This window comes from Streptomyces sp. NPDC093510 (assembly GCF_040683555.1).
Lineage (GTDB): Bacteria > Actinomycetota > Actinomycetes > Streptomycetales > Streptomycetaceae > Streptomyces.
Genome location: NZ_JBFBEE010000028.1, coordinates 1 through 97,196, shown reverse-complemented (window position 1 = coordinate 97,196; position 97,196 = coordinate 1). Strand labels below are relative to the sequence as shown.

90 protein-coding genes, 2 tRNA genes, 1 pseudogene and 1 riboswitch are annotated in these 97,196 nt (G+C 70.5%); of the genes and pseudogenes, 45 read left to right on the top strand and 48 right to left on the bottom strand.

All coding sequences use genetic code 11. The features are described from left to right. Positions 1-31: 31 nt before the first annotated feature. From AB0N81_RS34270 to AB0N81_RS34260, 3 genes are read right to left on the bottom strand one after another with little or no spacing between them, the layout of a single operon-like run. Positions 32-250: a DUF397 domain-containing protein gene (locus AB0N81_RS34270; RefSeq protein WP_365365363.1), complete on the bottom strand. Its 219-nt coding sequence runs from the start codon at positions 248-250 to the stop codon at positions 32-34. Next, on the bottom strand, positions 247-465 hold the full coding sequence (locus AB0N81_RS34265) for a DUF397 domain-containing protein (RefSeq protein ID WP_365365361.1): 219 nt from the start codon (positions 463-465) through the stop codon (positions 247-249). The genes AB0N81_RS34270 and AB0N81_RS34265 overlap by 4 nt, the downstream gene beginning before the upstream one ends. Beyond that, entirely contained in the window at positions 462-1,334 is an 873-nt protein-coding gene (locus tag AB0N81_RS34260) for a helix-turn-helix transcriptional regulator (protein WP_365365359.1), read from the bottom strand. Before AB0N81_RS34260 ends, AB0N81_RS34265 begins: the two co-directional genes overlap by 4 nt. Positions 1,335-1,532: 198 nt before the next feature. Here AB0N81_RS34260 and AB0N81_RS34255 point away from each other — a divergent pair, with 198 nt between their 5' ends. The 3 genes from AB0N81_RS34255 to AB0N81_RS34245 are packed head-to-tail and all read left to right on the top strand — an operon-like array spanning position 1,533 to position 2,945. Further along, positions 1,533-1,871, top strand: a complete 339-nt coding sequence (locus tag AB0N81_RS34255; RefSeq protein WP_365365357.1) for a hypothetical protein — start codon at positions 1,533-1,535, stop codon at positions 1,869-1,871. Continuing rightward, entirely contained in the window at positions 1,871-2,635 is a 765-nt protein-coding gene (locus AB0N81_RS34250; RefSeq protein WP_365365355.1) for an ATP-binding protein, read from the top strand. The genes AB0N81_RS34255 and AB0N81_RS34250 overlap by 1 nt, the downstream gene beginning before the upstream one ends. A gap of 19 nt (positions 2,636-2,654) precedes the next feature. Then, positions 2,655-2,945: a hypothetical protein gene (locus AB0N81_RS34245; RefSeq protein WP_365365353.1), complete on the top strand. Its 291-nt coding sequence runs from the start codon at positions 2,655-2,657 to the stop codon at positions 2,943-2,945. Between the two features lie 255 nt (positions 2,946-3,200). Here AB0N81_RS34245 and AB0N81_RS34240 read toward each other — a convergent pair whose 3' ends face one another. Further along, positions 3,201-3,665 (bottom strand): GNAT family N-acetyltransferase, encoded by a 465-nt coding sequence (locus AB0N81_RS34240; RefSeq protein WP_365365351.1) that lies wholly within the window; start codon positions 3,663-3,665, stop codon positions 3,201-3,203. Between the two features lie 262 nt (positions 3,666-3,927). On the opposite strand from AB0N81_RS34240, the gene AB0N81_RS34235 reads away from it, so the two are divergent. Then, positions 3,928-4,704 (top strand): response regulator transcription factor, encoded by a 777-nt coding sequence (locus AB0N81_RS34235; RefSeq protein ID WP_365365349.1) that lies wholly within the window; start codon positions 3,928-3,930, stop codon positions 4,702-4,704. Here AB0N81_RS34235 and tamR read toward each other — a convergent pair. Continuing rightward, positions 4,663-5,160: a MarR family transcriptional regulator TamR gene (gene tamR, locus AB0N81_RS34230; protein WP_362376856.1), complete on the bottom strand. Its 498-nt coding sequence runs from the start codon at positions 5,158-5,160 to the stop codon at positions 4,663-4,665. The two genes, AB0N81_RS34235 and tamR, sit on opposite strands and share 42 nt — an antisense overlap. A gap of 112 nt (positions 5,161-5,272) precedes the next feature. Between tamR and AB0N81_RS34225 the strand changes: the two genes are divergently transcribed. From AB0N81_RS34225 to AB0N81_RS34215, 3 genes are all read left to right on the top strand, one after another. Continuing rightward, positions 5,273-6,097: a trans-aconitate 2-methyltransferase gene (locus AB0N81_RS34225; RefSeq protein ID WP_365365347.1), complete on the top strand. Its 825-nt coding sequence runs from the start codon at positions 5,273-5,275 to the stop codon at positions 6,095-6,097. Next, on the top strand, positions 6,097-6,459 hold the full coding sequence (locus AB0N81_RS34220) for a VOC family protein (RefSeq protein WP_365365345.1): 363 nt from the start codon (positions 6,097-6,099) through the stop codon (positions 6,457-6,459). The genes AB0N81_RS34225 and AB0N81_RS34220 overlap by 1 nt, the downstream gene beginning before the upstream one ends. Before the next feature lie 124 nt (positions 6,460-6,583). Next, positions 6,584-7,207: a Uma2 family endonuclease gene (locus AB0N81_RS34215; protein ID WP_365365343.1), complete on the top strand. Its 624-nt coding sequence runs from the start codon at positions 6,584-6,586 to the stop codon at positions 7,205-7,207. A 28-nt stretch (positions 7,208-7,235) separates the two neighbouring features. Here AB0N81_RS34215 and AB0N81_RS34210 read toward each other — a convergent pair whose 3' ends face one another. Together AB0N81_RS34210 and AB0N81_RS34205 are read right to left on the bottom strand one after the other, a co-directional pair. Further along, positions 7,236-7,922: a TetR/AcrR family transcriptional regulator gene (locus AB0N81_RS34210; protein ID WP_365365341.1), complete on the bottom strand. Its 687-nt coding sequence runs from the start codon at positions 7,920-7,922 to the stop codon at positions 7,236-7,238. Then, entirely contained in the window at positions 7,919-8,923 is a 1,005-nt protein-coding gene (locus tag AB0N81_RS34205) for a fatty acid desaturase (RefSeq protein WP_365365339.1), read from the bottom strand. Before AB0N81_RS34205 ends, AB0N81_RS34210 begins: the two co-directional genes overlap by 4 nt. A 277-nt stretch (positions 8,924-9,200) precedes the next feature. On the opposite strand from AB0N81_RS34205, the gene ppc reads away from it, so the two are divergent. Beyond that, a complete protein-coding gene (ppc, locus tag AB0N81_RS34200) occupies positions 9,201-11,945 on the top strand; it encodes a phosphoenolpyruvate carboxylase (RefSeq protein WP_365365337.1) in 2,745 nt (914 codons plus the stop codon). A gap of 229 nt (positions 11,946-12,174) precedes the next feature. On the opposite strand, the gene pth is transcribed toward ppc, so the two are convergent. From pth to AB0N81_RS34170, 6 genes are all read right to left on the bottom strand, one after another. Continuing rightward, positions 12,175-12,777, bottom strand: coding sequence for an aminoacyl-tRNA hydrolase (gene pth, locus AB0N81_RS34195; RefSeq protein WP_365365335.1), 603 nt, complete (start codon positions 12,775-12,777; stop codon positions 12,175-12,177). A gap of 91 nt (positions 12,778-12,868) precedes the next feature. Further along, the gene (locus AB0N81_RS34190) at positions 12,869-13,462 is read right to left on the bottom strand and encodes a 50S ribosomal protein L25/general stress protein Ctc (RefSeq protein ID WP_365365333.1); all 594 of its coding nucleotides are present in this window, start codon (positions 13,460-13,462) and stop codon (positions 12,869-12,871) included. Positions 13,463-13,656: 194 nt separating this feature from the next. Next, positions 13,657-14,631 carry a ribose-phosphate diphosphokinase gene (locus tag AB0N81_RS34185; protein WP_365365331.1) on the bottom strand — a complete coding sequence of 325 codons (975 nt, stop codon included), beginning with the start codon at positions 14,629-14,631 and terminating at the stop codon, positions 13,657-13,659. Between the two features lie 113 nt (positions 14,632-14,744). Further along, entirely contained in the window at positions 14,745-16,193 is a 1,449-nt protein-coding gene (glmU, locus tag AB0N81_RS34180; RefSeq protein WP_365365329.1) for a bifunctional UDP-N-acetylglucosamine diphosphorylase/glucosamine-1-phosphate N-acetyltransferase GlmU, read from the bottom strand. Positions 16,194-16,317: 124 nt separating this feature from the next. Further along, positions 16,318-16,391 (bottom strand) — tRNA-Gln (locus AB0N81_RS34175). Positions 16,392-16,415: 24 nt separating this feature from the next. Then, on the bottom strand, positions 16,416-17,294 hold the full coding sequence (locus AB0N81_RS34170) for a hypothetical protein (protein WP_365365327.1): 879 nt from the start codon (positions 17,292-17,294) through the stop codon (positions 16,416-16,418). 168 nt (positions 17,295-17,462) lie between these two features. On the opposite strand from AB0N81_RS34170, the gene AB0N81_RS34165 reads away from it, so the two are divergent. Then, positions 17,463-18,785, top strand: a complete 1,323-nt coding sequence (locus AB0N81_RS34165; RefSeq protein ID WP_365365325.1) for a histidine kinase — start codon at positions 17,463-17,465, stop codon at positions 18,783-18,785. Between the two features lie 16 nt (positions 18,786-18,801). On the opposite strand, the gene AB0N81_RS34160 is transcribed toward AB0N81_RS34165, so the two are convergent. Together AB0N81_RS34160 and AB0N81_RS34155 are read right to left on the bottom strand one after the other, a co-directional pair. Beyond that, positions 18,802-19,293, bottom strand: coding sequence for an SUKH-3 domain-containing protein (locus AB0N81_RS34160; protein ID WP_365365323.1), 492 nt, complete (start codon positions 19,291-19,293; stop codon positions 18,802-18,804). A 73-nt stretch (positions 19,294-19,366) separates the two neighbouring features. Next, positions 19,367-19,954, bottom strand: a complete 588-nt coding sequence (locus AB0N81_RS34155; protein WP_365365321.1) for a YwqJ-related putative deaminase — start codon at positions 19,952-19,954, stop codon at positions 19,367-19,369. Positions 19,955-20,227: 273 nt separating this feature from the next. On the opposite strand from AB0N81_RS34155, the gene AB0N81_RS34150 reads away from it, so the two are divergent. The 3 genes from AB0N81_RS34150 to AB0N81_RS34140 all read left to right on the top strand — a co-directional run bounded on the left by AB0N81_RS34150 (position 20,228) and on the right by AB0N81_RS34140 (position 25,408). Further along, positions 20,228-21,220, top strand: a complete 993-nt coding sequence (locus AB0N81_RS34150; RefSeq protein WP_365365319.1) for an SMI1/KNR4 family protein — start codon at positions 20,228-20,230, stop codon at positions 21,218-21,220. A 7-nt stretch (positions 21,221-21,227) separates the two neighbouring features. Then, entirely contained in the window at positions 21,228-24,236 is a 3,009-nt protein-coding gene (locus AB0N81_RS34145; protein WP_365365317.1) for an SUKH-4 family immunity protein, read from the top strand. Positions 24,237-24,505: 269 nt separating this feature from the next. Beyond that, a complete protein-coding gene (locus AB0N81_RS34140; RefSeq protein WP_365365315.1) occupies positions 24,506-25,408 on the top strand; it encodes a cellulose-binding protein in 903 nt (300 codons plus the stop codon). A gap of 121 nt (positions 25,409-25,529) precedes the next feature. On the opposite strand, the gene AB0N81_RS34135 is transcribed toward AB0N81_RS34140, so the two are convergent. The 3 genes from AB0N81_RS34135 to AB0N81_RS34125 form a co-directional block, all read right to left on the bottom strand. After that, positions 25,530-27,137, bottom strand: coding sequence for a cation acetate symporter (locus tag AB0N81_RS34135; protein WP_365365313.1), 1,608 nt, complete (start codon positions 27,135-27,137; stop codon positions 25,530-25,532). Continuing rightward, positions 27,134-27,532 carry a DUF485 domain-containing protein gene (locus AB0N81_RS34130; protein ID WP_365365311.1) on the bottom strand — a complete coding sequence of 133 codons (399 nt, stop codon included), beginning with the start codon at positions 27,530-27,532 and terminating at the stop codon, positions 27,134-27,136. The genes AB0N81_RS34135 and AB0N81_RS34130 overlap by 4 nt, the downstream gene beginning before the upstream one ends. Positions 27,533-27,643: 111 nt before the next feature. Beyond that, positions 27,644-29,224, bottom strand: coding sequence for an MFS transporter (locus AB0N81_RS34125; RefSeq protein ID WP_365365397.1), 1,581 nt, complete (start codon positions 29,222-29,224; stop codon positions 27,644-27,646). A gap of 344 nt (positions 29,225-29,568) precedes the next feature. On the opposite strand from AB0N81_RS34125, the gene AB0N81_RS34120 reads away from it, so the two are divergent. Together AB0N81_RS34120 and AB0N81_RS34115 are read left to right on the top strand one after the other, a co-directional pair. Next, positions 29,569-30,387: an ABC transporter ATP-binding protein gene (locus tag AB0N81_RS34120; RefSeq protein ID WP_365365309.1), complete on the top strand. Its 819-nt coding sequence runs from the start codon at positions 29,569-29,571 to the stop codon at positions 30,385-30,387. Beyond that, a complete protein-coding gene (locus AB0N81_RS34115; RefSeq protein WP_365365307.1) occupies positions 30,384-32,972 on the top strand; it encodes an FtsX-like permease family protein in 2,589 nt (862 codons plus the stop codon). Before AB0N81_RS34120 ends, AB0N81_RS34115 begins: the two co-directional genes overlap by 4 nt. Positions 32,973-33,088: 116 nt before the next feature. Here the strand turns inward: AB0N81_RS34115 and AB0N81_RS34110 are convergent, their stop codons facing one another. From AB0N81_RS34110 to AB0N81_RS34100, 3 genes are all read right to left on the bottom strand, one after another. After that, complete coding sequence (locus AB0N81_RS34110) at positions 33,089-34,549, bottom strand: DUF2079 domain-containing protein (RefSeq protein WP_365365305.1); 1,461 nt, start codon at positions 34,547-34,549, stop codon at positions 33,089-33,091. Positions 34,550-34,656: 107 nt separating this feature from the next. Continuing rightward, positions 34,657-35,136 (bottom strand): hypothetical protein, encoded by a 480-nt coding sequence (locus AB0N81_RS34105; RefSeq protein ID WP_365365303.1) that lies wholly within the window; start codon positions 35,134-35,136, stop codon positions 34,657-34,659. Continuing rightward, positions 35,129-35,647: a SigE family RNA polymerase sigma factor gene (locus AB0N81_RS34100; protein ID WP_365365301.1), complete on the bottom strand. Its 519-nt coding sequence runs from the start codon at positions 35,645-35,647 to the stop codon at positions 35,129-35,131. Before AB0N81_RS34100 ends, AB0N81_RS34105 begins: the two co-directional genes overlap by 8 nt. Positions 35,648-35,931: 284 nt before the next feature. On the opposite strand from AB0N81_RS34100, the gene mfd reads away from it, so the two are divergent. The 4 genes from mfd to AB0N81_RS34080 all read left to right on the top strand — a co-directional run bounded on the left by mfd (position 35,932) and on the right by AB0N81_RS34080 (position 43,344). Then, the gene (mfd, locus tag AB0N81_RS34095; RefSeq protein WP_365365299.1) at positions 35,932-39,483 is read left to right on the top strand and encodes a transcription-repair coupling factor; all 3,552 of its coding nucleotides are present in this window, start codon (positions 35,932-35,934) and stop codon (positions 39,481-39,483) included. A 37-nt stretch (positions 39,484-39,520) separates the two neighbouring features. Further along, on the top strand, positions 39,521-41,539 hold the full coding sequence (locus AB0N81_RS34090) for an NACHT domain-containing protein (protein WP_365365297.1): 2,019 nt from the start codon (positions 39,521-39,523) through the stop codon (positions 41,537-41,539). Positions 41,540-41,834: 295 nt separating this feature from the next. After that, positions 41,835-42,740: a helix-turn-helix domain-containing protein gene (locus AB0N81_RS34085; RefSeq protein WP_365365295.1), complete on the top strand. Its 906-nt coding sequence runs from the start codon at positions 41,835-41,837 to the stop codon at positions 42,738-42,740. 1 nt (position 42,741) lies between these two features. Beyond that, entirely contained in the window at positions 42,742-43,344 is a 603-nt protein-coding gene (locus tag AB0N81_RS34080; RefSeq protein WP_365365293.1) for a Uma2 family endonuclease, read from the top strand. A gap of 18 nt (positions 43,345-43,362) precedes the next feature. Here the strand turns inward: AB0N81_RS34080 and AB0N81_RS34075 are convergent, their stop codons facing one another. Then, positions 43,363-43,797 (bottom strand): nuclear transport factor 2 family protein, encoded by a 435-nt coding sequence (locus AB0N81_RS34075; protein ID WP_365365291.1) that lies wholly within the window; start codon positions 43,795-43,797, stop codon positions 43,363-43,365. Positions 43,798-43,894: 97 nt separating this feature from the next. Continuing rightward, positions 43,895-44,302, bottom strand: coding sequence for a hypothetical protein (locus tag AB0N81_RS34070; RefSeq protein ID WP_365365289.1), 408 nt, complete (start codon positions 44,300-44,302; stop codon positions 43,895-43,897). Between the two features lie 135 nt (positions 44,303-44,437). Between AB0N81_RS34070 and AB0N81_RS34065 the strand changes: the two genes are divergently transcribed. From AB0N81_RS34065 to AB0N81_RS34045, 5 genes are all read left to right on the top strand, one after another. After that, a complete protein-coding gene (locus AB0N81_RS34065; RefSeq protein ID WP_365365287.1) occupies positions 44,438-45,154 on the top strand; it encodes an MOSC N-terminal beta barrel domain-containing protein in 717 nt (238 codons plus the stop codon). Beyond that, positions 45,151-45,873, top strand: coding sequence for an HNH endonuclease family protein (locus AB0N81_RS34060; RefSeq protein ID WP_365365285.1), 723 nt, complete (start codon positions 45,151-45,153; stop codon positions 45,871-45,873). Before AB0N81_RS34065 ends, AB0N81_RS34060 begins: the two co-directional genes overlap by 4 nt. A gap of 6 nt (positions 45,874-45,879) precedes the next feature. Next, positions 45,880-46,194 (top strand): DUF6192 family protein, encoded by a 315-nt coding sequence (locus AB0N81_RS34055; RefSeq protein ID WP_365365283.1) that lies wholly within the window; start codon positions 45,880-45,882, stop codon positions 46,192-46,194. A 148-nt stretch (positions 46,195-46,342) separates the two neighbouring features. Continuing rightward, positions 46,343-46,984, top strand: coding sequence for a tectonin domain-containing protein (locus tag AB0N81_RS34050; protein ID WP_365365281.1), 642 nt, complete (start codon positions 46,343-46,345; stop codon positions 46,982-46,984). Positions 46,985-47,337: 353 nt separating this feature from the next. Beyond that, complete coding sequence (locus AB0N81_RS34045) at positions 47,338-48,087, top strand: GNAT family N-acetyltransferase (RefSeq protein ID WP_365365279.1); 750 nt, start codon at positions 47,338-47,340, stop codon at positions 48,085-48,087. A 6-nt stretch (positions 48,088-48,093) separates the two neighbouring features. Here the strand turns inward: AB0N81_RS34045 and AB0N81_RS34040 are convergent, their stop codons facing one another. Then, positions 48,094-48,873 (bottom strand): hypothetical protein, encoded by a 780-nt coding sequence (locus tag AB0N81_RS34040; protein ID WP_365365277.1) that lies wholly within the window; start codon positions 48,871-48,873, stop codon positions 48,094-48,096. A gap of 187 nt (positions 48,874-49,060) precedes the next feature. Here AB0N81_RS34040 and AB0N81_RS34035 point away from each other — a divergent pair, with 187 nt between their 5' ends. From AB0N81_RS34035 to AB0N81_RS33975, 13 genes are all read left to right on the top strand, one after another. After that, complete coding sequence (locus AB0N81_RS34035) at positions 49,061-51,226, top strand: N-6 DNA methylase (protein ID WP_365365275.1); 2,166 nt, start codon at positions 49,061-49,063, stop codon at positions 51,224-51,226. Positions 51,227-51,325: 99 nt separating this feature from the next. Beyond that, positions 51,326-51,907 (top strand): hypothetical protein, encoded by a 582-nt coding sequence (locus AB0N81_RS34030; protein WP_365365273.1) that lies wholly within the window; start codon positions 51,326-51,328, stop codon positions 51,905-51,907. Further along, positions 51,904-53,430 carry a protein kinase gene (locus AB0N81_RS34025; protein WP_365365395.1) on the top strand — a complete coding sequence of 509 codons (1,527 nt, stop codon included), beginning with the start codon at positions 51,904-51,906 and terminating at the stop codon, positions 53,428-53,430. Before AB0N81_RS34030 ends, AB0N81_RS34025 begins: the two co-directional genes overlap by 4 nt. 131 nt (positions 53,431-53,561) lie before the next feature. Next, on the top strand, positions 53,562-54,251 hold the full coding sequence (locus AB0N81_RS34020) for a SurA N-terminal domain-containing protein (protein WP_365365271.1): 690 nt from the start codon (positions 53,562-53,564) through the stop codon (positions 54,249-54,251). A 56-nt stretch (positions 54,252-54,307) separates the two neighbouring features. Next, positions 54,308-55,339 carry a nucleoside triphosphate pyrophosphohydrolase gene (locus AB0N81_RS34015; protein ID WP_365365269.1) on the top strand — a complete coding sequence of 344 codons (1,032 nt, stop codon included), beginning with the start codon at positions 54,308-54,310 and terminating at the stop codon, positions 55,337-55,339. Positions 55,340-55,382: 43 nt separating this feature from the next. Then, complete coding sequence (locus AB0N81_RS34010) at positions 55,383-57,467, top strand: hypothetical protein (protein WP_365365267.1); 2,085 nt, start codon at positions 55,383-55,385, stop codon at positions 57,465-57,467. After that, positions 57,464-58,762: a cytochrome P450 gene (locus AB0N81_RS34005; RefSeq protein ID WP_365365265.1), complete on the top strand. Its 1,299-nt coding sequence runs from the start codon at positions 57,464-57,466 to the stop codon at positions 58,760-58,762. The genes AB0N81_RS34010 and AB0N81_RS34005 overlap by 4 nt, the downstream gene beginning before the upstream one ends. Before the next feature lie 152 nt (positions 58,763-58,914). Beyond that, positions 58,915-59,982, top strand: a complete 1,068-nt coding sequence (locus AB0N81_RS34000) for a transglycosylase family protein (RefSeq protein WP_365365263.1) — start codon at positions 58,915-58,917, stop codon at positions 59,980-59,982. A gap of 195 nt (positions 59,983-60,177) precedes the next feature. Then, a riboswitch (cyclic di-AMP (ydaO/yuaA leader) is annotated at positions 60,178-60,326 on the top strand. Between the two features lie 4 nt (positions 60,327-60,330). Next, the gene (locus AB0N81_RS33995) at positions 60,331-61,056 is read left to right on the top strand and encodes a transglycosylase family protein (protein ID WP_365365261.1); all 726 of its coding nucleotides are present in this window, start codon (positions 60,331-60,333) and stop codon (positions 61,054-61,056) included. Between the two features lie 324 nt (positions 61,057-61,380). Then, positions 61,381-62,667: a phosphopyruvate hydratase gene (gene eno / locus AB0N81_RS33990; protein ID WP_365365259.1), complete on the top strand. Its 1,287-nt coding sequence runs from the start codon at positions 61,381-61,383 to the stop codon at positions 62,665-62,667. 115 nt (positions 62,668-62,782) lie between these two features. Beyond that, positions 62,783-63,262 (top strand): septum formation initiator family protein, encoded by a 480-nt coding sequence (locus tag AB0N81_RS33985; RefSeq protein WP_365365258.1) that lies wholly within the window; start codon positions 62,783-62,785, stop codon positions 63,260-63,262. Between the two features lie 56 nt (positions 63,263-63,318). Next, a complete protein-coding gene (locus AB0N81_RS33980) occupies positions 63,319-63,858 on the top strand; it encodes a DUF501 domain-containing protein (protein ID WP_365365256.1) in 540 nt (179 codons plus the stop codon). Beyond that, on the top strand, positions 63,855-64,796 hold the full coding sequence (locus AB0N81_RS33975) for a Ppx/GppA phosphatase family protein (RefSeq protein ID WP_365365254.1): 942 nt from the start codon (positions 63,855-63,857) through the stop codon (positions 64,794-64,796). Before AB0N81_RS33980 ends, AB0N81_RS33975 begins: the two co-directional genes overlap by 4 nt. Before the next feature lie 92 nt (positions 64,797-64,888). Here the strand turns inward: AB0N81_RS33975 and AB0N81_RS33970 are convergent, their stop codons facing one another. The 3 genes from AB0N81_RS33970 to AB0N81_RS33960 all read right to left on the bottom strand — a co-directional run bounded on the left by AB0N81_RS33970 (position 64,889) and on the right by AB0N81_RS33960 (position 67,097). Beyond that, the gene (locus AB0N81_RS33970; RefSeq protein ID WP_365365252.1) at positions 64,889-65,434 is read right to left on the bottom strand and encodes an NUDIX domain-containing protein; all 546 of its coding nucleotides are present in this window, start codon (positions 65,432-65,434) and stop codon (positions 64,889-64,891) included. Between the two features lie 18 nt (positions 65,435-65,452). Continuing rightward, on the bottom strand, positions 65,453-66,574 hold the full coding sequence (locus AB0N81_RS33965) for an adenosylhomocysteinase (RefSeq protein WP_365365250.1): 1,122 nt from the start codon (positions 66,572-66,574) through the stop codon (positions 65,453-65,455). Between the two features lie 76 nt (positions 66,575-66,650). Continuing rightward, positions 66,651-67,097 carry an ATP-binding protein gene (locus AB0N81_RS33960; RefSeq protein WP_365365248.1) on the bottom strand — a complete coding sequence of 149 codons (447 nt, stop codon included), beginning with the start codon at positions 67,095-67,097 and terminating at the stop codon, positions 66,651-66,653. 171 nt (positions 67,098-67,268) lie between these two features. On the opposite strand from AB0N81_RS33960, the gene AB0N81_RS33955 reads away from it, so the two are divergent. From AB0N81_RS33955 to AB0N81_RS33940, 4 genes are all read left to right on the top strand, one after another. After that, positions 67,269-68,513 (top strand): helix-turn-helix transcriptional regulator, encoded by a 1,245-nt coding sequence (locus AB0N81_RS33955; protein ID WP_365365246.1) that lies wholly within the window; start codon positions 67,269-67,271, stop codon positions 68,511-68,513. A 14-nt stretch (positions 68,514-68,527) separates the two neighbouring features. After that, the gene (locus AB0N81_RS33950) at positions 68,528-68,893 is read left to right on the top strand and encodes a hypothetical protein (protein ID WP_365365244.1); all 366 of its coding nucleotides are present in this window, start codon (positions 68,528-68,530) and stop codon (positions 68,891-68,893) included. A 544-nt stretch (positions 68,894-69,437) separates the two neighbouring features. Continuing rightward, positions 69,438-70,841 (top strand): NAD(P)/FAD-dependent oxidoreductase, encoded by a 1,404-nt coding sequence (locus tag AB0N81_RS33945; protein ID WP_365365242.1) that lies wholly within the window; start codon positions 69,438-69,440, stop codon positions 70,839-70,841. 241 nt (positions 70,842-71,082) lie between these two features. After that, entirely contained in the window at positions 71,083-72,381 is a 1,299-nt protein-coding gene (locus tag AB0N81_RS33940) for a cyclopropane-fatty-acyl-phospholipid synthase family protein (RefSeq protein WP_365365240.1), read from the top strand. A gap of 120 nt (positions 72,382-72,501) precedes the next feature. On the opposite strand, the gene AB0N81_RS33935 is transcribed toward AB0N81_RS33940, so the two are convergent. Next, positions 72,502-75,027 carry an FtsX-like permease family protein gene (locus tag AB0N81_RS33935; RefSeq protein WP_365365238.1) on the bottom strand — a complete coding sequence of 842 codons (2,526 nt, stop codon included), beginning with the start codon at positions 75,025-75,027 and terminating at the stop codon, positions 72,502-72,504. A 134-nt stretch (positions 75,028-75,161) separates the two neighbouring features. Continuing rightward, positions 75,162-75,932, bottom strand: a complete 771-nt coding sequence (locus tag AB0N81_RS33930) for an ABC transporter ATP-binding protein (RefSeq protein ID WP_365365236.1) — start codon at positions 75,930-75,932, stop codon at positions 75,162-75,164. Positions 75,933-76,327: 395 nt separating this feature from the next. Here AB0N81_RS33930 and AB0N81_RS33925 point away from each other — a divergent pair. Next, a tRNA-Leu gene (locus AB0N81_RS33925) sits at positions 76,328-76,410 on the top strand. Positions 76,411-76,623: 213 nt separating this feature from the next. After that, the gene (locus AB0N81_RS33920) at positions 76,624-77,556 is read left to right on the top strand and encodes a Bax inhibitor-1/YccA family protein (protein WP_365365234.1); all 933 of its coding nucleotides are present in this window, start codon (positions 76,624-76,626) and stop codon (positions 77,554-77,556) included. 84 nt (positions 77,557-77,640) lie between these two features. Here the strand turns inward: AB0N81_RS33920 and AB0N81_RS33915 are convergent, their stop codons facing one another. Next, positions 77,641-77,871, bottom strand: a complete 231-nt coding sequence (locus AB0N81_RS33915; RefSeq protein WP_125513198.1) for a DUF4287 domain-containing protein — start codon at positions 77,869-77,871, stop codon at positions 77,641-77,643. A 102-nt stretch (positions 77,872-77,973) separates the two neighbouring features. On the opposite strand from AB0N81_RS33915, the gene AB0N81_RS33910 reads away from it, so the two are divergent. After that, on the top strand, positions 77,974-78,285 hold the full coding sequence (locus tag AB0N81_RS33910) for a hypothetical protein (protein WP_365365232.1): 312 nt from the start codon (positions 77,974-77,976) through the stop codon (positions 78,283-78,285). 36 nt (positions 78,286-78,321) lie between these two features. Here the strand turns inward: AB0N81_RS33910 and AB0N81_RS33905 are convergent, their stop codons facing one another. The 12 genes from AB0N81_RS33905 to AB0N81_RS33850 form a co-directional block, all read right to left on the bottom strand. After that, entirely contained in the window at positions 78,322-79,197 is an 876-nt protein-coding gene (locus tag AB0N81_RS33905) for a hypothetical protein (RefSeq protein WP_365365230.1), read from the bottom strand. A 269-nt stretch (positions 79,198-79,466) separates the two neighbouring features. Next, positions 79,467-80,687, bottom strand: coding sequence for an acetyl-CoA C-acetyltransferase (locus AB0N81_RS33900; protein WP_365365228.1), 1,221 nt, complete (start codon positions 80,685-80,687; stop codon positions 79,467-79,469). A gap of 293 nt (positions 80,688-80,980) precedes the next feature. Then, positions 80,981-81,184 carry a DUF397 domain-containing protein gene (locus tag AB0N81_RS33895; RefSeq protein ID WP_365365226.1) on the bottom strand — a complete coding sequence of 68 codons (204 nt, stop codon included), beginning with the start codon at positions 81,182-81,184 and terminating at the stop codon, positions 80,981-80,983. Between the two features lie 10 nt (positions 81,185-81,194). Further along, a complete protein-coding gene (locus AB0N81_RS33890; RefSeq protein ID WP_365365393.1) occupies positions 81,195-81,404 on the bottom strand; it encodes a Scr1 family TA system antitoxin-like transcriptional regulator in 210 nt (69 codons plus the stop codon). A 53-nt stretch (positions 81,405-81,457) separates the two neighbouring features. After that, a complete protein-coding gene (locus AB0N81_RS33885; RefSeq protein WP_365365224.1) occupies positions 81,458-82,054 on the bottom strand; it encodes a hypothetical protein in 597 nt (198 codons plus the stop codon). A gap of 122 nt (positions 82,055-82,176) precedes the next feature. Continuing rightward, complete coding sequence (locus tag AB0N81_RS33880) at positions 82,177-83,094, bottom strand: hypothetical protein (protein WP_365365222.1); 918 nt, start codon at positions 83,092-83,094, stop codon at positions 82,177-82,179. A gap of 118 nt (positions 83,095-83,212) precedes the next feature. Continuing rightward, positions 83,213-84,130, bottom strand: a complete 918-nt coding sequence (locus tag AB0N81_RS33875; protein WP_365365220.1) for a hypothetical protein — start codon at positions 84,128-84,130, stop codon at positions 83,213-83,215. Between the two features lie 80 nt (positions 84,131-84,210). Next, positions 84,211-85,470 carry an enoyl-CoA hydratase/isomerase family protein gene (locus AB0N81_RS33870; protein WP_365365218.1) on the bottom strand — a complete coding sequence of 420 codons (1,260 nt, stop codon included), beginning with the start codon at positions 85,468-85,470 and terminating at the stop codon, positions 84,211-84,213. Position 85,471: 1 nt separating this feature from the next. Continuing rightward, a complete protein-coding gene (locus AB0N81_RS33865) occupies positions 85,472-85,774 on the bottom strand; it encodes a hypothetical protein (protein WP_365365216.1) in 303 nt (100 codons plus the stop codon). Positions 85,775-85,820: 46 nt separating this feature from the next. Beyond that, positions 85,821-86,858, bottom strand: a complete 1,038-nt coding sequence (locus AB0N81_RS33860; protein ID WP_365365214.1) for a hypothetical protein — start codon at positions 86,856-86,858, stop codon at positions 85,821-85,823. Then, positions 86,855-87,523: a hypothetical protein gene (locus AB0N81_RS33855; protein WP_365365212.1), complete on the bottom strand. Its 669-nt coding sequence runs from the start codon at positions 87,521-87,523 to the stop codon at positions 86,855-86,857. Before AB0N81_RS33855 ends, AB0N81_RS33860 begins: the two co-directional genes overlap by 4 nt. A gap of 323 nt (positions 87,524-87,846) precedes the next feature. Beyond that, positions 87,847-88,866 carry an SGNH/GDSL hydrolase family protein gene (locus AB0N81_RS33850; RefSeq protein WP_365365210.1) on the bottom strand — a complete coding sequence of 340 codons (1,020 nt, stop codon included), beginning with the start codon at positions 88,864-88,866 and terminating at the stop codon, positions 87,847-87,849. Between the two features lie 164 nt (positions 88,867-89,030). Here AB0N81_RS33850 and AB0N81_RS33845 point away from each other — a divergent pair, with 164 nt between their 5' ends. Beyond that, complete coding sequence (locus tag AB0N81_RS33845) at positions 89,031-90,422, top strand: cystathionine beta-synthase (protein WP_365365208.1); 1,392 nt, start codon at positions 89,031-89,033, stop codon at positions 90,420-90,422. A gap of 593 nt (positions 90,423-91,015) precedes the next feature. Here AB0N81_RS33845 and AB0N81_RS33840 read toward each other — a convergent pair. Continuing rightward, positions 91,016-91,860 (bottom strand): annotated as a pseudogene (locus AB0N81_RS33840) (helix-turn-helix transcriptional regulator). A gap of 205 nt (positions 91,861-92,065) precedes the next feature. Here AB0N81_RS33840 and AB0N81_RS33835 point away from each other — a divergent pair. After that, positions 92,066-92,827 (top strand): SDR family oxidoreductase, encoded by a 762-nt coding sequence (locus tag AB0N81_RS33835; protein ID WP_365365206.1) that lies wholly within the window; start codon positions 92,066-92,068, stop codon positions 92,825-92,827. A 43-nt stretch (positions 92,828-92,870) separates the two neighbouring features. Here the strand turns inward: AB0N81_RS33835 and AB0N81_RS33830 are convergent, their stop codons facing one another. From AB0N81_RS33830 to AB0N81_RS33810, 5 genes are read right to left on the bottom strand one after another with little or no spacing between them, the layout of a single operon-like run. Continuing rightward, positions 92,871-93,290: a hypothetical protein gene (locus AB0N81_RS33830; RefSeq protein ID WP_365365204.1), complete on the bottom strand. Its 420-nt coding sequence runs from the start codon at positions 93,288-93,290 to the stop codon at positions 92,871-92,873. A 6-nt stretch (positions 93,291-93,296) separates the two neighbouring features. Beyond that, a complete protein-coding gene (locus AB0N81_RS33825) occupies positions 93,297-94,730 on the bottom strand; it encodes a cytosine permease (protein ID WP_365365202.1) in 1,434 nt (477 codons plus the stop codon). Positions 94,731-94,751: 21 nt separating this feature from the next. Beyond that, positions 94,752-95,693 (bottom strand): ABC transporter substrate-binding protein, encoded by a 942-nt coding sequence (locus AB0N81_RS33820; protein WP_365365200.1) that lies wholly within the window; start codon positions 95,691-95,693, stop codon positions 94,752-94,754. A gap of 21 nt (positions 95,694-95,714) precedes the next feature. Further along, positions 95,715-96,386, bottom strand: coding sequence for an ABC transporter permease (locus AB0N81_RS33815; RefSeq protein WP_365365198.1), 672 nt, complete (start codon positions 96,384-96,386; stop codon positions 95,715-95,717). 1 nt (position 96,387) lies between these two features. Beyond that, a complete protein-coding gene (locus AB0N81_RS33810; protein WP_365365196.1) occupies positions 96,388-97,038 on the bottom strand; it encodes an ABC transporter permease in 651 nt (216 codons plus the stop codon). Between the last annotated feature and the right edge of the window lie 158 nt (positions 97,039-97,196).

The following is a 97,196-nucleotide window of genomic DNA, read 5'->3' as shown; positions in this document are numbered from 1 at the left end:
GCAGCCGTTGGCGCCTCGTTCGTCAGGCGAGTCACTCCGCGGCTTTCACACCGCCGACGAACGCGGTGAAGGCCGCGGCCGATATGGTCAGGCCGTTGCGGTGGGGTTCCTTGGAGTCGCGTATTCCCACCTGCGTGTGGACGTGGGCGACCTCGACGCATTCGTTGTCTGCCGCGCTGTAACTGCTCTTGAACCAGCTCGCTGCTGCGAGCCATGCAGCCGTTGGCGCCTCGTTCGTCAGGCGAGTCACTCCGCGGCTTTCACACCGCCGACGAACGCGGTGAAGGCCGCGGCCGATATGGTCAGGCCGTTCCGGTGGGGTTCCTTGGAGTCGCGTATTCCCACCCGCGTCCGGACGTGGGCGACCTCGACGCATTCGTTGCCTTCTCCACCGCTGTAGCTGCTCTTGAACCACACGGAAGCGGAAGCCTCCGTACCAGTGGTGGAAGTTGATGCTTCAGTCATGGGGACTGCTCCTGTCGGGCCTCTGCGATGAGCCGAGACGACGTTGCTGTGTCCGCGGCCTGTGAACGAAGGTAGTCGAAGGTCAACTTATAGGCACCGACGTCTCCGGCGTCATCGAGATACAGTCCGCGGCGGCGCATCTCGATGTACACCACGGCCATGGAGTTGAGCGGTTCCCGGTCGTCGTCACGGCCGAGGATCACGAAGTGTCCGGCCCCCGCCGCGTGGGCGCCCGCGCTGAACGGCAGCACCTGGATGTCGATGTTGGGGCTCTCGGTCGCCTCCTGGAGGTGCTTGAGCTGTCGGGCCATGACCTCCGCGTTGCCTACCGTCCTGCGAAGGACTGCCTCATCCAAGATCGCCCACAGGTGTAGCTCGGGGTCTCGCCCGAGGATTCCCTGGCGAGCGATACGGGCGTCCACCATCCGCTCGATCTCATCGTTCCCACTGCGGACTTCGCGCGCTTGGTGGATGGCGAGCGCGTACTCCCGTGTCTGCAACAGGCCTGGGACCACGGTGTTGGCGTACACGTGCTCGTATGCCGCCTCGTGTTCGAAGGAGACGAGCGGATCCATCCACGTCGGCACCGCGCTATTGCCGACCCACCAGCCGTCCGACTGGGATTTGGCGATGCGAACGAGGGCCTCCCGTTCCGTGACGGTGGCCTCACACGCATCGGCCAGTGCTTTGACGGTGGCCCATCGGATGCGGGCTCGGTCCTGCCACATTTCGTAGCGGCTCACCGTTGTAGTGCTGACACCGGCGCGAGCTGCGATCTGTGCCTGCGTAGCCCCACAGCGCTCACGCAGTGAGATCAATCCGCGCGCGATCTGCATCCGGCCGGCCGGGCCTGTCTGTGTAGCGGTCACGTCCGAACCTTTCCGTCACGGCAGGCCAGCTGGCCAGGTGTGTCAACGAGGTGAATTTAAGGGTTACTTCGCGGCATCGGGCACGGATGTCCTGCCCGTCACCCACACCAGTGAACTCCAGACGTGGGCGCACCTTCTATGGGAATCCCATGGAAGGCTTCCCATGTCACTCCCGGTAGTTCTGGAGGAGGAGCCGTCATGCGAAGAGCGCTGTTCAGTCGACTCGCCGACTACGTGCGGGCCGTCCGTGCGCCGAGTGGGCGTCACCGCGCCGGGCATCAGGCCCGGCCCGCGCCTGAGGGGACACCTCAGGTGATGCGGACAGCCCGGCCCCGTCCGCCCCTGGCCGCGACCGTCCGGCGCTGGTACGAGCCCCTCGACGGCGCGGCCTCGCGATTGGTCCGCCCCTATCTGGCGGCGTGCGAGGACGAGGAGAGGACCCGGCTGCAGCGGTTGCGCCGCGACACCCTGTGGTGTGCCACGTATGGCATCGACCTTGATACGCGCGACATCCATCGCGCGCTGGAGGTGGCGTGATGGCCGACGGCTTCGAGGCGCTCGGCGGGAGCCTGGGCCGTGGCATGGCGGCCAGGTACGCGGACCATGTCGCGGTGGTGCAACTCGGGTTGGCGCGGCGGTTGTTGGAGCGTGCCCGGCTTGTTCTTGACGGGTCCGGCGCGACGGAGCCCGAACTCGCGCCGTTGGCGGCTCAACTGGCGTGCGCGCTGGGTGACACCCTGCTCATCGCGGAGAGCCGGGGCCCCGACTTCGCCGGACCGTCCCCGGCTCCGCACAGGGCCGTGTCCCGTACCGCCCCGCAGAGTCTGTCCATGCGCAGACTGCCCGGCGCGGACCTGCTCTCCGCTCCGACCGCTCGCCGTCACGTCCGGGACACCGCCCGCTCCTGGAGGCTGCCACAGGGCCAGGTGGAGACCCTGGAGGTGATCACCAGCGAACTCGTCACCAACGCTCTTACGCATGGCGGCGGCGAGACGGTCACTGTCGTTCTGGCTCTCGTCGACCGAGCTGTGACGGTCAGCGTCACGGATGAGGGCCGCGGTGTCGTGCGCGCGATGGAAGAAGACCTGCTGGAAGCGGATGTGCCGGAAGACGGTGAGCCCGAGTCCGGTCGTGGCCTGCTGATCGTCTCCGGGCTCGCCGACCGGTGGGGCCAGTATCGCGGGCCCGACGGCCTGACGGTGTGGGCCGAAGCCGAGGGTCGAGGGGGTGACGCATGCCCCTGGTCTCTGGTGACCCTCCCCAGCGCACACCGCCCCGGTACGGTGAAATCGACATCGTGAAAGGGAGCCCACAACAGTCATGACCAGACACGCGGCAGACCCCACTCCTTCCGGCCTCCCACCCCTGCGCACCATCGGGGAACTCCGGGCCGCCCTCACGATGGGCTACGGCTTCCCCGGTGACGCCGACGACTTCGAGGCCGAGCTGGCTCGGGAGATCAACCACGCAGATCCCACCGACCTCACGGGCATTGTGCGGCTGGTCGAAGAGTTCCGTGGCCGGGTCGCCACCCGCCAGGACCCCGATTTCGACACCGCCGTCGCAGCGGCAGTCGCCGAGATCGACGCGGCTCGCGGGACCGCCCGGTGACGGACGAGTACCCGCAGGTCATTGCCGAAATCACCCGTGAGGCCCGTGCTCGCTGCCAGGGCATCGGTCACGGAGCGCGGCCAGCGACATGGAGATCTACACGACGCGTCTTGAGCGCGTAGGGTCGCGCCCGGCTCTCTCGGTCACCTACGTCTACGATGCCCCGCCGCCCGCACCTGGTCTGATCCGCATCGCACTGGTGTCACCCGTCCGGTTCGCGAGCGGCGACTCCGGGTTCTGAACTCGGATGCCGGGTCAGACCGAAGGTCCCAGCCGCTTCGTGAGCGTGAACTCCTTGACGCCCTCCGGGTAGTCGGGGATCACGCTCACCAGTTCGTACCCATGGTTCCGGTAGAAGCCCGGCGCCTGGAAGTCCCATGTCTCCACACGGGAGTTGAGGCAGCCGCGGTCCTCGCGGGCCAGCCGCTCCGCCTCCGCGAGGAGACGTGAACCGAGGCCCGCGCCGCGGTGTCCGTCGTCGACCCACAGGTGATTCACGTGCAGCCAGCGTGCCCAGGTGTGCGCGGCGAGGCCCGCCGCGAGGCCGCCGTGCTCGTCCAACGCCCAGAGAGCGAGGGGGACTTCCTGGTCCTCACGGGTTCCGCGCAGCGCGCGGAGCTCGGGTGATGCCGCCGTGTTCGTCTCGGCCAGGCGTGAGCGAAGCAGACCAAGCCGCTCTTTGTCGACTCCCGTCTCAATACGAAACATACGGCTCACCATAAACGCGCCGGGCAATCAGTTCTGCAAATCGCCTTCCGCTCCTGGCGTCCGGCCCTACTCTGAAGGGCAGTGCCGGTGGGGGCCGGCACTGATCAGGGGGCGAGACAGTCGGGTACGACGCCTGGCGTGGGGTGGCGGTCACAGCACGGCGGCGGCCGTGCGACCGCGTCGATCCCCGCACCGGGCGCCGTACCCGCACCAGCCGTTCTCCGATGATGGGGTATCCCCAGCTCCTTGCAGGAGCTCGGGGAAGGGGGTTTCCGTGGTTCGCATTCGAGTCCTGGTCGTCGACGATCACCGCATCTTCGCCGAGTCGCTGGCCGCCGCGCTCGCGGCCGAGCCGGACGTCGACGTGTCCGCGGCCGGCAGCGGTCCCGCCGCGCTGCGCTGCCTGGAGCGCGCGGTCACCGAAGGCCGCAGATACGACGTGCTGCTCGTCGACGCCGACCTCGGGAGCACCGCGAGCGCCCTCCAGAGCACCCGGCCCGCCGTCCCCGTCCAGGAGGGCAACGCCGACGGGCTCGTCGACGGCATCTCGCTGGTCGCGGGCGTCCGTTCGGGCCAGCCCGCCGTCCGTACCGTGGTGCTCGCCGAGAAGGACGACCCGCGCCGCGCGGCCCTCGCCCTCCAGGCCGGCGCCTCCGGCTGGGTCGCCAAGGACTGTTCCCTGTCCCGGCTGCTCACCGTCATACGCGGCGTCCTGCGCGACGAGACCCATCTGCCGCCCGCGCTGCTCACCGGCGTCCTGCGCGAGCTGACCGCCGCCCGCAAACACCGCACCGAGTCCGAGCGCCTCGTGGAGTCCCTGACCCCGCGCGAGCGCGAGGTGCTGCGCTGCATGGTGGCGGGCCTGGGCCGCAAAGCCGTCGCCGAGCGCCTCTTCCTCTCCCCGCACACCGTGCGGACCCATATGCAGAACGTGCTGGGGAAGCTGGGTGTGCACTCCACCCTCGCCGCCGTGGCGCTCGCCCGGCGCGCGGGGGTCGGCCCGGCCGACCTAGCCGGGGATGTTGTCGAACGGGGCGGTCAACTGGCGTAGCAGCCCGGCCAGTTCGCCGCGCTGGGCGCGGGACAGCTCGGCGAGGATCGCCCGCTCCTGCTCCAGGAGTCCGGCCAGGGCCTGGTCCGCGCGGTCCCGGCCCTCGGCGGTGAGGCGTACGAGGACGCCGCGCCGGTCGCTCGGGTCGGGCAGGCGCTCGACGAGGCCCTTCTTCGCGAGGCGGTCGATGCGGTTCGTCATCGTGCCGGACGTGACGAGTGTCTGGGTCAGGAGTTGGCCGGGGGAGAGCTGGTAGGGCGCGCCCGCGCGGCGCAGCGACGTCAGGACGTCGAACTCCCACGGCTCCAGGTTGTGCTCGGAGAAAGCGAGTCTGCGGGCGCGGTCCAGGTGCCGCGCGAGCCTGCTGACGCGGCTGAGCACCTCGAGTGGTTCCACGTCGAGGTCAGGGCGCTCCCGGCGCCACGCTGCGACCAGCCGATCGACCTCGTCCTCCATGACGATCAGTGTAGGGGGTCTGTCGACATGAAGTCTCTTGACGTCAAGATATCTGCCGTTCAGGATGGGTTCAGGATGGCGACAGACCCCGTCACCCGAGGAGGCCCGCCCCATGCCCGCAGCCGCCCCGACCTGGGACCCCCAGCAGTACCTGCGCCACGCCGACCACCGGTCCCGCCCCTTCGCCGACCTGCTCTCCCGGGTCCCCGAGCTCCCCGCCGCCGGCCGGCCGCCCCACGTCGCCGACCTCGGCTGCGGGCCCGGCAACGTCACCCGGCTCCTCGCCGAACGGTGGCCCACCGCGCACATCACCGGCTTCGACAACTCCCCGGAGATGCTGGCCCGCGCGGACCGGCTGGCCGGACCCACCGCCGGGGGCGGCCGCCTCGACTTCGCCCCGGCCGACGCCACGGACTGGACACCTGCCCCCGGCACGTACGACCTGATCCTCTCCAACGCGACCCTCCAATGGGTGCCGGGCCACCCCGACTCCTTCCCGGCGTGGATCGAGGCGCTGACCCGCGGCGGTACGTTCGCCTTTCAGGTACCCGGCAACTTCGACGCCCCGAGCCATGTCCTGATGCGGGAACTCAGCGAATCCGCCCGCTGGCGCGACCGCCTCGGCGACGTCCTGCGCCACGCGGACGCGGTGCTGTCACCGGGGGAGTACCTGGAGCGGCTCGTCGGCCTCGGCTGCGAGGTCGACTCCTGGGAGACGACGTACCAGCACCTGCTGACCGGCGAGGACCCGGTCCTCGACTGGCTCAAGGGCACGGGCCTGCGCCCGGTCCTGACGGCCCTGGAAGACGACCCGGAGGCGACGGAGGCGTTCCTCGCGGAGTACGGCGAGCTGCTGCGCAGGGCGTACCCGCCGACAGCTCACGGCACGGTTTTCCCTTTCCGGAGGGTGTTCGCGGTGGCCCACAAGGAGGCCTGATGCTCACAGCGATCGATCACGTCCAGATGGCGGCCCCGTCGGGCAGCGAGCCGCAGCTGCGGGAGTTCTACTGCGGGGTGCTCGGTATGAGGGAGGCGCCGAAGCCGCCGGTGCTCGCGGTGCGCGGCGGCTGCTGGTTCGAGGCGGGCGGCGTCCGCCTGCACCTGGGCATCGAGGAGGACTTCCGACCCGCGCGCAAGGCGCACCCGGGGCTGAGGGTGCGGGGCATCTCGGCGTTCGCCGAGCGGCTGGCCGCGCGGGGTGTGACGGTCACCTGGGACGAGGGGCTGCCGGGGCACCGGCGGTTCTACTCGCGGGACCCCGTCGGAAACCGGCTCGAATTCCTAGAACCTCTGGCCTGACCTCGCACTTTTGAGTGACCGCAAGGGGCTTTCCGGGTGAGAGTGCGCCATGGGCCATAGCGTCGCGGTGTCGCTTGTGCCGCAGTGGCGCCCGCGCCCACACTGATGGAGGAGGTGCTGCACGATGACCGCTCTCGCACATGAGGTGACTACTCCCGTGGTGGACAACCCGGTACCCGACTTGGACGAGGTCCTGTGGCAGGCGTGGAAGGCCATGGATCTCCCCGAGGGCTACCGGGCCGAGATCATCGAGGGAGCCATCGAGGTGTCGCCTACCGGCCGCCGTCGTCATACGGTGCTCATCAACCGCCTTCGCCGGGCCTTGGAGGCCCACTTGAAGGACAGCGGTTATGCGCCCTATCAGGACGGCAATGTCATTCACCGCAGCAAGGCTTGGATCCCCGACCTCTTCATCGCCCCCGAAGACCTCGACGAGATCCCCGACGAGGAAGACCTCGGCGTCGACGCCGACGGCGTGGCAATGGTCGTCGAGGTCGTCTCGCCCGGGCGCCGCAACATCGAGCGCGACCGCGTCCGCAAGCGCCGCGAGTACGCCCGCGCGGGCATCCCCGTATACGTGATCGTCGACGACTTCGACGAGGACGGTGCCGTCCTCGTGCTCTCCCTGCCCGACGCGAAGAAGGCGGCCTACGAGGACGAGCACCGCGTGCCCTACGGCGCCGAGGCCGTCGTGCCGAGCGGCCCCGCCAAGGGACTCGTCATCGGTGAGGAGATCACCCGCAGCTGACGGCGTCCCGCGCGCCGCCCCGCCGCGGTCAGCTTTTCCGGTGGCCTATCAGCCGCGGCTTCGGCTCAAGCCCGTCCAACCCGTGCCACGCCAGGTTGACCAGGTGCGCCGCCACCTCCGCCTTCTTCGGCTTGCGGGCGTCCAGCCACCACTGGCCCGTCAGCGCGACCATGCCGACCAGCGCCTGCGCGTACAGCGGCGCCAGCTTCTGGTCGAAGCCGCGGCCCTTGAACTCCTGGCCCAGGATGTCCTCCACCTGCGTCGCGATGTCGGAGATCAGGGACGCGAAGGTGCCCGTGGACTGGGCCACCGGCGAATCGCGGACCAGGATGCGGAAGCCGTCCGTGTACGTCTCGATGTAGTCGAGAAGGGCGAACGCCGCCTGTTCGAGGAGCTCCCGCGGGTGCCCGGCGGTGAGCGCGCTCGTCACCATGTCCAGGAGCTGACGCATCTCGCGGTCCACCACGACCGCGTACAGCCCCTCCTTGCCGCCGAAGTGCTCGTACACGACGGGCTTGGAGACGCCGGCCTTCGCGGCGATCTCCTCCACCGACGTGCCCTCGAACCCCTTGGCGGCGAACAGCGTGCGACCGATGTCGAGGAGCTGCTCCCGGCGCTCGGCACCCGTCATGCGGGTCCGGCGGGTACGCCGGGGCTGCTTCTCTTTGCCGGCAGGGCCTGAATTGCTGGAGTCGGTCGCCACGTCGTCCATCATGCCGCGTCAGCGGCCTGCGGCTGGCGGCGGGAGTCGATGCGCGACTTCGACGGCCACCGCACGTCGTACGCCCAGCCGAGCCGCTCGCACCAGCGGATGATCCGCGCCGACGAGTCGATCTGGCCCTTCATCACGCCGTGCCGCGCCGACGTCGGGTCGGCGTGGTGGAGGTTGTGCCAGGACTCGCCGCAGGACAGCACCGCGAGCCACCACACGTTGCCCGAGCGGTCACGGGACTTGAAGGGGCGCTTGCCCACCGCGTGACAGATCGAGTTGATCGACCACGTGACGTGGTGCAGCAGCGAGACGCGGACCAGCGAGCCCCAGAAGAAGGCCGTGAACGCGCCCCACCACGACATCGTCACCAGACCGCCCACCACCGGCGGAATGGCCAGCGACACGATCGTCCACATCAGGAACTGCCGCGAGATGCGGCGGATCGCCGGGTCCTTCACCAGGTCCGGCGCGTACTTCTCCTGCGACGTCCGCTCCTCGTCGAACATCCAGCCGATGTGCGCCCACCACAGCCCCTTCATCAGGGCCGGGAGCGTCTCGCCGAAGCGCCAGGGGGAGTGCGGGTCACCCTCGGCGTCGGAGAACTTGTGGTGCTTGCGGTGGTCGGCCACCCAGCGCACCACCGGACCCTCCACCGCCATCGACCCCGCCACCGCGAGCGCGATCCGCAGCGGACGCTTCGCCTTGAAGGAGCCGTGCGTGAAGTACCGGTGGAAGCCGATCGTGATGCCGTGGCATCCCAGGAAGTACATGAAGACGAGCAGGCCGAGGTCCAGCCAGCTCACCCCCCAGCCCCAGGCCAGCGGCACCGCCGCGACCAGGGCGAGGAAGGGGACGGTGATGAAGAGGAGCAGGGCGATCTGTTCGACCGAGCGCTTCCGCTCGCCGCCCAGCGTCGCCGGGACTTCCGGGTCGGCCGGGCCGGTGGCCCGCGGAGCGTCGTCGATCACATCGGCGTCGGAGTACGCATCGGAGGTTGTCGTCATGGGCACGTCCCCTAGGGGGTCGAGGGCTGGGGTGGGAGTAGTGCACGGGCACGGTTCCTGCAACGGCTGCGACACCACGTTACCTACGGACCCGTAACCTACGGCGACGTAAGTATGGCAGTGCGGAGCCCCGCGGCAAGAGCCCGCGAGCTCCGTGCCCGAAGTGACACCTATCCTTGGACACGGTCGGACAGCGCGGTCCGCTCTGTATCTCCCCGGTTTCCCACGGAAACCCCTCCCAGTCATGACGTGCTTCACACTGCAAGGAGCCGCACCTGTGAGCAGTGCCGACGACCAGGGCCAGCAGGCCACAAGCACCGCCAGCGCCGAGCTGCGCGCCGACATCCGCCGCCTCGGTGACCTGCTCGGCGAGACCCTCGTACGCCAGGAGGGTCCCGAACTCCTCGAACTGGTCGAGAAGGTCCGCCGTCTGACGCGCGAGGACGGCGAGGCCGCCGCCAAACTCCTCGGCGGCACGGAACTGGAGACCGCGGCCAAGCTGGTCCGCGCCTTCTCCACGTACTTCCATCTGGCGAACGTCACCGAGCAGGTCCACCGCGGCCGCGAGCTCCGCGCCCGGCGCGCCGCCGAGGGCGGACTCCTCACCCGCACCGCGGACCGCCTCAAGGACGCCGACCCCGAGCACCTGCGCCAGACCGTGCAGCACCTCAACGTGCGCCCCGTCTTCACCGCGCACCCCACCGAGGCGGCCCGCCGCTCCGTGCTCAACAAGCTCCGCCGCGTCGCGGAGCTCCTGGAGACCCCGGTCATCGAGTCCGACCGGCGCCGCCACGACACCCGTCTGGCCGAGAACATCGACCTCGTCTGGCAGACCGACGAGCTCCGCGTCGTACGCCCCGAGCCCGCCGACGAGGCCCGCAACGCCATCTACTACCTCGACGAGCTGCACGCCGGCGCCGTCGGGGACGTACTGGAAGACCTCACCGCCGAACTGGAGCGCGTCGGCGTCCAGCTTCCCGAAGGCACCCGCCCCCTCAGCTTCGGCACCTGGATCGGCGGCGACCGCGACGGCAACCCCAACGTGACCCCGCAGGTCACCTGGGACGTCCTGATCCTCCAGCACGAGCACGGCATCAACGACGCGCTCGACATGATCGACGAGCTCCGCGGCTTCCTCTCCAACTCCATCCGCTACACCGGAGCCACCGACGAGCTGAAGGCCTCCCTCCAGGACGACCTGGAGCGGCTGCCCGAGATCAGCCCCCGCTACAAGCGCCTCAACGCCGAGGAGCCCTACCGCCTCAAGGCCACCTGCATCCGGCAGAAGCTGGAGAACACCAAGCAGCGCCTGGCCAAGGGCATCCCGCACGAGCCGGGCCGCGACTACCTCGGCACGAGCGAACTCCTTGAAGACCTCACCCTCATCCAGACCTCGCTGCGCGAACACAAGGGCGCCCTCTTCGCCGACGGCCGGATGAACCGCACCATCCGCACGCTCGCCGCCTTCGGCCTCCAGCTGGCCACGATGGACGTACGCGAGCACGCGGACGCCCACCACCACGCCCTCGGCCAGCTCTTCGACCGCCTCGGCGAGGAGTCCTGGCGGTACGCCGACATGCCGCGCGAGTACCGGCAGAAGCTCCTCGCCAAGGAGCTGCGGTCCCGGCGCCCGCTCGGCCCCTCCCCGGCACCGGTGGACGCCGCGGGCGAGAAGACCCTCGGTGTCTTCCTCACCGTCAAGAAGGCCCTCGAAGTCTTCGGACCCGAGGTCATCGAGTCGTACATCATCTCCATGTGCCAGGGCGCCGACGACGTGTTCGCGGCCGCCGTCCTCGCACGCGAGGCCGGCCTGATCGACCTGCACGCCGGCTGGGCCAAGATCGGCATCGTGCCGCTCCTGGAGACCACCGACGAGCTGCGCGCCGCCGACGTCATCCTCGACGAGATGCTCGCCGACCCCTCGTACCGCAAGCTCGTCTCGCTCCGCGGCGACGTCCAGGAGGTCATGCTCGGCTACTCCGACTCCTCCAAGTTCGGCGGCATCACCACCTCCCAGTGGGAGATCCACCGCGCCCAGCGCAGGCTCCGTGACGTCGCGCACCGCTACGGCGTGCGCCTGCGCCTCTTCCACGGCCGCGGCGGCACCGTCGGCCGCGGCGGCGGCCCCTCGCACGACGCGATCCTCGCGCAGCCCTGGGGCACGCTGGAGGGCGAGATCAAGGTGACCGAGCAGGGCGAGGTCATCTCCGACAAGTACCTGGTGCCTTCGCTGGCGAGGGAGAACCTGGAGCTGACGGTCGCGGCAACGCTGCAGGCCTCCGCCCTGCACACCGCCCCGCGCCAGTCCGACGAGGCTCTCGCCCGCTGGGACGCCGCCATGGACGTCGTCTCGGACGCCGCGCACTCCGCGTACAGGCGCCTCGTCGAGGACCCCGACCTGCCGACGTACTTCCTCGCGTCGACGCCGGTCGACCAGCTCGCCGACCTGCACCTCGGCTCCCGGCCCTCCCGCCGCCCCGGCTCCGGCGTCTCGCTCGACGGCCTGCGCGCCATCCCGTGGGTCTTCGGCTGGACCCAGTCCCGGCAGATCGTGCCCGGCTGGTTCGGCGTCGGCTCGGGCCTGAAGGCCCTGCGCGAGGCCGGTCTGGACACCGTGCTCGACGAGATGCACGAGCACTGGCACTTCTTCCGCAACTTCATCTCCAACGTCGAGATGACGCTCGCGAAGACGGACCTGCGGATCGCCAGGCACTACGTCGACACGCTCGTGCCGGACGAGCTCAAGCACGTCTTCGACATGATCGAGGAAGAGCACGAGCTGACGGTGCGGGAGGTCCTGCGGATCACGGGTGGGGGCGAACTCCTCGGGTCGCACCCGGCGTTGCAGCAGACCTTCGCGATCCGTGACGCGTATCTGGACCCGATCTCGTATCTTCAGGTCGCGCTCCTGAAGCGGCAGCGCGATGCCGCGGCCGCGGGGGAGGAGCCTGATCCGTTGCTCGGGCGGGCGCTGCTTCTTACCGTCAACGGGGTGGCGGCGGGGTTGCGCAACACCGGCTGACGCCCCGGCCCACGTGACAGGCCCCGCATCGCTTCGGCGGTGCGGGGCCCTGTCTGTTCGTATGTTGGCTGCGGGTTCGTCGTGGCTGGTCGCGCAGTTCCCCGCGCCCCTGAAAAGGCGCCCCGCGCCCCGCGGCCCTGAAAAGGCGCCACGAGCCCCGCGCCCCTGAAAAGGCGCCACGAGCCCCGCGCGCCTGAGCGGTGCGCCCGGCGGCGCAGCCTGACCGTCCTCAGGAGTTGTACGTGGTCTGGGTTCGTTCCAGGCCCTCCGTGATCAGGGACTCGACCGCGTCCGCCGCCCTGTCCACGAGATAGTCCAGCTCCTTGCGCTCCGTCGAGGAGAAGTCCTTGAGGACGAAGTCCGCGACCTGCATCCGGCCCGGCGGGCGCCCGATGCCGAACCGCACCCGGTGGTAGTCGGCACCCATCGCCTTCGTCATCGACTTCAGACCGTTGTGGCCGTTGTCGCCGCCGCCCAGCTTCAGCCGCAGCGTGCCGTAGTCGATGTCCAGCTCGTCGTGGACCGCGACGATGTTCGCCGTCGGGACCTTGTAGAAGTCCCGGAGTGCCGTCACCGGACCGCCCGAGACGTTCATGTACGACATGGGCTTGACCAGGACCACCCGGCGGCTCGCCGGGCCCGGCGAGCCGATCCGGCCCTCGACCACCTGAGCCTGCGCCTTCCCGGCCCGCTTGAACTTGCCGCCGATGCGCTGTGCGAGCAGATCGGCCACCATGAAGCCCACGTTGTGCCGGTTCATGGCGTAGTCGGGGCCCGGGTTGCCGAGGCCCGCGATCAGCCAGGGGGCGCTGGCGTCGGTCGTCACGTGCATGTCTCCTTCATACGCGCATCTCTGCCTCATACGCGGCAGCCGCCGCCCCCCGAGGGAGCGGCGGCTGCCGTGCGAATGTGCGTCGCGAGGCTCAGGCCTCGGCGGCCGCGTCGCCCTCGGCACCCTCGGCCGGGGCCTCCTCGGCCTGCGCGGAGAGGATCTGGAGGACGACGGTGTCGTCCTCGACGGCCAGCGTGGAGCCGGCGGGCAGCGGGATGTCCTTGGCGAGAACCGCGTCGCCGGCGTCCAGACCCGCGACGGAGACGGTGACCGACTCCGGGATGTGGGTGGCCTCGGCCTCGACCGGCAGGGTGTTCAGGACGTGCTCGAGCAGGTTGTTGCCCGGCGCCAGGTCACCCTCGGTGTGGACGGGGATCTCGACGATGACCTTCTCGCCGCGCTTCACGATGAGCAGGTCGACGTGCTCGAGGATGCCGATGCGCAGGGCGTCACGCTGGACGGCCTTCGGGATCACGAGCTCGCTGCGGCCGTCGATGTCCAGGTTGATCAGGACGTTCGAGGTCTTCAGCGCCATCAGGGTGTCGTGGTGCGGAAGGGCGATGTGGACCGGGTCCATGCCGTGACCGTAGACAACGGCGGGCAGCTTGTCGGCGCGACGCAGACGACGGGCCGCACCCTTGCCGAACTCGGTACGGGTCTCGGCGGTGATCTTCACCTCGGACATGTGCACTCCTCGTATATGCAGTGACGGAAAAGAGTCGGTCACCCGGCCACGAACGGCCTGCTACGAAGAGCGCGTCGATAACGGACAGCCACACAGAAAAGTGCGGCCTCCCTCGCCGAGCAACTTCAGCAGTCTACTCGGCGACGGAGGCCGCACCAAAAGGATCTTCGGAGACCCCGCGGACGGGGCGGTTCCTACTGCTCGTCGAAGAGGCTCGTCACCGAACCGTCCTCGAAGACCTCACGCACCGCGTTCGCGATCGTCGGCGCGATCGAGAGCACCGTGATCTTGTCGAGCTCCAGCTCGCCCGGCGTCGGCAGCGTGTCCGTGAACACGAACTCGCTGACCTTCGAGTTCTTCAGACGGTCCGCGGCGGGGCCCGAGAGCACACCGTGCGTGGCCGTCACGATGACGTCCTCGGCGCCGTGCGCGAACAGCGCGTCGGCGGCGGCGCAGATCGTGCCACCCGTGTCGATCATGTCGTCGACCAGGACGCAGACGCGGCCCTTCACCTCACCGACGACCTCGTGCACGGTCACCTGGTTGGCGACGTCCTTGTCACGACGCTTGTGGACGATGGCGAGGGGGGCACCCAGGCGGTCGCACCAGCGGTCGGCGACACGCACGCGGCCGGCGTCCGGCGACACGACGGTCAGCTTCGAACGGTCGACCTTCGCGCCCACGTAGTCCGCGAGGATCGGCAGCGCGAAGAGATGGTCGACCGGGCCGTCGAAGAAGCCCTGGATCTGGTCCGTGTGCAGGTCGACCGTGAGAATGCGGTCCGCACCCGCCGTCTTCATCAGGTCCGCGACCAGACGCGCCGAGATCGGTTCACGCCCGCGGTGCTTCTTGTCCTGCCGCGCGTAACCGTAGAACGGCACGATGACCGTGATGGAGCGGGCCGACGCGCGCTTCAACGCGTCGATCATGATGAGCTGCTCCATGATCCACTTGTTGATCGGAGCGGTGTGGCTCTGGATCAGAAAGCAGTCGGCGCCACGCGCCGACTCCTGGTAGCGGACGTAGATCTCACCGTTGGCGAAATCGAAGGCCTTCGTCGGCACGATGCCGACACCCAGCTTGTGTGCGACCTCCTCGGCCAACTCGGGGTGGGCGCGGCCGGAGAAGAGCATCAACTTCTTCTCGCCGGTCGTCTTGATCCCGGTCACAGCACTGTCTCCTCAGAGAGTTCTTCCCGCTGCCGTACTCACGCGTCCCGGTGCGTCGAGTCGGCCGAATGTGCACTATCACGGTACGCCGTGTCAGACGCACCTGTTTCCGGTCAGCTTTCGCCGGCCGGCTCCCGGGACGCCGCCTCCGCCGCCTTCGCGGCCGCGCTCCCCGGACGCTTACGGGCCACCCAGCCCTCGATATTCCGCTGCTGGCCCCGGGCGACGGCCAGCGAACCCGCCGGCACATCCTTCGTGATCACGGACCCGGCGGCGGTGTACGCACCGTCCCCGACCGTGACAGGAGCCACAAACATGTTGTCCGAACCCGTACGACAGTGGGACCCCACCGTCGTGTGGTGCTTCGCCTCGCCGTCGTAGTTCACGAAGACACTCGCGGCACCGATGTTGGAGTACTCACCGATCGTCGCGTCGCCCACGTACGACAGGTGGGGCACCTTCGAGCCCTCGCCGATCGTCGCGTTCTTCATCTCCACATACGTACCCGCCTTGGACTTGGTCCCAAGCCGGGTGCCCGGCCGCAGATACGCGAACGGGCCGACGCTCGCCCGCTCCCCGATCTCGGCGCGGTCCGCCACGCTGTTGTCGACCCGGGCGCCCGCGCCCACCGTGGTGTCCTTCAGCCGCGTGTTGGGCCCGACCTCGGCGCCCTTGCCCACGTGCGTGGCGCCGTGCAGCTGCGTCCCCGGGTGCACGACCGCGTCCCGCTCGAACGTGACCGTGGCGTCCACCCACGTCGAGGCCGGGTCGACGACGGTGACGCCGGCCAGCATCGCCTCCGTCAGCAGCCGGTCGTTCAGCGTCCGCCGGGCCTGGGCCAGTTGCACGCGGTTGTTGATGCCCGCGATCTCCTCGTGGTCGTCCGCCACGGCCGCGCCCACGCGGTGCCCCGCCTCGCGCAGGATTCCCAGCACGTCGGTGAGGTACTCCTCGCCCTGGCTGTTGTCCGTGCGGACCTTGCCGAGGGCCTCCGCGAGGAGCCGGCCGTCGAAGGCGAAGACGCCCGAGTTGATCTCGCGGATCGCGTGCTGCGACTCGGTGGCGTCCTTGTGCTCGACGATCGCGGTGACGGCGCCGTTCGCGCCGTCACGCACGATGCGGCCGTAGCCGGTCGCGTCCGGCACCTCGGCGGTCAGCACGGTCACGGCGTTGCCGTCGTCGCTGTGGACGGCGGCGAGCTTCTGCAGCGTCGCGCCCGTGAGGAGCGGGGTGTCGCCGCAGACCACCACGACGGTGCCGTCGACCGGGCCGCCGAGCTCGTCGAGGCCGATGCGGACGGCGTGCCCCGTGCCGTTCTGCTCGGCCTGGTAGGCGGTGCGGACCTGCGGCGCGACGGCCCCCAGGTGCTCGCGGACCTGTTCGCTCTGGAAGCCGACGACGGTGACGAGCTGCTCGGGCGAGAGCGCGGAGGCGGCGTGGAGTACGTGCCCGATGAGGGAACGGCCACAGATCTCGTGCAGGACCTTCGGCAGGTCCGACTTCATACGGGTGCCCTCACCCGCTGCGAGGACGACGACGGCTGCCGGGCAGGTTGCGCTCACGGGGATGCCCTTCGGCTTCGGATGGCTTGGGGTTCCTCTGGAGGAGGACATCCGCAGGATACCGGGGCGTTGGGGGGTGGAAATGAGGGCGGGTCCTGACCTCGGCGGTCAGGACCCAACTCTGTGGCTCCCGGGGAAGGAATCGAACCCTCATTCAAGAGACCAAAACTCTTTGTCCTACCATTAGACGACCCGGGATGGTTTGCCCGCTACGTCCGAATCTCATTGATCGGATCGGCGTGCGGACAACACTATGCCGTACCAGGCACCCTCGATGCGACGGTACAACTCGGCGCCCTGTAGAACGCGTACGAGCAGGCAACCGTGATACGTCTCGGTCACGTTCTTCCGGTTGGTCTTGGGGTTGTGCTTCTTGAGCGTGGTTTTGCCGAAGGCGTCGGCGTCGGCGCCGGTGAGGTCTGCCCAGAAGCGTTCGGCGGCTGCGATGTCTGCTGTTTCGTGAATGGCCACGTGGAAGCGGAGGCGTTCCGGTGCTACGCCCAAGAGTCGGAGCCAGGCCAAGTAGACCGTGATCATGTTGGGGTCGCTGTTCATGAAGTCGACCCGTTCCTGGGGGCGGTGAGGTTTGGCTTTGGCGCCTTCCGCCCAGTAGAGGCCGACGCCCAGCAGGAAGAGCTCGCGGTCGGACATCGTGCCGACCTCGACCGCGGCCGCCCGCTTCGTTTCCTGCCGTTCCGCTTCGCGCCGCCGGAGGGTGGCTTCCCAGCCGCGCCGAGCGATCGCTGAAGCCTGCTCGCGGGTACGCTGCCGCTCCGGCTTCGGCAGATCCCGTACCCACAGCGAGATCGAACTCTTCGAGCACCCGAGTTCCACTTGGATCTGGTCGTACGTCCAGCCCTGAATCCGGAGCTCCCGCGCTCGCTCCCGAAGGTCGTCCTTCGCGTTGGGCCGCTTCGTCCAGGAGGGCGGCGGCTCGCCCTGCACCAGCCTGTTCAGAATGTCGTTGTTGAAGACCTTCAACTCGTCGCGGATCTGCCGCAGGCTCAGCCCGGCCCGCCGCAGGGCGACCGCCTTCTCCCGCAGCCCCTCGAAGTCCCCGTACTTGCCCATGCCGCCCTCGACGGGCGTGATCTCTGTCATGGGACGACCGTCGTGGCGGAATGTGGTCTTCCGGGGCGGAACCGTAAAGGGTTCAGCAGTTCGAGGGATATCGGCAGGTTTCGCTTCTCGTCGAACGGGGCGTGTGCTGGATCACCGAGGGGGAAACTCGCCGGAAAACCGGGGCGGAACGCCCGTACGCTGGAAGGCATGACCACGACGGGGGACGACCGCACCACGGCCATGACCGGGCCGTGGTGGTGGGAGCGGTGGCGCGGGGCCGCGCTGGACGCGGGGCTCGCGGTGCTGTCCGCGGCGGAGTGCGGGGCGGAGGGGATCGCCTTCGCGCGGGACGCGGGGCTGCCCGTGCCGGTGGGGGTCGGCTTCGGGGCGCTCGCGGGTGCCGCGCTGCTGATCCGGCGCCGCTGGCCCGTCGCCGTCGTACTGATATCGATCGCGATCACGCCCGCGCAGATGGGCGTCCTGCTGACGGTCGTCGGCCTCTACACCCTGGCCGCCTCCGAACTGCCGCGCCGGATCACGGGCGCCCTCGCCGGCATGTCGATGGCGGGCACCCTGATCGTCGCGCTGGTGCGGGCCAACCAGGACATGGCGGAGGGCAGCCCGTCCATCGGCAGCGAGTTCATTCCGTTCTTCGCGGTGACCGCCGCGATCGGCGTGACGGCGCCCCCGGTGCTCCTCGGGTTGTACGTGGGAGCGCGGCGCCGCCTGGTCGAGGGCATGCGGGAGCGGGCGGACAGCCTGGAGCGGGAGCTTCAGCTGCTGGCCGAGCGAGCCGAGGAGCGGGCCGAGTGGGCGCGGAACGAGGAACGGACGCGGATCGCCCGTGAGATGCACGACGTGGTGGCGCACCGGGTGAGCCTGATGGTGGTGCACGCGGCGGCGTTGCAGGCGGTCGCGCGGAAGGATCCGGAGAAGGCCGTGCGGAACGCGGCGCTCGTCGGCGACATGGGGCGGCAGGCGCTGACCGAGCTGCGGGAGATGCTCGGGGTGCTGCGGGCCGGTGATGGGACGAAGGGGCAGAAGCCCGCGGAGCCGCTGCCGCTGGCGGCGGTGGGGTTCGCGGCCGCCGCGGCGGCGTCGCGCGCGGTGGACGAGGACGGTCCGTGCCTGGCGGAGCTGGACGAGTTGGTGGGGCAGTCGCGTGCCGCGGGCATGGCGGTCGACCTGTCGGTACAGGGTGAGCCGCGTGACTGTTCCGCCGAGGTCGAGCAGACGGGCTACCGGGTGGTGCAGGAGGCGTTGACCAACGTCCACAAGCACGCGGCGGGCGCGAAGACGTATGTGCGTCTCGCGTACCGGGGCGCGGAGATCGCGATGCAGGTGGAGAACGAGCCGCCGCCGGAGGCGGACGGCACCGCGGACGCCCGGCTGCCGAGCGGCGGCAACGGTCTGGTGGGGATGAAGGAACGGGTCACGGCGCTGGGCGGCGTGTTCGTGTCGGGCCCGACGGACGGCGGCGGCTTCCGGGTCTCCGCGGTGCTTCCGGCCGCGTCCCCCGCCATGGGCTAGGGCCGGTCGCGGCTTCCTAGGTGTTCGCGCTCACCGAGAGGCGGGTGGGCTGGGCGCCGGTGAGGAGCGTGGCGAGGGCCTGTTCCATGTGGGCGCCGAGGAACCAGTCGCCGCTGTGGTCGAGGCTGTAGACGCGGCCTTCGGCGTCGATGGCCAGGAGCGCCTGATTGTCGGGCTCCTCGCCGATGGGGCACACCTCTGTACTGAGGGCGCGGCCGAGGTCGCCCAGGGTGCGGGCGAGGTGGAGGCCGTACATGGGGTCGAGGTGGATGGTGGCGGGAGCTATCTGACGGCCGGGCCCCTGCGGGGCGATGTGCAGGCCGCCGTACTCCGCCCAGGCCTCGACGGCTGCGGGGAAGACGGTGTGCCGGTGCCCGGCGGGCGAGGTGTGGCGGCGCAGGGCGTCGGCCCAGATCTCGGCCTGCTTTATGTCCCATCGTCCGGGGCGCCAGCCGGCCGCGCGCAGGGCGGCGTCGACGGGGACGGGGAGGGGGTGCTCGGGGTGCATCGGGTGGTGGCCCTCGTTCGGTCGTGGGGGCGGTCGGCAGGGCGGTTCGTGGGGGTGGTCGGCCGGGCGGCGGTCAGGCTTCGGTGGTCGTGGGGTCGACGACCCGGACGCCGAAGTGTGCGGTGAGGGCCGTACAGGAGCGGCAGGGCTGGGCGAAGCCGCCGTGCAGGGGGTCGCCGTCCTCACGGATGCGGCGGGTGGTGAGTTTGGCGTGTTTCAGCGCCTTGCGGGCCTCGCCGTTGGTCATGGGCTTGCGGGAGGCGCGTTTGGAGCGGCTCGCGTCGGCCGCCGTGAGGTGGCGGGAGATGAGGATGGCTTCCGCGCAGCGGCCGGTGAAGCGCTCGCGCTGCCCGCTGGTGAGGGCGTCGAGGAAGTCCTGCACGAGCGGGTGGAGCGTGGGGGGTTCCTCGCCGCGGCCCGCGGTGCAGGTGAGGGTGGTCTGGCCGCGTACGGAGAGGGCGGCGGCGACGGTGGGCAGGATGCCGTCGCGGCGCTGGCGCAGTATGGGCGCGTGGGCGGCGGTCGCGCTCCAGCCGACCCGGGGGTCTCCCGGGGCCGGAACGGTCGCGGGGCCGTGCCCCTGGCCGGTGGTCTCGTCGGTCGTGGTGGCCGCCGTCGTGGACAGCGTGTGGCCGGACATGCCGCTCTGTGCCGTCTGCATCGTGCTCTTCCCTCCCCCTGCTCGCGGCCGTCACCGCGTGTGCCACGCCCCCGCGTTGCGGGGGACAGCCTGCCAAATGGGGCGGGTGGTGCGGAAGCTGGGGCACTGCGACACGCCTGGCTTCCCGTCGGGATTCGTCACACGGTGACCGTCCGGTGGCTGGTGGTCATGGAATCGGAGGCCCGGTGACCGGTGCCGTTCTTGCGCATAGGCTGTGTCGACATCGCAGGACCAGAACCAGAACCTTCCACAGTGCCGCAGGGGGCAACCGCCATGACGACAGGTCGGCTGGGGCAGCAGTCCGCGCCGCCGAACGCGGCCTACGCCGGGCAGGTGGTGCATTTCCCGGACCCGGTCCGTGCCGCGCGCCATCCCAGAGGAGTGCGGGTCGACGAGCACGGTTTCCCGGACTTCTCGTCGTACGCGCGTGCTGCCGCGGAGATCGCCGAGCCGCCGGAAGGTTTCGGCGTCGACGAGCTGCGGCTGACGGATTACGTGTCGGCGAACGCGGCGATGGCGGCGGCGGGCCACGAACTGTGGGACACGATCCCCGCGGTGGCGACCCCGCACGGCTGGACCTGGCACCACGCGCCGAACAGCCGCCGTCTGGAGCTGGTTCCCGTCGAGGTGAAGGCGCTGTTGCGGCATCACGGCGGCATCGCGACGACGGCCGTGGACCAGGACAAGAGGGGCACGCGCCCGCTCCAGGAGACGCGTCCCGCGCACTTCGGGCTGCCGAAGGCGTCGGTCGCCGTGACCGAGGCGCAGGTGCAGGGCGTCGAGGAGGACCTGGGCTACCGGCTGCCGGGCGCCTACCGCTCCTTCCTGAAGGCGGCGGGCGGCTGCGCGCCGGTCGGCGCGGCGCTCGACGCCGAGCTCGGACTCCTCGTGGACCAGCCGTTCTTCACGGTGCGGGACGAGGCAGCGGTCAACGACCTGGTGTACGTGAACAAGTGCCTGCGCGATCACCTGACGAAGGACTATCTCGGGGTCGGTTTCGTGCAGGGCGGTCTGCTCGCCGTGAAGGTCAAGGGCGATCGGGTCGGTTCGGTGTGGTTCTGCGCGTACGACGACGCGCGTGACGTCTCGGAGGCGGCCGGGTGGCCGCCGGCGGAGCGGGTGCGGCGGCTTCTGCTGCCGTGCGGCGACGACTTCGACGTGTTCCTGTCCCGGCTCGCGGGCAATCCGCCGGAGCTGGAGACCGTGGCGAACCTGATGGTGGACGGCGGCTTCGCGCACGCCGTCCCCGTGTCGGGTGGGGAGTGACGTAACAGTGGTGACTTTCGCGCAGGCGCAGGAGCGCGCCGAGGAGTGGATCAACGGGGACGTGCCCGGCTACCAGCACCGTGAGGTGCGGGTCCGGGAGTTCGACCTCGGGTTCGTGGTGTGGGCCGAGGACCGGGAGAACGGTCCGGTGTCGGACGGCGGCGGGCAGCGGCTCGTCATCGCGCGGGACAGCGGCGACGCGACGCTCTGGCCCGGGCTGCCCGTGGGCGAGGTGATCCGCCGGTACGAGGAGGAGTACGGCCTGTCGGACGCGGTGCCGCAGGACGCGGTGCCGGCGCCCCCGGAGCGGGTCGACCTGAACCAGACGTCGTTCCTGCTGACTCCTCCGGAGTGGCTCCAGGAGGCGGCGGACAAGCTGGGGATTCCGGACCGGCGTGCGGAGACGGCGAGTTCGGAGCCCGAGGTGCCGGCTGCCTCTTCCGCTCCCGCTACCCCCTCTGCTCCGGCTGCTCCTTCCGCTCCAGCTGTTCCTTCCGCTCCCTCTGCTACGTCCACTCCTGACGCTCCCGCCGTCCCTGCCACTCCCGGTGGCGGTACGCCGTGGCCCAGGGCCGCCGCTTCCGACGAGGACGACGTGCCCGAGCGTGACGACAGCCTGCCCGCCACGTCGGCGGGCGTGCCCGCGGGTGCGACCCCGTGGGCGGGCACGGACACCAACGCCGACGGGGGCGAGGACCATTCGGTGCCGCTGCCCGCCACGGTGTTCGCGCCGCCGCTGGCCGGTCTGGACGCGGACGACGACACCCCGGCGCCCGGTTTCGCGCCGGACGCGAAGACGGCCCTGATGCACGGTGGCAGCCACCTTCCGGCAACGGCGATCGCACCGGCACTGGACGCGCAGGCGCCGGGTGGCCCTGCGGGTCCGGGTGCTTCGGCGCCGGGTGGTCCTGCGGCTTCGGGCGCCCCGGCTCCGGGTGGTCCCGTGGGTCCGGGTGGTCCGGGTGGTCCTGCGGCTTCGGGCGCCGCGGCTCCGGGTACTTCCGCCGCTTCGGTTTCGGGGTCTCCGGTGTCGGCCGGTCCTGCAGCTCCGGCCGGTCCGGCCGGTCCGCCGGCCAATCCGACGCGCCCGCCCGCCGGTTCGCCGACGCCTCCGCCGCCGAGTGCGCCCAACGCCCCCGGTGCTTCCGGTGCTTCCGCGTACGGGTACCCGCAGGGGCCCGGCGCCCCGGATGCCGGGAACATCGCGGACGCCGCCACCCACAAGGCGGAGAGGCCGCCGCACGGCACCCCGCCGCCTCCCGCCCCGCCGGGTGCGCCCGCCCCGCCCCCCGGAAGCACACCGCCGCCTTCGGGGCCCGGCGCCCCCGGCACTCCTGCCGGTGGTTACGTTCCGACGCAGCTCGTGTCCTCGCTCGGCCCGGACGGCTCCCAGCCGCCCGCGGCTCCGGGCGCTCCGCAGCCACCGGCCGCTCCCGCTGCTCCCGGTACGCCTCCCGGTGGGGTGCATCACGCGGCGACGATGCTGGCCGGTCCCGCGGTCGGCGGCCCGGGTGCGCCCGGCGCCCCGCAGCCGCCGGCTCCCCCCGGCGCACCTCAGCCTCCCGGTCCGCCCGGTCCTCCCGGTGCTCCCGGTACGCCTCCGGGCGGGGTGCATCACGCGGCGACGATGCTGGCCGATCCGAGCATGGGCGGTCCGGGTGGGCTGAAGCCGCCCGCTCCTCCAGGCGCTCCCGGTGCTCCGCAGCCTCCGGGTCCCCCCGGTCAGCCCGGCGCCCGCCCCGGTGCTCCGGGCGTGTCCGCCGGTCCCGGCGCCCCGCCGCCCCCGCCCCCGCCCCCCGGCGGCGGCGTCCACCAGGCCGCGACGATGCTGGCCGGTCCCGCGGTCGGCGGCCCGGGTGCGCCCGGCATGCCTCCGCCGCCCGCGCCGGGCCACCCCGGCCCCGGTGCTCCCGGTATGCACGGCGCTCCCGGTATGCCGGGTGTTCCCGGTGCCCCGGGGGCCGCGGGTGCCCCCGGCGTACCCGGCGTACCCGGAGCCCCCGGTGGTCAGCCGTACGGCTATCCGCAGCAGCCCACCGGTCAGCCGACCGTGGGGCCCGGTTACCAGGCCGTGCTGCGCTACCGCGCGGCCGACGGGTCCGAGCAGCAGCTCATCCGGCGCTCGGCGCCCGGCACCCCGCACCCTGAGTGGCAGATGCTGCACGAGCTGCGCGGCATGAACGTGCCGCCGCAGCAGGTGCTCGAACTCCACACCGAGCTGGAGTCCTGCGAGCTGCCGGGCGCGTACTGCGCCCGCATGATCCGCGAGACGTGGCCGCAGGCGCGGATCACGTCGATCGCCCCGTACGGCAGGGACCACGCGTCCCGCAGGCAGGGCATGCAGCAACTCCTCGCGCACCAGGGCGAGCTGCACCAGGTCGCGGACGGCCCCGCGAGGCCGGCCCCGGTGCGCGCCCCGCTGCAACAGCTGCCGCCCGCCCCGCCGATCCCCCCGGAGGGCGTCGCGCAGGAGCTGGCCGCGGCGTTCGGTCCCGGCATCTTCCGGTTCGACCAGCGGGCCGTGTCCCGGCAGGGCGTGCCGGACCTCGTGGCGCACACCCTCGTGGTGGCGGGTCTGCCCGTCGACTTCGGGCCGTTCTTCTGGGCGCAGGCCCAGCCGGGGCGCCCGGTGCCGACGCTGGCGGAGCTGGCGCAGGAGCGGGGTGTGCAGCCGGCGTCCGACGCGGGGTCGTACCTGGTGATGGGCAGCGACTTCGGGCGTGCGCTGTGCGTCCAGTACGGCACGGCGAACATAGTGGCGGTGCCGGTGGAGGCGGGTCCGGGCGGCGCGCCCGTGCCGCCGCAGTTCGTGAACACGGGGCTGCCCGAGTTCGCGCGCTGCATGGCGCTGCTCGGCCGCATGTGGCGGCTGCGCTTCGGCCTCAACCAGGAGCAGGCGGGCCGCTGGACCGTCGACTTCCAGAACCAGCTGGCCGCCCTCGACCCGGCGGCGCTCGCCTCGCCGGAGAGCTGGTGGTCGGTGCTGCTCGAGCAGATGTGGGACGGGCTGCTGTAGTCGCCCGCCGCGGTTTTCCGCGGGTTTCCGCGGTTTTCCGCGGTGTTCCGCCGTACGAGGCGCCCGGCCCGGGAACGGGGCGGGCGCCTCGGCCATTCGGGGCGTGGGCGGCGGGAATGACGCCCCGATTCCGGGTTCCGGCACCAATTGGCGCATCCTTGACCAGGTGGAGTGGGCGGAGTGTCGCGTTATGAGCGCTTCCGCTTGATCCATCAGGATGTGCGCCAATCGCGCTGTGCGCGCGTGGTACGTCGGAGAGGGGTCCAAGGATGAGCAGCAGCGGTGCACCGTCGTCGCCGCACGGCTTCGTCACCGTGCGGGGGCGCGGCTACCGTCCCGAACAGGTGGAGGCGTACGCCGCCGGTCTTTCCCGGGCGCGGGACGAGGCGTGGGAGCGGGCCGCCCGGCTGACTGTCCTCGCCAAGGACATGGAGGTGGAGGCCGAGCACCTGCGGGACGTGGTGTCGCGCCTTGCCCCTCAGACGTACGAGACGCTGGGCGAGCGCGCCCGGCAGATCCTGACTCTCGCCGAGGCCGAGGCCGCCGCCCTGCGTGAGGCCGCGGAAGCCGAGGCGCGGCGGCTGACGGAGACGGCCGAGGCCGACGCGCGGGAGGCGCGGGAGGCCGCGCGCGCCCACGCCGAGAAGGTGGGCGCCGAGGCGGACGAGCGGGTGCGGCAGCGGCTCCTGGCGGACCGGGCGACGGCCGACGAGACCCGGATCTCCGCGCGGCAGGACGTGAAGGCGTGGCGCGGTGAGGCGCTGGCCGCGCTGCGGGAGATGCGGCAGCGGTGCGAGGGGCTGTTCGCCGAGCAGGAGAAGGAGCAGGGCGAGCGGTGGGAGGCCGCCGAGCGGGAGATCGCCGAGCGCGAGGCGCTGTCCGACGCGCGGGACGCGGAGCGGGTGGCCGCGGCGGAGGCCCGGCTCTCCGAGGCGAAGCGAGCGTTCGCGGCGGCGGAGGAGGCCGCGCGGCACCGGCAGGAGGACGCGGAGGCGCGGGGCGCGGAGCTGGTCGCGGAGGCGGTCCTGGTCGAGGAGCGGCTGGCCCGTGACACGGAGCGGGTGCTGCGCGAGCACAGCGAGGAGTGGGACGAGGTGCGGGCGCACATGGACCACGTGCGCAGCAGCCTGGCGGCGCTGACGGGCCGGGCCCCGGCGGAGGAGACACCCTAGGCCGCCGCTGGCCGCTCGCCGCTCGCCGCTCGTCGCTCGCCGGTGGCCAGTCGCCGGCCGCCGCTCGTCGCTCGCCGGTCGCCGGTGGCCAGTCGCCAGTCGCCGGTCCCGTACGCGGGTGTCATGAACGTGGCGCTTCGCCTCGTCCCGCCCCCGCCAGGATCCAGCCCTCCACCGCCTCGTACCGCTTGCGGTGGTCCTCCGCCTCGTTGCGGTCGGAGAGCCGGGTGCCGAGCCAGCCGAGGAGGAAGCCCAGCGGGATGGAGGCGATGCCTGTCGTGGTGAAGGGGAACCAGGTGAAGTCGTGGTTCGGGAACGCGGCGCCGGGGCTGCCGGACACCAGGTTCGTGCCGGTCATCAGGACCGTCGCGCCGAGCGTGCCGCCGAGCAGCGTCCACAGCAGCCCCGTCCGTGTGTAGCGGCGCCAGAAGAGGCTGTAGACCAGGGCGGGTGCGAGGGCCGACGCGCCGAGGCAGAACGAGAGCGTGGCCAGCGGCTGGAGGCTGTGGTCCTTGACCAGGACCGCGAGGAGGATCGCCAGCGCTCCCGTGGCCAGAGCGGAGGCGCGGGCCAGCATCATCTCGCGGCGGGGCGGGCACGCGCGGCCGTGCGCGAAGACGTCGTGGGCAAGGGAGTTGGCGCAGGCGAGGATCATGCCGGCCACCGAGGCGAGCAGCGTCAGGAACAGTGCCGTGGTGACCGTCGTGAAGAGCAGCGTCTCGGCGGTCGAGGTGTGGGCGCCGAACGCCGCGCGGGAGCCGAGGAGGTACGCGGTGTTGCCCTGCGGGTCGTCCTTCGCGATCGCGGCCCGGCCGATGAGCGCGGTAGCGCCGAATCCCACGACGGTGATGACCAGGACGAAGAGGGAGACCGACGCGACGGCCCAGGACATGGAGCGGCGTATGTCGCGGGCGGTGCGCGCCGTGTACATGCGCATGGTCACGTGGGGGAGCGCCGCGCCGCCGAGTACGACCGTCAACTCCGAACTGATCATGTCGAGGCGGGGGTTGGGGCTGTCCGCGAACTGCAGTCCTGACCGGAGGAAGGCGGGTCCCGCTCCGCTGCCGCGCTGCGCGGCGGCCAGCAGGGCGCCCGGGTCCCAGTCGAAGCGGCGCAGGATCAGCGCGGCGACCACCGCGCCGGAGCCGAGCAGCATCACGATCTTGAGGATCTGGATGAGGGCGGTGCCCTTCATGCCGCCGATCGCCGCGTAGCTGATCATCAGGGCGCCGAGGGCGACGATGCAGCCGGTCTTCAGGCCGTCGTCGGAGAAGCCGAGGAGGAAGGCGAGGAGGTCGCCCGCGCCCGCCAGCTGGACCATCATGAGCGGGAGCAGCGCGGCCAGGGTGGCGGCGCACACGGCGATCCGGACGGCGCGGCCCGGCATGCGGCGCGCCACCACGTCGCCCATGGTGAACCGGCCCGCGTTGCGCAGGGGTTCGGCCAGCAGGAACATCAGCAGGGTGAGGGAGAGCGCCGTGCTCAGGGCGAGGACCACGCCGTCGTATCCGAGGAGGGCGACCACGCCCGTGGTGCCGAGGACGGTGGCGGCCGAGATGTAGTCGCCCGCGATGGCGAGGCCGTTGCGTATGGGGGAGAGCGCGCCGAAGCCGGTGTAGAACTCGTCGAGGTCGTCCCGGTCGGGTCCGGTCAGGACGCACAGGAGCAGGGTGAGGGTGACCACGACGGTGAAGGCCACCAGGGACATGGTCTGCGCTTCCTCGCTCATGCCGGGTTCCCGCCCGCCTGTGCGCGCAGTCGCCGGGACAGCGGGTCGAGGCGGCGGCGTGCCGTGTACTCGTACACGAGACAGGCGACGCAGGCGACGGGGAGCTGGCCGAGGCCGAGCAGGAGTCCGGTGGTCAGGCCGCCGGTGACGGTGCCGGTCATCAGGGCCGGCGCGAAGGCGGACAGGGCGAGGAAGAGCGTGAAGTAGCCGAGTGCGGTGAGGGTGGCGATGCGGCGTTGCCGGCGGTAGGCGCCGCGCAGTCTGCGCAGGTCGCTGTGGCGGCCGGGCGCGGGGTGGCGGGGGAGGCGGGGTGCGGGTGGCGGGGGTGGTGGGGGTGGCGGTTGCCAGGGGTAGGTGAGGTGCGGGTGCTGCGGATCGTATGGGGGGTGGGACATCCCGGTTCTCCTTGCGCGGCTTCCGGCCCGGTGGTGCGGACCGCAGGGAGCGAGAGGAGCCGAGACGTTACTTGTAAGTAGGGCCGGTGTGCGGGGTTTTCGGGGAACCGGTCAGTCGGACTGTTGTGTGGGGGACAACTGCTCCTGCTGTGGGGCGAGTTGTCGGTCCTGGAGCACCGGGAAGCGTCGCGGCGCCAGGAACAGCAGGACCAGCAGGGCGAGTACGGCGGCGCAGCCCGCCCCGAGATACACCGCGTCGACGGCGGAGTCGACGGCCCGCCGCAGCGGCTCGGGGTCGGCCACCGATCCGGGGTCGTCCAGGATGCCCGCCACCGAGTCGAGGGACCCGGCCCCGTCGAGGCGCGCGCTCAGCACTGCGTTGGCGACCGCGCCGAACAGGGCCGCGCCCAGCGTCTGGCCGATCTGGCGGCAGAACAGGACGGACGCGGTGGCCGTGCCGCGCTCGGCCCAGCCGACGGTGGACTGGACGCCGACGATCAGCGGCAGCTGGAAGAGGCCGAGGGCCGCGCCGAGCAGCAGCATGAGCAGGGCGGGCTGCCAGGCGGCGCCGGGGTAGGGCAGCAGCGGGAACAGGAAGAGGATCAGCGCGGCCGCGGACATGCCGGTGACCGCGGTGTTGCGGAAGCCGATCCTGCGGTACACGTGCTGGCTGAGGGCGGCGGAGACCGGCCAGCTCAGCGTCATCACGGAGAGCACGAACCCGGCGGCGACGGGGGCGAGTCCGAGCACGGACTGGGCGTACGTGGGCAGGAAGACGGTGGGCGCGACCATGAGGAGGCCGAGCGCGCCCAGGGCGAGGTTGACGGCGGCGATGGTGCGTCGGCGCCAGACCCAGCCGGGGATGATCGGCTCCTCGGCGCGGCGTTCGACGAGGACGACGACGGCGATCAGGACGAGCCCGGCGCCGAACAGCGCGAACGACGGCGCCGACACCCAGTCCCAGGCCACCCCGCCCTGCACGAGCGCGGTCAGGAGGGTGCCGCCGCAGGCGAAGACGGCGAGCGCGCCGGGCCAGTCGACGCGGCCGCGCGCGACGCTCTCCCGCCGGGGTTCGTGGAGGTGGCGCACGATCAGCCAGAGCGCGACCGCCCCGATGGGCAGGTTGATCAGGAAGATCCAGCGCCAGTCCGTGTACGCGGTGATGAGACCGCCGAGTGCGGGGCCCGCGACGGCCGAGGTGGCCCACACCGTCGACAGCTTGGCCTGGATCTTGGGGCGTTCCTTGAGGGGGTAGAGGTCGGCGGCGAGCGTCTGCACGGTGCCCTGGACGGCGCCGCCACCGAGGCCCTGGACGACGCGGAAGGCGATGAGCGACTCCATGTTCCAGGCGAGCGCGCAGAGCCCGGAGCCGAGCAGGAACAGCACGCAGCCCACGACGAGGACGGGCTTGCGGCCGAAGGTGTCGGAGAGCTTGCCGTAGACGGGCAGGGTGACGGTGGCCGCGAGGAGGTAGCCGGAGAAGAGCCACGAGAAGATCGGGAAGCCGCCGAGCGATCCCACGATCTGCGGGACGGCGGTCGACACGATGGTGGAGTCGACGGCGGCCAGCGCCATGGAGAGCATCAGCGCGGCGACGACCGCGCCCCTGCCGCGCGTCGCGCCCGGCAGCGCGCCCGGTATCGCGTCCGGTACCGCATCCTTGGTGCCCACCGAAGTTCCTTCCCCCTGCATGCAGTTGCTGCGGGCCACTTTCTCACCCGTCGGGGGTGGAGGGCAGGGTGTAGACAACCCCGAGTCGATCTCCACCGGCGGGTGGAGAACCCCTAGGGGAACCTCCGTACTCCGGACCGGGGAGGGTTCGTACCACTGGAGGATGAGCCGGGCCGGGGCGGTCCTTAGATTTGCTTTACGAGCCGGGCACGGGGCCGGCTCGGACAACCACACCGGCGGGGGTGGGGTTTACCCCCGGAAAAGACTGCGCTGAGCACCAGCGCGCCGGGACCCTCCGTCACACCAGACTTGTTCGCACGGCGAACAGGCTCGACTCACCGCATGACCGACATAGGAGATTTACCGTGACAACGGCTGTGACCACACCCAGGCACGGGGGCACTGGAGGGCGTACGGCCGTGGCGGCACGGGCGCGCCAGGTAGTGAAGGCGTACGGCACCGGGGAGACCCGCGTCGTCGCGCTCGACCACATCGACGTGGACATCGCCCGCGGGCAGTTCACCGCGATCATGGGCCCTTCCGGCTCCGGCAAGTCCACCCTGATGCACTGCCTCGCGGGCCTCGACACGGTCACCGGCGGGCAGATCTACCTCGACGACACCGAGATCACCGGCCTCAAGGACAAGAAGCTCACGAAGCTGCGCCGGGACCGGATCGGCTTCATCTTCCAGGCGTTCAACCTGCTCCCGACCCTGAACGCCATCGAGAACATCACGCTCCCGATGGACATAGCGGGCCGCAAGCCCGACCGGGCCTGGCTCGACCAGGTCGTGGAGACCGTCGGCCTCGCCGGGCGCCTCAAGCACCGGCCGACCGAGCTCTCCGGCGGCCAGCAGCAGCGCGTCGCCGTGGCCCGCGCGCTCGCCTCACGGCCGGAGATCATCTTCGGCGACGAGCCCACCGGAAACCTCGACTCCCGCGCCGGCGCCGAGGTGCTGGGCTTCCTGCGCCGCTCGGTGACCGAGCTCGGCCAGACCATCGTGATGGTCACGCACGACCCGGTCGCCGCCTCGTACGCGGACCGCGTCCTGTACCTCGCCGACGGCCGGATCGTCGACGAGATGCACCACCCGACCGCCGACCAGGTCCTCGACCGAATGCTGCGCTTTTCCGGGGGGCGCCCCCAGACCCCCTCCTTCGACGCGCGGGGGCGCACGTCATGACCGTCCTGAAGACCTCCATGCGCAACTTCTTCGCGCACAAGGGACGCATGGCGCTCTCCGCGGTGGCCGTGGTCCTCTCGGTGGCGTTCGTGTGCGGCACGCTCGTCTTCTCCGACACGATGAGCACCACCTTCGACAAGCTCTTCGCGGCGACCTCCGCCGACGTCACCGTCACCCCCAAGTCCGCGCAGGACGTGGACGAGGCGCCGCGCAGCGGCAAGCCCGAGTCGATGCCCGCCTCCGTCGTCCAGCAGGCGAAGCAGGCCAAGGGCGTCAAGGCCGCCGAGGGCGCGGTCATGAGCCAGAGCGTGACCGTCGTCGACGCGAAGAACAAGAACATGGGCCCCACCAACGGCGGCCCGACCATCGCCGGCAACTGGACGCACAACGACCTGCGTTCGATGGACATCAGCTCCGGCCACGCCCCGCGCGGCCCCACCGAGGTGATGATCGACGCCGACACCGCCGACAAGCACGGCCTCGGACTCGGTGACGAGCTGCGCACCATCGCCGCCACCGGCGACCACACCGCGAAGATCTCCGGCATCGCCACCTTCAAGGTGACCAACCCCGGCGCCGCCATCGTCTACTTCGACACCGCGACCTCGCAGCGCGAACTCCTCGGCGCCACCGGCCGGTTCACGCACGTCAACCTCACCGCGGACCAGGGCGTCAGCGACACCCAGCTGAAGAAGAACGTCGCCGGGGTGTTCGACGCCAAGGCCTCCTCGTACGACATCAAGACGCAGAAGGAGACCGCGGACGACAACCGCGAGTCCGTCGGCAGCTTCCTGGACGTCATGAAGTACGCGATGCTCGGCTTCGCCGGAATCGCCTTCCTCGTCGGCATCTTCCTCATCATCAACACGTTCTCGATGCTGGTCGCCCAGCGCACCCGCGAGATCGGCCTGATGCGCGCCATCGGCTCCAGCCGCAAGCAGGTCAACCGCTCGGTGCTCGTCGAGGCGCTGCTGCTCGGCGTGTTCGGCTCGGTCCTCGGCGTCGGCGCGGGCATCGGCCTCGCCGTCGGCCTGATGAAGCTCATGTCCGGCATCGGCATGGAACTCTCCACCGGCGACCTCACCGTCGGCTGGACGACCCCCGTCGTCGGCATGGTCCTCGGCATCGTCGTCACCGTCCTCGCCGCCTACCTCCCCGCACGCCGGGCCGGCAAGGTCTCACCGATGGCCGCGCTCCGCGACGCGGGCACCCCGGCCGACGGCAGGGCGAGCGCGCTGCGCGCCGTCATCGGCCTCGTCCTCACCGGCGGCGGAGTCTTCGCCCTCTACGCCGCGTCGCAGGCCGACAAGGCCAAGGACGGCTCCCTCTTCCTGGGCGGCGGCGTCGTCCTCACCCTCATCGGCTTCGTCGTCATCGGCCCGGTGCTCGCCTCCGGCGTCGTCCGCGTCATCAGCGCGGTGCTGCTGCGGGCGTTCGGCCCGGTCGGCCGGATGGCGGAGCGCAACGCCCTGCGCAACCCGCGCCGCACCGGCGCCACCGGCGCGGCCCTGATGATCGGCCTCGCGCTGGTCGCCTGCCTCTCCGTCGTCGGCTCCTCGATGGTCGCCTCGGCCACGGACGAGCTCGACAAGTCGGTCGGCGCGGACTTCATCGTCCAACCCACCCAGCCCGGCGTCTCCATCACGGCGAAGGCCGCCGAGGCGCTCGGCAAGGCCGACCACGTCGCGCACATCACGCGCTACAAGCAGATCGACGCGGACATGACCACGCCCGCCGGAAAGACCGTGGACGGCGTCGGCCTGAGCGCCGCCGACCCCTCCTACGCCACGGACCTGCGCCGCGAGACCGTCGCGGGCAAGCTGTCCGCCGCCTACGGCAAGAACGCCATGTCGGTCGGCGACGACTTCGCCAAGAAGCACGGCCTGAAGGTCGGCGACGAACTGAAGATCGCCTTCGAGCACGGCAGGACGGCGAAGCTGCGGCTCGCGGCCATCACCTCCGACGACACCTCCGTCGACAAGGGGGCGATGTACCTCAACATCACGACCTTGGAGCAGTACGTCCCCGCGGACCGGATTCCGCAGAACGACATGATGTTCGCCTCGGCCACCAAGGGCCAGGAGGACGCCGCGTACGCCTCCCTGAAGAAGTCCCTCGACGCCTACCCGCAGTACAAGGTGATGGACCAGACCGACTTCAAGCAGACGCTGAAGGACCAGGTCGGCCAGCTCCTCAACATGGTCTACGGCCTGCTGGGCCTGGCGATCATCGTCGCGATCCTCGGCGTCGTGAACACGCTGGCCCTCTCGGTGGTGGAACGCACCCGCGAGATCGGCCTGATGCGGGCCATCGGCCTCTCGCGCCGCCAGCTGCGCCGCATGATCCGCCTGGAGTCGGTGGTCATCGCCCTCTTCGGCGCCCTCCTCGGCCTCGGCCTCGGCATGGGCTGGGGCGCGACCGCCCAGAAGCTCCTGGCGCTCGAGGGCCTGAAGGTCCTGGAGATCCCCTGGCCGACGATCATCGCGGTCTTCATCGGATCGGCTTTCGTGGGCCTCTTCGCGGCACTTGTCCCGGCCTTCCGGGCCGGCCGGATGAACGTCCTCAACGCCATCGCCACCGAGTAGCCACCGCCACGGGGGTGCGGGGGAGACCGGCCCCGGCGGGCGCGCACCGCGCACCCGCCGGGGCCGGTGGCGTTCTGGAGGACGGGCTCTCACTCCCTGCGACTCACTCTTGCGACTCACTCCCTGCGCAGCAGCACGTACCCGTAGGCGGCGTCCTCGGCGACGTACCGCACGCCCGGGTGCAGCCCGTCGGCGTACGCGACCGGGTCCCGCGTCCACCCGGACCGCACGTCCAGGGCCACGTACTCGGGCACGACCGGCTCGGCCGAGCCCACCCAGAAGACGCGGGCCCGCGAGGTCAGCCTGCTGATCGGCCCGATGTTCGCCTCGACGGTGGCGCCGTCGGGGACCCGGTCGAGGACCCGCTCCACGGCGGCGACCTCTTTGCTCTTCCCGTACGTCGCCGGCTCGGTGAGGCCCGCCAGCGGAAGGGACGTCGTGAGGGCCAGCGCGGCGGCGGCGGCACAGGCCGGCAACCGGTCGGCGTACCCGCGCAGCCACGGCTTCGCGCTGCGGCGCGCGGTGTCGACGGAGTCGGCGAGGGCGAGCAGCACGACGGGCATCAGGACGGCGCTGTAGTGCCAGTCGGTGCCCCAGTAGTGGTCGTCGGCGGAGAGGAAGCGCCAGCCGAGCGTGGGGAGCGCGATCAGGAGCAGCGGCGAGCGCAGGGCGAGCAGTCCGGTGGTGGGGACGAGCAGCCAGGCGAGGGTCCGCAGCTTGGTGCCGGACCCGTCGAGGACCCCGGCGGCGCCGCCCGCATCCCCGACCTTGGCCCAGTAGTCGTACCCGCCGACCGAGTTGAAGGCGGGGATGACCAGGGTGAGCGTGACGAGGGTGGCGACCGCGCCGAACGCGGCGGCACCGAGGGCGTAGGGCAGGGTCTTCGGGTCCGTGCGGCGGCACCGGAGCGCCACCACGAGGGCGATCGCCGCGAGGGTCACGCCCAGGTCCTCCTTGACGAGGACGAGCGGCAGCGCCCAGATCAGGGCGGCCCGCCACCGCCGCCGCAGCAGGGCTTCGAGGGAGAAGGCGATCAGCGGCAGGGCGAAGCAGATCTCGTGGAAGTCGAAGTCGACGGCGCGCTGCACCCCCCACGACAGCCCGTACGCGACGCCGACCGCGAGCCCGGAGCCGCGCCCCAGGAGCCGGGTCGCCGCCCGGGTCACGGGGACGACGGAGACGGCGATGAGCAGCGCCTGCGCGACGAGCAGCGTGACCGGCGAGGGGAAGATCCGGTAGGCGGGCGCGAGGAGGACGGTGACGGGGCTGAAGTGATCGCCGAGGATGTTCGCGCCGGGCCCCTTGAGGTCGGCCACCGGCACCTGGAAGTGCGCGTACGCGCGCACGGCCTGCTCGAAGATCCCGAGATCCCAGGACCGTGTCTCAAGCCGCCGGAACCGGCTCACGGACACGACGGCGTACCCGACGAACAGCCCGGCGGCGAGCAGATACGGGGCGCGGTCCCAGAGCCGTCCCGCCCTGCCGGAGGTGGCGGGCGCGGAGGCGGGCCTGTCCCGCTCCGGTATGTGCTCGTGGGTCAGCGCCTGAACGGGGAGATCGGTCGTGGCTCCGGGCATGGGGTGGCTTTCTGGTGGACGACGATTCGGCTCCTCCGGCGATCGAGGAGCGGGGGCCGGGGCGGGGCCCCGTGCAGCGGCAGCGGCGGCGGCGCGCACGAAAGGAGTCAGCTCCCCGAGGGGGTCGGCGGTGTGGTCGGCGTCGCGGAGTCCGGCGGCAGCGACGCCGACGGCATCCGGGACGGCATCCCCGTCCCCGTCCCCGTCGGCGTCCCCGGCGGGGTCCGCGACGGCGTCCCCGTCTGCGTCCGCGTCGGCGGCAGGGAGTCCTCGACGCCGGGGGAGGGGGAGCGGTCGGCGAAGGAGGACGACTCCGGGAGGGAGGCGGACCTCGTCGGGCTCGGCGGCACCGCGGGCCCCACCGGCTCGTCCCCGCGGCCCAGCTGCAGCGCGGCGACCGCCGCACCACCGGACACCAGGCACACGGCGAGCGCCGCGCCCGCCGCGTAGGTCCTGCGTCTGCGGCGGGCGCCGCGCGCGGACAGCTGCCCGGCCGGTACCGGCGAGGCGAGCAGGCCGCCCGTTTCGGCGGCCCGCTTCAGCGCGACGGCGAGACGGTCGTCCGCCGGGGACTGGAACTCAGTCACGGTGCTCCTCCGGGGTGGGCGCGTAGTCGGCGGGCGCGTCGTCGAGATGCGGCGCGAGGGCCGCCCTGGCACGGGACAGGTGGGACTTCACGGTCCCGGCCGCGATCCCGGTCTCCGCGGCGACCTGCTGCACGGACAGGTCGCACACGTAGTGCAGGACCGCCACCCGCCGCTGCCGCTCGGACAGCCGCCGCAGCGCGGCGACCAGTGCGACCGTGTCCGGTTCGGGCTCGGGCGCGGTGTCCGCCCGCTCCCCGTGGTGCCGCCGCCAGGCGTCCGCGGCCCGCCCGTGCCGCCGCCACCGGCTGACGGCGAGCCGCCAGGCGACGGTCCTGACCCACGCCTCGGGCCCGGCGTCCCGCTCCAGGCGTGTCCGGCGCGCCCAGGCGCGGACGAAGGCCTCCTGGACCACGTCCTGCGCCTCGTGGAGGTCGCCCGTCATCAGATACACCTGCCCGACCAGCGGTCGCACGGAGTGCGCGTAGAACGCCTCGAACTCCTCGTCGGTCAAGTGGTCTCCTGGTGCGTGTGCGGCGGTTCTCGAAGGGAGTACGCCTGGGACGCACGCCCGGTTTACACGGCGGGCCGGAAAATTCGGGACAGGCGGTTTCCGGTCATTGTGCGGGAGGGCGCGGCCGGCCCCGCCCGCCGGGGCGCACCGGACCCACCCGCACCGGGCCGCGCGGATCACCCCGTGGTCGTACGCTGGATACCCCCGGCCCGTGCGACGTGCCGGGCGGTTCGCGTTGCCCACCCACCTCCGGCTCACCCCGGTACCTGGACGGAAAGCCTTCAATGAGCCTGCACGGTCTGCTCGACGCCGTCGTCAAGGACGCCGCACTCACCGAAGCGGTCAAGGCCGCGGCCGACGGCCACCGCACGCACATCGACCTGGTCGGTCCCCCCGCGGCCCGGCCCTTCGCGGTGGCGGCGCTGGCCCGCGAGTCGGGCCGTACCGTTCTCGCCGTGACGGCCACCGGCCGCGAGGCCGAGGATCTGGCCGCGGCGCTGCGCACGATCCTGCCGCCGGACGGCGTCGCGGAGTACCCGTCGTGGGAGACGCTGCCGCACGAGCGCCTCTCGCCCCGCTCCGACACCGTCGGCCGCCGTCTCGCGGTGCTGCGCAGGCTCGCCCACCCCAGCACGGACGACCCGGAGACCGGCCCGGTCTCGGTGGTCGTCGCGCCGGTCCGTTCCGTCCTCCAGCCGCAGGTCAAGGGCCTCGGCGATCTGGAGCCCGTGGCGCTGCGCTCGGGCCAGAGCACCGATCTGAACCAGATCGTCGAGGCGTTGGCGGCGGCGGCGTACGCCCGGGTCGAGCTGGTCGAGAAGCGCGGTGAGTTCGCCGTGCGCGGCGGCATCCTCGACGTGTTCCCGCCCACCGAGGAGCACCCGCTGCGCGTGGAGTTCTGGGGCGACGACGTCGAGGAGATCCGCTACTTCAAGGTCGCCGACCAGCGCTCCCTCGAAGTCGCCCCGCACGGACTGTGGGCGCCGCCCTGCCGGGAGCTGCTGCTCACCGACGAGGTGCGGGAGAAGGCCGCGGTCCTCGCGGAGCAGCACCCGGAGCTCGGCGAGCTGCTCGGGAAGATCGCCGAGGGCATCGCGGTCGAGGGGATGGAGTCGCTGGCCCCGGTCCTCGTGGACGACATGGAGCTGCTGCTCGACGTGCTGCCCGAGGACTCCATGGCGGTGGTCTGCGACCCGGAGCGGGTGCGGACGCGCGCGGCCGACCTGGTGGCGACCTCGCAGGAGTTCCTCCAGGCCAGCTGGGCGGCGACGGCGGGTGGCGGCGAGGCGCCGATCGACGTGGGCGCCGCTTCGCTCTGGGGCATCGCGGACGTCCGCGAGCACGCGCGCGACCTCGGCATGATGTGGTGGTCGGTGAGCCCCTTCGCCGCCGACGAGACGCTGGCACATGGCGCTGACGCGCCGGGCGCGGACACCCTCAAGCTGGGCATGCACGCCCCCGAGACGTACCGCGGCGACACCGCGAAGGCCCTCGCGGACACGAAGGGCTGGCTGTCCGACGGCTGGCGCACCGTGTACGTCACCGAGGGCCACGGACCCGCCGCCCGTACCGTCGAGGTCCTCGGCGGCGAGGGCATCGCGGCCCGCCTCGACGGGGACCTCGGCGAGCTGACGCCCTCGCTCGTGCACGTCTCCTGCGGCTCGATCGACTACGGCTTCATCGACCCGGCGCTGAAGCTCGCCGTGCTCACCGAGACCGACCTGACCGGTCAGAAGGCGGCCGGCAAGGACGGCCAGCGCATGCCGGCGCGCCGCCGCAAGACGATCGACCCGCTGACCCTGGAGGCCGGCGACTACATCGTCCACGAGCAGCACGGCGTCGGCCGCTACATCGAGATGGTGCAGCGCACCGTCCAGGGCGCCACCCGCGAGTACCTCGTCGTGGAGTACGCCCCCGCCAAGCGCGGCCAGCCCGGCGACCGGCTCTACATCCCCACGGACCAGCTGGAGCAGATCACCAAGTACGTCGGCGGTGAGGCCCCGACGCTGCACCGGCTCGGCGGCGCCGACTGGACGAAGACGAAGGCGCGCGCGAAGAAGGCGGTCAAGGAGATCGCCGCCGACCTCATCAAGCTGTACTCGGCCCGCATGGCGGCGCCCGGCCACTCCTTCGCGCCCGACACCCCCTGGCAGCGCGAGCTGGAGGACGCCTTCCCCTACGTGGAGACGCCCGACCAGCTCACCACGATCGCCGAGGTCAAGGAGGACATGGAGAAGACGGTTCCGATGGACCGTCTGATCTGCGGCGACGTCGGCTACGGAAAGACGGAGATCGCGGTCCGCGCCGCCTTCAAGGCGGTCCAGGACGGCAAGCAGGTCGCGGTCCTGGTCCCCACCACGCTCCTCGTCCAGCAGCACTTCGGCACGTTCTCCGAGCGGTACTCGCAGTTCCCGGTCAGCGTGAAGGCGCTCAGCCGCTTCCAGACGGACACCGAGTCCAAGGCGACCCTGGAGGGCCTGCGCGACGGCTCGGTGGACATCGTCATCGGCACGCACCGCCTCTTCTCCTCCGAGACCAGGTTCAAGGACCTGGGCCTGGTCATCGTCGACGAGGAGCAGCGCTTCGGCGTCGAGCACAAGGAGCAGCTGAAGAAGCTCCGAGCCAACGTCGACGTGCTCACCATGTCGGCGACCCCCATTCCCCGTACGCTCGAAATGGCCGTCACCGGCATCCGCGAGATGTCGACGATCACCACCCCGCCCGAGGAGCGGCACCCGGTCCTGACCTTCGTCGGGCCCTACGAGGAGAAGCAGATCGGCGCGGCGGTCCGCCGCGAGCTCCTGCGCGAGGGACAGGTCTTCTACATCCACAACCGCGTCGAGTCGATCGACCGGGCGGCGGCCCGCCTCCGGGACATCGTCCCCGAGGCGCGCATCGCCACCGCCCACGGCCAGATGTCCGAACAGGCCCTGGAACAGGTCGTCGTGGACTTCTGGGAGAAGAAGTTCGACGTCCTGGTCTCGACGACGATCGTCGAATCGGGCATCGACATCTCCAACGCCAACACGCTGATCGTGGAGCGGGGCGACAACTTCGGCCTGTCCCAGCTCCACCAGCTGCGCGGCCGCGTGGGCCGAGGCCGCGAGCGCGGTTACGCCTACTTCCTCTACCCCCCGGAGAAGCCGCTCACGGAAACGGCCCACGAGCGCCTGGCGACCATCGCCCAGCACACGGAGATGGGCGCGGGCATGTACGTGGCGATGAAGGACCTGGAGATCCGCGGCGCGGGCAACCTCCTCGGCGGCGAGCAGTCCGGCCACATCGCGGGCGTCGGCTTCGACCTCTACGTCCGCATGGTCGGCGAGGCCGTGGCCGACTACCGCGCGTCCCTGGAGGGCGGCGTGGAGGAGGAGCCGCCGCTGGAGGTCAAGATCGAGCTGCCGGTCGACGCGCACGTCCCCCACGACTACGCCCCCGGCGAGCGCCTGCGCCTCCAGGCCTACCGCGCCATCGCCTCCGCCAACACGGAGGAGGACATCAAGGCGGTACGCGAGGAACTCGTCGACCGCTACGGCAAGCTGCCGGAGCCGGTCGAGAACCTCCTCCTGGTAGCGGGCCTGCGCATGCTGTCCCGGGCCTGCGAGGTGGGCGAGATCGTCCTCCAGGGCAACAACATCCGCTTCGCGCCGGTCGATCTGCGGGAGTCGCAGGAGCTCAGGCTGAAACGCCTCTATCCCGGCACGGTCATCAAGCCGACCGCGAACCAGATCCTGGTCCCCCGCCCGAAGACGGCAAAGGTCGGCGGCAAGCCGCTCGTCGGCCGCGAACTCCTGGCCTGGGTCGGGGAGTTCCTGACGTCGATCCTGGGTTCGTAAGGGTCCGCCTCCCGCGTCCTGCGGCACTATGTCCACCATGGCAGCCGGGGGGCGCGGGGCGGGGATGGCCTGGGTGGGGGCGACGGCCCTCCTGGTCACCGGGGCGCTGTTCTACGTACTGGTTCCGGAACACGATCCCCTGGGCGTGTCCGACCGCAGCGGCCTGGTCTCCATGGTCGTCGGTCTGCCGGGCCTGGTGGTCGCGCTCGTCGCGCTCCTGTGGGCGAGGCCGGGGGCGCACGAGGACCAGGCGGCCGCGGTCGCCAGGCTCGCCCGGGAGGTGAACTCGGTCGGCGAACCGCAGTGGACGCACAGCCTCGGCGGCGACCTCGCCGCCATCGACGTGACGTTCACCTTCCGCCCCTACGCCCACGCCCGCGCGGCGGAGCTGCCGGGTACCCCGGCCGGGCAGTTGGAGCGGGTGGTCGAGGACTACCGCGCGCTGCGGCCGCGCCGCATGGTCATCACAGGGGCGGCGGGAGCGGGCAAGACCGTCCTGGCCAGGAAGCTGGTCATGGAGCTCAACCGGGCGAGGACGCAGGACGAGCCGGTCGCCGTGCTCGTCGCACTGGCCGACTGGGACGAGGACGAGCCGCTGTCCGACTGGATCGTCCGCCACCTGGAGCGGGACTTCGGGATGCCGCCGAGGTCCGCCCGGGCGGTCATGGCCGGGCAGATGGTCCTCCCCGTGCTCGACGGCCTGGACGAGATGGACGCGGACGACGTGAGTGCGACGGAGTCCAGGGCGCGCTGGGCCCTGGAGGCACTCGCCACCTACCAGTACGGCACGGACCCCGCCCCGCTCGTCCTGACCTGCCGCACGCACCGGTACGACGACTTGGAGGCCGACGGCAGCCATATCCTCGACGCCGCCCGCATCGAGATCGCCCCGGTGACGCCGGGGCAGGCGATCCGTTTCCTCGGGCAGCGCGGCGCGGCCCGGCGGCCCGGCCCGTGGCAGCCGGTCCTGGACGAGCTCGGAGCGTCGCCGCAGGGCGTGCTGGCGATGGCGCTGTCGACGCCGTGGCGGCTGACCCTGGCCAGCGTGGTGTACGAACGCGACGGCGACCCGGCGGAGTTGGTGCCCGCCGCGACCGTGGGTGCGATCGCGGATCTGCTCCTGGGCCGGTTCATCGAGGCGTCGGTGAGAAGCGCGCCCCGAGCATGCGACCGCTACCGGCCGTACGACATCCACCTCCGCCTGCACCGGCTGGCCGTTCTGCTGGGTTCGGACAGCGCGGCGGAGACCGACCTGGTGCTGCACCGGCTGGGGGAACGGCTGCCGCCGCGCCGGGTGCGCGCGGTGATCTGCGCGGGCCTGGTGCTGGCCGCCGTACTGCCGGCCCTGGTGCTCGCACGGTCGTTGCCGTGGTCCGACGGCGACATGACGGTGATGTCCGCGATCACGATCGTGATGGTGGTCGGCTCGCTGATCGAGGAGATACGCGGCAAGAACACGCCGATGATCGCAGAGATCGCGATGCCGTCCCTGGGCAGCCCGCTCTGGCGGGTGGGGCTGCGCCGGTTCTTCCGGGTGAGCGCGCGCAGTGTTCCGCCCTACATCGCGGCGGCGATCCTGGCGACCGGCGTCTGGCAGGTGCTTCCCGAGGCGGTGGGCGGTGGTGGCGGCAACCCACTGGTCCTGCTGCTGCTCGGGTGGCTCTGCCTGGCGATGCTGGCATGGGCGTCCGCGAGCCGGCTGGACAGCACGGCGGTCGGACCGGCCGGCCCCGTCAGAGCGGGCTGGTGGACCTTCGTCCTGTGCATGGGCGTTCCGTGCATCGGAGCGGTGACCACGGGCGGCGCCCAGGCCGCGGACGCGGTGATGGGCAGCCTGCTCATGGTGGGGATCCTGGTGCTGCAGCGGGACTGGGTGGGCTACCTCGTCTTCCTCGCCTCCCAGTACCAACTCCGCTTCCGCCTGGCACGGTTCCTCGACTGGACGGTGACAGCAGGCCTGATGCGCACCTCCGGCATCGCCTACCAGTTCCGTCACCGCGAGTTCCAGGAGTGGCTCGTACGACACCCCGAACCGGTGGGCCGGACTGGGGGATGAGGGACTGTGCGGGACTGTGTCGACCGGGTCGCGGACGTGCGCGACCCGGTCGGCCGTGAACCGGTGCGCCACGACATAAAAGCTTGAAAGCCTTTGGGGAAATACCTCCCCACCAACCCAACCGTCGACGCCCGGGCGCCCGTCACTCACGCGGGTGACATTCACCAACTGGGCTGGCTTTCCTGCCTGTTCGCGGGCATATGCTCGCCGCGACAACCACAGACATGCGACGGCCCCCGGCGGGACTGGCATCCCGGCCGAGGGCCTGACCAACTAGGAAGTAAGCCCCTTCCTGATGGCTTTCCAGCACCCTAGCGCGCCCTCGCGCGCCAAGTCCTCCGTACCCGCCGACACCCCCCGATCCGGTGTCGTTCACGTCAACGCCCGGCACACGGCCCGCTACACGGTCGTCGGCAACCACCTCGCCCAGCACCGCGAGCTCTCCCTGCTCGCGATCGGGCTCGCCGTGCACATCCAGTCGCTGCCCGCCGGGGCCCGCATCGGCATCAAGTTCCTCGCCGCCCGCTTCCCGGAGAGCGAGCACCGTGTCGCCGGGGCCCTGCGTGAGCTGGAGCGGCACGGATATCTCTCCCGGACGCGGGAGCGGCTGCCCGGAGGTGAGGTCGTCACCCGGACGGTGTCGTACAACCAGCCCGGTACGCGGCCCGACGCCGAGCCGGCACTCGCTCCCGCTCCCGCTCCGGCTCCCGCTCCCGCTCCGGCTCCCGCTCCCACTCCGGCACTCGCTCCCGCTCCCACTCCGGCACCCGCTCCGGAGAAGCCCGAACGGGCCGAACGCGAGCCCCTCCCCGAGCCGGACACCCCCGACCTGGACCGGCACCGGGCCGCCACCGAACTCATCTCCGATCTGCGGCGCCACGACTCCCGCCTGCTCCTCGCCGAGCGGGACGTCCGCCGTCTCGCCCCCGCGGCCGCCGCCTGGCTGGAGCGCGGGGCCGCACCCGATGCCGTACGCCGTACTCTCGCGGCTGCGCTCCCCGACGATCTGCGGCACCCGGCCGCCCTGCTGGCCCACCGGCTCACCGCTCTGCTTCCGCCGCCCCTGCCGGCGGGGCCGGGTGGCGCGGCCCCGGCCCGTCCCGATCCGCTCCAGAACTGCGAGGGGTGCGACCGGGCCTTCCGGGCCCCGACGCCCGGCCACTGCCGCGACTGCCGCCCCGACCTGCGGCGGGCCGCCTAGCATGAACGTGACGACCCTCGCCTCAGGTGACGCCCGGTGGGCCGCGTCCCATCACGCCTATCGAGCCATGCGGGACTTCGTTCGGTCGATGGACGACACCCTTCCCGGCAAATTCGAGATCACCAAGCAAGGGATCGTCCACGACATGGTGGTGCCGAACCGGCCCCACGAGTGCACTTCGGCTCGGATCAGCCGCCGTTTGGAGCGGGTCATGCCGGACGGGCTCCTGGCACATACGGGGGCGCCCGAGGTCGAGGACGAGCCGGAGAACATCATGCGGCTCCCGGACATCATCCTGATCGCCCAGGTGGACATGGAAGGCCAGGGCTCCTTCAACCCCCGCACCCTCATCGCCGCCATCGAGATCGTCTCCCGTTCGAACCCCGACAACGACTGGGTCGGCAAGACCCGCGACTATCCGCTCCTCGGCATTCCCGTGTACGCGATCTTCGACCCGCGCACCGGCTCCGGAGCCGTCCTCTCCGACATTCACTCCACGCCCGACGGGCCGCGCTACGCCGCCCGCAAGGACTTCGTCTACGGCGAGGACGTCACCATCGCCGAGTGGACCATCTCCACGGAGGGCCTGCCCCGGTACGAGTGAGGGGGAGGGGCGTGCCGGTCAGGACGCCGTGCACGCCGCTGCGATCGACACGCTGTTCTCGTAGAGGTGGTGCCGGGTGATCCGGCCGTTCTCGACCGTGAGGCGCAGGGCGAAGGGGCCCTCGAAGGACTTGCCGGTGGCGCGCACGGTGCCCGAGAGGTGGCCGAACAGGACGGCGTCGGTGCCGTCGACGAGGAAAGTGTCCAGGGAGGCGCGGGCATCCTCGGCGACGGTGTGCTCCGCCAGCTCCGCGGACTGGGCCGCGCACTCCGCGCCGGTGGAGCGCGGCCGTATCCACGGAACGGCGGGGTTCTCGGCGAGCAGCCAGTCCACGTCGTCGGCGAAGAGCTCCACCATCCGCGCGGTGTCCCCGGCCAGGCGGGCCTGGAGGAACTCCTGGACGACGGCGCGGGTGTGGGCTGCGGTGTCGACGGCTGTCTCGACGGCGTTCATGGGAGTCTCCTCGGGATCGGCACTCGCGGCTGATGTGTCCGATCCTGCCGAGGAGAGGAAGAACGGTCGATTACCGCGGAGGTAATCGTGCGCCGCGTCAGTCCTTGAACAGCTGGTCCTCCTCGTCCCGGCACAGGCCGTGGGCGGTGCCCAGGATGCGGGACGTCTGCTTCTTGGTGGTGCCGAGCCGCCGCATGGACTTCGTGAACTGCTCGCCGAGCGCGGCACCCCGGATGGTGCACAGCGCGTCGCCCTCGGCCACGAGCGCGTCGTCACTGATCCGGTCGAGGTCCGGGTAGTTCTTCCGCAGGCTCTTCAGGAAGAAGGCGGCTGCCGGCCCCTGCAGCCCGCGCCCCTCCGGGACGGCGGACACGCTCGCCGACGGCGACGTACGCGCGGAAGAAGCGGAGGAGGTGTCGCTGGACTGGCTGCACGCCGTGGCGCCGAGGGCGACGGTGGCGACCGCGGCGAACAGGAGGACGAGCCGGGGCGAGCGCTGGTACATGGGTCTCCGGTACATGGGTCTCCGGTGCATGGATCTTCGGTGCATGAATCTCCCGATACGGGCGTGAACAGGAGATATTCTCACGGCCGTTACCGTGGTGGACGTGAGAGTCCGCCCAGGGGAGGGGAGAGCGCAGTGACGCTCAAGGTCGTGGGTCTGCGCAGTTTTCCGGTGAAGTCGATGCTCGGGGAGGAGCACGACCGGCTGGAGTTCCACGAGCGCGGTCCCGTGGGTGACCGGCTGTGGGCCCTGCGGTTCCCCGACGGCAAGCTGGCCAGCGGGAAGAATCACGCCCGCTTCCGCCGCATCCCGGGACTGCTCGAACATCACGCGGCGTACGACGAGGACGGTCTGCCCGTCGTCACCGCGCCGGACGGCGCCACGCTGCGACCCGGCGACCCCCGCGTCCCCGAACGCTTCGGTGAGGGCGTCGAGCTGGTCCGGGAGGGGCCGGAAAGCCGGCCGGAAGGCCACAAGGACGTCTCCGCCGTCTCCCTCGTCGGCACCGCCTCGCTGCGCGCGCTCGGCGAGCTGCTCGGCGACGCCGACCCCGTCGACGTACGGCGGCTGCGCAAGAACATCGTCGTGGAGACCGACGAGCCCTGGATCGAGGAGAGCTGGATCGGCCGCGAGATCGTCATCGGCGGCAGGCAGGGTGCGGAGCCGCTGCGGCTGCGCGGGGTCAAGCGCGTCAAGCGGTGCGTCATGGTCACTCAGGCCCAGCCCGGCCTCCCCGTGGACAACCGCGTCCTCAAGACCCTCACCGCCGTCCGCGGCATGTGCATCGGCATCCACACGGACGTCGTGACGCCCGCCGAAGTCGCCCTCGGCGACACGGTGGTGGTCCTGTGAACCGTCGTACCACCTCGGCCCTGCTCGCCCTGGTCGCCGTCCCCGCGCTCCTGACCGGCTGCGAGACCAGCTTCGAGGACAAGGGGGAAGGCGGCGCGGGGCCCGACGCCAAGGCCGGCTCCGCGCTGGCCGCCGTCGACACACTCACCGTCAAGGGCCGCGCGCCCAAGACCGGCTACGACCGCGCCAGGTTCGGCAGCGCGTGGGCCGACACCGACTCCAACCACTGCCCGACCCGGGACGACATCCTCGAGCGGGACCTGAAGGACGTCACGTATCAGAGCGGTGACTGCCGGGTGGCTTCCGGGAAGCTCGCGCCCGATCCGTACACGGGCAAGGACGTGACGTTCCGGCGCGGCCGCAGTCAGGTCGACATCGACCACCTCGTGGCGCTCTCCGACGCCTGGCAGAAGGGCGCGTTCCAGTGGGAGCCGAGCAAGCGCATAGCGTTCGCCAACGACCCGCTGAACCTCCTCGCCGTCGACGCGGGCCCCAACCGCAGCAAGGGCGACGGCGACACGGCGACCTGGCTTCCGCCGAACAAGTCGTACCGCTGTGCGTACGTCGCCGGACAGGTCGCCGTGAAGAAGAAGTACGGAGTGTGGGTGACCGGCGCCGAACGGGACGCGATGCGGAACGTACTCACCAAGTGCCCCGCCGAGAAGCTCCCGTCGGGTGGCTCCCCGACCAAGGCACCGCCCCGCTTCAGCGCCCCGTAAGAGCCAGTGGCGTTCAGTACCCACCAGACCCCGGCCGCGACCTCTGACGACGACGAACGGTGGGCGGCGATCAAGAACCCGCCGCTGGACGAGCGGACCGGCAAACGGCGGTGGACACCGGTTCGGGTTGACCCATCCCACTTTGACCGGCGCGGGATCGTCCACGGCCAGAGGAAGCACGCAACGGCGCTCGCGTCGATCCCTCCGGGGGAGGACGGCACTTCGAGCCGAAATACTCGGAGTTGGGCAGCCCCGACTCTGCGCAACGTGGGCGCACAGGTGCGCAAACGTCGATTTACAGGCTTGTTTGGTAATAGATGAAACATTAACGGACCCATACGCTCATCTCGTCACCCAGGATGGGGCCAACATCGGTTCTACGAGAGGCGATTTCGGCATGGCGGATTGGGTGAAAGTCGCGGGCGGTCTCACGGCCATCTCAGCGGGGTCCAGGACAACGGTGTGGGGCGTGAACGCGGCGAGCGCCATCTACAGCCATACCAACTACGACGCCAACCCCTGGCTCAACATCCCGGGGGGCTTAAGTGACATCGGTGCCGCGGCGGACGGCACCGTGTGGGGTGTCAACGGCGGCAACCAGATCTTCCGGTACGCCGGGGACCAGGGGGCCTCGAACCCGTGGACGCACATCAACGGCAGCCTGGTCCGCATCGATGCGGGCTCCCGGACGAACGTGTGGGGGGTGGACTCCGCCAGCGCCATCTACCGGTACACCAACTTCGACACCAACCCGTGGATCAAGGTCCAGGGGGCGCTGAGTGACATCGGTGCCGCGGCGGACGGCACCGTGTGGGGTGTCAACAGCGGCAACCAGATCTTCCGGTACACCGGGGACCAGGACAGTACGAACCCGTGGAAGAGCGTTCCCGGCAGCCTCAAGCGCATCGCGGTGGGCTCCCGGACCAACGTATGGGGCGTCGATCCCGCCGGCGCCATCTACCGGTACACCAACAACGACGCCAGCGGCACCAACCCGTGGATCAAGATCCCCGGCACCGCCTCCGACATCGCCGCCGGCGCCGACGGCAACGCGTGGCACGTCAACACCGGCGGCGAAATCTACCGGTACACCGGCGACCAGCCGAGCTGACCTCTTACCTCTGTGATGCGTGAGGGCCCCCGGCCTGTCGGCCGGGGGCCCTCACGCACGTCGGCCTTCCTGGCCCTTGAGGCCGGCCCGTGTGCAGTCGCACAGTGCCCCGCCCGGTCGGCTACACAGTGATCCCTCCGCGTGTAGGCGTCACCATCGCGCCCACCGCCCACCGCCCATGCCACCGCTGATGACACGCCCCTCAGCGCCCCCAGCGGCTGTCTTCGAAGACAACGCACGCCGGTTTGGAGAGGGTTCTAAGGGGCGCCGTCACTCGTAACGCACCGCAGGGTCAAACGCGCCGCAGGGAAAACCAATACCGCCCACCCCGCAGGATGCGTACCGTGCGGCGCATGGACCTCAAGATCACGACCCTCGCCGAGCGCCCCGCCCTGGAGGCCCCCCTCTGGCGCATGGCCGAGGACTGGCCGGAGTTCATCCTGCACGACCCGGTCGGCTGGTCGCTGATCGGACGGATCGTCAAGGACCTCCCGGAGTACGTCCTCGTCGCCACCGACGGCGACGCGGACGACAAGGTCGTGGCCCGCGCGTTCAGCGTGCCGCTCGCCCTGCGCGCCCGCGGCGAGGGTGAACTGCCCGACGGGGGATGGGATCAGGTGCTGCTCTGGGCCTTCTCCGACCTGCGGCACGGCAAGACGCCCGACACCGTGAGCGCCATCGAGATAACCGTCGACGAGGCGGCGCGCGGCAAGGGGCTGTCCGGGCGGATGCTCGCGGCGATGCGGGACAACGCCCGGGCCCGCGGCTTCACCGAGGTCGTCGCGCCCGTGCGCCCCAACGCCAAACACCTCGAACCGGCCGCGCGGATCGACGAGTACGCGTACCGGACGCGCGAGGACGGCCTGCCGCACGACCCGTGGCTGCGGGTGCACGTGCGGGCGGGCGGCGTCATCGAGAAGGTCGCGCACGCCTCCATGACGGTGTCCGGGTCGACCGGGCAGTGGCGGGAGTGGACCGGACTGCCGTTCGACGAGGAGGGTCCTGTGGAGGTGCCGGGCGCGCTGGTGCCGGTCCACTGCGAACCGGCGCGCGGCTACGGCGTGTACGTCGAGCCGAACGTGTGGGTGCGGCACACGCTCTGAGCGGCGTCAGCCGCCCAGCTTGTCGATGTCGATGACCTTGCCGGTGGGCGGCGTGGTCTTCACGGGCTTGTCGTAGTCGCCGAACGTCAGGTACTCCGGCTTCGCGACACCCCTGTCGACGATCTTCAGCAGGTACGGCTTGCCCTCGGTGGCGACGTAGATCGTGTACTTGTCCTTGGCGTCGTGGGCGTCGATCTTGATGGCGGGGGTGCCGTCGAGGGTGGTCGTCGCACCCCTGCGGGCATTGGCGTTGATGCCCTCGAAGTCCTTGAGCAGATCGTCGAGTTCGCACATCCCGGCGATGTCCTTCGCGTCGGCGCCCGTCGCCTTCGTCTTCGCCCAGCGGTCCGCGAGCATGTCGACCACGGCGTCCGTCTCGTCCTTCGGCTGCCCCTTGCTCTGGGCGCGCAGGAACTTCTCGTCGTACTTCACGTAGACCGTCTTGTCGCCGGGGACGATCAGGTCGAACGAGCCCTCGTCGCCCACCGCCAGCTTGCCCGCGCACTTGCCCGAGGTGTCGAGGGCCAGGTTCATCTTCATCAGGCCGGGCTCGTCATCCGAGACCTCGCCCGCGAGCTTCAGCGAATCGGCGCCCTTCGTCGCCTTGACGGCCTTGTCGACGATCTCGGTGCCCGACATGCCCGCGAAGGGTTCCTTCGGCTTGTCGTCCTTCTCGGAGCCGCAGGCCGTGAGGCCGACGGCCGCGGTGGCCAGGCAGGCCACGGCGACGGCGGTACGGCGCAGACGGAGGCGGCCGTGCGGGTGCTGACGCAGGTGGTGACGCATGAAATCCCCCCAGGGAGCTCGTTCGGTGGGACCATCAGAGCAGGAGTGTGTGAACCGAGTCAACACGAGCATGGGGAGATCGGGGGTTAACGGCCGTGAAGCCGTCCGTGAAGCCGTCCGTGGTGCTGATCCCTGGGTATGCTCGACGCCGCGCGGCTGACCCCGCGCGTTCGAGGGGAGCCACCAGATGACGCCGCGGGACGACGCGACCGAAGTCACCGCCGCCGGGATCGCCCGCCTCGCCGGAGTCGGCAGGGCCGCCGTCAGCAACTGGCGCCGCAGGCACGGTGACTTCCCGAAGCCCGTGGGCGGCACCGACACCAGCCCCTCCTTCGCGCTCACCGAGGTCGAACAGTGGCTGCGCGGTCAGGGCAAACTGGTCGAGGTCCCCCTCCGTGAACGCGTCTGGCAGCAGCTCGCCGGACACCCCGCGGGCCCCGTCGCCGCCCTGCTGCACGCCGGGTGCGCCCTGCTCCTCGTCCGGGACAGGCCGACCGACTGGCTCGCGGTGAGCGCCGTCTCCGACGAGCGGATGGCGCAGCTCCTGCCGGACGCGCTCGACGAAGTCGTCGCGATGCGGTTCGGCGTGCGGCGCAGGCGCGCCGTCCGCGTCCCCGGGCCCGCCGAACTTCTGCCCTCCGCCCCGCTGTTGCGCGGAGTCGCCGAGCTCGCCGCCGAGCTGGGCGCCAAGCAGACGTACGAGTTCCTCCTCGGCCGCCAGACCGACGCCAACCCGCGCCAGTACACGCTCACTCCGGCGGGCCCCGCCGAGCTGATGGCGCGGCTCGCCGCGAGCACCGCTCCCGCGCGCACCGTCCTCGACCCCGCCTGCGGCACCGGCGCCCTGCTGCGCGCCGTCCCGCCCCGCCCCGACCAGTACCTGTACGGCCAGGACAGCACCCCGGAGCTCGCCGCCCTCACCGCGCTGCGCCTCGCCCTGCACTCCGACGCGACCGTGCGCACCATGGCCGCCGACACCCTGCGCGCCGACGCGTACGAAGGCCGCAAGGCGGAGGCCGTGCTCTGCCACCCGCCGTTCAACGAACGCAACTGGGGCCACGAGGAACTGGCCTACGACCCCCGCTGGGAGTACGGCTTCCCGGCCCGCTCCGAATCCGAACTCGCCTGGGTTCAGCACGCGTTGGCCCGGCTCACCGACGACGGCACCGCCGTCCTGCTGATGCCGCCCGCCGCCGCGTCCCGCCGCTCCGGGCGCCGCATCCGCGCCGACCTGCTGCGGCGCGGCGCGCTCCGCGCCGTCATCGCCCTGCCGGCCGGCACCGCACCTCCGTACAACCTGCCCCTGCACATCTGGGTGCTGCGCAGGCCCGACCGGGCGGCGCGGCCAGCGCCCGAGCTGCTGCTCGTGGAGACGGCCGGTGTGCTGGCCGCCGACGGACGCGACAAGCAGCTGTGGCCCGCCGTGCAGGACGCCGTGCTCGACGCCTGGCAGCACGTCGAACGGCACGGCACGCTCGACGAGCGGCCCGGTCTCGCCCGCTGTGTGCCGGTGCTCGAACTCCTCGACGACGAGGTCGACCTGGCGCCCGCGCGCCATCTGCCGCCGCCCGCCGCGGCCACGGGCGGCACGGAGCTCCTGGCCGTCCGGCAGGGCCTGGGCGAGGCCCTGCGCCGGGCCGCCGACCTCGCGCCCCCGGCTGACGACCTCACCCCGTCCGCCCCCGGCGCGGCCCTGCCACCGCTCACCACCGTCGGCGAACTGGCCCGCGCCGGCGCTCTGACGCTGCACACCGGCACCGGCGAAGGCCCCGGCGGCATGCCCGTGCTCACCGACCACGACGTGCTGACGGGCGCCGCGCCCTCCGGCACCGCCCGCGAAGGCGCCCCCCGCGAAGGCGTCCCCCGCGAAGGCGCCCCTCGTGAAGGCACCGGCCGCGCAGGCACCGCCCCCGAAGGCGCCGCGCGCGTGGGCACGGCGGACGACGCGTCCGTGCGCACCGAGCCCGGCGACGTCGTCGTCCCGGTGTTCGGCGGCGGCGCAGCGGCCCGCGTGATCGACGAGACCACCGCGGGCGCCGCCCTCGGCCGCGGCCTCACCCTGCTGCGCCCCGACCCCGCCGCGCTCGACCCTTGGTTCCTCGCCGGGTTCCTGCGCGGCACCGCCAACCACCGCCAGGCGAGCAGCTACGCGTCGACGTCCGCCCGGCTCGACGTGCGCCGCCTCCAGCTGCCCCGGCTGCCGCTCACCGGACAGTACGGGTACAGCGAACGCTTCCGCTGCCTCGCCGAGTTCGAGGACGCCGTACGCCACGCGGCCCTGCTCGGCGACCGGCTGGTGCGCGGCATGCACGACGGTCTGACGGAGGGAACCCTTCCGCCCGGGACCGCGTGACCAGTACGACAACGGTTCGGTACACCCGGGACCCGTCGTCGCGGTCGGCCTATACGCTCGAACCCTCGCCCCTTCGTTCATCAGGCACCAGGAGCAGCCATGCACGGCCACGGCTACGCGCCGCAGCACCCGCATCCCCCTTCCAGGGGGACGCATGTGACGCTGCGCGTGCTGTTCGTGGTGCTCGCGGTGATGTCGTGCGGTCTCCTCTCGTGGGCCGCGATGCTGCGGCTCGCCCTCGTGACCCGCAAGACGCACGACTGGGCCGTCCTCGCTCTCGTGACGGCGCTCGACATCCTGGCCGTCGTGCTCATCGGCGTCGACCCGGGCGAGGACGAGTTCCAGGGCCCCGGCAGCGCCGGCATGGTGGTCATGCTCTGCACGATGCTCGGCGCCGTCGCCTACTACCTGTACGCGGACATACGCCACTTCAGCCCGTACCGGCAGCCGCAGTTCACCGGCTACGCCCCGCCGCAGCCCCAGGTCTCGTACGGCTACCCGCAGCAGCCCGCCCCCGCGCCCGCGCCCGGCCCGGTCCACGCGCAGCCCACCCAGCTAGGCCACCCGCCGTTCCAGCAGACCCCGCCGCCCGCGCCCCCCGGCCCCGCCCGCATCCACCAGGTCAGGGCCGAGCTCGACGAGCTGAGTGACTACCTGCGCAAGCAGGAAGGCGGCAGCTGACCGTGCGCGTCGTCGCGGGCCGCTACGAACTCTCCACGCTCATCGGCCAGGGCGGCATGGGACAGGTCTGGACGGCGTACGACCAGCGCCTGGACCGCCGCGTCGCCGTGAAGCTGCTCCGGCCCGACCGGGTGGCGGGCGCCGAGGCCGAGGAACTGCGCCGCCGCTTCGTGCGCGAGTGCCGCGTCACCGCACAGGTCGACCACCCCGGCCTGGTCACCGTGCACGACGCGGGCAGCGAGGGCGACGACCTCTACCTCGTCATGCAGTACGTGGACGGCGCGGACCTCGGCGACCACCTCGCCGAGCACGACCCCTACCCCTGGCAGTGGGCCGTCGCGATCGCCGCCCAGCTGTGCGCGGTGCTCTCCGCGGTGCACGCCGTGCCGATCGTGCACCGCGACCTCAAGCCGCGCAACGTCATGGTCAAACAGGACGGCACGGTCTCCATCCTCGACCTCGGCATCGCCTCGGTGATGGACACCGACACCACCCGCCTCACCCACACCGGTTCACCGATCGGCAGCCCCGCCTACATGGCCCCCGAACAGGCCATGGGCGGCGCGGTCGGCCCGTACACCGATCTGTACGCACTCGGCGTGCTGCTGCACGAACTCCTCAGCGGCGACGTGCCGTTCTCCGGCTCCACCGCGCTCGGCGTCCTCCACCGCCACCTCTACGAACCCCCGCTGCCGGTCCGCCGACTGCGCCCCGAAGTACCGGAAGCCCTGGAGTCCCTCGTCCTGCGCCTCCTCGCCAAGGACCCCCAGCACCGCCACGGCAGCGCCCAGGAGGTCTACGAGGACCTGGCACCGCTGCTGCCCGCCCGCGGCATCCCCTCCGGCCGCCCCCTGGACCCCACCCGCCCCTTCCTGCGCCCGCACGCGCCCTGGCCGGACCGCGCGGCGACCCCCGCGGCCGCCCCCGACATGCCGTCGCAGCCGCCGGGCGCGCCGCCCCGGCAGGACCTCGCCCAGGCCGTCGAGGACGTCAAACGGCTCCTCGGCGAGGGCCGCATCACCCAGGCCGTGGACATCCTCGGCGCGATCCTCCCGGACGCCGCCGCCAAACACGGCGAGCACTCACCCGTCGTCCGCACCCTGCGCAAGCAGTACGCCGCCACGCTCATGGACGACGGGCAGTACCGCCGCGCCCTGCCCGAACTGCGGCGCCTCGCCGACGAGCGGGCCGCCGAGTCCGGCCACGCCGACCCGCACTCGCTCCAGTTCCGCTACGAGGCCGCCCAGTGCCTGGAGCAGCTCGGCGAACCGGCCGCGGCCCTCGCCGAGTACCGCGCGCTGCTCCCCTATTACGAGAACCAGTACGCGACGGAGGACCGGCACCAGTCCCTGGAGATCCGCCGCCGCATCGGCCAGCTGCTCCTCGCCCTCGGCGACCGGCACGCCGCCCACGACACCCTGGCCCGCCTGCTGCACGACGCGGAACTGCTGCACGGCCCCGGCCACCCGTTCCCCGCGGAGATCCGCCGCACCCTGCAATGGCTCGGTCAAGTGCGGGGCTGACGGTGCCCCGACTCCCGGGAAATCGTTGGTCGAATAGGTGTCGAATGGCTGGCCGAGAAGACGGTCACTGCCTACCATCGATCACCGCAAGACTTTGTGCACCGCCGCACAATCTCCAACGGGAGGCTCACTTGCACCGCCGCCGTCGTCGTACAGCGCTCATCCTCTCCGCGGCCGCGATCGCCGCGGCCCCTCTCCTCACCGCCTGCGGCAGCGACGCGCACCCGGGCGCCGCGGCCGTCGTCGGCGGCGACCGCATCACGGTCGCGCAGCTGGAGGGCCGGGTGAACGAGGTGCGCGACGCGCAGCGGGCCGCCATCCCCGACGACGCCCAGTACTCGCAGGCCATCGCCAAGTCCGGCGGCCTCACCCGCAGCACGCTGCACACGATGGTGCTCGACAAGGTCCTGCACCGCGCCGCCACCGACGCCGGCGTGAGCGTCACGCGCCGCGACATCCAGACCATGCGCTCCGGCCTGGAGCAGCAGGCGGGCGGCCGCAAGGCGCTGGAGCAGGGCTGGCTCCAGCAGTACAGCGTCGCCCCCGACCGCCTCGAAGACAGCCTGCGCACGGAGATCGAGGCGCAGAAGCTCGCGCGGAAGCTGGGCGCGGACATGAACTCGCCCGAGGGCCAGGCGGTCTTCTGGAAGGCCCTGACCGCCGCATCCAAGAAGCTCGACATCGACCTGAACCCCCGGTACGGCACCTGGGACGTCGACAAGAACAAGCGCGCGGACGCCAAGACGCCGTGGGTGCGCCAGGTCACCGAGGCCGCGCCCGAGTCCGGCGAGGCGGTGCCGGAGGGCGTCCCGCAGGCGTAGCCGCCCCCGGGGAGCGGGGCCGGGGCGCTGTCGGCGCGCTGCGTTACGTTCGACAGGTGAACGAGACCGAGACCACGCCCCCGGCCGACTCCGCCCACTCCGCCGAGTCCGTCGGCCGCGTCATCCTGCTGACCACCAGCCACCGGGTCGCGCCCGGCCTCCTGTCATGGCCCGCCTGGCAGGCGCTGCACGGCGCCGACGAGGTGCTGTGCGCCGACGCCACCCACCCGCAGCTGCCGTATCTGCGCGAGGCGGGCGTGCGCGTCGAGCAGGGCGCGCCCACCGCGCAGGAGCTCGTCGACGCCTGCGCGGGCGGCCGCACGGTCCTGGTCGTCGCCACCGCCGAGGGCGACCGGGCGCTCACGGACGGCCTGGCCCGGCTCGCGGGCTCCGGCCGCGTCGCCATGCCGGACCTGGAGCTCCTCCCCGCCTCGTACGACCTGCCGGGCGCGCGCCTGCTCGACCTGGTCCAGGTCATGGACCGGATCCGCGCCGAGTGCCCGTGGTCCTCGCAGCAGACGCACAAGGGCCTGGCGAAGTACGCGATCGAGGAGGCGTACGAACTGGTCGAGGCGATCGAGGAGGGCGACAGGGAGGAGCTGCGCGAGGAGCTCGGCGACGTCCTGCTCCAGGTCGTCTTCCACGCCCGGATCGCCGAGGAGGCCACCGGCGAGCCGGACGGCGATGAGCCGTTCACCATCGACGACGTCGCGGGCGGCATCGTCGAGAAGCTCATCCACCGCCACCCGCACGTCTTCGGCGACGACTCGGCGGACACCCCGGAGGACGTGAAGGCGCACTGGCTCCGCACGAAGGCGGAGGAGAAGCAGCGCACGTCGGTCACGGAGGGCATCCCGCTCGGCCAGCCCGGCCTCGCCCTGGCCGCGAAGCTGGCATCCCGCGCACGGACGGCGGCCCTTGAGGTCGACGTCCCCTCCGGGGAGGGCGTCGGCTATGAACTGCTCGCCCTGGCCCTGCGCGCCGAGGCGGAGGGCGTCGACCCCGAGGCAGCACTCCGCGTGGCGGCGCGGGCCTACCGGGACGCGGTGCGGGCGGCCGAGGGGGCGGGCGCGGGCCCGGGCGCTTAGTACCGTTGCCCCTCCAGGTGGTGCGACGGGCGTGGGGGCTTGTGTGACAGCGGAGTTGGAGGAGCTGGCCGCCGAGGCGGCCGATGTCCTCGTGGCGGCGATGCTGGGGAGCAAGAACCGCTGGGCCTGGGTCCGCGACGGGTTCACGGCGTTCCTACGCCAGTCGCGCGCCCCAGTCGGCGCGAACGCGCTCGAGCTCGACAGGACGCGGGCGATCATGCTGGCAGACGACCTGCTCCGACTGCGGCGGTTCTGGTACGGAGTGCTGGAACGCTGCCTCAACGCCGGCGACCGACAGCGGGCGGACCGACTCCGCGTCCTCGTGGCCGACTCCACCGGCTCCCGCTGGGCCGTGGCGCCGCCGACGGACGGCGGACCCGACACGGCTGAGGTCATCGGGGCTGCCGGGACCGCCGGGGCTGCCGGTGCTGTCGGTGCTGTCGGTGCTGTCGGTGCTGGCGAGCTCCCGGACCTCACAGGGGACTTCGCCATCGACTACACACCCCCCGCCTGGTACCCCGCCGCCCAGCCCGAGAGCGGGAGGGAACCCGTAAGCGGGGAGGAGGGGGAGGCCGAGGCACAGGCCGACCCCGGCGCGCGGAACTCCGTCACCGGCGGTGTGCAGGCCGCCGTCGTGCAGGCCGACTCCATCGGCTCGGTCACCTCGGTCACCGTCAACACGCCGCCCGCGTGGCCCGCGCCATCCGCACCCCAGCACGCCGCCGCCGACGGCTGGCCCCGCGTCGACGGGCTCCGCCGGCTCGGCCTCGGCGTGCGTCCCACCCGCAGGTTCCCCGGTGCGACGGCCCTGCCTCCGTACGTCGCCAGGGACTGCGACGCCGAGCTGTCCGTCCTCCTGAAGCAGGCCGCGCACTACGGCGGCCTCGTCATCGTCACGGGCGGGCCCCTGTCCGGAAAGACCTCCACGGCGTGGGCGGCGCTGCGGGCGAGCGTCCCCGACGACACCCGGGTCTTCGTCGCGGGCGGCGGAACGAACCTGTGCGACCTTCCGGCCCAGCTCCGGGGCCGCGAGGCCACGGGCACCCACGTCGTGTGGCTGGACGACCTCGACGGCCACCTCACGGAGCCCGGCACCCCCGGCGTCCTCGCGCAGCTCACCCACGACCGCGTCCTGGTCCTGGCGACGATGTGCGACGAGGCGTACGAGACGCACCGCTTCGGGCACCACCCGGCCGCCCGCGTCCTGAGCGTTGCACAGACCGCCGAAGTCCCCACGGAGTGGAGCGAGGCGGAGCTCGCGCGGCTCGCGACGGTCGACGACCCGCGCCTGGAGGACGCCCTCCACCGACGCGGGGACCTCGGCGTCACGGAGTTCCTCGCCCTCGGCCCCGGCCTGTGGGAGGAGTGGCGCAGGGCGCGCCGCGTGGGCCGGCGGCTGCTCGGCCACCTCCTGGTGCGCGCGGCGATCGACCTGGCGCGGCACTCGACCGCCGGGGCGCTGCCGCTGGAGGTGCTCAAGGGCGTGGCGGACGAGTACGAGGAGCGGGAGGAGGTGAAGGGGGAGACGTACGAGGACGCGTTGGCGTGGGCGTGCGCGCCCCGGTCCGGTGTGGCCGGGCTGCTCGTACCGGGGGAGCGCGAGGACACCTGGACGGCCTGCGGCCCGCTGGTCGCGGAAGCCCTGCGCGCGCCGGACTTCCCGATGGTCGACCACTACGGCTGGTGGGCCATGGTCCAGGGCCTGAAGAAGCACAGCCCGGCGGCGCACGGCCCGCTGCTCACGGCGGCCAGGGCCGCCCTGCGGCCGCAGGGGGAGGCGGGTGACGTCGACGTGATGCGGTCCCTCGCGGAGTTCGCCTCCACCGCCGGGGACCTGGCGGACGCCAAGGAGTGGTACCGCGGGGTGGTGGAGCGCGAACCCGACCGGGCGATGTCCGTCGGCGTGCGGCTGGCGGCGCTCGGGGAGTACGCGGAAGCCGTCCGATACCTGGAGACGGCCGGGGCCGACGGCACCGTCTGGACGGCGAAGAGGGCCGCCCTGTTGCATCTCGCGCGCGCCGAGCACTGGTTCGCACGGGCAGCGGAGCTGGGCGACGAGGAGGCCGCCGCCACCCTCGCCCACCTGCGCTCCGCCCCGGCCCCACGGCCGGATACGGTCGAGGAGTGACCGAAAAGACCGACCCGTCCGCCACGGGGAGCGCCCCGGAGACCCCGTCAGAGGCCCAGGGGCCCGAACTCTTCACCTGGGAGTTCGCCACCGACCCCTACCCCGCGTACGCCTGGCTGCGCGACAACGAGCCCGTGAGCAGGCAGCGGCTCCCCAGCGGGGTCGAGGCCTGGCTGGTCACCCGGTACGCGGACGCGCGGCAGGCCCTCGCCGACCAGCGGCTCAGCAAGAACCCGGCCCACCACGCCGAGCCCGCCCACGCCAAGGGCAAGACCGGCATCCCGGGCGAGCGCAAGGCCGAGCTGATGACGCATCTGCTCAACATCGACCCGCCGGACCACACCCGGCTGCGCCGGCTCGTCGCGAAGGCGTTCACGCCGCGCCGCGTGGCCGAGTTCGCGCCACGCGTGCAGGAACTCACCGACGACCTGATCGACCGGTTCGCCGAGAAGGGCACCGCCGACCTCATCCACGAGTTCGCCTTCCCACTCCCCATCTACGCCATCTGCGACCTGCTCGGCGTCCCCCGCGAGGACCAGGACGACTTCCGGGACTGGGCGGGCATGATGATCCGCCACGGGGGAGGCCCCCGGGGCGGCGTGGCGCGGTCGGTGAAGAAGATGCGCGGCTATCTCGCCGAGCTGATCCACCGCAAGCGCCTCGAACCGGGCGACGACCTCATCTCCGGTCTCATCAAGGCCTCCGACCACGGCGAGCACCTCACCGAGAACGAGGCCGCCGCGATGGCCTTCATCCTCCTCTTCGCCGGGTTCGAGACCACCGTCAACCTCATCGGCAACGGGATGTACGCGCTGCTCACCCACCCCGAGCAGCGCGAGCGGCTGCAGCGGGCGCTGGACGAGGGCGACACCGGACTCCTGGAGACCGGCATCGAGGAACTGCTCCGCTACGACGGGCCCGTCGAGCTCGCCACCTGGCGGTTCGCGACCGAGGCGCTCAGCATCGGCGGACAGGACATCGCGGCGGGCGACCCCGTCCTCGTCGTGCTCGCCGCGGCCGACCGCGACCCCGCCCGGTTCGACGACCCCGACACCCTCGATCTCTCCCGCCGCGACAACCAGCACCTCGGATACGGGCACGGAATCCACTACTGCCTGGGCGCCCCGCTCGCCCGTCTGGAGGGCCGCACGGCCCTCGCGACGCTGCTGCGGCGCCTTCCCGACCTGCAACTGGCGGCCGACCCCGACGATTTGCGGTGGCGTGGCGGGCTGATCATGCGGGGACTGCGCACGCTGCCCGTGGAGTTCACAACCGCACAGAAAACGGTGTCCTGAGCACACCCTGCTGACGGGCCGTCAGGACTGTGATGTTCACGTGATCTCCGCTGCATCGACTTGTGACAAGCGTTCGACTGCGGCTACGTTCACGACGACTTGAGCGCCCCAGGCGTCCAAGTCGTCGCTGCAGTCTCCTGAAAGGCACCCGCATGCTCTCCGGCAATGGTCGTCACCGACGCCCCCGCCAGGCCCCGGCCCTCATCGTCGCGGCAGGAGTCACCGGATCAGCCATCGCCATCCCGCTGCTCGGCGCCACCGGCGCGAGCGCCGCCGAGACCACCACGTGGGAGAAGCTCGCCCAGTGCGAGAGCGGCGGCGCGTGGAGCGCCAACCCCGGCAACGGCTACTACGGAGGGCTCCAGCTCTCCCAGGAGACGTGGGAGGCGTACGGCGGCCTCGACTACGCGACCAGCGCCGACCAGGCCAGCCGTTCGCAGCAGATCGCCGTCGCGGAGAAGATCCTCGACGACAAGGGCACCGCGGCCTGGCCGAGCTGTGCCCCGATCGCCGGACTCACCCAGGACGGCGCCGCGGCCGACGTCGACCCGGGCGGCCCGATCGCGCCCACGCCCTCCGAGTCGCCCGAGTCGCCCGAGTCGCCCGAGTCGCCCGACTCGACCGACTCCAAGGCTTCTGAGGGTTCCAAGGACTCCAAGGACTCCAAGAGCCCTGAGGAGACGGACAAGTCGTCCGGCGGAGCCTCCGACGAGGCCTCGGACTCCGCCGATTCGGAGAAGCCCTCCGGCGGGGACGCACGAGACAAGAATCACGACGAGTCCGGCGAAAAGGACGACAAGGGCGGTAAGGGCAGCAAGGAAAGCGGCAAGGACGACGCCGAAAAGGCCGACGGCAAGGGCGAGTCCGGCAAGTCCGGCGACGACGGCGCCACTTCGCCCACGCCCGAGAAGTCGACCGACCCGGCGGACGACGCCGCGAAGTCCGACGGTTCCTCAGGCCGCCACCGCGGCGACCGCGCGGACGAGGGCGACAGCTCCGGCGACCGTCCGGGACGGCACGCCTCGCGCGGCGGTGAGCGCACCGAGAAGGTCGCCGACGGGACGTACACGGTGCGCTCCGGAGACAACCTCTCGGTCATCGCGGACGACCTCGGGGTCGACGGTGGCTGGCACGAGCTCTACAGCGAGAACAAGAAGACCGTCGGAGGCGACCCGGACCTCATCCTCCCCGGTCAGAGCCTCGATCTGGGCGAAAAGTAACGGAAATTGACGATGCGTCTGCGGGGGACTTGGCACCTGATGTCCGGTTTGGCGCGAGTGAGAGATGGGTCTCAGAAGCCCTGATCGTCTTTGAAATTCAGTGGGTCGGGTGTCTACGGTCGTGACCGCTCGCCACTGGTGGGCCCCGCCGGTCGGTACGCCGAATCCTGCCAACGGCCGGACGGGAACAGTCGTCGCTCAAGAGCGCCGTGGGCAGGAGCGGGGGACCCAAGGTAAGTGCCGGAAACGGCTAGGGGTGAAGTCGCACTCGTGAGAGAGCGACCGGGCAACCACATCGGCCCGAACCCGACAGCTCACCTCGCAGGCGTCGGTGTAGGGGATCAACTCATGCTGCTTTCCGGCAAGGGCAAGCACCGCCGCCCGTCCAAGGCCACCCGTGTCGCCACGCTCGTCGGCGTGACCGGCGCCGCCGTCGCCGCCCCGCTGATGGCGGCCGGCTCGGCCTCCGCCGCCACCACGTCCGAGTGGGACGCCGTCGCCCAGTGCGAGTCCGGTGGCAACTGGTCCATCAACACCGGCAACGGTTACTACGGTGGCGTGCAGTTCTCCGCCTCCACCTGGGCCGCGTACGGCGGTACGAAGTACGCGCCGACCGCCGACAAGGCCTCCAAGGCCCAGCAGATCGAGATCGCCGAGAAGGTCCTCGCCGGCCAGGGCAAGGGCGCCTGGCCGTCCTGTGGCGTCGGCCTCTCGGGCGCCTCGCCCAGCAGCGGCGGCGGCTCGCAGGAGCAGGCTCCGCAGCAGCAGAGCAAGCCGCAGCCGCAGCAGACGCAGCAGCAGGCCGCTCCGCAGCAGCAGGCCGCGCCGAAGCCGGCCGCTCCCAAGCCGCAGCCGACGCCGCAGACCGAGACCAAGAAGACCGTCGAGACCCCGACCGGCAAGAAGGTCGAGAAGGGCGACGGCGAGTACAAGGTCAAGACGGGCGACACCCTGTCGAAGATCGCCGAGTCGCACGACGTCAAGGGCGGCTGGCAGAAGGTCTACAAGCTCAACGGCGACATCATCGACAACGCCGACTTCATCTACCCGGGCCAGCAGCTGCACCTCAGCTAGGCCCCCGGTCGCGGCCGTGCCTCGGCGGACGCACGGCCGTCCCCGTCCCCACGGGCTCCCCGCCCCGGTGCGTGTATCCCCCGTACGCACCGGGGCGGGGCCATGTCCGCCCCGCGGCAGTCCCCGGTGTTCGCTACTAGCGAGTAGAAAACGTGACCAACACGGTCTTACGCCCGGATTCCGCGCCATTTGGGCCTTGTGCCGTCCCAGGGGGCGGGCGGTCGGCTGGCCGAAGCCTCCGGGCCGGTTAGGCTCAGGAGACGCAGGGCCGAAGCGGCCCGGCGTAATCGTGTTTACGCGTCACACTCCCAGAAGGAGATGCTCGTGCCGTCCATCGACGTCGTCGTAGCCCGGGAAATCCTGGACTCCCGAGGCAACCCCACGGTCGAGGTCGAGGTCGGCCTCGACGACGGCAGCACCGGTCGTGCCGCCGTTCCGTCCGGTGCCTCCACCGGTGCTTTCGAGGCCATCGAACTCCGTGACGGTGACCCCAACCGTTACCAGGGCAAGGGTGTCGAGAAGGCCGTCCTCGCCGTCATCGAGCAGATCGGCCCGGAGCTCGTCGGCTACGACGCCACCGAGCAGCGCCTGATCGACCAGGCCATGTTCGACCTGGACGCCACCGACAACAAGGCCTCGCTCGGCGCCAACGCCATCCTCGGCGTCTCGCTCGCCGTCGCGCACGCCGCCTCCGAGGCCAGCGACCTGCCGCTGTTCCGCTACCTCGGCGGCCCGAACGCGCACCTGCTGCCCGTCCCGATGATGAACATCCTGAACGGCGGGTCGCACGCCGACTCGAACGTCGACATCCAGGAGTTCATGATCGCCCCGATCGGCGCGGAGTCCTTCTCCGAGGCGCTGCGCTGGGGCACCGAGGTCTACCACACGCTGAAGAAGGTCCTGAAGAGCAAGGGCCTGGCCACCGGCCTCGGCGACGAGGGCGGCTTCGCCCCGAACCTCGACTCCAACCGCGCCGCCCTCGACCTCATCCTCGAGGCCATCAAGGAGGCCGGTTACGTCCCCGGCGAGCAGATCGCGCTCGCCCTCGACGTCGCCGCGTCCGAGTTCTACAAGGACGGCAGCTACGAGTTCGAGGGCAAGAGCCGCTCGGCCGCCGAGATGACCGAGTACTACGCGGAGCTCGTCGCCTCGTACCCGCTGGTCTCCATCGAGGACCCGCTGTTCGAGGACGACTGGGCCGGCTGGAACACCATCACCGAGAAGCTCGGCGACAAGGTGCAGCTCGTGGGCGACGACCTGTTCGTCACCAACCCGGAGCGCCTGGCCCGCGGCATCGAGGAGAACTCGGCCAACGCCCTGCTCGTCAAGGTCAACCAGATCGGCTCGCTGACCGAGACCCTTGACGCCGTCGAGATGGCCCAGCGCAACGGCTTCAAGTGCATGATGTCCCACCGCTCCGGTGAGACCGAGGACGTCACCATCGCCGACCTCGCCGTCGCCACCAACTGCGGCCAGATCAAGACCGGCGCCCCGGCCCGCTCCGAGCGCGTCGCCAAGTACAACCAGCTCCTGCGCATCGAGGAGATCCTCGACGACGCGGCCGTCTACGCCGGTCGCAGCGCCTTCCCGCGCTTCCGCTCCGCGGAGTAGTCGGCGCCGCGAGGCCCCGTCCTCGTAGCCACGTGGTTACCTACGTCCCCGCACCCGGTCCCGTACCGTGTGCGGGGACGTACGCACGTTTACGCTGCTCTGGGGAGGCGGAACCATGGCCAAGGCCGGGACCAAGGACCGGTTCTCCACCGCGACCCGCCTGCGCCTGCTCGGCGAGCAGACCGCGGAGCGCGTCTACCGCTCCCAGACCAAGCGCCAGGCCCGCCGCTCCCGGCTCACCGGCCGCGCCGCGCTCCTCGCGCTCGTCCTCTGCTCGCTGGTCGTCGCGCTCGCCTACCCGATGAGGCAGTACGTCTCGCAGCGCGCCGAGATCGACGACCTGCGCCGGCAGCAGGCCGAACACCGGGCGGACGTCGAGAAGCTGCGCGACGAGAAGGCCCGCTGGCAGGACGACGCGTACGCGGAGCAGCGCGTCCGGGACCGCCTGCACTACGTGATGCCGGGCGAGACCGGATTCACGGTGATCGACCCCGCGGCGGCGAAGAGCCGCCGCACGGACCAGGGAGCGGCCACGCGCCCCTGGTACTCGAACGTCTGGGACGGCGTCGACAAGGCCGACCGCCCCGACGACTGACGTCAGCACGCCCTCTCGTGGCGAACCCCTCGTAGCGAACCGAGCGAAAGACAGGCATGGAAACGCCCCCGCCCACCACCGACCGCACCGAGCCCACCGACGCCGACGTCGAGGCATTCAAGCAGCAGCTCGGCCGCCCGCCGCGCGGCCTGCGGGCCATCGCGCACCGCTGCCCCTGCGGACAGCCGGATGTCGTCGAGACGGCGCCGCGCCTCCCGGACGGGACGCCCTTCCCGACGACGTACTACCTGACGTGCCCGCGGGCCGCCTCCGCGATCGGCACGCTCGAGGCCAACGGCGTCATGAAGGAGATGTCGGAGCGGCTGAAGACGGACGAGGAGCTGGCGAAGCAGTACCGCGCCGCGCACGAGGACTACATCGCGCGCCGTGACGCCATCGAGGTCCTGGAGGGCTTTCCGAGCGCGGGCGGCATGCCGGACCGCGTGAAGTGCCTGCACGTCCTGGTCGGCCACTCGCTGGCCGCGGGCCCCGGCGTGAACCCGCTGGGCGACGAGGCCATCGAGATGCTCCCGGAGTGGTGGGCGAAGGGCCCGTGCGTCACGCCGTGCGCGCCCGCCGGGGAGGAGACCGCATGACCAGGGTCGCCGCCGTCGACTGCGGCACGAACTCGATCCGCCTCCTGGTGGCGGACGCCGACCCGGCCACCGGCGAACTGGTCGACCTGGACCGGCGGATGACGATCGTCCGGCTCGGCCAGGGCGTCGACAGGACGGGCCGCCTCGCTCCCGAGGCGCTGGACCGCACGTTCGCCGCCTGCCGCGAGTACGCCGCCGTCATCAAGGAGCACGGCGCGGAACGCGTCCGCTTCGTCGCCACCTCCGCCTCCCGCGACGCCGAGAACCGCGACGAGTTCGTGCGGGGCGTCCTGGACATCCTGGGCGTCGAGCCGGAGGTCATCAGCGGCGACCAGGAGGCCGAGTTCTCCTTCACGGGCGCCACGAAGGAACTGACGGGCCGTGCCGACCTCGCCACGCCCTACCTGGTCGTGGACATCGGCGGCGGCTCCACGGAGTTCGTCGTCGGCACGGACCACGTGCGGGCCGCCCGCTCGGTCGACGTCGGCTGCGTCCGCATGACCGAGCGCCACCTCGTACGCGACGGAGTGGTCACCGACCCGCCGGCGCCGGAGCAGCTGGACGCGATCCGCGCCGACGTCGAGGCGGCCCTGGACCTCGCCGAGCGCACGGTCCCGCTCAAGGAGGCCCGCACGCTGGTCGGCCTGGCGGGCTCGGTGACCACGGTCGCCGCGATCGCGCTCGGCCTCGACACGTACGACTCCCGGGCGATCCACCACGCCCGCATCTCGTACGAGCAGGTCAGCACCATCGTGGACCGCCTCACGCACGCCACGCACGACGAGCGCGCCGCGATCCCGGTGATGCACCCGGGCCGCGTCGACGTCATCGCGGCGGGCGCGCTCGTCCTGCTCGCGATCATGGACAGGGTCGGGGCCCGCGAGGTCGTCGTCAGCGAACACGACATCCTCGACGGCATCGCGTGGTCTCTGGCCTGAGGTGAGGTTCGAGGGGCGCTCAGGTGTACGCCTGAGCGCTTCCTGTAGCGTCTGAGCGGTTGCCGGGGGCCTTGCTGTATGGGCGGTGGGAGCTACCTTGTGGCGTCCATCACGCGCGAGCGCAGCGGTTCGGCCGACAAGGCGTCGGCGAACTGCCACGAGTAAGCCGTGACCTCTTCCTCTTGTAGCTCAACCAGGTCGACCGTGGTCCGGAACAGGTACCGGAAGTCGAAGTGCAGATGTTGGGGTTCGCCCTTGCCCGGGTTGGCCGGGATCGAGTGCACGTCGATGTGGAGAGGCAGGCCGCTGTCGGGCTCGACGCGCTCGGGGGCGATGCCTGCCTCTTCGTGCAGCTCGCGCAGCGCGGCATCGACGAGCGTCGTGTCGCTGTCCTCCACGTGGCCGCCCGGCAGCAGCCACTTACGCAGCGTGCGGTGCTCGATGGTGAGTACACGGCCGTCGGGGCGGAGCAGGGCGGCGCCGGCCGTGACGTGGCCGCGGAATTCCTTGCGTGAGGCAATCATGTCGCCCGCTTGGTCGATGGTTTCGACGAGTGCGGAGAGGCTGTCTTTCTCGTCCGGGTGCTCGGCGAGGTAGGCGTCGACCGTCTCGCGCACGTGCTGTGCCGTGATCGGCATGGGGGATGCTCCTGTCTTCTATCGGTTGAAGTAGCTGAGCCACGTCGCCGCGATGGTCGCCCGATCGTCGGCGCCCACCTCGTACATACCGGGTCCGAGGTCACCGCGGGTGAGCCTGCGGACTCCGGCGAGAATCTCGGCCTGTACGAGGAAGATGAACGGCCCTACGGAGGCGCCGTGCAGGAAGTTGACCGCGTTCCCTCCGTTGAGCAGGTAGAAGTAGTGGCCCGTCGTCGAGTACCGGGTCACGTGCTCGCCCTGAGGTGCTCGCTGGTAAACCCGCGGGAGCGCTGCGAGGTCGAGTTCGTCCTCGGACGAGGTCACGGTCGCGACGTAGGCGCCGTTGCGCAGGCTGGAAAAGTCCTCGCCGCGCAGCGACACCGCGCCGGTCGCGCACAGGACCAGGCCCGCGCCGCGCAGGGCCGTGTCTCGGTCCCGCGCTACGTTGAAGCCCTGTGAGAGTGCTTGTGTCTGCCGTACCGGGTCGACGTCGTGCACGGTGACCTGTACGCCCTTGGCGTGCAGCAGGCGGGCGATGGAAGAGCCGAGCTTGCCGAAGCCGATCACCAGCGCGGACCGGCCGTGCAGGATGTCGCCGCGACCGCGCATCAGTGCCTCGGCCGAGAACACGACGGACTGCCCAACGAGGTAGTCCTCGGGATCCTTGAGCGGGGAGCGGGCGACCGAGACGACGGGGCAGGGCAACTTGTCGCGATCGGCGTAGCGCTTGTGGCCGTTCTCCGTGTCCTCGACGACGCCGAGGATGCGCCCCGAGAAGCGGTCGCACAGCGCGTCGAGCGAGGGGGCGAAGTATCCGCCGACGTCGAGCAGGGCGATGTCCTCGCCGGGGGCACGCGACTCGATGTATTCGACCGCCGCATCGGGGTCCTCGAACAGGTCGCGCGACAGGGGGTCACATGCCGTCGTCTGCTCGACCTCGCGGAGCGTGGCGGGGTCGATGGATTTCGGTTTGGGCAGCACGGCCCGTAGATCGGTGCTCTTTCCTACTGCGCCGACGAATGCGGGGCGCTCGGGGAGCAGATGCGTGATCAGGAAGGACGACGGACGCTCGGTCGGGGCGAAGGCGTCGACGATGCGCGCGAAGTAGGCGTCTAGTCGGGCGCGCTCGAACTGTTCCATGGACTCATTTCCCTTGTGAGGGTGCAACTCCGGGCGGAGGGATGGAGTAGCGGGTCAGGGGTGGTGCCGGGTGAGGTCATGGCGCCTTCACTTCGGCCCATACGGCCTTGCCGCCCGCGGTGTCGGTCACGCCCCAACTGGCGGGGCACAGGATGTCGACGATGGCCAGGCCGCGCCCGTGGTCCTCCTGCGAAGTGGCCGAGTGCACGTGGGGGTGACGCTGTGACGGGTCGTGCACCTCAATGCGGGTCCTGTGGTCGTCGGCGTCGACCATCAGGCGCAGGAACGCGCCGGGGGTCGAGCCGTGACGCACGGCGTTCGTGACCAGCTCGCTGACGATCAGGACGACATCGTCGAGGTATGCGCCGGTAACCTCCGGCGCATCCGCGGCGAGGTAGTCGCGTACGAAGTGACGGGCATCTGTGGGTGCCTGGGGGCGCCCTCGTAATAGGAGGACGTGAGGGGCCGCGGGTTGAGCACGTGCGTGAGATGTGGTTCGTGTGATCCATCTGTCGAGGTTCATCCGTCGGCCCTGTCCTTCTATCTGGCCCGGCGCTAGCCGGAATGACTCCTTCAAGGGAACCGCTCCGTATGGGGGCGCGGCCACGGCATCGATGCGGCAGTCTTGTCGCACATCGGATGCATGGCTGCGTTGTGAGGCGCCGCAAGGGTTCGACGGAGAAAGGAAGTCCACATGAGCCTGGGAAAACGGCGAAAGACTGTGGGCTACAGTCAAGAGAAACTAGCCGCCGAACTTGGCGTCGACCGCACAACGGTCGGCCGCTGGGAGCGAGGGGAAACCGAGCCTCAACCGGAGCAACGGCCCAAGTTGGCAGAGCTGTTACTCGTTGACCTCGCCACGCTCGATGCCCTGATCAAGGGATCAACCGCACCCCTGAAGGTGTCGGCGGGGTCGCCGTCGTACGACGACCATTGCCCAGGGGATGACGACATGATCCGACGCGAGTTCTTGCGCGCCATCGCGGTGGCAGGCGCGCTTGCCGCGCTGTCCGACGAAGAAGCCGAGGCCATCGCCGCTGACGCGGAGCGGGAGGACGCGGCCGGCTTCCTGCGCATGAATGACCACCTCTGGCAGGTCTACCAACTCGCACGCTCGAAACGGTCTGTCCAGGCAGTCGTCAGCGACCAACTCGGCGCGCTCAACAACACGCTCGCCGCCCGCCCCACCCTCGGCCCGTTGTGCATGGCGGCCGGGGACCTCTTCCAGCTCGCCGGCGAGCTGGCGTTCGACGGCAACCGGCACACGGACGCCGCCGCCTCCTACGCACTCGCGGCGACGGCGAGCAAGGAAGCCGGCGCATTCGACCTCTGGGCCTGCGCCCTGGTCCGGCACGCGTACGTCGAAGTGGCGAGCGGCCAATACCCCGAGGCCGTCGGACTGCTGTCCGTCGCCGAGCGCGTTGCCAAGCGCGGCGACAGCGCACTTTCCACCCGGCAGTGGGTCGCTGCCGTGCAGGCCGAGGCACACGCCGGCTTGGGCCACCTCACCGAATGCGAGCGTGCCCTCGACGCGGCCGAGGAAGTACTGCACCTCGGCGATCAGGCCCACAATGGCGGATGGCTGCGATTCGACGGCTCACGTCTCGCCGAGGAACGCGGAGCCCGGTACGTCCAACTAGGTGCGCTCGACAAGGCCGAGGACGCGCTGAACACCGCCCTCAAGCAAGCGCCGCTCGCTCGCGGGCAATCGTTCCGTCGCCGCGGCGTCGTCCTCGCGGACCTCGCCGCGATCGGGGCCAAGCGCCGTGATCCTGAGCAGGTCGTCGCGTACGGCACCGAGGCGCTACGCCTCGCCCGGCAATCTTCGTCCGGGTACGTCGCCCGTAGACTCAAGGGTTTACAAGCTGAGATCGGCGCACTCGCTGACTCCCGCGTTGCTGCGCTGGGCGCCGAGATTGCCGCATTGAGCACCACGTGACGAGAGGGGTTGCCGTGTCGCAGACCGAGGGTGCCCGCCTGTTCCGCGAATCATGGATCGCGGGTGTGCGGAAGCACTTCCCAGGTGAGCCGAAGCCGGGCTATGTGACCCCCTGGGACGAAACGCCGGAGTGGGAGCGGCAGGCCGCGGGCGCGGTGTACGAGCAGGTGCGGCAGTTCCTCGAACTCAGCGGAGGCCACGCCTCGCGTCTCAGCCGTGAGCAAAAGAGCCGGTTCGTGGCGACCGCATGGACGGCGCAGATGTTCAAGCACTTCGAGGACCCCAAGCCGGGCTACGTGGCTGACTGGCCCGAGCTTCCGGAATGGCAGCAGCAGACCGACGCGGACATCTTCGAGGCCATCGAGCAGGCTGTCGCCTGAGTGCGCAGCTGAGGGCTCTGGCATTGCCATGAGTCGTTTTCTCTGGACCGTGTCATCACGTGGCGGGGGAAGCGGGCCACGCACCGAAGTGCCCGCCACGTGTCGATAGGGGGCGTCCTCGACGGGATCGGCTTCGCTATCGCTTGAGCGCCTCCTGTAGCGTCTGAGCGGTCGCCAGGGGGGTTGGAAGATGCTCCGGCGACAGTCCGTCGGGAAAGTTCGTGAAGTTCTTCACAAGGAAAAAGGCCCTGATGGGCGAGGTTCGGGAGTGCTGGGCCTCCGAAAGGGGTCGCCGCGGCTCGTGGAGCGTGTGACCGGAGTGCTTCGCGGGTGTGACCGGAGCGTGTCTCGGGGTGGCGGATCGCTCGGCGGGAGGCCTCGGAGCGCAGCTCACAAGGGGTGGACAACGACTCGCGTGGCGTCCTGGTTCCCCTCGGGCACCATGACCTCGGTCACGTGGGCGGCGAAGTGTAGCAGAGGGCCTCCGCATGCTTGTGAAGGGGCGCACGAGCGACCCCCGCCGGGCGGGTGGATACTCGATGGCATGAGCACCACGGAGCGTCCCAGGATCCTCGTAGTAGGCGGTGGGTACGTAGGCCTGTACGCAGCTCGGCGCATCCTCAAGAAGATGCGCTTCGGAGAGGCGACCGTCACGGTCGTCGACCCCCGGTCGTACATGACCTACCAGCCTTTCCTCCCCGAAGCCGCCGCCGGCAGCATCTCGCCTCGGCACGTCGTCGTACCGCTGCGACGCGTACTGCCGAGGGCCGAGGTCCTCACCGGCCGGGTCACCACCATCGACCAGGACCGCAAGGTCGCCACGATCGCGCCGCTCGTCGGCGAGGCGTACGAGCTGCCTTTCGACTACCTGGTCATCGCGATGGGCGCGGTCTCCCGCACCTTCCCGATCCCCGGTCTCGCCGAGCAGGGCATCGGCATGAAGGGCATCGAGGAGGCCATCGGCCTGCGCAACCACGTCCTCGAGCAGCTCGACAAGGCTGACTCCACGACCGACGAGGAGGTCCGCCGCAAGGCGCTGACCTTCGTCTTCGTCGGTGGCGGCTTCGCGGGTGCGGAGACCGTCGGTGAGGTCGAGGACATGGCCCGCGACGCGGCCAAGTACTACAACAACGTGAAGCGCGAGGACATGCGCTTCGTGCTCGTCGACGTCGCGGACAAGATCCTCCCCGAGGTCGGCCCGAAGCTCGGCCAGTACGGCAAGGAGCACCTCGAGGGCCGCGGTGTCGAGGTCTACCTCAAGACCGGCATGGACTCCTGCGTGGACGGTCACGTGGTCCTGAACAACGGCCTCGAGGTCGACTCCAACACCATCGTGTGGACCGCGGGCGTCAAGCCGAACCCGGCGCTGTCCCGCTTCGGTCTGCCGCTCGGCCCGCGCGGTCACGTGGACACCCAGACGACGCTCCAGGTGCAGGGCACGGACTACATCTGGGCCGCGGGCGACAACGCCCAGGTGCCGGACGTCGTCGGCCGCAAGGCCGGCAACGAGAACGCCTGGTGCCCGCCGAACGCCCAGCACGCGCTGCGGCAGGCGAAGGTCCTCGGCGACAACGTGATCTCCGGCATGCGGGGCTTCCCGCAGAAGGAGTACAGCCACGCCAACAAGGGTGCGGTCGCCGGTCTCGGCCTGCACAAGGGCGTCGCGATGATCGTCATGGGCAAGATAAAGATCAAGCTCAAGGGCCGTCTCGCCTGGTACATGCACCGCGGGTACCACGGCATGGCGATGCCGACGTTCAACCGCAAGATCCGCGTCTTCGCGGACTGGACGCTTGGCATGTTCCTCAAGCGCGAGGTCGTCTCCCTGGGCGCCATGGAGACTCCGCGCGAGGAGTTCTACGAGGCGGCCAAGCCCGCCCCGAAGCCCGCGGTCGCCGCCGAGCCGGCTCCCGCGGCGAAGACCGAGGAGCGGGCGAAGGCCTCCTGACCTCGCGTCACTGATCCACCCCGAAGGGGCCGCCTGCCATCCGTGGTGCGGGCGGCCCCTTCGGCGTACCCGGCGGCGCACCCGCGAGAAACTAGATGCCAGGGGCATCTATTTTGCCGTACCGTGATGCGGCAACGGGACTGCGTCCGGGGCCCTCCGGTGTTTACGTGGTGTTGGACCGTTCCGGGATTTTCCCTCATTGTCACAACAAAGGGATGCCCCATCCACGGAGGTGTGCGCCATGCAGGACGCCGCACAGCGGCTGAAGACCCTCGCCGAGCAGCTCGTGGGAGCCCCGCTGCCGGTACGTATCCGCGCCTGGGACGGGTCGGAGGCGGGCCCGCCGACCGCCCCCGCCCTTGTCGTACGCAACCGCCGGGCCCTGCGCCACCTCCTGTGGAAGCCGGGCGAGCTGGGCCTCGCCCGCGCCTGGGTCGCCGGCGACCTGGACGTCGACGGGGACCTGTACCAGGTCCTGGACGCGCTGGCGGAGTTCATCTGGGAGCGCGACGACAACGCCAGGAGCCTGCGGCAGTCCCTGCGCGACCCGGAGGTCCGCGCCGCGGTCCGCTCCCTGCTCGCCCTCTCCGCGCCCTTCCTGCCGCCCGCCCCGCCACCGGAGGAGATGCGCAGACACGGCCGTCTCCACCTCCACACCAAGGGCAGCGACCGCCGCGCCATCAGCCACCACTACGACGTCGGCAACGACTTCTACGAGCTGGTGCTCGGCCCGTCGATGGTCTACTCGTGCGCCTACTGGGAGTCGCCCGACGGCACCCTGGAGGACGCCCAGCGCGACAAGCTCGGACTCGTCTGCCGCAAGCTCGGCCTGAAGCCCGGCATGCGGCTCCTCGACGTCGGCTGCGGCTGGGGCTCCATGGCCATCCACGCGGCCCGCGAGTACGGCGTGAGCGTCATCGGCGTCACCCTCTCCCAGGAACAGGCCGCCTACGCCAGGAAGCGGGTGGCCGGGGAGGGCCTGACGGACCGGATCGAGATCCGCGTCCAGGACTACCGTGACGTGCGCGACGGTCCGTACGACGCCATCAGCTCCATCGGCATGGCCGAACACGTCGGCAGCGAACGCTACTTGGAGTACGCCAACGACCTGTACGCCCTCCTCAAGCCCGGCGGACGGCTCCTCAACCACCAGATCGCGCGCCGCCCGCAGGCCGACGAGTCGGCGTACTCCGTGGACGAGTTCATCGACGCGTACGTCTTCCCCGACGGGGAGCTGGCACCCGTGGGCAGCACGGTCGCACTCCTGGAGAAGGCCGGGTTCGAGGTCCGCGACCTGGAGTCCATCCGCGAGCACTACGCCCTCACCCTGCGCCGCTGGGTCGCCAGCCTGGAGGCGCGCTGGACGGAGGGGCAGCGGCTCACCTCGCCCGGCCGCGCCCGCATCTGGCGCCTCTACATGGCCGCCTCCGCGCTCGCCTTCGAACACAACCGCATCGGCGTCAACCAGGTCCTCGCGGTGAAGACCCCGGAGACCGGAGCGTCGGGCCTGAGCCTGCGGACGAGGGACTGGCGCGGCTGACCGTCTCAGCCCGTCCGGCGTTTGAGGACGAGCCGCGCAGCGGCGACACGCGGGGCAAGCCGAAGGGCCCCGGACGAGGTTCCTTGTCCGGGGCCCTTTTCCGTACTGCCGAGCGGAGCGCTACTCGCTCTTGATGGCCATCAGCGGGTTCAGCTTCGCCGCGCTGCGGGCCGGCCACATCGCCGCGAGGACACCGACCAGGGCCGCGATCCCGAGGAAGATCACGATCCGGCCGAGCGGGATCTCCATGGAGTACGTGGAGACGCTGTTCGAGATGGTGCCGCCCGCGACCCAGCCCATGAAGAGGCCGAGACCGATGCCGAGCACCGCGCCGAACAGGGAGATGATGACCGCCTCCAGGCGCACCATCTGCTTGACCTTCGCGCGGTCCAGGCCGATCGCCCGCAACATGCCGATCTCGTGCTTCCGCTCGAAGACCGACATCGCGAGGGTGTTGATGACGCCGAGCACCGCGATCAGGACGGCCATGGCGAGCAGGCCGTAGAGCATGTTCAGCATCATGTTGATGGCGCCGGCCACCTGGTTGCTGATCGCGTCCTTGTCCTGGATGGTGATGGCGGGGTTGTCGCCCAGGGCATCGACGATGGTGTCCTCGGCCTTGCCGGAGGTGCCGCCCTTCATCTTCACGAGGACCTGCTTGTCGACGACCTTGGTCAGATGCGGGTCGACGGCGGAGGTCGGCGCGAAGAGGCCGTTGAGCATCTCGTTGCCCTCATAGACACCCGCGACCTTCAGCTCGACCTTCTTGCCGTCGTCGTCGAACTTCAGCGGGAAGGTGTCGCCCGCCTTGAGGCCCTTCTCCTTGGCGGTGTCCGTGTCGACGAGCGCGCCGCCGGACTTCAGGCCCTCCACCGAGCCGCTGGTGAAGTCCAGGCCGACCAGCTTGCCGAAGGTCTTCGGGTCGACGCCGGAGATGGAGACGTAGCCGCCGTCGACCTCGCCGTAGGTGCTGCGCAGCGGGGTGGTCGCCTCGACGTCCGGGAGCTTGTCCAGCTTCTCGCGGACCTCGGGGGTCAGCGGCTGGAAGTTCGCCATCGAGACGCTGTAGTCGGCCTTCATGGCGCCGGCGGCCATCTTGTTGATGGCGGTGCTCATCGAGGTGGCGACCACGGTCATCGCCGTGATGAGGGTCAGCCCGATCATCAGGGCCGCGGCCGTGGAGGCCGTACGGCGCGGGTTGCGCACCGAGTTGAGGCGCGACAGCTTGCCGGTGACGCCGAACGGCTTCAGGAGCGGCGCCGACGCGGCGATGAACGGCCGGGACAGCAGCGGCGTGAGGACGATGACGCCGACGAGCATGACGGCCGCGCCGCCCGACTTCACGTAGTTGTCCTTCATGAAGAGCATCACCGCGCCGAGCGCGACGATGACCGAACCGATGGTGTTGCGGACCACGAGGCCCCGTACGGTCGGCGTCGCGTGGACGCTGTTCATCGCGGCGACCGGCGGAATCCGCGCGGCGCGGCGGCCCGGCAGCCACGCGGCCAGCATGGTCACGACCACGCCGATGAGCAGCGCCACGACGATCGTGGTCGGGGCGATGACGAGCGGTCCGTCGGGCAGCGAGGCGCCGGCGGAGTTCATCAGGGACTCCAGGCCCACGGCCACGCCGATGCCGAGCGCGAAACCGCTCACGGCGGCGATCATGCCGACGAGGAACGCCTCGATCAGCACCGAGCGCGTCACCTGGCGGCGCGAGGCACCGACGGCCCGCATGAGCGCGAGCTCCTTGGTGCGCTGGGCGACCAGCATGGTGAAGGTGTTGGCGATGATGAAGATGCCGACGAAGAGCGCGATGCCCGCGAAGATCAGCAGGACCTGGCTCATCGAGCTGGTCTGCCTCTCGATCATGTCGTCCTGCTGGGCCTTGAGCTCGCCGCCCGTCATCGTCGAGGAGTCCTTGGGCAGGATCTTCTCGACCGCGCTGTTCAGGGCCGCCTCGGAGGTGCCCGGGGCCGCCTTCACGTCGATCTCGTCGTACTGGTTCTTGTTGAGCGCCTTGAGCGCGGTCTTGTTGTCGAAGACGACCAGGCTGCCGCCCGCGACGACACTGCCCTCGTCGGTGTCGAAGATGCCGCTGACCTTCGCGGTACGCACCGGGCCGTCGGTGGAGTAGCGGACGGAGTCACCCACCTTGTAGCCGGTGCGGCCGGCGGTGCGGGAGTCGAGCGCTATGTCACCGGCGGACTTCGGGGCGGCGCCCTCGGTGAAGTCGTAGCGCGGGTCCTTGCCGTCCTTGCCCGGGAAGTAGTTGGCGCCGGTGGTGCCCCACTCGCCGCCCACCAGCTTGCCGTCCTTGTCGGCGAGCGCGGTGAAGCCGGAGACGGAGCCGAGCACGGAACCGGCGCCGGGCAGCCCGTCGGCCTTCTTCAGGAGGGAGTCGGTGAGCTCGGGCTTCTGCTTGGGGCCGTGGCCGCTGTCGTCACCGGAGTAGGTGCTGTCGGACGTGATGGCGACGGAGACGTGGTCGAAGCTCTTCGCCGACTTGTTCTTGTAGGCGTTGCCGAAGGTGTCGGTGAAGACCAGGGTGCCGGAGACGAAGGCGACGCCGAGCATGACGGCGAGCACGGTCATCAACAGCCTGGCCTTGTGCGTGAGCACGTTGCGCAGGGCGGTACGGAACATGGGTGTGAGTCCTGGTGCAAAGGGAGGGGCGGCGGAGTGCCCCGTCAGGGGCGCGGGACTGTGACATATGCGGCTCCGCCGCGTGGGCGCGACCAGCCACGACGGTCCGCAGTCGAAGAGAGGGCGACCGGCGCCTAGCTGGTCCTGCCCTTCGCGTCGAAGTGCTTCATGCGGTCGAGCACCCCGTCCGCCGTGGGCCGGTGCATCTCGTCGACCACGCGCCCGTCCGCCAGGAAGATCACGCGGTCCGCGTACGACGCGGCGACCGGGTCGTGGGTGACCATCACGACGGTCTGTCCGAGATCGCGCACGGAGTTGCGGAGGAAGCCGAGGACCTCCGCGCCGGAGCGCGAGTCGAGGTTGCCGGTCGGCTCGTCACCGAAGATGATCTCCGGCTGGGAGGCGAGCGCGCGGGCCACGGCCACGCGCTGCTGCTGGCCGCCGGAGAGCTCGGTGGGCCGGTGGCTGAGGCGCCCGGAGAGGCCGACCATCTCGATGACCTGCTCCAGCCACCGCTTGTCCGGCTTGCGGCCCGCGATGTCCATGGGGAGCGTGATGTTCTCCAGGGCGGTCAGCGTCGGCAGCAGGTTGAACGCCTGGAAGATGAAGCCGATCTTGTCCCGGCGGAGCTTGGTGAGCTGCTTGTCCTTGAGCGTGGACAGCTCGGTCTCACCGATGCGCACGGAACCGGAGCTGAAGCTGTCCAGGCCGGCGACGCAGTGCATCAGGGTCGACTTGCCCGAGCCCGAGGGGCCCATGATCGCGGTGAACTCGCCCTGCCCGAAGTCGACGGAGACGTGATCCAGGGCGACCACCTGGGTCTCACCCTGTCCGTACACCTTGGAAAGATCCGTGGCGCGCGCGGCCACGGCGGTGGCGCGGGCGGCGAAAGGGGTGGTGGTCACGGGGCAGTGCTCCTGTCAGGACGACGAGTGGGGACTTCATCCATCGTCCTGGCCGATCAGCGTCCTGTAGTCAGCCGCTGTTCCGGTTCCGGGGGCCCTCTCCAGTCGGACTTGAGCGCGGCCTGTCATACCTGGGGATGACAGGCGTCCCTGATGCGGAAAGGAGGAAAAAGCGGGACCTGGAACGTCGGGGCGGCTAAATTCCGTCATTCCGTGCAGAGGGCCACGAGCCCGGCCGGACCCGGGGACAGGCCTCCGGCATGTACCGACGGACCGTGACAGCGGCTGATGCACCCTCAGACGTCAATAAAATAAGACAACATCGGGCTGTCCTTCCGCTGTTCGGGGGATGCCTCCCGATAGGGTCGAAGCCTCGACGCGGAGCCCCATGGCCTGCCCGGATGGTGGAATGCAGACACGGCGAGCTTAAACCTCGCTGCCCCTCGGGGGCGTGCCGGTTCGAGTCCGGCTCCGGGCACATCCGCTGCTGTGTGAAGGTGCCGGTGGCACCACCCTCTCCGCCTCGCGGTCACCCGAGCGGCGGAACCGTACCGATCCGGGAACAGTACGGCCCGTGTCGAGCGTTCTCCGTCACAGAGAGGGAAAGATCCTCCCCAAGCACTAGGCCCATCCCTTTGCCTACGCATTACTCTTGAGGCAAAGCCACACACGGTGGCCATGGAGGAGTGAAATGAGGAGCAGTAACCCGGTCTTCTCGCGACGGGGGTTCAGCCGCGACAACGGCTACGCCGGCTTCGGCGCGCAGCCGCAGGCCGGGGGACCCGCAGCCGCGACCCAGACCCAGCAGGGCAACCCGTACGCGCAGGGCAATCCGTACGCAGGTGGCCAGCAGGCCCCGGCGGGCAATCCCTACGCCACCAATCCGTACGCCCAGCAGGACCTGCAGCACGGCGCGCCCCAGGCGCCCGTAACCACCGCAGGACGCATGACGATGGACGACGTCGTCATGCGCACGGCGACCACGCTCGGCACGCTCGTGGTCACGGCCGCGCTCGCCTGGGCGCTGCTGCCGGTGGACGACGCCAACATCAGCAAGTCGTACGGCATCGCGATCGGCGCCGGCCTCATCGCGATGGTGCTCGGCCTCGTGCAGGCCTTCAAGCGCAAGGCCTCGCCCGCGCTGATCATGACGTATGCGGCGCTGGAGGGTGTCTTCCTCGGCGTCGTCTCCAGCGTCGTCGACAACCGCATCGCGAGCGGCGCGGCCATGCAGGCCGTGCTCGGCACGATGGCCGTCTTCATCGGCGTCCTCGTGGCGTACAAGGCGGGCTGGATCCGCGTCAACCGCCGCTTCTACGGCTTCGTGATGGCCGCGGCGATGGGCTTCCTGCTGCTGACCGCCGTGAACCTGCTGTTCATGGTCTTCGGCGGCGGTGACGGTCTGGGCTTCCGCAGCGGTGGTCTCGGCATCGTGTTCGGCATCGTCGGCATCCTGCTCGGCGCCTGCTTCCTGGCTCTGGACTTCAAGCAGGTCGAGGATGGCATCGCGTACGGGGCCCCGAAGGAAGAGGCCTGGCTCGCCGCGTTCGGTCTGACGATGACGCTCGTCTGGATCTACATGGAGTTCCTGCGCCTGATCGCGATCTTCTCGGGCAACGACTGAGACGGCTGACAGCGCCTGACAGCTGAACCGAAGGGCCCGCGGACCGGAGACGGTCCGCGGGCCCTTCGCCGTGTGGGTGGGGGGTCAGAGGAATTTGCGGGCAGCCCGCCTGAGGTCGTACTCGTGGATGATCGCCTTCGCGTGGCCGTACGCGAGGTTGTGTTCGGCGCGGAGCCAGCTGACCTTCTCCTCGAAGCGGAAGAGAGAGGGTCCTTCGTCCACGGCACGGAGCCAGTCGGAGACTTCACGACCGGTGCATTGGGGGATTCGGGCGAGCAGGTTGCGGTGGGTCTCCTCGGAGAAGACTTGGGACATCGGCGCCTCCGGACGCGTCGCGATGTGTTCCGTCCTTCACGACACCGTGCCTGAGCGCGGGGGCGTTGGCAACAGTCCCGGAAAGGCGCATAGGGTCGCGGGGTGCTCGATACGACGCCTTTGACGGCCGCAGTGGACCATTTCGCCGACCGCCTGCGGGCCGCTCCGCAGAGCCGGCTCCAGCGCGGAGCGGCGACCGAAGCGCTCGCTCTGGCCAGGGAGTTGGCGATACTCGCCCAACGCATCGAGGAGCCGGAGGCCCGACCGCGGGAGATGCCGGACGCGGGGATGTTCGCCGCCGCCGACCAGATCACCGTCGCGGGCCGCGACCTGGCCCTCGTCCTGACGGACGCGGAGGAGCTGGAACGGGTCCTGCGGCTCGTGGAGGAGGCGCAGAAGCGGGCCGGGGTCTAGGACCCGTAGCTCGGGCCCAGGACCCGCTTCGGTGGCTCAGACGGACGCGATGACGCGGTCGGCCAGGATGTAGATGTTCTCGGTGCCGCACTCGAAGGTGAGGGCGTACGCGCCGGAGATGCCGGAGCCGCCGAGCAGGAACGGCGTGCGGCCCTCGCGCAGGGCCGTGGCGAGGAGCTCCGCGGTCTCGCGGTGGCCGGGCGTCATGCACAGCGTCGTACCGTCCGCGAAGACGTACACGTCCAGGGTGCCCAGCGGGCCGGGGCGGACGTCGGAGAGGGCGGTGCGGGCGGCCGCCAGCTCCTCCAGGCACTCCACCGTGCGCTCGTGGTCGCCGTGCTCGCCGTGGGCCCCGTGCTCGCCGTCGGCCCGGTGCACCGGCGTCTGCACCGGCACGAAGTCCGGGTGCGAGGGGTGCCGGCGGCGGGCGGCGGCCAGCTCCGGGGAGTCCCCGGCGAACTCGTCGGTGCCCGCCGGGTCGGCGAAGGGCTCGGTCACCGGCTCCAGGCTGTCCGACTCCAGGCCCGCGAAGTCGGCCTGGCGCGGCAGGAACAGCTCGTCGGCGATGCCGTCAGGAATGCCGGGCAGCCCGCTCAGGAGCGAGGGCCCCTCGGAGCCCTCGCGGGCTTCCTGGGCGGCCCAGAAGGCCCGCGCCTCGGCGAGCTCGCGCTCCCGCTCCTCGGCGAGCGCCTCGGACACGGCCGCGCGTATCTCGTCGGTGTCCACCGTGCTGCGGGCGGCCGGCACCGTGGGGTGCGCTCCGCTCGTGGCACGGCTCTCGGCCAGTTCGTTGTGCAGGGCTGTGATCTCGGCGAGCTGCTTGCGCAGGCCGTGCACCGCGTGCAGGGCAGCGACACCCACGGCCGTGGCAGCGGCCGTGGAGAGCAGCAGGGCAAGAGGCAAGGCGCTCACTGACGTACTCCCGGTTTCAAGTCGACCCCCGACTTCCTACATCAGCTTGAAGCCTGCACGATCCACCTGTCAGTGCATTACGTCACGAACTGGACAGGTCTTTAGGCCCGGTGTACCTCAGCGGATGTGCTCTGAGCTGGTCATATGCACCTCCCCCAGGAGATAGGTCACATCCTGGGGGAGATTGGGTCACGAAGTGATGCAGCGACGGAGCGTCAGCACTGTGAACCGTGTGTCAGCGGATTCGGCCCCGTGCGGGCCGAAATCCCTCAGCTGAGGCGCTCGATGACCATCGCCATGCCCTGGCCGCCGCCCACGCACATCGTCTCCAGACCGAACTGCTTGTCGTGGAACTGGAGAGAGTTGATGAGCGTGCCGGTGATGCGGGCGCCGGTCATGCCGAAGGGGTGCCCGACGGCGATGGCGCCACCATTCACGTTCAGCTTGTCGAGGGGGATGTTCAGGTCGCGGTAGGAGGGGATCACCTGGGCGGCGAAGGCCTCGTTGATCTCCACGAGGTCGATGTCGTCGATGGTGAGGCCCGCACGCCGCAGGGCCTGCTTGCTCGCCTCGACCGGGCCGAGGCCCATGATCTCGGGGGAGAGGCCGGTGACGCCGGTGGAGACGATGCGGGCGAGCGGGGTCAGGCCGAGCTCGCGGGCCTTGGTGTCGCTCATGATCACGAGGGCGGCGGCGCCGTCGTTCAGCGGGCAGCAGTTGCCGGCGGTGACGAGTCCGTCGGGGCGGAAGACCGGCTTCAGGCCCTGCACGCCCTCCATGGTCACGCCCGCGCGCGGGCCGTCGTCCTTGCTGACGACGGTGCCGTCGGGGGTGGTGACCGGGGTGATCTCCCGCTCCCAGAAGCCGTTCTTGATGGCCTCCTCGGCGAGGTTCTGCGAGCGGACGCCGAACTCGTCCATGTCCTGGCGGGTGACGCCCTTGGAGCGGGCCAGGTTCTCGGCGGTCTGGCCCATCGCGATGTACGCGTCCGGAATGAGGCCGTCCTCGCGCGGGTCGTGCCAGGTGGAGCCCTCGGTCTGGGCGACGGCCGCGGTGCGGGCCTCGGCGTCGGCGAAGAGGGGATTGTGGGTGTCGGGCAGCCCGTCGCTGGTCCCCTTCACGCTCCGCGACACCATTTCCACACCCGCGGAGATGAAGACGTCACCCTCGCCCGCCTTGATGGCGTGCAGGGCCATACGGGAGGTCTGGAGGGAGGAGGAGCAGTACCGGGTGACGGTGCAGCCCGGGAGGTGGTCCATGCCCATCTGCACGGCCACGATGCGGCCCAGGTTGTGCCCCTGCTCGCCACCGGGCAGGCCACAGCCGAGCATCAGGTCGTCGATGTCCTTGGGGTCGAGCTCCGGCACCTTGGCGAGGGCGGCCTCGATGATGGTGGCGGTCAGGTCGTCCGGACGCAGATCCTTCAGCGAGCCCTTGAAGGCGCGGCCGATCGGAGTGCGGGCAGCAGAGACGATCACGGCTTCGGGCATCAGAACGCTCCAGTGGCGAGGGGGCGGGACGGACTCGGAACTCGGACTCACTGGGAAGTTACCTGCACGTATTGCTGTGGGTCATCGGGTAGGGGGTGTGACGCCGGACGCATTTCTAAGCGGGCGCTCAGGCCGCGGGGCCCCGCGCGTAAGGGGGTTGCGTTGGGGTTGCGTCTGGTTGCGTTTCCCGCTGCGGGCCGGTGGGGCTGGTCGCGCAGTTCCCCGCGCCCCTGGGCCGGGTGGCCCGGAGCATGGCTCGCCGTGCTCCGGGCGCACATGCCTCCACGCCCCTGTCAGGCCGGTTCGGCGCCTGCGGGCCGCTTGGTGTTGCGGATGAAGGCCGAGAATGCCTCGAGGGACGTGCTGAGTATCGCTCGGGTGGGGTCGCTGCTTTCGGTGAGTTTGACTGTGCCGGTCGCTGTCGCTGTGACGTGGACGCATGAGTCGCCCTGCCCGCAGTAGGACGACTTCTGCCACTCGTGCGCGGGGGCAAGCATGGAGTTCCCTTTACAGGTCGCGGATGAGGTTGTGGATGAGGTCGCGTGACCTCGTGACGTTGAGGGCGATGGATTCGATTCGGTCGAGGAGTACGCGGTACATCTCCAACTGAGCCTCGGCGTCGAGGAACGTGGGGCCGTGTGACTGGTCGAGGTGGACTGTGTCCGCCTCCGCTCCTCCTCCCCGGAGGGGATCCGCGTGGCCGTGTGGGACTCCGATCCGTTCCTATGCCATGGGGACGGGGCGGGTGGGGAAGTTGCTGTGGGCCGAGGTCACTCCGGGATCTCGGTGAAGGAAACCGTCCGGAGGATCGCCGACATGATGTCGCAGAACTCGGCCCAGTAGTCCGTGGATGCGGTGTGGAGCGTGAAGATCGCGGTGAACGGGCCTGTGGGGAAGGGGATGTGGACCTGTATCTGTCCGGTGAGAAGATCCGTCGCCTCGCCATCGGCCGTCACTTCCGGGGAGAGCGTGTACTTCTTCAGCGCGATGGACGATACGGAGGGCCCGCACGGCAGGTCGAGCCAGCGGGCGTCGTTGTAGGGGTCGCTGGACAGGACGGCGAGGATGCCTTGGGCGACGACGTCGGTGTCGACATCGGCCTGGTCGGTCGGGACGGCCGCAACGGTCAGGGCACATTGGGCGACCCCGTCGGCGGGTTCGCTCCGGGTCACGCCCCCGTCCTCTCCCTGGTCCGCCGTGGAGAAGAGGCCCAGCGCCGAATACGAGACACCCGTGTCCGCCATGAGCTCGGCCATCGCCGCGTAGTAGGGGGCGGCGGGCTCCCAGATGCTGTCGTCGCCTCGGGAGTAGAGCTGTCGTACGAAGGACTTGGAGTGCTCGGCGCGTTCTTCGGGAGTGGCGGCCACGGGGAGAGCGAAGAAGCCCTCAGGGACGAGGAACCATATGGGCGGGGGGTCTTGGCTGACGGTGGGGGAAGTCATGGGAACTGTCCTGGTCGGCTTCAGGTTCGGGTGCGGGAACAGGTGAATCAGCTGGCGAAGTCTTCTGGGTGGTACGCGACCGGCTCGACCTCCACACCGTTGGCATCCATGGTCATGTCCCATTCAGTGGTACCGAAGTCCGCGTCGACCGTGAGCTGGTCCACCACGAGGACCCGGTAGCAGCCGCAGGCGTTTCGCATCACCAGCGGAGGCTCGACGTCCGGGTGTCTGGCGGCGGCGAAGGCTTCGACGGAGGCCCGCTGGGCCGACGTGAGCGATTCCAGGGGGATGTAGTCGCGGGGTGCGATCAGAGGCCAGGTGAGTCTGTGCTGGGAGAGGGAGCGCAGCCTGCACCAAGAACCGTCCGTGAACACGATCCGTACATCGTTTCCGGATTTGAAGTTGCGGCGCTCGACCGCTTCGATCGCGGACCGTGGGACCTTCCAGAGGACTTCGTCCTCGATCCGCGACTCGTCCTTCTTGGAAAAGGGAAAGCCCACGATGACCAACCGGCGGTCGGTCACGATCGCATGTGTGCGGTACCGCTTGTGGTCCGAGCGCCCCGGGTCCAGCTGCCAGGGCAGGGTGCGGGCGAGCGTGCCGGGAGCAGCCCACATGACGGGGAAGTCCTCGACCTCGTTGGCGGGATCGTCCGGAGTGTCGGAACCGAAGTCAGGACCGGAGTTGCCGCTGATATTGCCGCCGGCGGCGCTGAGAGCGGCCATGACGGCGACACCAAGCCCGAGAACGGCGCCCTTCCCGGCTTTCCGCGCGAGTGAGCCGCTCACGGAATGCTGAGTGTCGACAGGCCGTTCGGGCCAGCCCGGAAGCTCCCCCTGGATGTCATTGCGCTCGGTGTCACGGAACCAGCGTTTGCCTTTCACGCGCATGGCGGCGCCGGTGGCGAATGTGACAGGACCCCGGGCGAGGAACTTCTCGCCCGGGTCGGTGAGCCAGATGTCCATATGCGTGCATCTCCTACGTGGCGAAGGCCTGGTCCGGTTGGGCCGGAGCAAGCCTTCGCTTTGCCGACTGGCCCCGGAACCAAACCAGTTGGGGAGCGCCGGGAGCTTGGTGCTGCATTCAGAAGTCATCTGGGTGCTGCGCTGTGACTTCAACCTCGACGCCTGAGGAGTCCATGATTATTTCGAGTTCCGAGGCGCCGAAGAACGAGTCGTATCTGCTCAGCGGCAGGATCTCGACCCTGTAGTGACCACAAGAGCGACGAGTGATGATGGGGGGCCCTGCATCCGGTGCCTCGGTCTGTGCTGACATGAGGAAGTCGTCGACGGTGCTCAGCTGTTCCGGCGACAGGGAACCCAGTGGGATCAGTTCAGGCGGGCGGATCAGGTGCCGGGTGAGTTCCGGCCGCGAGAGGGCCCGCAGCCTGCACCAAGAGCCATCGGTGAAGAGAATCTTGACGTCGCTTTCCTGATGGAAATTCCGCGGCTCAACCTTGCTGATGGCCGACCGAGGGATTTGCCACAGAACTTCGTCCTCAATCACCTTCCTGTCCTTTTTCAGAACAGGAAGGCCAACGATGACGATACGACGGTCAGTGACGATTGCATGCGTGCGGTAGTGCTCCTTGTCGGGAGCGCGGGCCGGGTCCAGCTGCCAGGGCAGAGTACGGGCGATGGTGCCAGGAGCAGCCCACATGACGGGGAAGTCCTCGACTTCGTCGGCGCGATCCGTGGGCCTCTCCGTGCCGGCTTTGGCGGAGGAAGGTCCACTGCCTCCGCCACCGGTGAGGACGCCCATGATGACGGCGCCCAAGGCGAGGACCCCGCCTTTGCCGATATTCCGCGCAAGTGAGTTGCCCGCCGAACGAGCCGTGTATATGGGGCCTTCCGGCCAGCCCGGAAGCTCGTTCTGGATGTCGTTGCGCTCGGTATCACGGAACCAGCGCATGCCGGAGACAGGCATGGCTTCGCCCGTCGCGAAGCTGACCGGAGTGCGAGCCAGAAGGGTCTCGCCGAGTTCAGGCTGCCAGATATGCATGTCTGTCTTCCTGCGCTTGATTCAGGTCCTTTGTCATACGTACTCGTCATTCACATGCCCTGGCACTCCGAGTCGGACGCTCAGTTACCGGAGGCCGATTTCTCGAATTGGTCTCCAGGGAAGAGAGCGTCTCCCACGTGCTGATGAATGCTTGTGACCTTGGGGAAGATCTTCAGCCCCGCGTCCATGGCGATACCGGCTTTCAACGGATCGATGTTCACTCCCGGGATCATGTTGGCTCCCTTTGAGCCGATCCACTGGCCTGAGTGATAGCCCATGTTGGCGATGCCTCCCATGCGCGTCATCGTGCCACTGGTCGCATGTGCGACCTCGTAGACATTCTTGGCCGTGCCGCCGAGTACCACTTTGTTGGGCAGTAGTGGGATCCCACCTGTGACCTTCGTCGCCTCTTCCTTGGTGGCCAGCAGCAGGCGAGAGGTCCCGATCCTGGTCGACTCGAACCCCTTGCCGAGCGCGAGGGCCTTGGTGGCGGCTGGTCCCTTGCCGATCACCTTGACCCCCTTGCTGAACGCTCCGATCCCAGGAATGAGCCCCATCGCATCGAGCCCCATCTGTACCCAACTCACATCTGCCCCGCCCATCTTGGCGAGCCCATGAGCCCCCAGCGCGAGGCCGCTCGTGATGAGTGCTGCCGTGCCGAAGACCGCGGACAGTGGCGGGAAGGGGAGCGTGACGATGGCCAGGAGGGCCAGGACCGCCGTCAGGTCGCTCAGGAGGTCGCCGATGAGTTTGATCAGGTCGGCGTGGTCCTTGAGCCACTTGCCCGTGGCGTCCCAGGCGTCCTTGACGCCCTTGGTGAGCTTGTCCCAGAAGCCGGGCTCGTCCGGGGCGATGTCGCCCGCCTTGTCGAGTTCCTTGCTGATCGCTCCGGCCGCCTTGGCGTAGCGGTCCTCCAGGTCGCGGACCTGGGCGATGACCCCGTCGACGTCGCCCGACGCCTTGGCCGACTCCTTGCTGTCGGGCTTCGCCTCCGAGCGGGCGTCGAGTTTCTCCCCGGCCTTCTTCTCGAGGCGGTCGGCCTCGTCCTGGAAGTCCTTGAGTTCCCTGGCCCACCGGTGCAGCGCGCGCGACGCCTTGTCGAAGGATTCGTGGCTCTTGCGGATGAGCGGGGTGACGTCCTCGCCGATGTACTCGGTGAACGCGAGTGCCGCCTTGCCCTTCCAGGCGCCGCACTCGATGCGTTCCAGGTCCCGGACCGCGGCGCCCAGTTCACCCGCGAGTCCGCCGAGTTTCTTCGCCAAGTCGCGGGTGTCCTCGACGCTGCCGGGGGTGGGGTCCCAGCCTATGTTCGGGAGCGCGGGGCGCTTGGTGCCGCTCACGCTACTTGCTCTTCTTCTTGGCGGACTTGAGAGATTCGGCGAGGGCCTGGTCCAGTTTGCTGAACTCCTCGTCGATCTTGTTGATCATCTTGACGGCGCCCTCGGTGTGCTTGCCGAGCTGCTTGACGCCGTAACCCCATTCGTCGGCGAACTCGTGCACGTCCTCGATGAGTTTCCCGGCCCCGACGACCGAGCCGTCGGTGTTCTTGAGGGTTCTGCGCGCGGCGTCCATGCGGTCGCTGACCGAGGAGAAGGTCTTCTTGAGGTCCTCGAAGACCGTCCCGTCGAGGCGAAGGTCGCTCATGTCGGTGTCCGGATTCCCTGTGTGGTCGTCGTGGTCGGGGTCGTGGTCAGCGGTTGACGGACTGGATCTCGCGTACGACGACGTCCTGCGTCGTACCGAACTCACCGGGTGGCAGTTCGCCGCCTGGTTCAGTGGTGCTCTTCCAGGTCACCCGCCAGGTGATGGTGGCCCCGAGTTCGTACGGGGCGTCGCCGGAAGAGCGCAGATAGCGCACGCCGCACGGCGGGTCCGTGTCCCCCGGGGTGCCCTTGGCACGGGGCTTGCCGATCCGGCCGTCGTTCCCGATCGGGCACTCGCCGGATGACGGGTACGTCTCGGCATCCGCAGTCCCCGGGGCGAGCTTCAGGGAGACGGGCTCGGCGGTCGTCGTCGCGGAGAGGCCCGTCCCGGGCAGGCTCGCGGTCACCGAGATCTTCTTGAACCTGGCCTTGTCCAACCACACCCAGGTCGGCAGATTGACCTTCGTCTCGCCCTCGGGTGCCATCTCGATCTCCGTGTCGGGGACCGTGATCTGGCCGTAGGCGTATTCGGCGAGGATTCTGGGGGAAACCGCGAGCGGCTCTTTGGGCGGCTCGCCCTTGGGCACCCAGAACGGCAGCCTGTCGCAGGCCTGGGCCGCTGGTTCGTCCTTGCGCTTCTCGTCGACCGCCGCCGCCCAGAACTGACCCTCGCCCTGCTTGTCGAGGTTGTAGTTCTTGTAGGGGTGGCCCTCCTTGAAGTACGAATCAAAGATCCCGCCGACAAACTCACCGATGCTGAGGACTTCGATCTGCCGGATCGCCTTGACCGTGGCCTGGATCCCCTTCGGGGTGTACGCCGGTTCGTACCAGCAAGCGGGCGGATCCCAGTCGCTGTTGGCGGGGGTGAGCGTGCCGGTCTTCGCCGACTTGGGACTGCCTTCGACCGTCGTCCGGACCTTCGTCTCTACGCCGAGGTTCTTGTCCTGGCGGGTGGCCGTGGTCTGCTGCGCCTCCTTCCGCTCACCCGTGGTCTTGCCTCCGCCGGCGTACGCGGCGCAGGGAGTCGAAGCGATGGTGAAGGCCAGGGAGGTGATCACCCAGTGGCTCGGACGCAGCCGAGTCACTTCATGCACTTCTTGGTCGCCTCTTCGACATACGTGACAGATTCTGTCTGCCAGACACCCTTGGCGTTCTTCTTCAACCGTGTGTTGTAGAAGCCGTAATCGTCCGCCGACTCCGGGATGGACCGGTCGACCTTTCCGGTCTTGAGGTCCTTGGGGTACGTCTTGGTGCTGTCTTGGCAGTACGCAACCGCTGCGACGCCTTCCTTGAGGAAGGTGACCTGACGGTCGTAGTAGCGGGTGGTCCCGATGAAGCTCTTGCCCTCCTTGCTGAAGCTCTGGATGTAGTCAGCAGCCGTGAGCAGGGCTTCGCCGGAGGAGTAGAACTTCAGTGCCGGGTGCGTCTTCGCGTCGACCGTGATCGCTTCATCGATCGAGTTGATCCGACGCTCGTTGTCGGCAAGCACCGCATCCTTCTTCGGATCCCCGGTCTTGCCCCCCTCAAAGACGTTCTTCACGTCCTTCGGCAGCTTGATCTCCGGGCGGTCGAGCCCGTCATCAGACGCCTTCGGAGACGGCGACTCCTTCTTCTTGCCACCTGAGTCCGAGTCAGCGCCCGCGATCTTGTTGTCCTTGGAGTCGCCGTCACTCCCTCCGCACGCCGAGAGCAGGAGGACCGCTGCAGCAGTCATGGCGGCCGCTGCGAGCAGGGTGGGGCGGCGGTTCACGGTCAGCTCCTGAGGGGGAGAGGGTTCTCTGGAGTGAACCAAGCTATCCAGGAGGGGTGGGGGACACCAGCGGCAGGGTCGCCGGGGGAGGGCGTAAATCGGCGCATAACGGGGGAGTTTGAAACGCTTTTGCTCACTCTTGGCTCGTATGCGTCGCTCACCGCTATGAGGTGAGAAGCGGGTGGCCGTCTCGGAGAGCAAATTCGGGCACGGGTCGGGCTACGGGGGGCAGGAGGGGCCGCTCCTCCCGCCTCTTGCGCAGCTCGACCCGTTGGGCACAAGGCGGCCCGCCGTACCGGACGCGCCATTTCGGAGCCGGAGGATCAGTGGGGAAGGGGGGACGGCTCCGGGGTGTGGATGCGGCGGCGGCGTCGGCGTTTGAGGAGGGCCCACGGGCCGCGGGGGCCTGTCGGCATCGCCGCCGTGACTTCCGTGCCGCCCTCCGACGCCGCCTGAGCCGCCGCCCTTGCCACCGGCAGGAAGCCCTCGCGCCGCGAGACGTCGGGACGCTCCTCCTCGGGCCACAGGCCCAGCGCCGCGCACAGCGTGGGAAGGACCGCCATCGCCGCCGTCGCGTACCCCTCCGCGGAGGGGTGGTAGCGGTCGGGGCCGAACAGTTCCCGCGGGTGCGCCGCGAACTCGGGACCGAGCAGATCACCCAGCGACACCGTCCGCCCGCCCTGCTCCACCACCCCGATCGTCTGCGCCGCGGCCAGCTGCCGCGAGACGCGCCGGGCCATCCACCGCAGGGGCTGGTAGACATTCTCGACCGTGCCCAGGTCGGGGCAGGTGCCGACGACGACCTCCGCACCGGCCGTACGGAGCCTGCGCACCGCGGCGGAGAGATGCCGCACCGAGCGGGTCGGCGGCATCCGGTGCGTCACGTCGTTCGCGCCGATCATGACGACGCAGACGTCCGGCACCCACTCCGGGTCCGAGAGGATCAGCGTCACCTGCCGGTCCAGGTCGTCCGACTGGGCGCCGGGCAGCGCCACGTTCCGCAGGTCGACGGGGAGCTCGGCGACCGCAGCGAGCCCGGAGGCGAGCAGCGCCGCCGGAGTCTGCCTCGCCCGGTGCACACCCTGTCCCGCGGCCGTGGAGTCCCCGAGCATCGCGAACCGTACCGGTTCGGGGGAGTCGGAACCGGCGGGGCCGACGAACGGCCCGCCGTAGCGGCCGTCGGCCCGCGGTGGATCGGCCGGCCCGCCGTTGCCCACGTTCCGCTTCGCCAGTTGCACCTCGGCGAGCACGACGCCCACCGTGGCGGCCCCGAGCAGCCCGATGCCTCCTCCGCCGTACGCCGCGCCCGCGGCGATCCGCCGTGCCACCCTCGCCCTCGACATGCCCTGCAGCCACCTCCTCGTGCCGTACCGGTTCGTACGGCCGTACATCCACTCATTGCCCCGTAAGCACGGTCGGCCAATCGCGAGCGGAGGTGAACGGATGAGACGGACCCTTAGGCTGACCGCACCAATTCGTCGCACTACATCGCAGCCCGGAGACAACGGTGCAATTCCACGACTCGATGATCAGCCTCGTCGGCAACACCCCGCTCGTGAGGCTCAACAATGTGACCGCGGGCATCCAGGCGACCGTCCTGGCCAAGGTCGAGTACTTCAACCCCGGCGGATCCGTGAAGGACCGCATCGCGCTGCGCATGATCGAGGCGGCCGAGCAGAGCGGGGAGCTGAAGCCCGGCGGCACCATCGTCGAGCCCACCTCCGGCAACACCGGGGTCGGTCTCGCCATCGTGGCCCAGCAGAAGGGCTACAAGTGCATCTTCGTCTGCCCCGACAAGGTGTCCCTCGACAAGATCAACGTGCTGCGCGCGTACGGCGCCGATGTGGTCGTCTGCCCGACCGCCGTCGACCCCGAGCACCCGGATTCGTACTACAACGTCTCCGACCGGCTCGTACGCGAGACGCCCGGTGCCTGGAAGCCCGACCAGTACAGCAACCCGAACAACCCCCTCTCCCACTACCACTCGACCGGCCCCGAGCTGTGGGAGCAGACGGAGGGGAAGATCACCCATTTCGTGACGGGCATCGGGACCGGCGGCACCATCTCCGGGACCGGCGGATACCTGAAGGAGATCTCGAAGGGCGCGGTCACCGTCGTCGGCGCCGACCCCGAGGGGTCCGTGTACTCCGGCGGCTCCGGGCGGCCCTACCTCGTCGAGGGCGTCGGTGAGGACTTCTGGCCGACGGCGTACGACCGCAACGTCACCGACGAGATCATCGCCGTGTCCGACAAGGACTCCTTCCAGATGACCCGGCGCCTCGCCAAGGAGGAGGGGCTGCTCGTCGGCGGCTCCTGCGGCATGGCCGTCGTGGCGGCGCTGCGGGTCGCGGAGCGGCTCGGCCCGGACGACGTCGTGGTCGTCCTGCTCCCGGACAGCGGGCGCGGCTACATGAGCAAGATCTTCAGCGACGAGTGGATGAACGACTACGGCTTCTTGGAGGAGGCCGGCGACCAGCCGCGCGTCAGCGACGTGCTGAGCCGCAAGGAGGGCGGCGAGCTGCCCTCGCTGGTCCACATGCACCCCGAGGAGACGGTCGGGGAGGCGATCGAGGTCCTTCGCGAGTACGGCGTCTCGCAGATGCCGATCGTCAAGCCGGGCGCGGGCCACCCCGACGTGATGGCCGCCGAGGTCATCGGCTCGGTCGTGGAGCGGGAGCTGCTCGACGCGCTCTTCACGCAGCGCGCCTCGCTCTCCGACCCGCTGGAGAAGCACATGTCGGACCCGCTGCCGCAGGTCGGCTCCGGTGAGCCGGTCGCGGACCTGATGTCGGTGCTCGGCGGCGCGGACGCGGCGATCGTCCTGGTCGAGGGCAAGCCGACCGGTGTGGTGAGCCGTCAGGACCTCCTCGCGTTCCTCGCGGAGCAGCAGGCGCAGTAGTGAGGTGAACGGCGGTGGGGCGGGTGCGCGGGTGCGCGGGTGAACTTCGCGGAAGCGGTACGAGCGCGTCATGTGCGCGCAGCACACGCTTAACACGGCTCCGGCACATTGGTGGTTGTCGGCGTCGAGGACTTCCGGAGCGGCTCCCGGATCCGCGGACGCCCGGACGTGGTCCGGCCTGACCCGGCCCGCGTCCCTCGCGGGGATCGCCGTCGTCCCGCCCCCTGGGTTACCCGGGGGTGCGGCGGTCCCCGCGATGACGCAGGGGTCTACCTCGTGCCTTCTCCGTCGCGCCTTCTGCCTCGTGTTCTTTCTGCGGGCCGGTGGGGGCTGGGCGCGCAGTTCCCCGCGCCCCTGGGGGGGGTGTGCCTCGTGTCTTCTCTGCGGGCTCGCGGTGGCTGGTCGCGCAGTTCCTCGCGCCCCTGGGGGGCGTGCCTCGTGTTCTTTCTGCGGGATCGCGGTGGCTGGGCGCGCAGTTCCTCGCGCCCCTGGAACGGCACCTTCGGCGGGGCGGCAGGGTGGGCTGCTCAGGGGCGCGGGGAACTGCGCGGTCAGCCCCCACCGGCCCGCAGCGTGGACGAAACCCGTTCCGCTCAGGGCCGCGCGGCCCGAGGGGGCGCTGTCCAGCTGCCCAGGAGTGACAGGCGGTCCGCGCTCACCGAGTCGGGCTCCGGCGTGTAGACGACCAGGAGTTGGTCGGGGTCGCCGGGCAGGGTCAGGGTTTCGTAGGGGAGGGTCAGGTCGCCCACCACCGGGTGGCTCATCCGCTTCACGCCGTGGGTCTTCTCCTTGACCTGGTGGTCCGCCCACAGGCGGCGGAAGTCCTCGCTCTTGACGGACAACTCGCCGACCAGCGCGCAGAGTTCCGCGTCGGACGGGTACCGCGCTGCGTCCAGGCGCAGATACGCGACCGTCTCCGCGGCCACCGACTCCCACTCCGGATAGCAGTCGCGCCCCGGCCCTTCGAGGAAGACCTGCCGGGGAATGTTGCGCTCGGCGGGGGTGAGGAGGGAGAAGCCGTTGAGGGCGTCGGCGAGGGCGTTCCAGGCGAGGACGTCCATGCGGCGGCCGAAGACGAACGCCGGCGCCCGGTCGATCGTGTCGAGCAGGAGCCGCAGCCCGGGGCGGACCCGCTGCTCCGTGCCGCTCCTGGCCCGGCGGGCTCGGGTCCCGGGCCGGGCCACGGCGCGCAGGTAGGCGTGCTCGGTGTCGTCCAGATGCAGCACGCGGGCGATCGCGTCGAGCACGGCGTCGGACACGGAGGGGCCGCGGCCCTGTTCGAGGCGGATGTAGTAGTCCACGCTCACGCCCGCCAGCTGCGCGACCTCCTCGCGCCGCAGCCCCGGCACGCGGCGCCGGCCGTACGAGGTGAGGCCCACGTCGGCGGGCTGTATGCGGCGCGCCGTGAGCGCAGGAAGTCTCCGAGGTCGCCGTCCATGCGCCCGATCCTAGGGCGGCGGCCGGCAGTGAGCCTGGTACTGCCGGACCCAGGAAAAGCACAGCCCTGGGTGGCGGGGAGCGGCCCGCGCAGAGTGAGTTCCCGGCGCCGGGAGGACCGGGGCCGGATCAGGGACCCGAAATCAAGGCCCAGAAATCAGGGCCCAGAAATCAGGGACCCGAAATCAGGGATCAGGAGAGAACCTGTGACTTACTACGCACTCGCGCAGCGCACCGCCCTCGTCACCGGTGCCGCCAGCGGTATCGGCGCGGCCACGGCCCGGCTGCTCGCCGCGCAGGGGGCGAGGGTCGTCCTCCTCGCCCGGCGGGCTGAGCGGCTCGACGAGTTGGCCGCAAGGATCGGGGCGGACGGCGGCCGGGCCCTCGCCGTCACCGCCGATGTCACCGACCAGGCGTCGGTGGACGCCGCCGCCGAGCGGGTCGCGGCGGCCTACGGACGCGTGGACCTGGTGGTGAACTCGGCGGGCGTCATGCTCGCGAACCCGGTCACGGAGGGCCGGACCGACGAGTGGCAGCGCATGCTGGACACGAACGTGGCGGGCGCGCTGCGGATCATCCGGGCCTTCACGCCGGATCTGACCGCGGTCGCCGAGGAGGGCGGCACGGCGGACCTGGTCAACATCTCGTCGATCGGCGCGCACATCCCGTTCACGAACTACGCGGTGTACGGGGCGACGAAGGCCGCGCTGACGTATCTGTCGGAGTGCCTGCGCACCGAGTTCGGCCCGCGCGATGTGCGCGTCACCAACATCGAGCCGGGCTTCACGGACACCGAGCTGCGCGGGCACATCGACAACGAGGAGCTGAGCGGGCAGCTGGAGGGCATGTTCGGCGAGGTCGGCTCGCTGGCGTCGGAGGACGTCGCGGATCTCATCGCGTACACGACGAGCCGCCCCCGGCACGTCAACCTGCGGCAGCTGATCGTGCTGCCCACGCGTCAGGCGTAGGCGTAGGCGTAGGCGTAGGCGTAGGCGGGGGCGGGGGCGGAGCTCAGTCGTCCCACTCCGACGGGCGTTCGTCGCGCCGCCGCCCGAAAGACGTCCCGCGCAGCGAGTGCACCGCGTTCACGCCCAGGATGCCGACCCAGGAGACGAAGAGGCCGGTGAGGCCCGCGCTGGCCGAGGCGATCGCGGAGAGCGGGATCGCGAGGACCAGCGAGATGACGCCGAAGCCGAAGCGCTCGCTCCAGGAGTCGACGGGGCTGCCGGGCGAGCGGGCGCCGCGGGCGACGACCATCTGCTGTTCGGCCAGGTGGCGGCGCATCCTGCGGTCGATCGTGCCGTCCAGGCGCTGCTCGATCTTGCCGAGGAACGAGTCGACCAAGGCGGCGTCGTACTCTTCGCCGAGCTCTCTGCGGGCATGCAGAGTGGCGTCGAGTTCCTTCTTGAGTTCGGCGTCACGGGCTTCCATAGTCGTTCACGTTACGGCGCCGGTGGTGTCGTCCGCGGTGGGGCTAACCCCCCTTTCCGCGCGGGGCCCACCCCCAGGGACGGGCGGGTTCCGCCTGGCCAGCGCCCAGTACAGCACCGCGGGCACCACGAGCCCCACGATCCACGAGATGTCGGCGCCGCCCAGCGGGTCGACGAGCGGGCCCGTGTAAAAGTGTGTGACGAGGAACGGCAGCTGGGCGAGGAGCCCCACGCCGTAGACGAGCAGCGCGTCCCAGCGCCAGGCGCCGTAGCGGCCGTGCGGGTCGAAGAGGGCGGGGATGTCGTACCGCTCGCGGGAGATCAGGTAGTAGTCGACCAGGTTGATCGCCGACCAGGGCGTGAAGAAGGTCAGCAGGAACAGCAGGAAGTCCTTGAAGGACGCCAGGAAGCTGTCCTTGCCGAGCAGGGCGACCGCCGTGCCCGCCACCATGATCACGGCGATGTACGCGGCCCGTCCGCGCGCCCCGAGGACCTTCTGGCCGCGGAAACCGCTGATGCTCGTGACCATCGACATGAAGCCGCCGTAGGTGTTGAGCACGTTGATGGTCAGCTTGCCGAGCGCGATCACGAAGTACAGGAAGGAGGCGATCAGGCCGGTGCCGCCGAGGCCGACGACGTAGCCGACCTGGTTGGCGAGGAAGGCGTCCCCCGCGCTCGCCGCCACCAGGACCCCGAACGTCATGGACCACTGCGAGCCGATCGCCGAACCCGACAGCGTCCACCAGAAGGTGGCCTTCCCCGAGGTCGTACGCGGCAGATAGCGCGAGTAGTCCGCCACGTACGGGCCGAAGGCGAGCTGCCAGGACGCCGAGAGGGAGACGGCGAGCAGGAACATCGGCAGGTCGAAGTGCGCGTCGCCGAACAGCGCGCCGACGTCCACGCGGTCGACCAGCCGGATGCCGAGGTAGACGAACGCGAGCGCGCAGATCACGCTCGCCACCCGGCCGAGCGCGTGGATGACGCGGTAGCCGACCGCCGCCATGACCGCGGTGACGGCGGCGAACAGGATGATGCCCGTCGTGTCGTTCGTGTGCGTCAGCTCGGCGGTGGCCTGTCCGGCGAGGACGCTGCCGCTCGCGAAGAACCCGACGTACATGAGGATGACGAGGAGCAGTGGGACGACCGCGCCCTTCACGCCGAACTGGGCGCGGGACTGGATCATCTGGGGCAGACCCAGTTTGGGGCCCTGCGCCGAGTGCAGCGCCATCACCGCGCCGCCCAGCAGATTGCCGAGGACGAGGCCGACGAGCGACCACACCACGTCGCCGCCGAAGACGACGGCGAGCGCGCCCGTCACGACCGCGGTGATCTGCAGATTGGCGCCGAGCCAGAGCGTGAACTGACTGAACGCGGTGCCGTGCCGTTCGTCGTCGGGGACGACGTCGATGGAGCGCCGCTCCACCAGGTCTTCAGCTGCCATGCCGATCGGATCCCCCTTCGGTTATGCGGACTTCTCCGTCAGTCCGTGGCGGGACGCCCAGTCGTCGGCGACGTCCTCCGGGTCCTTCTTGTCCTTGTCCACCAGGCGGTTGAGCTCGGTGAGCTGTGCGGTCGTCAGGAGGGCGCCCAGGCGGGCGAGCGCCTTGCGGACCGTCGAGTCGGCCTTGCGGTCGGCTATGAGCGGCACGATGTGCTGGCCGGGGACGAGGTTCTTGGGGTCGGTGAGGACGACCCACTTCTCGGCGGCGATGTCGGTGTCGGTGGTGAAGAGGTTCGCGACGTCGACGTCGCCCTTGCGCAGCGCGCCCTTCACCAGCGGCCCGGACGAGTCGAGGGACTTGAACTCCTTGAACTCGACTCCGTAGACGTCCTTGAGGCCGACCACGCCCACCGTGCGCTTCTTCACCTCGGCGGCGGCGCCGATGACCAGCTTGCCGTTGTGCTTCGCGAGGTCGGCGAGGGACTTGAGTCCGTACTCCTTCGCGGTGTCGCGCGTGACGACGAACGCGTCGGAGTCCTCGGCCCGCCCGTACGGGAGGATCTGCAGGCCGCGCGGGAGGCGCATGGCGAGGGCGTTCTGCATCTCGCCCTCCTCGGTGGCCTCCGCCTTGGGGTCCAGGTAGTGCAGGAGGGCGCCCTGGTACTCGGGCAGGAGGTCGATGTCGCCGCCCTTGAGGGCGGGGATGAGGATCTCGCGGGTGCCGAGGTTGGGCCGGACGTCCGCCTTCACGCCGGCCGCCCGGAGAGCGGCGGCGTAGAGGTACCCGAGCACCTGGTTCTCGGTGAAGTTGGCGGTGCCGATGGTGACGCCGCCCTTGCTGGAGCCACCGCCTCCGCCGCCGGAACCTCCCCCGTCCAGGGAGGTGATGCCGCCGCTGCAGGCGGCGAGCGCGGGGACGGAGGCGGTGGCGAGGAGTCCGCCGAGGAGGGTTCTGCGGTTCATGGATGGCATCTGGTGTTGCTCCTATGCCTGCGGGGCGGGACGGTGGCGGAAGAGGGCGCGCTGAAGGCCGGAGAGCGCCAGATCGAGTACGACGGCGACGAGGGCCACGAGCACGGCGCCGCCGAGCACCTGCACCAGGTCGCGCTGGGCGAGCCCGTCGAACACGTACCGGCCGAGGCCGCCGAAGGAGACGTACGCGGCGATGGTGGCCGTCGCGACGACCTGGATCAGGGCGAGCCGCAGCCCGGTCATGATCAGCGGCAGCGCGAGCGGCAACTCGACCTGGAACAGGACCTGGTGGGCGCGCATGCCCTGGCCGCGCGCCGCGTCCCGCACCTCGGGGTCGACGGCGGTCATGCCCGCGTAGGTATTGGTGACGATGGACGGGACCGCGAGCGCGACGAGCGCGATGTAGACGGGCCACATCGACAGCCCGCTGGCCAGGAAGACCAGGACGACGAGTCCGACGGTGGGCAGCGCCCGGCCGAAGGAGGCCAGGTTGATGGCGACGAAGGCGCCGCGCCCGGTGTGCCCGATGAGCAGGCCGAGCGGCAGCGCGATGGCGGCCGCGACGAGTGTCGCGACCAGCGAGTACTGGAGGTGTTCGGCGAGGCGGTGCCCGATGCCGTCGGGCCCGGTCCACTGCTCGCCGCTGACCAGCCAGGCGCCGAGGTCCTTGAAGAGTTCGTACATGTCAGGCGCTCCCGCGGCGTCGTCGGGTCCACGGCGTCAGGACGTACTGGAGGGTGACGAGCAGCGCGTCCGCGACGAGCGCGAGGAGCAGCGTCAGGACCACGCCGACGATCACCGGGGTGGGGAAGTTGCGCTGGAAGCCGTCCGTGAAGAGCTGTCCGAGACCGCCGTCGCCGATGTACGTCGCCACGGAGACGAGGGAGATCGACATGACCGTCGCGATCCGCACGCCCGCCATGATCACGGGGAGGGCGAGGGGGAGTTCGACGGTGAGGAGGGTGCGCAGGGGCCGGGTGCCCATGGCCTTCGCCGCTTCCTTCGTCTTCGCCGGGACGGAGTCCAGGCCCTCGACGGTGTTCCGCAGGAGCACGACGAGCGTGTAGATCGTCAGGCCGATGACGGTGGTGGTGCGGGTGAGCCCGCTGACCGGCAGGAGCAGGACGAAGACGGCGATGGACGGGATCGTGAACAGGACGTTCGAGAGCCCGAGGAGGAGTCCTCGCAGGGGGCGGACGCGGTGTGCGAGGACGGCGAGCGGGAGCGAGATCAGTAGCCCCAGCGCTACGGCTGTCAGGGCGGCCTGGAGGTGGGAGAGGGTGAGGGTGGTGAGGTCGTCGGTGTGGTCGGCTATCCACGACCAGTCGACGGTCATGGGGTGGGCTCCGCAGGGCTGACGGTCGGGTCGTTCGTCACCTGCGGCCCGGCGGGGGCTTGTCGCGCAGTTCCCCGCGCCCCTGACTTGTCCACCTTGCCCGGCGTCGCTGAGGGGGCCTCTTCCAGGGGCGACTCGGTGCCGGATGCGGGGGACGA

Coding starts and splice junctions, on each gene's coding strand:
- AB0N81_RS34265 (WP_365365361.1), bottom strand. CDS start 465: ATGACTGAAGCATCAACTTCCACCACTGGTACGGAGGCTTCCGCTTCC.
- AB0N81_RS34255 (WP_365365357.1), top strand. CDS start 1,533: ATGCGAAGAGCGCTGTTCAGTCGACTCGCCGACTACGTGCGGGCCGTC.
- AB0N81_RS34250 (WP_365365355.1), top strand. CDS start 1,871: ATGGCCGACGGCTTCGAGGCGCTCGGCGGGAGCCTGGGCCGTGGCATG.
- AB0N81_RS34245 (WP_365365353.1), top strand. CDS start 2,655: ATGACCAGACACGCGGCAGACCCCACTCCTTCCGGCCTCCCACCCCTG.
- AB0N81_RS34240 (WP_365365351.1), bottom strand. CDS start 3,665: ATGGTGAGCCGTATGTTTCGTATTGAGACGGGAGTCGACAAAGAGCGG.
- tamR (WP_362376856.1), bottom strand. CDS start 5,160: ATGGAGGACGAGGTCGATCGGCTGGTCGCAGCGTGGCGCCGGGAGCGC.
- AB0N81_RS34225 (WP_365365347.1), top strand. CDS start 5,273: ATGCCCGCAGCCGCCCCGACCTGGGACCCCCAGCAGTACCTGCGCCAC.
- AB0N81_RS34220 (WP_365365345.1), top strand. CDS start 6,097: ATGCTCACAGCGATCGATCACGTCCAGATGGCGGCCCCGTCGGGCAGC.
- AB0N81_RS34215 (WP_365365343.1), top strand. CDS start 6,584: ATGACCGCTCTCGCACATGAGGTGACTACTCCCGTGGTGGACAACCCG.
- AB0N81_RS34210 (WP_365365341.1), bottom strand. CDS start 7,922: ATGATGGACGACGTGGCGACCGACTCCAGCAATTCAGGCCCTGCCGGC.
- AB0N81_RS34205 (WP_365365339.1), bottom strand. CDS start 8,923: ATGACGACAACCTCCGATGCGTACTCCGACGCCGATGTGATCGACGAC.
- pth (WP_365365335.1), bottom strand. CDS start 12,777: ATGCACGTGACGACCGACGCCAGCGCCCCCTGGCTGATCGCGGGCCTC.
- AB0N81_RS34190 (WP_365365333.1), bottom strand. CDS start 13,462: ATGTCCGAGGTGAAGATCACCGCCGAGACCCGTACCGAGTTCGGCAAG.
- AB0N81_RS34170 (WP_365365327.1), bottom strand. CDS start 17,294: ATGACAGAGATCACGCCCGTCGAGGGCGGCATGGGCAAGTACGGGGAC.
- AB0N81_RS34165 (WP_365365325.1), top strand. CDS start 17,463: ATGACCACGACGGGGGACGACCGCACCACGGCCATGACCGGGCCGTGG.
- AB0N81_RS34160 (WP_365365323.1), bottom strand. CDS start 19,293: ATGCACCCCGAGCACCCCCTCCCCGTCCCCGTCGACGCCGCCCTGCGC.
- AB0N81_RS34155 (WP_365365321.1), bottom strand. CDS start 19,954: ATGCAGACGGCACAGAGCGGCATGTCCGGCCACACGCTGTCCACGACG.
- AB0N81_RS34150 (WP_365365319.1), top strand. CDS start 20,228: ATGACGACAGGTCGGCTGGGGCAGCAGTCCGCGCCGCCGAACGCGGCC.
- AB0N81_RS34140 (WP_365365315.1), top strand. CDS start 24,506: ATGAGCAGCAGCGGTGCACCGTCGTCGCCGCACGGCTTCGTCACCGTG.
- AB0N81_RS34135 (WP_365365313.1), bottom strand. CDS start 27,137: ATGAGCGAGGAAGCGCAGACCATGTCCCTGGTGGCCTTCACCGTCGTG.
- AB0N81_RS34130 (WP_365365311.1), bottom strand. CDS start 27,532: ATGTCCCACCCCCCATACGATCCGCAGCACCCGCACCTCACCTACCCC.
- AB0N81_RS34125 (WP_365365397.1), bottom strand. CDS start 29,224: ATGCAGGGGGAAGGAACTTCGGTGGGCACCAAGGATGCGGTACCGGAC.
- AB0N81_RS34115 (WP_365365307.1), top strand. CDS start 30,384: ATGACCGTCCTGAAGACCTCCATGCGCAACTTCTTCGCGCACAAGGGA.
- AB0N81_RS34110 (WP_365365305.1), bottom strand. CDS start 34,549: ATGCCCGGAGCCACGACCGATCTCCCCGTTCAGGCGCTGACCCACGAG.
- mfd (WP_365365299.1), top strand. CDS start 35,932: ATGAGCCTGCACGGTCTGCTCGACGCCGTCGTCAAGGACGCCGCACTC.
- AB0N81_RS34090 (WP_365365297.1), top strand. CDS start 39,521: ATGGCAGCCGGGGGGCGCGGGGCGGGGATGGCCTGGGTGGGGGCGACG.
- AB0N81_RS34085 (WP_365365295.1), top strand. CDS start 41,835: ATGGCTTTCCAGCACCCTAGCGCGCCCTCGCGCGCCAAGTCCTCCGTA.
- AB0N81_RS34080 (WP_365365293.1), top strand. CDS start 42,742: ATGAACGTGACGACCCTCGCCTCAGGTGACGCCCGGTGGGCCGCGTCC.
- AB0N81_RS34075 (WP_365365291.1), bottom strand. CDS start 43,797: ATGAACGCCGTCGAGACAGCCGTCGACACCGCAGCCCACACCCGCGCC.
- AB0N81_RS34070 (WP_365365289.1), bottom strand. CDS start 44,302: ATGTACCAGCGCTCGCCCCGGCTCGTCCTCCTGTTCGCCGCGGTCGCC.
- AB0N81_RS34045 (WP_365365279.1), top strand. CDS start 47,338: ATGGACCTCAAGATCACGACCCTCGCCGAGCGCCCCGCCCTGGAGGCC.
- AB0N81_RS34040 (WP_365365277.1), bottom strand. CDS start 48,873: ATGCGTCACCACCTGCGTCAGCACCCGCACGGCCGCCTCCGTCTGCGC.
- AB0N81_RS34035 (WP_365365275.1), top strand. CDS start 49,061: ATGACGCCGCGGGACGACGCGACCGAAGTCACCGCCGCCGGGATCGCC.
- AB0N81_RS34030 (WP_365365273.1), top strand. CDS start 51,326: ATGCACGGCCACGGCTACGCGCCGCAGCACCCGCATCCCCCTTCCAGG.
- AB0N81_RS34000 (WP_365365263.1), top strand. CDS start 58,915: ATGCTCTCCGGCAATGGTCGTCACCGACGCCCCCGCCAGGCCCCGGCC.
- AB0N81_RS33995 (WP_365365261.1), top strand. CDS start 60,331: ATGCTGCTTTCCGGCAAGGGCAAGCACCGCCGCCCGTCCAAGGCCACC.
- AB0N81_RS33985 (WP_365365258.1), top strand. CDS start 62,783: ATGGCCAAGGCCGGGACCAAGGACCGGTTCTCCACCGCGACCCGCCTG.
- AB0N81_RS33980 (WP_365365256.1), top strand. CDS start 63,319: ATGGAAACGCCCCCGCCCACCACCGACCGCACCGAGCCCACCGACGCC.
- AB0N81_RS33975 (WP_365365254.1), top strand. CDS start 63,855: ATGACCAGGGTCGCCGCCGTCGACTGCGGCACGAACTCGATCCGCCTC.
- AB0N81_RS33970 (WP_365365252.1), bottom strand. CDS start 65,434: ATGCCGATCACGGCACAGCACGTGCGCGAGACGGTCGACGCCTACCTC.
- AB0N81_RS33965 (WP_365365250.1), bottom strand. CDS start 66,574: ATGGAACAGTTCGAGCGCGCCCGACTAGACGCCTACTTCGCGCGCATC.
- AB0N81_RS33960 (WP_365365248.1), bottom strand. CDS start 67,097: ATGAACCTCGACAGATGGATCACACGAACCACATCTCACGCACGTGCT.
- AB0N81_RS33955 (WP_365365246.1), top strand. CDS start 67,269: ATGAGCCTGGGAAAACGGCGAAAGACTGTGGGCTACAGTCAAGAGAAA.
- AB0N81_RS33945 (WP_365365242.1), top strand. CDS start 69,438: ATGAGCACCACGGAGCGTCCCAGGATCCTCGTAGTAGGCGGTGGGTAC.
- AB0N81_RS33940 (WP_365365240.1), top strand. CDS start 71,083: ATGCAGGACGCCGCACAGCGGCTGAAGACCCTCGCCGAGCAGCTCGTG.
- AB0N81_RS33935 (WP_365365238.1), bottom strand. CDS start 75,027: ATGTTCCGTACCGCCCTGCGCAACGTGCTCACGCACAAGGCCAGGCTG.
- AB0N81_RS33920 (WP_365365234.1), top strand. CDS start 76,624: ATGAGGAGCAGTAACCCGGTCTTCTCGCGACGGGGGTTCAGCCGCGAC.
- AB0N81_RS33915 (WP_125513198.1), bottom strand. CDS start 77,871: ATGTCCCAAGTCTTCTCCGAGGAGACCCACCGCAACCTGCTCGCCCGA.
- AB0N81_RS33900 (WP_365365228.1), bottom strand. CDS start 80,687: ATGCCCGAAGCCGTGATCGTCTCTGCTGCCCGCACTCCGATCGGCCGC.
- AB0N81_RS33895 (WP_365365226.1), bottom strand. CDS start 81,184: ATGCTTGCCCCCGCGCACGAGTGGCAGAAGTCGTCCTACTGCGGGCAG.
- AB0N81_RS33880 (WP_365365222.1), bottom strand. CDS start 83,094: ATGGACATCTGGCTCACCGACCCGGGCGAGAAGTTCCTCGCCCGGGGT.
- AB0N81_RS33875 (WP_365365220.1), bottom strand. CDS start 84,130: ATGCATATCTGGCAGCCTGAACTCGGCGAGACCCTTCTGGCTCGCACT.
- AB0N81_RS33865 (WP_365365216.1), bottom strand. CDS start 85,774: ATGAGCGACCTTCGCCTCGACGGGACGGTCTTCGAGGACCTCAAGAAG.
- AB0N81_RS33850 (WP_365365210.1), bottom strand. CDS start 88,866: ATGTCGAGGGCGAGGGTGGCACGGCGGATCGCCGCGGGCGCGGCGTAC.
- AB0N81_RS33830 (WP_365365204.1), bottom strand. CDS start 93,290: ATGGAAGCCCGTGACGCCGAACTCAAGAAGGAACTCGACGCCACTCTG.
- AB0N81_RS33825 (WP_365365202.1), bottom strand. CDS start 94,730: ATGGCAGCTGAAGACCTGGTGGAGCGGCGCTCCATCGACGTCGTCCCC.
- AB0N81_RS33820 (WP_365365200.1), bottom strand. CDS start 95,693: ATGAACCGCAGAACCCTCCTCGGCGGACTCCTCGCCACCGCCTCCGTC.
- AB0N81_RS33815 (WP_365365198.1), bottom strand. CDS start 96,386: ATGTACGAACTCTTCAAGGACCTCGGCGCCTGGCTGGTCAGCGGCGAG.
- AB0N81_RS33810 (WP_365365196.1), bottom strand. CDS start 97,038: ATGACCGTCGACTGGTCGTGGATAGCCGACCACACCGACGACCTCACC.